Source organism: Mycobacterium sp. SMC-4 (assembly GCF_050205565.1).
Lineage (GTDB): Bacteria > Actinomycetota > Actinomycetes > Mycobacteriales > Mycobacteriaceae > Mycobacterium.
This window is the reverse complement of sequence record NZ_JBNMQU010000001.1, coordinates 630364-743301: the sequence shown is the minus strand read 5'-3', so window position 1 is coordinate 743301 and position 112938 is coordinate 630364. Positions and strand designations below refer to the sequence as shown.

General features: G+C 68.9%; 114 protein-coding genes and 2 riboswitches (2 of these 116 cut by a window edge). Of the genes, 59 read left to right on the top strand and 55 right to left on the bottom strand.

Going from position 1 to position 112938, the window contains the following annotated elements:
* Both ACQI46_RS03650 and glsA read left to right on the top strand, forming a co-directional pair.
* Positions 1-1262, top strand: the 3' portion of a protein-coding gene (locus ACQI46_RS03650) for a glutamine synthetase family protein (protein ID WP_427092557.1). Its footprint begins 109 nt before the window's first position; the window shows 1262 of its 1371 coding nt (coding positions 110-1371); its start codon lies off the left edge, out of view; the stop codon is at positions 1260-1262.
* Positions 1263-1407: 145 nt separating this feature from the next.
* Positions 1408-2325 carry a glutaminase A gene (gene glsA, locus ACQI46_RS03645; RefSeq protein ID WP_427092556.1) on the top strand — a complete coding sequence of 306 codons (918 nt, stop codon included), beginning with the start codon at positions 1408-1410 and terminating at the stop codon, positions 2323-2325.
* Positions 2326-2338: 13 nt separating this feature from the next.
* On the opposite strand, the gene ACQI46_RS03640 is transcribed toward glsA, so the two are convergent.
* A complete protein-coding gene (locus tag ACQI46_RS03640; protein WP_427092555.1) occupies positions 2339-3115 on the bottom strand; it encodes a DUF4878 domain-containing protein in 777 nt (258 codons plus the stop codon).
* Between the two features lie 89 nt (positions 3116-3204).
* Here ACQI46_RS03640 and ACQI46_RS03635 point away from each other — a divergent pair, with 89 nt between their 5' ends.
* Positions 3205-3621, top strand: a complete 417-nt coding sequence (locus ACQI46_RS03635) for a DUF3151 domain-containing protein (RefSeq protein WP_427092554.1) — start codon at positions 3205-3207, stop codon at positions 3619-3621.
* Between the two features lies 1 nt (position 3622).
* Here ACQI46_RS03635 and ACQI46_RS03630 read toward each other — a convergent pair whose 3' ends face one another.
* Genes ACQI46_RS03630 through ACQI46_RS03620 form a run of 3 tightly spaced genes read right to left on the bottom strand, consistent with a single transcriptional unit; the run spans position 3623 to position 5974 of the window.
* Positions 3623-4519 carry a cation diffusion facilitator family transporter gene (locus ACQI46_RS03630; RefSeq protein WP_427092553.1) on the bottom strand — a complete coding sequence of 299 codons (897 nt, stop codon included), beginning with the start codon at positions 4517-4519 and terminating at the stop codon, positions 3623-3625.
* Between the two features lie 58 nt (positions 4520-4577).
* Positions 4578-5357 (bottom strand): site-2 protease family protein, encoded by a 780-nt coding sequence (locus tag ACQI46_RS03625; RefSeq protein WP_427092552.1) that lies wholly within the window; start codon positions 5355-5357, stop codon positions 4578-4580.
* Positions 5354-5974 (bottom strand): peptidase M50, encoded by a 621-nt coding sequence (locus ACQI46_RS03620; RefSeq protein ID WP_427092551.1) that lies wholly within the window; start codon positions 5972-5974, stop codon positions 5354-5356. The genes ACQI46_RS03625 and ACQI46_RS03620 overlap by 4 nt, the downstream gene beginning before the upstream one ends.
* Before the next feature lie 96 nt (positions 5975-6070).
* Between ACQI46_RS03620 and ACQI46_RS03615 the strand changes: the two genes are divergently transcribed.
* Genes ACQI46_RS03615 through ACQI46_RS03605 form a run of 3 tightly spaced genes read left to right on the top strand, consistent with a single transcriptional unit; the run spans position 6071 to position 9123 of the window.
* On the top strand, positions 6071-7366 hold the full coding sequence (locus ACQI46_RS03615) for an adenylosuccinate synthase (RefSeq protein ID WP_427092550.1): 1296 nt from the start codon (positions 6071-6073) through the stop codon (positions 7364-7366).
* Entirely contained in the window at positions 7363-8007 is a 645-nt protein-coding gene (locus ACQI46_RS03610; RefSeq protein ID WP_427092549.1) for a PaaI family thioesterase, read from the top strand. Before ACQI46_RS03615 ends, ACQI46_RS03610 begins: the two co-directional genes overlap by 4 nt.
* A gap of 6 nt (positions 8008-8013) precedes the next feature.
* Positions 8014-9123 carry a diguanylate cyclase gene (locus tag ACQI46_RS03605; protein ID WP_427092548.1) on the top strand — a complete coding sequence of 370 codons (1110 nt, stop codon included), beginning with the start codon at positions 8014-8016 and terminating at the stop codon, positions 9121-9123.
* Between the two features lie 9 nt (positions 9124-9132).
* Here the strand turns inward: ACQI46_RS03605 and ACQI46_RS03600 are convergent, their stop codons facing one another.
* Both ACQI46_RS03600 and ACQI46_RS03595 read right to left on the bottom strand, forming a co-directional pair.
* On the bottom strand, positions 9133-9324 hold the full coding sequence (locus ACQI46_RS03600) for a ferredoxin (RefSeq protein WP_427092799.1): 192 nt from the start codon (positions 9322-9324) through the stop codon (positions 9133-9135).
* Between the two features lie 92 nt (positions 9325-9416).
* Positions 9417-11432 (bottom strand): MMPL family transporter, encoded by a 2016-nt coding sequence (locus ACQI46_RS03595; RefSeq protein WP_427092547.1) that lies wholly within the window; start codon positions 11430-11432, stop codon positions 9417-9419.
* A 58-nt stretch (positions 11433-11490) separates the two neighbouring features.
* Between ACQI46_RS03595 and ACQI46_RS03590 the strand changes: the two genes are divergently transcribed.
* From ACQI46_RS03590 to ACQI46_RS03565, 6 genes are read left to right on the top strand one after another with little or no spacing between them, the layout of a single operon-like run.
* Positions 11491-12021 carry a MarR family winged helix-turn-helix transcriptional regulator gene (locus tag ACQI46_RS03590; protein WP_427092546.1) on the top strand — a complete coding sequence of 177 codons (531 nt, stop codon included), beginning with the start codon at positions 11491-11493 and terminating at the stop codon, positions 12019-12021.
* Positions 12018-13250, top strand: coding sequence for a formate-dependent phosphoribosylglycinamide formyltransferase (purT, locus tag ACQI46_RS03585; RefSeq protein WP_427092545.1), 1233 nt, complete (start codon positions 12018-12020; stop codon positions 13248-13250). Before ACQI46_RS03590 ends, purT begins: the two co-directional genes overlap by 4 nt.
* Positions 13247-13687 carry a lumazine-binding protein gene (locus ACQI46_RS03580; protein ID WP_427092544.1) on the top strand — a complete coding sequence of 147 codons (441 nt, stop codon included), beginning with the start codon at positions 13247-13249 and terminating at the stop codon, positions 13685-13687. Before purT ends, ACQI46_RS03580 begins: the two co-directional genes overlap by 4 nt.
* Before the next feature lie 19 nt (positions 13688-13706).
* On the top strand, positions 13707-14120 hold the full coding sequence (locus ACQI46_RS03575; RefSeq protein ID WP_427092543.1) for a rhodanese-like domain-containing protein: 414 nt from the start codon (positions 13707-13709) through the stop codon (positions 14118-14120).
* A complete protein-coding gene (locus ACQI46_RS03570) occupies positions 14117-15334 on the top strand; it encodes an O-succinylhomoserine sulfhydrylase (RefSeq protein WP_427092542.1) in 1218 nt (405 codons plus the stop codon). Before ACQI46_RS03575 ends, ACQI46_RS03570 begins: the two co-directional genes overlap by 4 nt.
* Positions 15334-15750, top strand: coding sequence for a hypothetical protein (locus tag ACQI46_RS03565; protein WP_427092541.1), 417 nt, complete (start codon positions 15334-15336; stop codon positions 15748-15750). The genes ACQI46_RS03570 and ACQI46_RS03565 overlap by 1 nt, the downstream gene beginning before the upstream one ends.
* On the opposite strand, the gene ACQI46_RS03560 is transcribed toward ACQI46_RS03565, so the two are convergent.
* On the bottom strand, positions 15747-16604 hold the full coding sequence (locus ACQI46_RS03560; protein ID WP_427092540.1) for an SDR family oxidoreductase: 858 nt from the start codon (positions 16602-16604) through the stop codon (positions 15747-15749). The genes ACQI46_RS03565 and ACQI46_RS03560 overlap by 4 nt on opposite strands.
* A 98-nt stretch (positions 16605-16702) precedes the next feature.
* Here ACQI46_RS03560 and ACQI46_RS03555 point away from each other — a divergent pair, with 98 nt between their 5' ends.
* Entirely contained in the window at positions 16703-18118 is a 1416-nt protein-coding gene (locus ACQI46_RS03555; RefSeq protein WP_427092539.1) for an HNH endonuclease signature motif containing protein, read from the top strand.
* Here the strand turns inward: ACQI46_RS03555 and ACQI46_RS03550 are convergent.
* The gene (locus tag ACQI46_RS03550; RefSeq protein ID WP_427092538.1) at positions 18115-18864 is read right to left on the bottom strand and encodes a DUF899 domain-containing protein; all 750 of its coding nucleotides are present in this window, start codon (positions 18862-18864) and stop codon (positions 18115-18117) included. The two genes, ACQI46_RS03555 and ACQI46_RS03550, sit on opposite strands and share 4 nt — an antisense overlap.
* 85 nt (positions 18865-18949) lie before the next feature.
* Between ACQI46_RS03550 and ACQI46_RS03545 the strand changes: the two genes are divergently transcribed.
* Genes ACQI46_RS03545 through ACQI46_RS03530 form a run of 4 tightly spaced genes read left to right on the top strand, consistent with a single transcriptional unit; the run spans position 18950 to position 20510 of the window.
* A complete protein-coding gene (locus ACQI46_RS03545; protein ID WP_427092537.1) occupies positions 18950-19279 on the top strand; it encodes an ArsR/SmtB family transcription factor in 330 nt (109 codons plus the stop codon).
* Complete coding sequence (locus tag ACQI46_RS03540) at positions 19276-19725, top strand: SRPBCC family protein (RefSeq protein ID WP_427092536.1); 450 nt, start codon at positions 19276-19278, stop codon at positions 19723-19725. The genes ACQI46_RS03545 and ACQI46_RS03540 overlap by 4 nt, the downstream gene beginning before the upstream one ends.
* Entirely contained in the window at positions 19718-20209 is a 492-nt protein-coding gene (locus ACQI46_RS03535; protein ID WP_427092535.1) for a GNAT family N-acetyltransferase, read from the top strand. Before ACQI46_RS03540 ends, ACQI46_RS03535 begins: the two co-directional genes overlap by 8 nt.
* Before the next feature lie 10 nt (positions 20210-20219).
* Positions 20220-20510, top strand: coding sequence for a hypothetical protein (locus tag ACQI46_RS03530; protein WP_427092534.1), 291 nt, complete (start codon positions 20220-20222; stop codon positions 20508-20510).
* Here the strand turns inward: ACQI46_RS03530 and ACQI46_RS03525 are convergent.
* Positions 20492-21232: an MBL fold metallo-hydrolase gene (locus tag ACQI46_RS03525; protein WP_427092533.1), complete on the bottom strand. Its 741-nt coding sequence runs from the start codon at positions 21230-21232 to the stop codon at positions 20492-20494. The two genes, ACQI46_RS03530 and ACQI46_RS03525, sit on opposite strands and share 19 nt — an antisense overlap.
* A 23-nt stretch (positions 21233-21255) precedes the next feature.
* On the opposite strand from ACQI46_RS03525, the gene fgd reads away from it, so the two are divergent.
* The 4 genes from fgd to ACQI46_RS03505 are packed head-to-tail and all read left to right on the top strand — an operon-like array spanning position 21256 to position 26587.
* Positions 21256-22266, top strand: a complete 1011-nt coding sequence (gene fgd / locus ACQI46_RS03520) for a glucose-6-phosphate dehydrogenase (coenzyme-F420) (RefSeq protein WP_427092532.1) — start codon at positions 21256-21258, stop codon at positions 22264-22266.
* 18 nt (positions 22267-22284) lie between these two features.
* Positions 22285-23262 (top strand): endonuclease/exonuclease/phosphatase family protein, encoded by a 978-nt coding sequence (locus tag ACQI46_RS03515; RefSeq protein ID WP_427092531.1) that lies wholly within the window; start codon positions 22285-22287, stop codon positions 23260-23262.
* A gap of 23 nt (positions 23263-23285) precedes the next feature.
* Positions 23286-25373, top strand: coding sequence for a phosphate acetyltransferase (pta, locus tag ACQI46_RS03510; protein WP_427092798.1), 2088 nt, complete (start codon positions 23286-23288; stop codon positions 25371-25373).
* Positions 25374-25378: 5 nt separating this feature from the next.
* On the top strand, positions 25379-26587 hold the full coding sequence (locus ACQI46_RS03505) for an acetate kinase (protein ID WP_427092797.1): 1209 nt from the start codon (positions 25379-25381) through the stop codon (positions 26585-26587).
* Here the strand turns inward: ACQI46_RS03505 and ACQI46_RS03500 are convergent.
* From ACQI46_RS03500 to glnX, 4 genes are all read right to left on the bottom strand, one after another.
* Positions 26507-26965, bottom strand: coding sequence for an STAS domain-containing protein (locus ACQI46_RS03500; protein WP_427092530.1), 459 nt, complete (start codon positions 26963-26965; stop codon positions 26507-26509). The two genes, ACQI46_RS03505 and ACQI46_RS03500, sit on opposite strands and share 81 nt — an antisense overlap.
* A 300-nt stretch (positions 26966-27265) precedes the next feature.
* Complete coding sequence (locus ACQI46_RS03495) at positions 27266-29557, bottom strand: serine/threonine-protein kinase PknG (RefSeq protein ID WP_427092796.1); 2292 nt, start codon at positions 29555-29557, stop codon at positions 27266-27268.
* Positions 29557-30525: a glutamate ABC transporter substrate-binding protein gene (locus tag ACQI46_RS03490; protein ID WP_427092529.1), complete on the bottom strand. Its 969-nt coding sequence runs from the start codon at positions 30523-30525 to the stop codon at positions 29557-29559. Before ACQI46_RS03490 ends, ACQI46_RS03495 begins: the two co-directional genes overlap by 1 nt.
* A 34-nt stretch (positions 30526-30559) precedes the next feature.
* Positions 30560-31879 carry a protein kinase G-activating protein GlnX gene (gene glnX / locus ACQI46_RS03485; protein ID WP_427092528.1) on the bottom strand — a complete coding sequence of 440 codons (1320 nt, stop codon included), beginning with the start codon at positions 31877-31879 and terminating at the stop codon, positions 30560-30562.
* Positions 31880-31994: 115 nt separating this feature from the next.
* Here glnX and ACQI46_RS03480 point away from each other — a divergent pair, with 115 nt between their 5' ends.
* Complete coding sequence (locus ACQI46_RS03480; protein ID WP_427092527.1) at positions 31995-32486, top strand: NUDIX hydrolase; 492 nt, start codon at positions 31995-31997, stop codon at positions 32484-32486.
* Here ACQI46_RS03480 and thiE read toward each other — a convergent pair.
* Positions 32483-33139, bottom strand: coding sequence for a thiamine phosphate synthase (gene thiE, locus ACQI46_RS03475; RefSeq protein ID WP_427092526.1), 657 nt, complete (start codon positions 33137-33139; stop codon positions 32483-32485). The genes ACQI46_RS03480 and thiE overlap by 4 nt on opposite strands.
* A 153-nt stretch (positions 33140-33292) precedes the next feature.
* On the opposite strand from thiE, the gene thiO reads away from it, so the two are divergent.
* The 7 genes from thiO to ACQI46_RS03440 all read left to right on the top strand — a co-directional run bounded on the left by thiO (position 33293) and on the right by ACQI46_RS03440 (position 38901).
* The gene (gene thiO / locus ACQI46_RS03470) at positions 33293-34342 is read left to right on the top strand and encodes a glycine oxidase ThiO (RefSeq protein ID WP_427092525.1); all 1050 of its coding nucleotides are present in this window, start codon (positions 33293-33295) and stop codon (positions 34340-34342) included.
* A complete protein-coding gene (gene thiS / locus ACQI46_RS03465) occupies positions 34342-34539 on the top strand; it encodes a sulfur carrier protein ThiS (protein ID WP_427092524.1) in 198 nt (65 codons plus the stop codon). Before thiO ends, thiS begins: the two co-directional genes overlap by 1 nt.
* Positions 34532-35314 carry a thiazole synthase gene (locus ACQI46_RS03460; protein WP_427092523.1) on the top strand — a complete coding sequence of 261 codons (783 nt, stop codon included), beginning with the start codon at positions 34532-34534 and terminating at the stop codon, positions 35312-35314. Before thiS ends, ACQI46_RS03460 begins: the two co-directional genes overlap by 8 nt.
* Before the next feature lies 1 nt (position 35315).
* Complete coding sequence (locus tag ACQI46_RS03455; RefSeq protein WP_427092522.1) at positions 35316-36068, top strand: SGNH/GDSL hydrolase family protein; 753 nt, start codon at positions 35316-35318, stop codon at positions 36066-36068.
* On the top strand, positions 36065-36970 hold the full coding sequence (locus ACQI46_RS03450; RefSeq protein ID WP_427092521.1) for an ABC transporter ATP-binding protein: 906 nt from the start codon (positions 36065-36067) through the stop codon (positions 36968-36970). Before ACQI46_RS03455 ends, ACQI46_RS03450 begins: the two co-directional genes overlap by 4 nt.
* Positions 36967-37716 (top strand): ABC transporter permease, encoded by a 750-nt coding sequence (locus tag ACQI46_RS03445; protein ID WP_427092520.1) that lies wholly within the window; start codon positions 36967-36969, stop codon positions 37714-37716. Before ACQI46_RS03450 ends, ACQI46_RS03445 begins: the two co-directional genes overlap by 4 nt.
* Before the next feature lie 93 nt (positions 37717-37809).
* A complete protein-coding gene (locus tag ACQI46_RS03440) occupies positions 37810-38901 on the top strand; it encodes a DUF2235 domain-containing protein (RefSeq protein ID WP_427092519.1) in 1092 nt (363 codons plus the stop codon).
* Here ACQI46_RS03440 and ACQI46_RS03435 read toward each other — a convergent pair.
* On the bottom strand, positions 38898-39740 hold the full coding sequence (locus ACQI46_RS03435; RefSeq protein WP_427092518.1) for a hypothetical protein: 843 nt from the start codon (positions 39738-39740) through the stop codon (positions 38898-38900). The two genes, ACQI46_RS03440 and ACQI46_RS03435, sit on opposite strands and share 4 nt — an antisense overlap.
* Positions 39737-40024: a hypothetical protein gene (locus tag ACQI46_RS03430; RefSeq protein WP_427092517.1), complete on the bottom strand. Its 288-nt coding sequence runs from the start codon at positions 40022-40024 to the stop codon at positions 39737-39739. The genes ACQI46_RS03435 and ACQI46_RS03430 overlap by 4 nt, the downstream gene beginning before the upstream one ends.
* 123 nt (positions 40025-40147) lie before the next feature.
* Between ACQI46_RS03430 and ACQI46_RS03425 the strand changes: the two genes are divergently transcribed.
* Positions 40148-41047: an alpha/beta fold hydrolase gene (locus ACQI46_RS03425; RefSeq protein WP_427092516.1), complete on the top strand. Its 900-nt coding sequence runs from the start codon at positions 40148-40150 to the stop codon at positions 41045-41047.
* A 10-nt stretch (positions 41048-41057) separates the two neighbouring features.
* The gene (locus ACQI46_RS03420) at positions 41058-42563 is read left to right on the top strand and encodes a M28 family metallopeptidase (protein ID WP_427092515.1); all 1506 of its coding nucleotides are present in this window, start codon (positions 41058-41060) and stop codon (positions 42561-42563) included.
* Between the two features lie 6 nt (positions 42564-42569).
* Here ACQI46_RS03420 and ACQI46_RS03415 read toward each other — a convergent pair whose 3' ends face one another.
* From ACQI46_RS03415 to ACQI46_RS03370, 10 genes are all read right to left on the bottom strand, one after another.
* Positions 42570-43844 (bottom strand): uracil-xanthine permease family protein, encoded by a 1275-nt coding sequence (locus ACQI46_RS03415; protein WP_427092514.1) that lies wholly within the window; start codon positions 43842-43844, stop codon positions 42570-42572.
* An 8-nt stretch (positions 43845-43852) separates the two neighbouring features.
* Entirely contained in the window at positions 43853-45091 is a 1239-nt protein-coding gene (locus tag ACQI46_RS03410; protein WP_427092795.1) for an APC family permease, read from the bottom strand.
* Positions 45088-45354 (bottom strand): hypothetical protein, encoded by a 267-nt coding sequence (locus tag ACQI46_RS03405; protein WP_427092513.1) that lies wholly within the window; start codon positions 45352-45354, stop codon positions 45088-45090. The genes ACQI46_RS03410 and ACQI46_RS03405 overlap by 4 nt, the downstream gene beginning before the upstream one ends.
* A 7-nt stretch (positions 45355-45361) precedes the next feature.
* Positions 45362-46852, bottom strand: a complete 1491-nt coding sequence (locus tag ACQI46_RS03400; protein ID WP_427092512.1) for a flavin-containing monooxygenase — start codon at positions 46850-46852, stop codon at positions 45362-45364.
* Between the two features lie 48 nt (positions 46853-46900).
* Positions 46901-47521, bottom strand: a complete 621-nt coding sequence (locus tag ACQI46_RS03395; RefSeq protein ID WP_427092511.1) for an alpha/beta family hydrolase — start codon at positions 47519-47521, stop codon at positions 46901-46903.
* Positions 47515-48354 (bottom strand): bifunctional hydroxymethylpyrimidine kinase/phosphomethylpyrimidine kinase, encoded by an 840-nt coding sequence (gene thiD, locus ACQI46_RS03390; RefSeq protein WP_427092510.1) that lies wholly within the window; start codon positions 48352-48354, stop codon positions 47515-47517. The genes ACQI46_RS03395 and thiD overlap by 7 nt, the downstream gene beginning before the upstream one ends.
* On the bottom strand, positions 48351-49934 hold the full coding sequence (gene thiC / locus ACQI46_RS03385) for a phosphomethylpyrimidine synthase ThiC (protein WP_427092509.1): 1584 nt from the start codon (positions 49932-49934) through the stop codon (positions 48351-48353). The genes thiD and thiC overlap by 4 nt, the downstream gene beginning before the upstream one ends.
* A riboswitch (TPP riboswitch) is annotated at positions 49925-50034 on the bottom strand. It overlaps the preceding gene by 10 nt.
* A gap of 59 nt (positions 50035-50093) precedes the next feature.
* On the bottom strand, positions 50094-50909 hold the full coding sequence (locus tag ACQI46_RS03380; protein ID WP_427092508.1) for an exodeoxyribonuclease III: 816 nt from the start codon (positions 50907-50909) through the stop codon (positions 50094-50096).
* A 5-nt stretch (positions 50910-50914) separates the two neighbouring features.
* Positions 50915-51796 carry an N-acetylglutamate synthase, CG3035 family gene (locus ACQI46_RS03375; protein WP_427092507.1) on the bottom strand — a complete coding sequence of 294 codons (882 nt, stop codon included), beginning with the start codon at positions 51794-51796 and terminating at the stop codon, positions 50915-50917.
* A gap of 12 nt (positions 51797-51808) precedes the next feature.
* Complete coding sequence (locus ACQI46_RS03370) at positions 51809-52402, bottom strand: peptide deformylase (protein WP_427092506.1); 594 nt, start codon at positions 52400-52402, stop codon at positions 51809-51811.
* A 147-nt stretch (positions 52403-52549) separates the two neighbouring features.
* Here ACQI46_RS03370 and ACQI46_RS03365 point away from each other — a divergent pair, with 147 nt between their 5' ends.
* Genes ACQI46_RS03365 through ACQI46_RS03345 form a run of 5 tightly spaced genes read left to right on the top strand, consistent with a single transcriptional unit; the run spans position 52550 to position 55864 of the window.
* The gene (locus tag ACQI46_RS03365) at positions 52550-52858 is read left to right on the top strand and encodes a DUF3263 domain-containing protein (protein ID WP_260761685.1); all 309 of its coding nucleotides are present in this window, start codon (positions 52550-52552) and stop codon (positions 52856-52858) included.
* A 53-nt stretch (positions 52859-52911) separates the two neighbouring features.
* Positions 52912-53367, top strand: coding sequence for a LytR C-terminal domain-containing protein (locus ACQI46_RS03360; RefSeq protein ID WP_427092505.1), 456 nt, complete (start codon positions 52912-52914; stop codon positions 53365-53367).
* 25 nt (positions 53368-53392) lie between these two features.
* A complete protein-coding gene (gene sodC, locus ACQI46_RS03355; RefSeq protein ID WP_427092504.1) occupies positions 53393-54118 on the top strand; it encodes a superoxide dismutase[Cu-Zn] in 726 nt (241 codons plus the stop codon).
* Positions 54099-55229, top strand: a complete 1131-nt coding sequence (locus ACQI46_RS03350) for a glutamate--cysteine ligase (RefSeq protein ID WP_427092503.1) — start codon at positions 54099-54101, stop codon at positions 55227-55229. Before sodC ends, ACQI46_RS03350 begins: the two co-directional genes overlap by 20 nt.
* Before the next feature lie 2 nt (positions 55230-55231).
* On the top strand, positions 55232-55864 hold the full coding sequence (locus tag ACQI46_RS03345; protein WP_427092502.1) for an LON peptidase substrate-binding domain-containing protein: 633 nt from the start codon (positions 55232-55234) through the stop codon (positions 55862-55864).
* 3 nt (positions 55865-55867) lie between these two features.
* On the opposite strand, the gene ACQI46_RS03340 is transcribed toward ACQI46_RS03345, so the two are convergent.
* The 13 genes from ACQI46_RS03340 to ACQI46_RS03280 form a co-directional block, all read right to left on the bottom strand.
* Positions 55868-56641 (bottom strand): SAM-dependent methyltransferase, encoded by a 774-nt coding sequence (locus tag ACQI46_RS03340; protein WP_427092501.1) that lies wholly within the window; start codon positions 56639-56641, stop codon positions 55868-55870.
* Positions 56622-56990, bottom strand: a complete 369-nt coding sequence (gene mnhG, locus ACQI46_RS03335) for a monovalent cation/H(+) antiporter subunit G (RefSeq protein ID WP_427092500.1) — start codon at positions 56988-56990, stop codon at positions 56622-56624. The genes ACQI46_RS03340 and mnhG overlap by 20 nt, the downstream gene beginning before the upstream one ends.
* Entirely contained in the window at positions 56987-57274 is a 288-nt protein-coding gene (locus tag ACQI46_RS03330) for a monovalent cation/H+ antiporter complex subunit F (protein ID WP_427092499.1), read from the bottom strand. The genes mnhG and ACQI46_RS03330 overlap by 4 nt, the downstream gene beginning before the upstream one ends.
* Entirely contained in the window at positions 57271-57825 is a 555-nt protein-coding gene (locus ACQI46_RS03325; protein WP_427092498.1) for a Na+/H+ antiporter subunit E, read from the bottom strand. Before ACQI46_RS03325 ends, ACQI46_RS03330 begins: the two co-directional genes overlap by 4 nt.
* Positions 57822-59441: a Na+/H+ antiporter subunit D gene (locus ACQI46_RS03320; protein ID WP_427092497.1), complete on the bottom strand. Its 1620-nt coding sequence runs from the start codon at positions 59439-59441 to the stop codon at positions 57822-57824. The genes ACQI46_RS03325 and ACQI46_RS03320 overlap by 4 nt, the downstream gene beginning before the upstream one ends.
* Positions 59438-59908 carry a Na(+)/H(+) antiporter subunit C gene (locus ACQI46_RS03315; RefSeq protein WP_427092496.1) on the bottom strand — a complete coding sequence of 157 codons (471 nt, stop codon included), beginning with the start codon at positions 59906-59908 and terminating at the stop codon, positions 59438-59440. The genes ACQI46_RS03320 and ACQI46_RS03315 overlap by 4 nt, the downstream gene beginning before the upstream one ends.
* Positions 59905-62799, bottom strand: a complete 2895-nt coding sequence (locus tag ACQI46_RS03310; protein WP_427092495.1) for a Na+/H+ antiporter subunit A — start codon at positions 62797-62799, stop codon at positions 59905-59907. Before ACQI46_RS03310 ends, ACQI46_RS03315 begins: the two co-directional genes overlap by 4 nt.
* Positions 62800-63014: 215 nt before the next feature.
* Positions 63015-63434 carry a DUF1707 SHOCT-like domain-containing protein gene (locus tag ACQI46_RS03305; RefSeq protein WP_427092494.1) on the bottom strand — a complete coding sequence of 140 codons (420 nt, stop codon included), beginning with the start codon at positions 63432-63434 and terminating at the stop codon, positions 63015-63017.
* Between the two features lie 83 nt (positions 63435-63517).
* Positions 63518-65731, bottom strand: coding sequence for an AAA family ATPase (locus ACQI46_RS03300; protein WP_427092493.1), 2214 nt, complete (start codon positions 65729-65731; stop codon positions 63518-63520).
* Position 65732: 1 nt separating this feature from the next.
* The gene (locus tag ACQI46_RS03295) at positions 65733-66596 is read right to left on the bottom strand and encodes a CDP-alcohol phosphatidyltransferase family protein (RefSeq protein WP_427092492.1); all 864 of its coding nucleotides are present in this window, start codon (positions 66594-66596) and stop codon (positions 65733-65735) included.
* Positions 66593-67291 carry a phosphatidylserine decarboxylase gene (locus ACQI46_RS03290; RefSeq protein WP_427092491.1) on the bottom strand — a complete coding sequence of 233 codons (699 nt, stop codon included), beginning with the start codon at positions 67289-67291 and terminating at the stop codon, positions 66593-66595. Before ACQI46_RS03290 ends, ACQI46_RS03295 begins: the two co-directional genes overlap by 4 nt.
* Before the next feature lie 30 nt (positions 67292-67321).
* Positions 67322-68506: a molybdopterin molybdotransferase MoeA gene (moeA, locus tag ACQI46_RS03285; RefSeq protein ID WP_427092490.1), complete on the bottom strand. Its 1185-nt coding sequence runs from the start codon at positions 68504-68506 to the stop codon at positions 67322-67324.
* A complete protein-coding gene (locus ACQI46_RS03280; protein WP_427092489.1) occupies positions 68506-69423 on the bottom strand; it encodes an SDR family NAD(P)-dependent oxidoreductase in 918 nt (305 codons plus the stop codon). The genes moeA and ACQI46_RS03280 overlap by 1 nt, the downstream gene beginning before the upstream one ends.
* 39 nt (positions 69424-69462) lie before the next feature.
* On the opposite strand from ACQI46_RS03280, the gene ACQI46_RS03275 reads away from it, so the two are divergent.
* The 3 genes from ACQI46_RS03275 to ACQI46_RS03265 are packed head-to-tail and all read left to right on the top strand — an operon-like array spanning position 69463 to position 72253.
* A complete protein-coding gene (locus ACQI46_RS03275; protein WP_427092488.1) occupies positions 69463-69954 on the top strand; it encodes a PH domain-containing protein in 492 nt (163 codons plus the stop codon).
* Positions 69951-71393, top strand: coding sequence for a PH domain-containing protein (locus ACQI46_RS03270; protein WP_427092487.1), 1443 nt, complete (start codon positions 69951-69953; stop codon positions 71391-71393). Before ACQI46_RS03275 ends, ACQI46_RS03270 begins: the two co-directional genes overlap by 4 nt.
* A 44-nt stretch (positions 71394-71437) precedes the next feature.
* The gene (locus ACQI46_RS03265) at positions 71438-72253 is read left to right on the top strand and encodes an HAD-IIA family hydrolase (protein ID WP_427092486.1); all 816 of its coding nucleotides are present in this window, start codon (positions 71438-71440) and stop codon (positions 72251-72253) included.
* Position 72254: 1 nt separating this feature from the next.
* On the opposite strand, the gene ACQI46_RS03260 is transcribed toward ACQI46_RS03265, so the two are convergent.
* The 9 genes from ACQI46_RS03260 to ACQI46_RS03220 form a co-directional block, all read right to left on the bottom strand.
* Positions 72255-73052 carry an ABC transporter ATP-binding protein gene (locus ACQI46_RS03260; protein WP_427092485.1) on the bottom strand — a complete coding sequence of 266 codons (798 nt, stop codon included), beginning with the start codon at positions 73050-73052 and terminating at the stop codon, positions 72255-72257.
* On the bottom strand, positions 73049-74104 hold the full coding sequence (locus ACQI46_RS03255) for a FecCD family ABC transporter permease (RefSeq protein ID WP_427092484.1): 1056 nt from the start codon (positions 74102-74104) through the stop codon (positions 73049-73051). Before ACQI46_RS03255 ends, ACQI46_RS03260 begins: the two co-directional genes overlap by 4 nt.
* Entirely contained in the window at positions 74101-75171 is a 1071-nt protein-coding gene (locus tag ACQI46_RS03250) for a FecCD family ABC transporter permease (protein WP_427092483.1), read from the bottom strand. Before ACQI46_RS03250 ends, ACQI46_RS03255 begins: the two co-directional genes overlap by 4 nt.
* A gap of 8 nt (positions 75172-75179) precedes the next feature.
* Positions 75180-76229 carry an ABC transporter substrate-binding protein gene (locus ACQI46_RS03245; protein WP_427092482.1) on the bottom strand — a complete coding sequence of 350 codons (1050 nt, stop codon included), beginning with the start codon at positions 76227-76229 and terminating at the stop codon, positions 75180-75182.
* A gap of 32 nt (positions 76230-76261) precedes the next feature.
* Positions 76262-76474: riboswitch (cobalamin riboswitch) on the bottom strand.
* Between the two features lie 32 nt (positions 76475-76506).
* The gene (locus tag ACQI46_RS03240) at positions 76507-78210 is read right to left on the bottom strand and encodes a DEAD/DEAH box helicase (protein WP_427092481.1); all 1704 of its coding nucleotides are present in this window, start codon (positions 78208-78210) and stop codon (positions 76507-76509) included.
* Between the two features lie 232 nt (positions 78211-78442).
* Positions 78443-80959 (bottom strand): ATP-binding cassette domain-containing protein, encoded by a 2517-nt coding sequence (locus ACQI46_RS03235; RefSeq protein ID WP_427092480.1) that lies wholly within the window; start codon positions 80957-80959, stop codon positions 78443-78445.
* On the bottom strand, positions 80956-82104 hold the full coding sequence (locus tag ACQI46_RS03230; protein ID WP_427092479.1) for a substrate-binding domain-containing protein: 1149 nt from the start codon (positions 82102-82104) through the stop codon (positions 80956-80958). The genes ACQI46_RS03235 and ACQI46_RS03230 overlap by 4 nt, the downstream gene beginning before the upstream one ends.
* 17 nt (positions 82105-82121) lie before the next feature.
* A complete protein-coding gene (locus ACQI46_RS03225) occupies positions 82122-83156 on the bottom strand; it encodes an ABC transporter permease (RefSeq protein ID WP_427092478.1) in 1035 nt (344 codons plus the stop codon).
* Positions 83157-83183: 27 nt separating this feature from the next.
* Positions 83184-83960, bottom strand: a complete 777-nt coding sequence (locus ACQI46_RS03220) for an SDR family NAD(P)-dependent oxidoreductase (protein ID WP_427092477.1) — start codon at positions 83958-83960, stop codon at positions 83184-83186.
* A gap of 119 nt (positions 83961-84079) precedes the next feature.
* Between ACQI46_RS03220 and ACQI46_RS03215 the strand changes: the two genes are divergently transcribed.
* From ACQI46_RS03215 to ACQI46_RS03190, 6 genes are all read left to right on the top strand, one after another.
* Complete coding sequence (locus ACQI46_RS03215) at positions 84080-85009, top strand: carbon-nitrogen hydrolase family protein (RefSeq protein WP_427092476.1); 930 nt, start codon at positions 84080-84082, stop codon at positions 85007-85009.
* Positions 84984-85958 (top strand): cyclase family protein, encoded by a 975-nt coding sequence (locus tag ACQI46_RS03210; RefSeq protein ID WP_427092475.1) that lies wholly within the window; start codon positions 84984-84986, stop codon positions 85956-85958. Before ACQI46_RS03215 ends, ACQI46_RS03210 begins: the two co-directional genes overlap by 26 nt.
* A 20-nt stretch (positions 85959-85978) precedes the next feature.
* On the top strand, positions 85979-87685 hold the full coding sequence (locus ACQI46_RS03205; RefSeq protein ID WP_427092474.1) for a dihydroxy-acid dehydratase: 1707 nt from the start codon (positions 85979-85981) through the stop codon (positions 87683-87685).
* Between the two features lie 92 nt (positions 87686-87777).
* A complete protein-coding gene (locus ACQI46_RS03200) occupies positions 87778-88473 on the top strand; it encodes a GntR family transcriptional regulator (protein ID WP_427092473.1) in 696 nt (231 codons plus the stop codon).
* A 196-nt stretch (positions 88474-88669) separates the two neighbouring features.
* Complete coding sequence (groL, locus tag ACQI46_RS03195; RefSeq protein ID WP_427092472.1) at positions 88670-90295, top strand: chaperonin GroEL; 1626 nt, start codon at positions 88670-88672, stop codon at positions 90293-90295.
* 205 nt (positions 90296-90500) lie between these two features.
* The gene (locus tag ACQI46_RS03190; RefSeq protein ID WP_427092471.1) at positions 90501-91373 is read left to right on the top strand and encodes an endonuclease domain-containing protein; all 873 of its coding nucleotides are present in this window, start codon (positions 90501-90503) and stop codon (positions 91371-91373) included.
* Positions 91374-91430: 57 nt separating this feature from the next.
* Here the strand turns inward: ACQI46_RS03190 and ACQI46_RS03185 are convergent, their stop codons facing one another.
* Complete coding sequence (locus tag ACQI46_RS03185) at positions 91431-92747, bottom strand: MFS transporter (RefSeq protein ID WP_427092794.1); 1317 nt, start codon at positions 92745-92747, stop codon at positions 91431-91433.
* A gap of 64 nt (positions 92748-92811) precedes the next feature.
* A complete protein-coding gene (locus tag ACQI46_RS03180) occupies positions 92812-93183 on the bottom strand; it encodes a pyridoxamine 5'-phosphate oxidase family protein (RefSeq protein ID WP_427092470.1) in 372 nt (123 codons plus the stop codon).
* 30 nt (positions 93184-93213) lie between these two features.
* Here ACQI46_RS03180 and ACQI46_RS03175 point away from each other — a divergent pair, with 30 nt between their 5' ends.
* Positions 93214-94032: an SDR family NAD(P)-dependent oxidoreductase gene (locus tag ACQI46_RS03175; RefSeq protein WP_427092469.1), complete on the top strand. Its 819-nt coding sequence runs from the start codon at positions 93214-93216 to the stop codon at positions 94030-94032.
* Between the two features lie 7 nt (positions 94033-94039).
* Here ACQI46_RS03175 and ACQI46_RS03170 read toward each other — a convergent pair whose 3' ends face one another.
* Entirely contained in the window at positions 94040-95767 is a 1728-nt protein-coding gene (locus tag ACQI46_RS03170; RefSeq protein WP_427092468.1) for an N-acyl-D-amino-acid deacylase family protein, read from the bottom strand.
* A 22-nt stretch (positions 95768-95789) separates the two neighbouring features.
* On the opposite strand from ACQI46_RS03170, the gene ACQI46_RS03165 reads away from it, so the two are divergent.
* The 4 genes from ACQI46_RS03165 to ACQI46_RS03150 all read left to right on the top strand — a co-directional run bounded on the left by ACQI46_RS03165 (position 95790) and on the right by ACQI46_RS03150 (position 99300).
* Entirely contained in the window at positions 95790-96182 is a 393-nt protein-coding gene (locus ACQI46_RS03165; RefSeq protein WP_427092467.1) for a VOC family protein, read from the top strand.
* 105 nt (positions 96183-96287) lie between these two features.
* On the top strand, positions 96288-96800 hold the full coding sequence (locus ACQI46_RS03160; RefSeq protein ID WP_427092466.1) for a mycothiol transferase: 513 nt from the start codon (positions 96288-96290) through the stop codon (positions 96798-96800).
* A gap of 58 nt (positions 96801-96858) precedes the next feature.
* Positions 96859-98388 (top strand): aldehyde dehydrogenase family protein, encoded by a 1530-nt coding sequence (locus tag ACQI46_RS03155; protein ID WP_427092465.1) that lies wholly within the window; start codon positions 96859-96861, stop codon positions 98386-98388.
* Positions 98389-98403: 15 nt separating this feature from the next.
* Positions 98404-99300 (top strand): hypothetical protein, encoded by an 897-nt coding sequence (locus ACQI46_RS03150; protein WP_427092464.1) that lies wholly within the window; start codon positions 98404-98406, stop codon positions 99298-99300.
* Positions 99301-99509: 209 nt separating this feature from the next.
* On the opposite strand, the gene ACQI46_RS03145 is transcribed toward ACQI46_RS03150, so the two are convergent.
* A complete protein-coding gene (locus ACQI46_RS03145) occupies positions 99510-102143 on the bottom strand; it encodes a LuxR C-terminal-related transcriptional regulator (RefSeq protein ID WP_427092463.1) in 2634 nt (877 codons plus the stop codon).
* A gap of 145 nt (positions 102144-102288) precedes the next feature.
* On the opposite strand from ACQI46_RS03145, the gene ACQI46_RS03140 reads away from it, so the two are divergent.
* Together ACQI46_RS03140 and ACQI46_RS03135 are read left to right on the top strand one after the other, a co-directional pair.
* On the top strand, positions 102289-103479 hold the full coding sequence (locus tag ACQI46_RS03140; RefSeq protein WP_427092462.1) for a cytochrome P450: 1191 nt from the start codon (positions 102289-102291) through the stop codon (positions 103477-103479).
* Positions 103480-103565: 86 nt separating this feature from the next.
* Entirely contained in the window at positions 103566-104240 is a 675-nt protein-coding gene (locus tag ACQI46_RS03135) for a DedA family protein (RefSeq protein ID WP_427092793.1), read from the top strand.
* 7 nt (positions 104241-104247) lie between these two features.
* Here ACQI46_RS03135 and ACQI46_RS03130 read toward each other — a convergent pair whose 3' ends face one another.
* Genes ACQI46_RS03130 through ACQI46_RS03120 form a run of 3 tightly spaced genes read right to left on the bottom strand, consistent with a single transcriptional unit; the run spans position 104248 to position 107285 of the window.
* On the bottom strand, positions 104248-104568 hold the full coding sequence (locus ACQI46_RS03130; RefSeq protein WP_427092461.1) for a hypothetical protein: 321 nt from the start codon (positions 104566-104568) through the stop codon (positions 104248-104250).
* 1 nt (position 104569) lies between these two features.
* On the bottom strand, positions 104570-105208 hold the full coding sequence (locus tag ACQI46_RS03125; protein WP_427092460.1) for an LpqN/LpqT family lipoprotein: 639 nt from the start codon (positions 105206-105208) through the stop codon (positions 104570-104572).
* A 1-nt stretch (position 105209) separates the two neighbouring features.
* Positions 105210-107285, bottom strand: coding sequence for a prolyl oligopeptidase family serine peptidase (locus ACQI46_RS03120; RefSeq protein WP_427092792.1), 2076 nt, complete (start codon positions 107283-107285; stop codon positions 105210-105212).
* A gap of 33 nt (positions 107286-107318) precedes the next feature.
* Between ACQI46_RS03120 and ACQI46_RS03115 the strand changes: the two genes are divergently transcribed.
* The 7 genes in view from ACQI46_RS03115 to ACQI46_RS03085 are tightly spaced (at most 54 nt apart) and all read left to right on the top strand, a layout consistent with a single transcriptional unit that may run on beyond the window.
* Positions 107319-107597 carry a putative holin gene (locus ACQI46_RS03115; RefSeq protein WP_427092791.1) on the top strand — a complete coding sequence of 93 codons (279 nt, stop codon included), beginning with the start codon at positions 107319-107321 and terminating at the stop codon, positions 107595-107597.
* A complete protein-coding gene (locus tag ACQI46_RS03110) occupies positions 107590-108132 on the top strand; it encodes a hypothetical protein (RefSeq protein WP_427092459.1) in 543 nt (180 codons plus the stop codon). The genes ACQI46_RS03115 and ACQI46_RS03110 overlap by 8 nt, the downstream gene beginning before the upstream one ends.
* A 54-nt stretch (positions 108133-108186) precedes the next feature.
* Positions 108187-109761 (top strand): ABC transporter substrate-binding protein, encoded by a 1575-nt coding sequence (locus tag ACQI46_RS03105; protein ID WP_427092458.1) that lies wholly within the window; start codon positions 108187-108189, stop codon positions 109759-109761.
* Entirely contained in the window at positions 109749-110783 is a 1035-nt protein-coding gene (locus ACQI46_RS03100) for an ABC transporter permease (RefSeq protein ID WP_427092457.1), read from the top strand. The genes ACQI46_RS03105 and ACQI46_RS03100 overlap by 13 nt, the downstream gene beginning before the upstream one ends.
* Positions 110780-111610 carry an ABC transporter permease gene (locus ACQI46_RS03095; RefSeq protein WP_427092456.1) on the top strand — a complete coding sequence of 277 codons (831 nt, stop codon included), beginning with the start codon at positions 110780-110782 and terminating at the stop codon, positions 111608-111610. The genes ACQI46_RS03100 and ACQI46_RS03095 overlap by 4 nt, the downstream gene beginning before the upstream one ends.
* Complete coding sequence (locus ACQI46_RS03090) at positions 111607-112398, top strand: ATP-binding cassette domain-containing protein (RefSeq protein WP_427092455.1); 792 nt, start codon at positions 111607-111609, stop codon at positions 112396-112398. The genes ACQI46_RS03095 and ACQI46_RS03090 overlap by 4 nt, the downstream gene beginning before the upstream one ends.
* On the top strand, positions 112395-112938 hold the 5' portion of the coding sequence (locus ACQI46_RS03085; protein ID WP_427092454.1) for an ABC transporter ATP-binding protein. It continues 86 nt past the right edge of the window; the window shows 544 of its 630 coding nt (coding positions 1-544); the start codon lies at positions 112395-112397; its stop codon lies beyond the right edge, outside the window. Before ACQI46_RS03090 ends, ACQI46_RS03085 begins: the two co-directional genes overlap by 4 nt.

Genomic DNA, 112938 nt, shown 5'->3' with positions numbered 1-112938 from the left:
ACCGGGCCAAGAGCCATCCCGTGAGCTTTCTGCCGGAGTTGATGGCCGGATTCGCCAGGTACACGCCTCGTGGCATCAACGGAATCGGCATCATGGACCCGGTCGAGGAGGAGGTCACGGCGCTGCCGGATCTCGACACCCTGACCGTCCTACCGTGGGACACCCGCTTCGCGTGGATGGCGGCCGACATGTGGTCGGACAAGGGTGAGGCGTTCTCGCTGTGCCCGCGGTCGATCCTGAAGAAGCAGATCGAACGGGCAGCGGCGCAAGGGTACCGGTGCACTCTGGGCATCGAGCCCGAGTTCTACGTCTACCGTCCCGACGACGTCACCTCCGCCGGCTTCGGCGCCCTGACGTCGACCGGCGACATCGAGCCCAGCCCTGCCTACGATGTCGAAACCGCCTATGACGTGGCGGATTTCCTCGACGATGCGGTGTCGACGATGGAGAAGATCGGGTTGCGGGCTTTCGCGTTGGGAGCCGAGGGCGGTGTCGGTCAGTTCGAGATCGACTTCTACTACAAGGACCTGCTCGAGATGGCCGACCGGATCACGCTGTTCCGGTTGATGATGCATCAGGTGGCCAAGAAGCACGGCCTTGCCGTCACCTTCATGCCAAAACCTTTTGCCAACCTGTGGGGCTCCGGAGCCCACTTCAACATGGGTCTCTACCCGGTGGACGGCTCGGACAGCAGCGTGCTTCGACTCGGCAACCCGGAGATTCCCGGCGAGGAGGAATGGTCCAAGGAGTCGAAGTATTTCGTCGGTGGGCTCCTCAAGCATGCTCGCGCGCTGACCGCCATCACCAACCCGCTGGTCAACTCCTACAAGCGGTTGACTCCGCGGCTGGTCGACGGATCGGTCTCCTGGGCTCCCATCAAGATCGCCTACGGTCCCAACAACCGCTCGTGCATGATCCGGTTGCCGGAGAACCGGCCGGCCATCGAGGTGCGCAACCCCGACGCATCGGCCAACGTCTACCTTGCCGGTGCCTTCCTGCTGGCGGCCGGACTCGACGGCATCGCCAACGAGATCGATCCGGGTCCCGAGGTCACCGAGTTGGCGTCGGAACGCGCCGAGATCTCCCGGCTGCCAAGGACTCTGCTCGAGGCCATCGAAGCGTTCGAAGCAGATGAGCTGAGCCATGAGGTGTTCGGCGAGGACTTCATCAAGGACTATGCCGAGACCAAACGGATGGAGTGGGAGAAGGACCATCTGCCTGTCGGGGATGCCGAGCGGGCCGATCACCTGGCCTACTACTAGGCCTTCGGCTGAGCAGTTGACCTCGTCCTGAAGTACGTGGATCTGGCCGGGTTCCACGAAGACGCGATGGTTCGCGTCTTCGTGGGCCCGGCCGGATCTGCGCCGGGCGTGACTACGGGTAGCAACGGGTAGGAAGCGGTGCATCATGACGGCGATTGCCGAAGACTGGCTCAACGGCCTGGTGGACAAGGTGCGGCCCCATCTGGGGGCCGGGAAGGTGTCGACATATCTTCCTGAACTGCGACAGGCGAATTCCGGCGATCTCGCCGTCGCGGTAGATCTCGGGCAGGGATGCCTGCGCACGGCCGGCAACGTCGACGCGAGGTTCACGGTCCAGAGCGTGGTGAAGGTGTTCACGCTGTTGCTGGCGTTGCACTTTCGCGGTGAGGAGCAGGTGTTCGCTCGCGTGGGGCGTGATCAGGCGATCGGGTCGTACGACTCGCTGGAGACGTTCATTCGTGGATCCGGCGTGCCGGTGAATCCGTTCGTCAACGCCGGTGCCCTGGTCGTCGTCGACATGTTGCCCGGTACGGGACCCGACGAGCGGGTGGGCGAGGTTCTCGAGTTGGTCCGGGCGTTGACCGGCAATCCCGGAATCACGTTCGACCAGAGCACCGCGCGGTCCGAGTTCGTGCTGGCCGAACGGAATCGCGCGCTCGCCTACTTCCTGCGCAGTCAGGGCCTGATCTCGACCGAGATCGAGGAACTCCTCTGGGCGTATTGCCAGGTGTGCGCGATCGAGGTCGACGTGGTGGATCTGGCGCGCGCGGGCTACGTGCTGGCGGGCGGAGCTGATGTGGCGTTCGGGGGTCGGCTGCTCCGCGCCGACCATGTCCGCCTGGTGCGCCGGCTCATGCTGTTCGCCGGGATGTACGAAGCCTCGGGTAGATACGCCTGCGAAGTCGGCATCCCCGCGAAGTGCGGGGTGTCGGGGGCGATGATCGGGGTCGTTCCGCATCGCGCGGGCGTCGGAATCTACGGTCCCGCGCTCGACGAATGCGCGAACAGCATCGGGGGTCTGCGTCTGATGCGGCTGCTGGCTCAGGCGCTGGACGTGGAATGAACCGACCCGGAAGTCAGTCGCTCTGGCAGATCTTCCACTGGTCGTCGTGGAACTGAAGGTCGAAGCTGCGGGTGGACCGGGTCTGCGGGTCTGAGGCAATGAACGTGGTGACGTTGGCTTCGGCATGGTCGCCGTTGACGACGATCTGGTCGACACTGGCCACCACCGGATACTGCTTGGCCGCGGCGACCCGCTGATGGATGTCGGCCCACCGTTTTTCGTCGTACTCGACGTAGCTGTCGCGTTTGGTTCCGCAGGTGATGCTGCGCAGTGTGGCCAGGTCGCCGTTCTGCACCGCGGAGTCGAAGTTCTGGATCGTCGTGCGGACCTGTTCCTCCTGTGACGTGCCCGACACGCCGCCGCGGGTCAACAGGATGGTGCCGAGGATCGCGACGACCGCCAGCGCGGCGATGATCACCACGATCGCAGCGACCCATCCCCAGTGCCGCTTCTGCTTGGGCGGCGCGGGCGTCTCGCCACGCGGCGGAATCACCTGCGGTCCAGCGTTTTTCTGGCTGGCGAACACTTCGGTGGCGGGCTCTTGGGGGCGATTGATGATCTGCGTGGAGCCGGCGTCGAACCCCGACGGCGCGGTGAAGCGTCGTTCGCCGGGGTCGGACGGGTCGTCCTGGCCGGGGGACTGCGGTGCGCTGAAGACCTCGGTCGCGGGCTCGTGGTCGGGGTCCGGCTCCGGCAGTACCTCGGTTTCCGCATCACCGACCGCGTCGGCGCCCTGCGGCACCTCGTCGGCGGGTTTGTCCGGATGCTCCGGCCCAGTGGGGTTCGACATCGGTGTTGCGGTCCTCCCTAACGACGCTACGGCCGAAGCTTAGCCATCCGCGGTGACGAACGCCCGCGCCCGCACGGCACAATGAGGCCATGACTCGGATGGGTGATCTCCTCGGACCCGAACCAGTGTTGCTGCCCGGTGATCCCGACGCCGAAGCGGAGCTCGACGCGGCGGAAAGTCCGGCCATCGTGGCCGCGGCGCATCCGTCCGCCTCGATCGCCTGGGCCGTGCTGGCGGAGCAGGCCCTCGACGAGGACCAGGCCGTCACCGCGTACGCCTACGCCCGCACCGGCTACCACCGGGGGCTCGACCAGCTGCGCCGCAACGGCTGGAAGGGTTTCGGCCCGGTGCCCTACGCCCATGAACCCAACCGCGGGTTCCTGCGCTGTGTCGCGGCACTGGCCCGCGCCGCGGATGCCATCGGTGAGACCGACGAGTATCAGCGCTGCGTGGACCTGCTCGAAGACTGTGATCCGGCCGCGCGGTCGGCGCTCGGGTTGTCCTGAGCTAACGCTTCTGCGTCTCGCACTCACAGTCGCCGGCCGCGTCGGGCGGTTCCACCTGAACCGTCGAATGCTCGAGCCCGTGGGCGCTGAGCACCGCGCGCGCGTCGTCGAGTACCTCCGCGGAGTCGCGCTTGCTGGTCAGGTGCGCGGTCACCATGTCCTTGCCCGGCACCAGCGTCCACACGTGCAGGTCGTGCACGCCGGTGACGCCGTCGACCGCGCACAGCGCCCGGTGTAGCTCCTCGACGTCGATGTGACTGGGCGAGGTTTCCGACAGGATCCGCAGCGCGGCGCGGGCCAGGGAGATCGCGCGCGGCAACACCCACAGTGCGACCAGAACCGCGACGACGATGTCGGCGTACGGCCAGCCGGTGGTGACCGTGACGACCCCGGCGATGAGCACCCCGATGCTGCCGACGGTGTCGGCCAGCACCTCCATGTAGGCGCCCTTGACCGCGAGGCTGTGCTCGGAGTGCGACCGCAGCAGCAGCACCACGATGAGGTTGGCTGCCAGCCCGGCCAGGGCGACCACGATGAGCGGCACCCCGGGCACCTCGGGCGCGTCGCCGATGCGGTCGAGGGCCTCGTAGAGGATGAACGCGGCCATGGCCAGCAGCAGGCCGGCGTTGGCGACCGCGGTGAACACCTCGGCGCGGTGCCAGCCGTAGGTACGGGCGGGGGAGGCGCTGCCGTGGCGGGCCAGCAGAACCGCCGTGAGCCCCATGAAGATCGCGACCAGGTCGGTGAGCATGTGGCCGGCGTCGGCCAGCAACGCGATCGAGTTGATCGAAAGCGCGGTGATCAGTTCGACGAGGAAGAAGACGGTCAGGACGATCGCCGCGAGCACCATCCGGGAGATCCGGGCGTCGGCGTGGCTGTGGTCGTGTCCCGCACCCATGCCGGCCAATATATGCATATTTCCGCATATATGGCAAGGTTCGGGCAAGGTGCCGCGGCTACAGCCAGGCCGACCAGAACCTGGTCAGCGCACCCCCGACCGACGACAGTTGCGCCGGCACACCGGAGAGGTCGAACACCCAGTACACCGCCGAGAAGAACCACTGATTCAGCGGCGGCGCCAGCAGCAGCACCAGCAGGATGACGAACCCCCACTGCTTGGCCGGAGCCACCGCGCGCCGGTTCTCGGCGCCCAGATGCGGTTCGAGTGCGCCGTAACCGTCCAGCCCCGGAATCGGCAACAAGTTCAGCAGTACCGCTGTCACCTGCAGGAATGCGAGGAACGCCAGGCCGGCCCAGAACACCGCGTGCGCGGGGTCGAACAGCACCCGGGTCGCGACCAGCAGCACCACACCCAGAACCACGTTCATCGACGGACCCGCCAGGCTCACCACCGTCTGCTGGCGCTGCGTCATGCCCGCGGTCTGCAGATACACCGCCCCGCCGGGCAGGCCGATCCCACCGAGGGCGATCACCAGCACCGGAAAGCCCAACGACAACAGCGGATGGGAGTACTTGCGCGGGTTGAGCGTCAGATAACCCCGCACCGCGACGTCACGGTCACCGAACCGCCATGCGCTGTAGGCGTGCCCGAACTCGTGCAGGCACAGCGACACCACCCAGCCACCCAGAACCAGGACGAAGACCCCGGCATACGCCAGCGGCTGCACCCGGTCGCCGCACAGCCATGCCGCCGCCCCGCCGGCAACCGTGGCCGTCACGAGCAACCAGAAGATCGGGCTCGGCCGCACCGAGCGCCGCAGGGGTTGCGCGTTCACGAGCCGAACCGCATCCCGGATCGTGTGGTCGGCACCCGCATCCAGCCCTGGATGTGCCGGTAGAACGTCGATCGGCGTACCGCCCGCTTGCCCGGTTCGCCGTCGCGCACGACGAGGGCGCCGGTTGTGCCGAGCTGGGCGGCCCGGCCCGCCACCCACCGCTTCGGTCGCCAGCGGCCCCGCCACACCGTGGCCCGCAGCCCGGGCAGCGTCGTCGTCGGTTCGACACGCACCGCGACGCAGGCGCCGTCGAACAACCGGTGATCGTCGACGATGGCCTCGCCGAGGATGGTGTTCTCGCCGTCGGGCGGTAACCAGTACGCGGCACGGGTGAGCACGGCGGCCGTCTCGTCACGGATCAGCGGGGTGCGTACCGCTTCCCCGCGGCGCGCCCGGCGCGCCTGCCACCAACGGCGCACGTGGGCGACTTCCACGTCGAGCTGCTCGGCGCGCAACAGCTGCCTGAGCACCGCGCCGAGGTCGGCGTGAGAACCGACGACGATCACGCGGCGGCACGTCACGACGTCGTCGATGTGGTCCAGAACCGGCAGATCGCGCAACGCTCGCGGGACCTGGTGGTCCGCGCCGCACCACACGGCAATGGGAGAGGAGTCCACGCTGCTCCTTGGCAGGGCCGGGAATCAGATAAGGTAGCTCACCGGCTGCACACATTATCGAGGGCAGAATGCTCGGAAGACAGCGGGAGACGACGCATGCCGGCAATCGTCCTCATCGGCGCCCAATGGGGCGACGAGGGCAAAGGGAAGGCCACTGATCTGCTCGGTGGTCGCGTCCAGTGGGTGGTCCGTTATCAAGGCGGCAACAACGCCGGACACACCGTGGTGCTCCCGACGGGAGAGAACTTCGCGTTGCACCTGATCCCCTCGGGCATCCTGACCCCCGGGGTGACCAACGTGATCGGCAACGGCGTGGTGGTCGACCCTGGCGTGCTGCTGACCGAGTTGCACGGCCTGGAGCAGCGCAACGTCGACACCGAGCGGCTGCTGATCTCCGCCGACGCCCACCTGCTGATGCCGTACCACGTTGCGATCGACAAGGTCGTGGAGCGCTACGCGGGCAGCAAGAAGATCGGCACCACCGGGCGCGGGATCGGCCCGTGCTACCAGGACAAGATCGCCCGCATCGGTATCCGCGTCGCCGACGTTCGGGACCCGAACGTCCTCGCCGAGAAGATCGAGGGCGCCCTGGAATTCAAGAACCAGGTGCTGGTCAAGGTCTACAACCGCAAGGCGCTGGATCCGGCCGAGGTGGTCGACAACCTGCTCGAGCAGGCCGAGGGGTTCAAGCACCGCATCGCCGATGCCCGGCTGCTGCTCAACACCGCGCTCGACAACGGCGAGACGGTGCTGCTGGAGGGCTCCCAGGGCACCCTGCTCGACGTCGACCACGGCACGTATCCGTTTGTCACGTCGTCGAACCCGACCGCCGGTGGGGCGTCGGTGGGTTCGGGCATCGGGCCCACCCGCATCACGACCGTGCTGGGCATCCTGAAGGCCTACACGACCCGCGTCGGGTCGGGACCGTTCCCGACCGAGCTGTTCGACGAGCACGGCGCGTACCTGGCCAAGACCGGCGGCGAGGTCGGCGTCACCACGGGCCGGGCGCGGCGCTGCGGATGGTTCGACGCGGTCATCGCCCGCTACGCCACCCGGGTCAACGGCATCACCGACTACTTCCTGACCAAGCTCGACGTGCTGTCGAGCCTGCAGACGGTGCCGATCTGCGTCGGCTACCGCGTCGACGGCAAACGCACCGACGAGATGCCGATGACCCAGACCGACATCGCCCGCGCCGAGCCCATCTACGAGGAGATGCCCGGCTGGTGGGAGGACATCTCCGGCGCCCGCGAGTTCGAGGACCTGCCCGCCAAGGCCCGGGATTATGTGCTGCGGCTGGAAGAGCTTGCCGGCGCACATGTTTCGTGCATCGGCGTCGGCCCGGGCCGCGACCAGACCATCGTGCGACGCGACGTGCTGGCGGCCAGGTGAGCGACTACGGCCTCGACCCGCGCCGCGCTGACCCCGACTACGACCGCCATGGCGGGTTCCCGGTGTTCGAGCCGGCCGAGCCCGGTCCGGGTTTCGAACGGTTCCTGACGGCGATGCGCCGCGCGCAGGACCTCGCGGTGTCGGCCAACCCCGACAAACAGACCTGGGACCGCGCGGCCGACCTGGTCGAGGAGCTGGTGGACCTGCTGGCGCCGCACGAAGCCGGCGAGGGGGTCGGCCCGGCCAACCGGGTGCCGTCGCTGCCGGGAGCCGGCAGCCTGCTGATGCCGCCGTACCGCGTGACCAAGTTCGAGGCCGACGGCGTCGAGCTGGAGGTCGAATTCAGCCGGTTCTCCGTGGGCGGCAACAAAGCTGTGCACGGCGGCGTGCTCCCGCTGCTGTTCGACTCGGTCTTCGGCATGGTCATCCACGCCACTGGACGGCCGATCAGCCGCACCGCGTTCCTGCATGTGGAGTACCGCAAGGTCACCCCGATCGACACGGTGCTCACCGCGCGCGGCTGGGTCCGAGAGGCCGAGGGGCGCAAGGCGTTCGTCAACGCCGAACTCCGCCACCCGGACGGCAGCCTGCTCGCCGAGGCGAACGGTCTCATGATCCGCCTGCTGCCCGGCCAGCCGTGACATTCGATGGAAAAGGGCTTCCGCGAATTCTTTCGGATCTGGTGGCGGCAGCCGTTTGACTTCGATTGGACCGCAAGGCATCTGCGTGCCCGCGGCCTGCTGCGGGTGCACCAGGTGTTCATCGGTGCGTTCGCGCTGCTCTACGGGATCACCGCGGCGCTGACAGTCTCCGGCGGCCTGCTCGAGGGCGGCCCACCGGGTGGTCGCGTCCTGGTGCTGTCGATCGCCCTGAGTTCGGCGGCGCTCGGCGTGCTCTGGATCCTCGGGCCGTGGCCCACGCGCGGACAGTCGGCGGCGTTCACCGTCTACGCCGACTTCGCGGTGGTCGCGGTGATCGTCTGCTGCGGCGACGCCTTCACCGCGATGCCCGGTCTGGCGCTGCTGGCCGCCAACGGGATCTACGTCGTCGTCGTCCACGGGCCGCGGGCGCTGCTGGCGCATCTCCTGTTCACGATGGCCGCGTTCGCCTACACCTACGGACTGGCGTTGTGGCAGGGCACCGCGTCGCCCGAGGTGACCACGGTGCGGCTGTTGGTGCTGTTGCCGACCGTCGTGGGCGTGCAGGTGATCGTGCAGTCGTACCTGCTGGCGCTGCGCATGGGCGCGGTCGACGCCCTGCACGATCCGCTGACCAGGCTGTACAACCGTCGCGGCTTCGACAACGACGTGGTGGAGCTGGTGCCGACCGGCAGCGGACGCATCGGGGTGCTGGCCATCGACGTCGACAAGTTCAAGGCCATCAACGACACCTACGGCCACGACGCCGGCGACCGGGTGCTGGTGGCGGTGGCCGACGCGGCGCGCGCGGCCGTGTCGGACGCAGGTGTGCGGTCGGTGACCGCACGCACCGGCGGTGAGGAGTTCGTCATCGTCGCCGACGCCGAGCCACCGGAGATGGCGCTGCTGGCCCAGCGGCTCCACGACGCGCTGGCCGACACCGCCACGGACGTGGTACCCACGACGGTCAGCGTCGGGGTGGCCTCGATGCACCTCGACGGCCACGACGTGCGTCAGGCCGTGCGGCGCCTCGTCGAGCGCGCCGATCAGGCGATGTACCGGGCCAAGAGCGCGGGCGGCAACCAGACGGTGATCGCCGACCCGATCACCGCGGTCTGAGCGCGGCGGTCAGTCCTCGAATCGAAGTGCGTTGGCCGGGCACAGGTTGATCGCATCGCGGGCATGATCGATCGACTCGCCGGTCACCTCGGGCGTCAGCACCACCACGATGCCGTCGTCGTCCTGGTCGAAGACCTCGCCGGCCACCATCACACAGTTGCCGGCCTGGATGCAGAAGTCCCGATCTGCTGCCACCTTCATCCGTTGCTCGGAATCCATGTCTTCCCCCGCGCAGTCGCCGTCACAAGATGACCTTCAACGATGCCAGACCCTAGATCAACGGGCTGATCCGGTCAGCGTAGGGCAGGCCACCACACCTTCGGGCCGATCAGCGTGAACAGCGCCGGGATGATCACGGTCCGGACGACGAATGTGTCGAGCAGGATGCCCAGGCCCACGATGATCCCGATCTGGGTCAGCACGATCAGTGGCAGCACGCCGAGCACACAGAACACCGACGCCAACACGATGCCGGCGCTGGTGATGACGGCGCCGGTGGCCGACACCGCGCGGACGATGCCGTCGCGGGTGCCGTGCTCCGGGGTTTCCTCGCGGGCACGCGTGACCAGGAAGATCGTGTAGTCCACGCCGAGCGCGACCAGGAACAGGAACGCGAACAGCGGGGCGGTGACGTCGAGTGCGGGGAACCCGAACATGTGCACGCTGGCCCAGCCGCCCAGTCCGAGCGCGGCCAGCGAGCTCAGCACCGTCACGGCGACGAGGATCAGCGGCGCCAACGCCGATCGCAGTAGCACGTAGAGCACCGCGAGCACGACGAGCAGGATCGCCGGGATCACCACGGTCCGGTCGTGAGCGGCCGCGGCGGCCGAGTCGCGCGCCTGCGCATCCGAGCCGCCGACCAGCGCCGCCTCGTCGGCGGCATGGACGTTGTCGCGGAGCGCGTCGATGGTGTCGAACGCCTCGTCGGAGGCCGGTTCGGCGGCCAGCACCACCGACCACTGACTCAGACCGTCGGGGGAGGTGCCGGCGGGACTGGCCGACACGACACCGGGGGTGTCCTCGATGGCGCGCTGTACCGCCTCGGCGCGGTCGGTCGAGGCGATCACGCGGGTCGGGTCGGTCACCCCGCTGGGAAAGTGATCGGCCAGCCGGTTGTAGCCGTCGACCGATTCGGCCTCGACGCGGAACTGTTCGGTCTGCGACAACCCGATCGGGGTGCCGAGCATGCCCGTGCACAGAACTGCGAGCGACCCGATCGCCACCGCCGAGACGACGGCGGGCCGGCGTGCCACCCCGGACGCGATGCGGTGCCAGATCCCGGTGTCGGTCAGGGCTTTCGCGCCCACGCGAGGGATCATCGGCCAGAACAACTTCCGGCCGAAGACCCCGAGCAGGGGGGGTAGGACCAGGAGCACGAACACCGCCGCGACCACCAGGCCGGAGGCCGCCTGAACGCCCAGGCTGCGGGTGCTCGGCGACGTCGCCAGCAACAGCGTCAGCAGTGCCAGCACCACGGTGGCGTTGCTGGCGATGATCGCCGGCCCGGCTCGGCGCACCGCGATGTCCAGCGCCTCCCAGTGAGATTCGCTTCGGCCCAGCTCTTCTCGGTAGCGCGAGATCAGCAGCAGCGCGTAGTTCGTGCCCGCGCCGAACACCAGCACGCTGGTGATGCCCGACGTGGACCCGTCCGGCGTCATGCCGATCGCCTCGGAGATGCTCGTGCCCAGGACCGCGGCCACCCGGTCGGCGAACCCGATCACCAGTAGCGGCACCAACCACAGCACCGGCGAGCGGTACGTGATGATCAGCAGCAGCGCGACCACGGCGGCGGTGACCGCGAGCAGCGTGAAGTTGGCGCCCGAGAACGAGTTTGCGATGTCGGCGCCGAAAGCGGGCCCGCCGGTGACCTCGGCCCGGAGGTCGCCGGGCAGTCCGTCGTCGGCTGCCGCGCGCAGCTCCTGGACCTTGTCGGTGAGGGCGAACCCGGACAGTTCGGTGGTGAGCGGGACCGTCACCACCGCAGCCTCGCCGTCCTCGGAGAACACCGGCGGCGGTCCCGCCGGAGGGGCTTCGGCGGCGGCGAACATGCGCGCGCGAGCGTCGTCGACGGCAGCCCGGTCAGGCGGCGTCAACCGATCCCCGTCCGCGCGTGTGACGACCAATATTGCGGGTACCCGGTCCCCGCCCGGGAACGCCGCGCGAGCTGCGTCGGCCCGCGCGGACTCGGCATCGGGGGGAACGGCCACGGGGGATTGCTGGCCGGAATCGCCGCCGCCGAGCAGTCCCATCAGCACTGCGGACAGGACGGCGATACCCAGGGCGATGGCCCAGGAGAAACGGCGCGACATCCCACCAATATTTCAGATAATTAATCATTAATCAATTGAAATTAGTTAGGGTTCGGGTGTGGATGACTTCGAGCGGCAGGGTCTGGAGCAGCTCCTCGCCGAGGACGTGCGCGCGCTGACGCTCGCGTCCGATCAGATCGCGCACGAGTTCGCGGGGATGCACGCGCTGACCGCCAACGACTTCCGCGCGATGTTGCACGTCATGCTGGCCGAGAATGCCGGTCAACCCTTGACGGCCGGCGAACTCAGCCGACGCATGGGGGTGTCCGGCGCGGCCATCACCTATTTCGTCGAGCGGATGATCGCCTCGGGCCACCTGGTCCGCGGCACCGACCCCGCCGACCGGCGGAAGGTGCTGCTGCGGGTGGCCGGGCACGGCATGGCCGTCGCCCGCGAGTTCTTCACCCCGTTGGCCCACCACACTTCCGAGGCGCTGGCGGACTTGTCCGACGACGATCTGTGGGCGGCACACCGGGTGTTCGGCGCGTTGGTCGAGGCGATGCAGCTCTTCCGCACCCACATCGAGGACGACCGTCAGCCCGGGCTCACCCATGGGTCGGCCGGGTCTGGCAGGCTTGATCGTCGATGAGTGACACGACGGACGGCGCCACGAGCGCCGAACACGTGGCTGGGGGCCACACGGCGTCGGTACTGCTGCTGGGTGCCGGCGAGCGCAGCCGTGAGCTGACCCTGGCCTTCCAGCGGCTCGGCGCCGAGGTCATCGCCGTCGACGAGTATCCGGGGGCGCCCGCCTACGCCGTCGCCGACCGCTCCGCGGTGCTCACCCTGACCGATGCCGCGGCGCTGACCGCGCTGATCGATTCCGAGCGCCCGGACATCGTGGTCGCCAACACCGGCGCGGTGGCCACCGACGCGCTGATCGCCGTGGCCGAACGCGGCGACGTGGAAGTGGTGCCCACCCCGCGCAGCGCGCGGCTGTCGCTGGACGGCGAAGGCTTACGGCGGCTCGCCGCCGACGAGATCGGCCTGCCCACCGCGCCGTTCTGGTTCGCCGGTTCGGCCGACGAACTGGCCGCCGTCGCGGCGCACGCCGGGTACCCGCTGGTGGTCAAGCCCGTCGCCGCAGCCCCGGGGGAGGGGCAGTCGGTGCTGCTGCGCCCGGACGACATCGAGCCGGCCTGGCGGCGCGCCGTGGCCGGCGGATCGCTGAGCATGCACCGCGTGATGGCGGAGTCCGTCGTGGAGGTCGACGTCGAGGTGACGTTGTTGACGGTGCGCACCACGGGCCCGTCGGGTCCGGCCGTGTCGTTCTGCGAACCGATCGGACACCAGGAACTCGACGGCGACACCGTGGAAGCCTGGCAGCCTCAGCAGTTGTCTCCCGCGGCGCTGGACGCGGCGAAGTCGATCGCCGCGCGCATCGTCAACTCGCTGGGCGGCCGCGGCGTGTTCGCCGTCGAACTGCTGGTCCGCGGCGACGAGGTGTACTTCGCCGATGTGCGACCGCGCCCGCAGGACACCGGGCTGGTGACGTTGCGTTCCCAGCGGCTCAGCGAGTTCGAGCTGCACGCCCGGGCCATCCTGGGCCTCCCGGTCGACACGATCATGATCTCTCCGGCCGCTGTCGAGGTGAACTACCGGACCGCTCAGAGCGCCGAGGAGGTCGATTCGGCGCGGCGGCGGCAGGTGCTGGCCGAGGCTCTGGTGGTCGCCGAGAGCGACGTCCGGGTCTTCGCCGGTACCGATCCGTCCTCCGCGCGTCCGTGGCGCACGATGGCCGCGGCGACCGCGCCCGACGTGATCGTGGCCCGCGACCGCGTCCGGCGGATCGCCGCCACGCTGCGGGACCTGCGGTGACCGAGGACGACGACTCCACCGGCAGCAGCGCAGGACCGTTCCTGGGGGCACTGGCGATCATTGTGGCCGTCGTGATCGCAATGTGGCTGTTCAGCATCTTCTCCGGCGAGGAGTCCAGCGACGAGCAGCAGGTCGCGTACGCCGCGGTCGGTCAGAACGACGCGCTGCAGCGTCAGGACTACGCGGCCTTCCGGAGTTACACGTGCGCAGCCCAGCACGGCACCGAGTCCGAAATCCTTGAGCGACAACAGAAATCCGAGGCCGAGCGAGGTAAGCGGGTGCTCGACGACCTGGGCGCGGTGAGCATCGACGGTGACCGGGCGACCACCGAGGTCACCTACTCGTTCGAAGGGGACCCGGACACCAAGAAGACGGTCCCGATGACCTTTGTGCGCGAGGGTGGCGGCTGGAAGGTCTGTTCGACCGGTCCGAGCTAGCTGTGGGACACTCCTGACCGTGACTTACGCCGGAGATCTCACACCGGAACAGGCATGGAAGCTGCTGAGCGAGAATGCCGATGCGGTGCTGGTTGACGTGCGCACCGACGCCGAATGGCGCTTCGTCGGGGTGCCGGATCTGACGCCGTTGCAGCGCGATGTCGTGTTCATCGAGTGGAACCGGACCGACGGTTCCCGCAACGACGGTTTCGTCGAAGATCTGCGGGCCGCGGGCATCGCCCCCGGTCAACGCCCGGTGGTTTTCCTGTGTCGCTCCGGCAACCGCTCGATCGGTGCCGCGGAGGCCGCCACGGCGGCCGGGATCGGACCGTCCTACAACGTGCTCGACGGGTTCGAGGGCGATCTCGACGAGAACCGGCACCGCGGGTCGGTCGGCTGGAAAGCCGTCGGCCTGCCCTGGAAGCAGTCATGAGCATCCGGACACCGCAGCCACTGCCCGACGGCGTCAGCCAGGAGACCATCGGGGTCCGCGGCGGGCTGTTGCGCTCAGGCTTCGAAGAGACCGCCGAGGCGATGTACCTGACCTCCGGCTACGTCTACGAGAGCGCCGGCGCAGCCGAGCAGGCGTTCACCGGTGAGGTCGACCGCTTCGTGTACTCGCGCTACGGCAATCCGACGGTCTCGATGTTCGAGGAGCGGTTGCGACTGATCGAAGGCGCACCGGCCTGCTTCGCGACCGCCACCGGCATGTCGGCGGTGTTCACCGCGCTGGGCGCGCTGCTCGGTGCCGGCGACCGACTTGTGGCCGCGCGCAGCCTGTTCGGCTCGTGTTTCGTGATCTGCAACGAGATCCTGCCGCGCTGGGGTGTGGAGACGGTGTTCGTCGACGGCGACGACCTCGACCAGTGGGAGCAGGCTCTGTCGGTGCCCACTCAGGCGGTGTTCTTCGAGACCCCGTCGAACCCGATGCAGCAGCTGGTCGACATCGCCGCGGTCTGCGAGATGGCCCACGCTGCCGGTGCAAAAGTGGTGCTGGACAACGTCTTCGCCACCCCGATCCTGCAGCAGGGCTTCCCACTGGGCGTCGACGTCGTCGTGTACTCGGGCACCAAGCACATCGACGGTCAGGGCCGTGTGCTCGGCGGGGCGATCCTGGGCAGCCGGGAGTACATCGACGAGCCCGTGCAGAAGCTGATGCGCCACACCGGACCCGCGCTGAGTCCGTTCAACGCCTGGACGCTGCTCAAAGGCCTGGAGACGCTGGCTTTGCGTGTGCGACACCAGAATTCGTCAGCGCACCGGATCGCGGAGTTCCTCGAACAGCACCCTGCGGTGAGCTGGGTGCGCTACCCGTTCCTGGAGTCGCACCCCCAGTACGACCTGGCCAAGCGTCAGATGACCGGCGGCGGAACGGTGATCACGTTCGAGCTCGAGAGCGGCGCCGGCAATCAGGACGCAGCCAAGGAGCGCGCGTTCGAGGTGCTCGACAAGCTGTCGATCGTCGACATCTCCAACAACCTCGGCGACTCGAAATCACTGATCACCCATCCGGCCACCACGACCCATCGGGCGATGGGCCCGGAGGGACGAGCCGCGATCGGCCTGGGCGACGGCGTGGTCCGCATCTCGGTCGGGCTGGAAGGCGTCGACGACCTGCTCGCCGACCTGGATCAGGCGCTCGGGTAGTGGCGCGCGCGCAGAACCGCAGAGCGGCCGAGCGCAAGAAGGCCCGTCGCAAGAAGCGCCAGGCCGCTCGGGAGCAGGTGTGGCTTCCCGCCGGCGTCGCCGACGAACTCCAGATCGCTTCGGAGCTCGAGGAATTCGACGCTCGGCTCACCGAGCGCGGGTGGGAGTTCTCGCTGGACGCCGACGACGACACCGGTGCAGTCTGGTACTGGCCGCCGTCTGAGGGCGAGGTCGCCGACGAGGACGAGGTCGTCAACGTGACGGTGATCCTGCTGACTCCCGACGACGGCGGCGAGATCGCGCACGTCGTCTTCGTCGGCACGTCCGAGGACTACCAGTTCAACCTCGAGGAACTGTTCGACCATATCGACGCCATCGAGGCGTACCGTCTCGGAGCGCCTCTTCCCGTCTTCTAGTTTTTGTCCTCGACGACTCCGAGCGCCGACTGCGCGCGCTGTTCGTAGCTCTGGCGCTGGTCCTTGTCGAAGTCCAGGAACACGGTGTCCAGGCCGAGCTTCTTGTTCAGCCACCGCCGCCCGCGCGGTCCGAGCATCTGGGCGGCCTGGGCGGTGAAGCGCAGCGCCGGCGGCACCGACACGTGCGTCTTGGGCTTGTCGAGTGTCTTGGCGATGGCGGCGGCGATCGCCTCCGGCTCCACCGGTTTGACCGCCGAGGGGTCCTTGGTGCCCGAGATCAGTTCGGTTTTGGTGAACGGCGGCATCACCACCGAGACGTGCACGCCGTGCGGTGCGACCTCGTCGGCAAGCGCGGCGGACAGCCCGACCACGCCGAACTTCGTGCCGACGTAGACCACCTGGCCGGGAACCGGAATCAGGCCGGAGAGCGACGCGATGTTGATGATGTGGCCGCGCCGCCGCGCGATCATGTCGGGCAGCGCCAATTGGCACCCGGTGATCACGCCGTACAGGTTGACCTCCATCGACGACCGGATGGACTGTTCGGACTGGTCCAGGAACGGCCCGATCGGCATCACGCCGGCATTGTTGATCAGTACGTCGATGTGCCCGCCGCCGTCGGTGCGTGCCTTGTCCAGGAAGGTGGCGAAGGACTCGCGGTCGGTGACGTCGAGCGGATAGCCCGACACCGGACCGAGATTGCCCAGCTTGGCCACCGACGACTCCTGTAGCGCGACGTCGCGGTCGCCGATGACGACCCGCGCGCCCCGCCGAAGCAGGTGCTCGGCGGTCGCGTAGCCGATACCACGCGCAGCTCCGGTGATGGCGATGGTCTTGCCACGGATGTTGTCCATGTCACTGAATTTACACGTGTCAAGTTTTGGGTGGAAGGCCGGTGAGCGTCCGCTGCTTCCGGCGCGATTTGTCACACCCCGCTGGCATACTCGAACACATGTTCGACAAGCTGGCGGATCTCGGTGACGGCGCACTGCTCACCGAGATGTCTGATGCGCTGCGCCAGGAGCGCAGAAGCATGGGGCGCCGGTTGGTCGCGGCCGGTCGGCTGAGTCAGCGCCGCATCGCCCAGTCAGGCGCGGAGGATGCGAACCAGTGGTGCATCGACAACTGGGAGTTACTCGCTGCCGAGGTCGGCGCTGAGTTGGGTGTCAGCCGTGGCCGCGCATCGTCGCAGATGGGCTATGGCCTGCGGCTGATCGAAGCGTTTCCGAAACTCGCCGAGGTGGTGTGGAACGGCGACGTGGATTACCGCGTCGTCACCCAGATCGATCACCGCACGGGTCTCGTGGAAGATCCCGAGGTGCTCGCGCTGCTCGACGAGAAACTCGCGGAGAAGGCCGCCACCTGGAACGCCCGGTCTCGGGACAAGACTGCCGAGGCGATCGACTGGCTGGTTGCCAATCTCGATCCCGAAGCGGTCCGGCTCTCCCGGAAGAGTGACGACGACCGCTACATCGACGTCAATCCAGGCCGAGATGGCATGGCATACATCGAGGGGTCCGTCCGGGGGCCGCAAGGTATCGCCTTCGACAAGAAGCTCGACCAGATCGCCGACTCCGTCTGCCGGGATGACCCGCGCACGAAAGAGCAGCGCCGGGCTGACGCCCTCGACGCGCTGACCGACGGCTTGTCGGTGATGCCGTGCCTGTGTGGTTCGGAGGATTGCCCGGCGGGGGCGAACCCGGAGCCGGCCTCTTCTCAGACCGTCGTCTACGTCCTTGCCGAGCAGGGCACGGTCGACGGTGACAGCGACAAGCCGGGGTTCCAGCCCGGCGTCGGCGCGGTGCCCGCCGCGAACGTCGCTGCACTGGCGAAGAAGGCCCGGGTGCGGAAGCTCCCGAATCCCAAGGATCTGAGGGAGGAGCCGCAGTACCGGCCGTCGGCAGCGCTGGCCGCATTCGTCCGGTTCCGCGACATGACGTGCCGGTGGCCCGGGTGCGGCGTCCCCGCGTCTCGCTGCGACATCGACCACACGGTGCCGTACCCCTTCGGTCCGACGCACCCCTCGAACTGCAAGCTGTACTGCCGTCGGCATCACGTGATCAAGACGTTCTTCGCCGGCAAAGGCAGATGGCGGGAAGTTCAAATGCCGGACGGCACAATGAAATACACATCGCCGACCGGCCGTCGATATGTCACCGAACCCTTTGGGGCACTGCTGTTCCCGCAATTGGCCAAGCCCACCGGGACAATCGTGCTTCCCGCCGGCGTGCCGCCACCGGAGTCGGGGTTCAAGACGTTGGCCATGCCACTGAGACGCCGGAGTCGCGCGGAAGAACGCGCGTACCGAATCGAATGGGAGCGCAATCAGAATCGGAAGCGCTTCGCCGCCGATCCACCGCCCTTCTAGTTGCCGCAGTGCTCACAATCCGCGAACGAATCCCGTCGTGGACGCGAATCGTGCGCATGTGCGTAGGCGTCGTGCCAGCACCACCACTCGTACGGCGCAGACTGCGGGTAACCGGGCGGCGAATCCTCCCAGGTCTCCTGTCGTCCCAGCGCGGTCATGTCCAGGAGGTTCCAGGTGTTCACGAACGCCTCGTCGCCGCGGTCATTGATGAAGTACGTGCGGTAGATCTGATCCTCGCCGTCCTCGCCCGGCCACCGGATGAACGCATTGGTGCCATGCCATTGATCGACGTCGAAATCGGTGTCGAATGCCCCGCGCTCGTCGGCAAGCATGGTGTACCAAGGGATGTCCCATCCCATCCGCTCCTTGATCCGCGCCAGATCGGCCTGCGATCCCCGCGACGCATAGACCAGCGTGGTGTCCCGGGCATTGAGATGCGCGAGATTGCCGATGTGGTCGGCCATCAGGGAGCAGCCGACGCACCCGTGCTCAGGCCAACCGTGCACGCCCGGATCCATGAACGCCCGATACACGATCAACTGCCGGCGACCGGCGAACAGATCCAGCAGGCTCACGCGCCCGCCGGGTCCCTCGAACGCGTAGTCGGAGCGCACCGGCGTCCACGGCATCCGGCGGCGCATCGCGGCCAGGGCGTCACGTGCGCGCGTCAGTTCCTTTTCTTTGACCAGCATCTCGGTCAGCGCGGCCTCCCACTCCTGTGCTGACACCACCGCGGCTTTGTCCATGGGCGAACACCTCCTCCAGAATATTCAACAAAGTTGTTGAACGTATGTGCAAGGAGACCATGTGCGGCCCGCTATAGTCAACAAGGTGGTTGAAGATTCGGTGTTGGACCGTGCGTACGCCGCGCTCGCCGACCCCACGCGACGACGGTTGCTCGAGGCGCTGCGCCACGGCGACGCGCGCATCACCGATCTGGCTGAGCCGCTACCGATGTCGTTCGCCGGGGTGTCGCGCCACGTCGGAGTCCTGGAGACAGCCGGCCTGGTGCGGCGCGAAATCCGCGGTCGAGAGCACTGGCTGTCGCTGCAGCCCGACGGCCTCGCCGGCGCGCAACAGTGGATCGACCAGCAGACCGAATTCTGGTCCGTGCGCGCCGACGCGCTCTCGGAGCGATTGAAGAAGAGGCGCGGCCAATGACCGTCGGCCCGGTCGCCCGCATCCAGCGCGTGCTGCCCGCACCACCCGAGGACGTGTTCGACGAATGGCTCGACCCGGACGCGCTGATGGAGTGGATGTGCCCGCGCCCGTCGCGCTGCGTCGCGGTGCACGTCGATCCACGCGTGGGAGGCCGGGTCCGCTTCGACGTCGATGACGAGGGGACGCTCGTCCTCATCACCGGACAGTTCCTCGACCTCGAACGTCCGAACCTGTTGCGGTTCACGTGGAGTCATTCAGGATGGACGGACCCGACCACGTCGAGCATTGTGCGCGTGACGTTCGAGCCCGTCGGAGACTCCGAGACCCTGATGTCGATCGAGCACGCGCTCCTCCCGCCGGAAGCCTTCGACGACCACGAGCACGGCTGGGCCGTGACCGCCGATCAGTTGGCTACCCTGCTGCCACGCCCCGCCCGTCGTGGCTGAACTGGGCTTCGTCGCGGTCCACCAGGACGATCCCCGGGCCGCGCCGCTGATCGACGAGCTGGCCGTCGAGTACGCCGACCGCTACGGCGGACGGCGCGACCGCGTGCACGCGTGGCTGCGCAGCTACCCGGCCACCGAGTTCGAGCCACCCGACGGCGCCCTGCTGATCGGGCTGCTCGACGGACAACCCGTCACCGGAGGCGCGTTCCGCAGATTCGACGCCACCACGGCCGAACTGAAACGCATCTGGACCGACACGCGCTACCGCCGTCGCGGCCTGGCCCGCGCGCTGGTGGCCCAGCTCGAAGCCGATATCGCCGCCGCGGGCTACCGGCGGGTCTACCTGACCACCGGCGATCGCCAACCCGAGGCCGTGGCGCTGTACGAGTCACTGGGTTACACCCGCCTGGCGGAGCCGTTGCCGGCCGACGGCCAGGAGAACTATCCCGTCGCGTTCCTCAAGGTGCTGCCACCGGCTCGATAGGCTGAAAACCGTGTCCGAGGCCAGCGTCGGTGCGATCCTGCTCGGCGCTGCAGCACTGACCTTCGTGATGGGCGGCGTCTCCCGGCTACTCGTCGGCCGGCACCGCCGCAGCCGGGCCGTCCGCGGGCTGGTCCACCTGTTTCGTCGCACCGGGATCGCATGGGTGTTGTTCGGGCGGTTCCGAGAAGACGTGCTGGACGACGACGAACTCGACACCATGATCCTGATGCCCGCGATCGTCATCGCCTGCGGTCTGTGTCTGACCGCGTTGTTCCTGCTGGGCTACGACACCCTCGCGTGAATCGCAGCCACCGCATCGCGCACCGGTCCCCGCCATATCGGCCCGTGCCCGGGCAACAGCACCTCCGACTCCACAGTCGCCAACGTGCGCAGACTGTTCCGACAGGCGTGCTCGTCGTGGTTGAACACCGACGGCAGCAGCTGCGGACCCGGCCGCGCCGCCACGGGATGGCCGGTGATCAACGCGTCCCCGCTCACCAGCACCCCATCCACCAGATAGGAGCAGTGCCCGCCGGTGTGTCCGGGCGTCGGCACGGCCACGGGCGCTCCCGGAAGTCGGGCCGCGACCTCCGGGGTCAACGGCTGCGCGGCAGGGATGCCGGCATGGGTCAGCGCGCCTTTACGGATGATCGCGACCGACCACCTCAGCCAGCGCGGATGCCAGGCATGCGCAGCGATCCGCCACGGCGCGGCCTGTTCGAGGTACTCGCGGCGGGTGTGGCCGACCTCGTCGGCGTGGCAGTACACCGGAACCCCGTGGGTCTCGGCGAACCAGATCGCCGTACCCAGATGGTCGACGTGGGCGTGGGTCAGCAGGATGCCGCGCACGTCAGCGGGCCCGAAACCGAGCCGCCGCAACGAATCCAGGACATCGTCGCGGCTGCCGGGGAACCCCGCGTCGATCATCAGCACACCCGAGTCCCCGGCGACCAGCGTCCAGTTCACCAGGTCGGTCTCCACGAAGTGGACGCGGTCGGTGACCGCTGTCAGAGCCGGGGCCATCCGGCGAGTGTAGAAACATACATATGGCTGAACTGAAACTGGGCTACAAGGCGTCGGCGGAGCAGTTCGCGCCGCGTGAACTCGTGGAACTGGCGGTCGCCGCCGAAGAGCACGGCATGGACAGCGCGACCGTCAGCGATCACTTCCAACCGTGGCGCCACGAGGGCGGACATGCCCCGTTCTCGCTGGCCTGGATGACCGCGGTGGGAGAGCGCACCAAGAACATCACGCTGGGCACGTCGGTGCTCACTCCGACGTTCCGCTACAACCCGGCCGTGATCGCTCAGGCGTTCGCCACCATGGCGTGCCTGTACCCGGACCGGATCTTCCTGGGCGTGGGCACCGGTGAGGCGCTCAACGAGATCGCCACCGGTTACGAGGGCGAGTGGCCGGAATTCAAGGAGCGCTTCGCCCGGCTGCGCGAATCGGTGCGGCTGATGCGTGAGCTGTGGCTCGGCGACCGCGTGGACTTCGACGGCGAGTACTACCGCCTCAAGGGCGCGTCGATCTACGACGTCCCCGAGGGCGGGGTGCCGGTCTACATCGCCGCGGGCGGGCCGGTGGTGGCCAAGTACGCCGGTCGCGCCGGCGACGGATTCATCTGCACCTCCGGCAAGGGCGAGGAGCTGTACAAGGACAAGCTCATTCCGGCGGTCTCAGAAGGCGCGGAGAAGGCCGACCGCAATGTCGAGGACATCGACCGGATGATCGAGATCAAGATCTCCTACGACACCGATCCCGACCTGGCGCTGGAGAACACCCGGTTCTGGGCGCCGTTGTCGTTGACCGCCGAGCAGAAGCACAGCATCGACGATCCGATCGAGATGGAGAAGGCCGCCGACGAACTTCCCATCGAGCAGGTCGCCAAGCGGTGGATCGTCGCCTCGGACCCCGACGAAGCGGTGGAGAAGGTCAAGGACTACGTCGACTGGGGCCTCAACCACCTGGTCTTCCACGCGCCGGGTCACGATCAGCGTCGCTTCCTGGAGTTGTTCCAGCGCGACCTCGAGCCGAGGCTTCGGCGCCTCGGCTGACGCGCTGCTCTCCGCGAGATGACACGAATTCTCGCGACGGTGTTCGGGCTGGTCGCCCTAATCGTCGCGGTGGTGGCGCTCGGCGCCCGATACCTGCCGATCACCGGCCACATCACGACGATCGTCGTCGTCGCCGCACCGTTCCTGTCGGTGGCCGCTCCGGTGGCGATGCTGTTGCTGGCCGTGAGCCGGCGCTGGATTCTGACCCTGGTCGCGGTGGCCGTGACGGTCGCGACGCTCGTGGTGTACGTGCCGCGCTACCTCGGCCCGCCCGACGTCGACACCCCGTCTGTCGACGTGCGGGTGCTGACCGCCAATCTCGGTATGGGCCAAGCTGATCCGAACGCATTCGTCGGTCTGGCGCAGGCGTCGGCGGACATCGTCGCGGTCCAGGAGATGACCCAGGAGGCCGCCGACGGACTGTCGGCTGCCGGTATGGACGCGGTGTTCCCGCACCGGGTGATCCTGCCCGCGCCGGTGGCCTCCGGGATCGGCATCTGGAGTCGCCACCCGATCGTGGATTCCGGGCGCATCGACGGCTACTCGCTGCCGATGGTCGGCACCCGGATCCGGATCCCAGGGGTGGCCGTCGACACCACCGTGCTGTCGGTACACCTCGCCGCCCCGTGGCCGCAGCCGATCTGGCACTGGCAGAACGACATCGCCGAATTCCCGGAAACCCTGCGGGACATGGCCGACCGTGCGGGCGCCGGAGCGGTGATCGTGGCCGGGGACTTCAACTCCACCGCCGACATGGCGCCGTTCCGGGCATTGCTCGCCGAGGGCTACGAGGACGTGTCATTGCAGGCCGGCGGCGGTATCGCACGCACCTACCCGGGACGCGGAAAGATCCCACCGCTCATCGGGATCGACCACATTCTCGTCCGTAACGCCACCGCATCGAATACGCAGGCGGTGCAGGTGCCCGGCGCCGACCACCGCGCGCTGCACGCGACGCTGCGGGTTCCTGTGGACATCACCGGCAGCGGCGGATAAGTAGGCTGTGACGCGTGACCGCAGTGCAGAAAACCACGCCGAACTCCACGTCGGGGACCACTGCGATATACATCGCCTCACCTGAAGGCGATACCGGCAAGTCGACGATCGCGTTGGGCATCCTGCACCGGTTGGCCGCGTCGGTCGCCAAGGTCGGGGTGTTTCGCCCCATCACCCGCCTCGGCGAGGACCGCGACTACATCCTCGAGTTGCTGCTCGACCACACCACCGCCGGGCTGTCCTACGAGGACTGCGTCGGGGTCAGCTATCAGCAACTGCACGACGACGGCGACGCCGCGCTGGCTGAGATCGTGGACCGCTACCACAATGTGGCCGACGTCTGTGACGCCGTGCTCATCGTCGGGAGCGACTACACCGACATCGCCACGCCCAGCGAATTGTCGACCAATGCGCGTATCGCCGCGAATCTCGGTGCGCCCGTGGTGCTCGCGGTCAAGGGCAAGGGCCGCACACCTGAGCAGGTGGTCGCGGCGGTCGACGTGTGTGTGGACGAGATCTCCGCGCAGCACGCGCACACGGCCGCCGTGGTGGTGAACAGGTGCGATCCCGAACAGCTGTCGGCGATCGTGACCGCACTGCGGGACATCAGACCGAGCGCCTACGCCCTCCCCGACGAGCCGCTGCTGGTCGCCCCGTCGGTGGCCGAACTGCAGGCCGCGGTCGAGGGAACCCGCGTGCGAGGTGACGACGCGCTGATGGCGCGCGAGGCGCTCGACGTCCTGGTGGCCGGGATGACGGCCGAACACGTCCTGGAGCGGTTGACCGAGGGCGTCGCCGTGATCACCCCCGGTGACCGTTCCGACGTGGTCCTGGCGGTGCTCAGTGCACATGCCGCAGAAGGCTTTCCGTCCCTGTCGTGCGTGATCCTCAACGGCGGCCTGCAGATGCACCCGGCCATCGAGTCGCTGGTGGCCGGACTCGGGCTGAATGTGCCGGTCATCGAGACCCGTTTCGGCACTTTCGAGACCGCCAGCCGGGTGGCCGCCACCCGCGGGCGGGTCACCTCGCAGTCACACCGCAAGATCGACACTGCGCTGGCACTGATGGAAACCCACGTCGACACCGCGGACCTGTTGGCCAACTTGACTATTCCGATCCCGACGGTGGTCACGCCGCAGATGTTCACCCACCAGCTGATCGAGCAGGCGCGAGGCGACCGTAAGCACATCGTGTTGCCAGAAGGCGACGACGACCGCATCCTCACCGCTGCGGGACGGCTGTTGCAGCGCGGCGTGGCCGACCTGACCATCCTCGGCGAGGAGTCACGCGTACGGGCCCGGGCCGCCGAACTCGGACTGGATCTGGCGGCTGCCACCGTGCTGGACCCACGGCGCAGCGAGCTGTGCGACCGGTTCGCCGAGCAGTACGCCGAGTTGCGAAAGCACAAGGGCATCACCGTCGACCAGGCGCGTGAAACCATCCGCGACGTGTCCTACTTCGGCACCATGCTCGTCTACAACGGCATGGTCGACGGCATGGTCTCCGGTGCCCGCCACACCACCGCGCACACTGTGCGCCCGGCCTTCGAGATCATCAAGACCCAGCCCGACGTGTCGACGGTGTCGAGCATCTTCCTGATGTGCCTCGCGCACGAGGTGCTGGCCTACGGCGACTGTGCGATCGTGCCCGACCCGACCGCCGAACAACTCGCCGACATCGCGGTGTCGTCCGCACGCACCGCAGCGCGGTTCGGGATCGAACCGCGGGTGGCGATGCTGTCCTACTCGACGGGCACCTCCGGATCCGGTGCTGACGTCGAAAAGGTCAAGAAGGCAACCGAACTGGTGCGCGAACGCGACCCCGAGCTACTGGTCGAGGGGCCGATTCAATACGACGCCGCCGTCGAGCCGTCGGTGGCCGCCACCAAGATGCCCGACTCCGCGGTCGCCGGTCACGCCACGGTGCTGATCTTCCCGGATCTCAACACCGGCAACAACACCTACAAAGCGGTGCAGCGCAGCGCCGGCGCCATCGCGATCGGGCCGGTGCTGCAGGGACTGAACAAACCTGTGAACGACCTGTCCCGGGGCGCCCTCGTCGAAGACATAGTCAACACCGTGGCGATCACCGCGATCCAGGCGCAGGGGTGACGACGGTGACCAAATGCGTACTGGTACTCAACTCCGGCTCGTCGTCGGTCAAATTCCAGCTGCTCGAACCGGATTCGGGTCGTTCCCTGGCCGACGGCATCGTCGAGCGTATCGGTGAGGACGCCTCCGCGGCCGCGCTGACCGCCGGCACCGTGAACGTGCAGCGTGCCGACCGGGTGGCCGACCACAACGCCGCGCTGCAGACCATGACGGGCCTCTTCGACCAAGCCGGTGTCCGGCTGGCCGACCAGGACCTGATGGCAGTCGGGCACCGGGTCGTGCACGGCGGGCCGGACCTGTACCGTCCCACGCTCGTCGACGACGCACTGCTCGACCGCCTGCGGGAACTGGCTCCCCTTGCGCCGCTGCACAATCCGCCCGCCATCCTCGGTATCGAGGTGGCCCGCAAGGCGCTGCCGGAGGTGCCCCACGTCGCAGTGTTCGACACGGCCTTCTTCCACGATCTGCCGGACGCGGCCGCGACCTATGCCATCGATCGGGACATCGCCGAGCGCTACGGTGTCCGCCGCTACGGATTCCACGGCACCTCACACCAGTACGTGAGCCGGCAGGCCGCAGCATTCCTCGACCGGCCGCTGGCAGAGCTGCGCCAGATCGTGCTGCATCTGGGCAACGGCGCCTCGGCGTCGGCGATCGTCGGAGGCCGGCCGGTGGACACCTCGATGGGGTTGACCCCGATGGAGGGGCTGGTGATGGGCACCCGTTCGGGGGACATCGATCCCGGCGTCATCACCTATCTGAATCGCACCGCCGACCTCAGCCTCGAGGACATCGAGACGATGCTCAACCGGCGCTCAGGGGTGCGTGGCCTCGGCGGTGAGGTCGACTTCCGGGTCCTGCACCAGCGCATCGAGGCCGGGGACAGCGCCGCGCGCCTGGCCTATGACGTGTACATCCACCGGCTGCGCAAGTACATCGGGGCGTATCTGGCCGTGCTCGGCGGAGCCGACGTCATCACCTTCACCGCAGGGGTGGGGGAGAACGACGCCGAGGTCCGCCGCGATGCGCTGTCCGGGCTGGGTGTGTTCGGGATAGAGGTCGACGAGCATCTGAACTCCAGCCCCGCGACGGGGGCTCGGCGGATCTCGGCCGACGGGGCGCCGACGGCGGTGCTAGTGATCCCCACTGACGAGGAGCTCGCGATTGCGCGGGCGTGTGCGGAGGTACTTGGCGGCGGCAGCAGCGACGGGTAGCTCGTGGTCCGGATCGCAGATCCGTAGCAGCCGGTACACATGGGAGCCGGCCAGCAGCGTCCACCGCACCCCGGCGCGCTCGCATGCGACGTTGATGTTGAGCAGCGCAGCAAATCCGGATGCGCCGAAGAACTCCACGGTCTGCAGGTCGAGTGTCAGCCTCCGGGCAGCGCCGAGCCGCTTCTCGATGTAGCGGGCCAGGGCTGTCGAGTTCATCGCGTCGATCTCCCCGTGCACCGTCACCAGGACCGTCGACGGCGGAACCTGGGTCGCGGAGAATGTGGCGCGGTAGTGCTCTTCGCGCAATGCGAACGACGCGGGGTCGGGGCGGAACACCCGCTGCGTACTGGGAGCGGGGCGGTGTTCTGACAAGGACACTGTGGCCTCCCTCAGTCGAAATCTAGCTTCGTACTGTGGGTGCCGTCAGGGGTCGGGCCCTAGATTCTCAAAGCCGTCACGCCGGCCGCTCGAGCGACTGGCGCCGATGACGTCACCGAACTGGCTCTTCTCTCAACCAGGTGGAAATACCCTACTACGGAATCAGTGGCTTGACCATATCGTTTCAATCAGCACACAAAACGCTCACCACCTGCATCTATCGGCAAATGCCGCGGCAGTTGCCGGACCCGATCAAAGCACATCGATGTATTTTTCCGGGCCGGCGCAACGGATTCCGAATCAGAAGGTCGAGATCGGTCGCACACTGTTGGCCAGATCGACCAACGCGTACCGGTGCGCCTGGGTCGGGGCGACCCGGGCGAGGCTGCGCAGCGCGGCCTCCACTCCGAGTTGCAGGCCGTGTTCGGTGAAAGGGAAGCCGAGGATGTGGTTGGTGCTGGCGGTGTTGTCGGCCAGCCAGTCCATGGCGGTCCCCAACACCAGCGCCCGGATCTGCAGCACGCGGGGTTCGGTGTCGGGCAGCGCCTCGACCCGCCGTGCGGCGTCGCGGATGTGCTGCTCGGTGATCTCGCTGCTGGACTGGCCGGACAGCAGCGTCACTGCGCTGGTGAGCCGTGCGGTGGTGAAATGCCTTGAGGTGGCCGGTACTTCGTCGAGGGTGCGCACCGCTGCGTCCCGTTCACCGGCCGCCGACTGGGCGCGCGCCAGTCCGAACCCGGCGGAGATGACACCGTTGTCGGTCGACCACACCGTGTTGTAGAAGGTGCGTTCGTCAGCGGTGCCGGCCAGCTCCGCGGTCGCTGCCAGCGCGAGTTTGGGGGCCAGCTCACCGGGAAGGGTGTCCAGCACTTCGGTGAAATGCCTTGTCGCCGAATCGTAGTCAGCGGTCAACAACTCGGAGACCGCGCGGAACCACGCCAGCCGCCAGCGCCAGCCGACCCGTTTCGCCAGCTCGTCGAGCTTGCGGGTCGCCTTGGCCACGTCCCCCAGATCGAGCAGCGCGCGGGCCTCCATCAGCGGCAGCTCCACCGACTCGCTGAGATCCACCCCTTCGGAATCCAGTGCGCCGTGCCGGGCCGCGCGCAACGAGTCCAGCGTCTGGACCGGTTCGCTGAGCACGTTCGCCGACAGCACCGCGGCACCGACGTCGGTCGGATCGACCAGCGGCACCGGCAGCGCACGCACGATCTCCGCGGCGGTGAGCTTCTCCGAATGCACCTGCCCGTCGAGATAGACGTCGGTGTGGGCGACCAGCAGATCCACGCCGAACGTCGAACGCGACGGGCTGAACACCGTCGACAGACCGGGACGCGGAATACCGGTGTCCTGGGCGACGACCTCACGCAGCACGCCCATCAACTGGCTGGACATCTCGTCGGCGGACTGGAAACGCCGCCGCGGGTCCCGGTCGGTCGCTCGGCGCAGCAGCCGGCCGAACGAGTCGTACTCGGCCAGCACCGGATCGTCCTCGGGCAGCCCGTCGACGTAGCGGCCCTTGCGGGTACGCAGGCGCAACGTCAACGCCGCCAGAGTCCGGCCGACGGTGTAGATGTCGGTCGCGACGGTGGGTCCGGTGCGCACGATCTCGGGAGCCTGGTAGCCCGGGGTGCCGTACAGATAGCCGAACGAGTTGATGCGCGACACCGCACCGAGGTCGATCAGTTTGAGCTGATCCTCGGTGACCATGAGGTTCTCGGGTTTGAGGTCGTTGTACACCAGCCCGATCGAGTGCAGATAGCCCAGGGCGGGCAGGATCTCGAGCATGAAGCCGATGGCCTCGGCGACCGGCAGCCGGCTGCGCTGCCCACGGGACTGGTGAATGGCCTGCTTGAGCGAGGTGCCGCCGACGTACTCCATCACGATGTAGCCGACCGGGTTGCCGTGCTTGTCCTCGTGTTCGACGAAGTTGTAGATCTTCACGATGCCGGGATGGGTGACCTCGGCGAGGAATTGGCGCTCGGCCATCGCGATCGCCTGCGCTTCCGCGTCGCCTGAGTGCACCAGCCCCTTGAGCACGACCGGCCGGTCGTTGACGTTCTTGTCGAACGCCAGATACACCCACCCGAGCCCGCCGTGGGCGATGCAGCCCTTGATCTCGTACTGGTCGGCGACGATGTCCCCGACCGCCAGCTGCGGCAGGAACGAATACGCCGAACCGCAGTGCGGACACCAGCCTTCCGACGGCGCCCGCCCCTCGCGGTCAGACCGGCCCACGGGTCGGCCGCAGTTCCAGCAGAACCGTTTCGATTCGGCCACGACGGGGTCGCTCATCAACGCGGTCAACGGATCTCGGGCCGGCACCCGCGGGATCTCCACCAGCCCGCCGCCCAGCCGCCGGGTCCGCGACAGCGCCCGGGTCAGCGTCATGACGGTGTCCTGCGGCTCGGTGTCACCGGTGTGCACCGATTCGCCGTCGTCATCGTCGTCGAAGTGCGGACGGAACACCGCCTGGGTGGCCATCGGCCGCAGCGTGGACATCGAGTCCATGCCCAGGTCGTCGAAAGTGGCGGGCTGGGTACCGGGATCCTGCTCCAGATCCCCGGTCGTCTCGTCGCTGTAGTCGTCTGCCATCAGTCCGAGTACCTCGCCGCGGGCGGTGACGGTGCCGGGCCCAGAACCGTCAACCACTTGCGGTACAACGTGTACCACGTGCCGTCGCGGCGGATCCGTTCCAGCGTGCCGTTGACGAACCGCACCAGGCCCGGATTGTCGAGGTTGACCCCGATGCCGTAGGGCTCCTGGTTCATCGTCGGGCCCACGATGTGCAGATACGGATCCTGCGACACCAGGCCGGCCAGGATCGAATCGTCCGTGCTGACGGCGTCGACCTGCCGCTGCTGCAACGCGACCAGGCAGTCGGCCCACGTCACCACACCGACGATGATCGGCGGCGGCGCGATCTGCTGGATGCGCTCCAGCGACGTGGTGCCCTTGGCGACACAGACCCGCTTGCCGGACAGGTCCGACGCCTGGCGGATATTGGAGCCGCGCGGTGCCAGGATCCGCTGGCGTGCCGTCAGATACACCGTGGAGAAGTCGATCAGCTTCTTGCGCTCACACGTGATGGTCATGGTCTTGACCACCACATCGACCTCGTTGTTGCGCAACGCCTCGATCCGGTCGGCCGACGACATGATGCGGTACTCCACCTGCGAGGGAGTGCCGAAGATGTCGCGGGAGATCTCACCGGCGATGTCCACGTCGAAACCGGTGATCTCACCGGTGATCGGATCACGGAAGCTGAACAGGTTGCTGCCGATGTCCAGCCCGACGATGAGCCGGCCGCGGTCCTTGATGTTGGCGACGGCTTCGTCGGCCTCGGCCTTGGTGTTGAAGGGCCGCAGGCTCTGCGTGCGGTTGCAGCTGTCGTCGGCCGTGGTCGGCGGGCGTGCCGGTTCGGGCGGCATCTCCTCCATGCCGGCCGGCGTGGGTGGTGCCAGCGTCACAGTCGGTGTCGGGACCACCGGTGCCGTCTGCCCGCATCCGCTGAGGACGAGCGCGGCCACCACCGCGCCCAGCTTCTTCGCGCAAGCGCTCATCAGTGCCCTCTGTTCTTCGCGCAAGCGCTCATCACTAGCGGTACTCACTCAATCTCGGCCAGATCCCCAACGCCACCGCGATCGCCGCCGCCACCGACAGCGCCGCGGCGCCCACCGTCGCCCCCGAGAGCACCCGCCGGGCGTCGAGGATCTCGTTGCGCAGCTGGCTGCGGCTCTGTTCGATGCCCTTGGTCAGCGCCTCGTCGAGTTTGTCGAACGCCGGCGTGGAGTCGTCCTCGCCGGTGCCCAGCGCCACCTGGGTGGCGGCCTGGTAGTTGCCGACCGCGATGTAGGCGCTGATCCGGTCGTCGGCGGCGCGCCAGCGCTCCAGCAGCTGCTGTGCATCGGCCAGGTCGGTCTTGTCGATCGAATCGTCCCGCTCGAGGTAGCGGGTCAGCTGCTCCTGCATGGTCTCGATCCGTTGGTAGTACGACTGCTTGCGGACGTTCTCGTCGCCGCGCCGGATCAGCGACAACGTCTCGTCGGCGCGGGCCTGCTGGGCGGTGATGGCCATCGTGGTGACCGTCTTGAGCGACTCGGCCGCGGTCTCCTTGGCCGAGCGGCTGTCGCCGGTCGACATGATCAACGCGGTGCCCACCCACATCAGCATGATCAACACTGCCAGCCCGCCGGCCACGAAGCCGATGTTGACGCGCCGCCGGGTGCGCTTGGCCATCCACCGGTTGGCGAACACCCCGAACAGCAGCGTGGCGACCACCACCAGGATGACCGGGGCCGGGATGCGCGCCGACGCCGTGGTCTCGGCGTCCACCCGAGCCGAGGTCGCCTCGTAGAGCAGTTGGGCGTCGGGCAGGATCTCCTGCTGCATCATCGACGACGCTTCGGAGAGGTAGGACGAGCCGACCGGATTGCCGGCGCGGTTGTTGGTCCGCGCGGTCTCGACCAGCCCGGTGTAGACGGCCAGCCGGGCGTTGATCCGGCCCAGCAGCTGTACCAGGTCCTCGTCGGTCAGACCGCTCGAGGAGCGGGTGACGGCGACCGCGGCGTCGGTGATGGCCTGCTCGTAGCGTTGCCGCACCGCCCGCGGTTCGGTGCCGGCGATGAACGCGGTGGCCGCCGCGGCGTCGGCGACCGACAGGGTGGTGTAGAGCTGGCCGGCGGCGAACGCCAGCGGCTCGGTGTGGTTGAGCACCGTGGTCAACGCCTGCTGCCGCTCGTTGATCGTGGTCGAGGTCGCGAAGGCGCTGGCGATCACCAGGGTGGCCAGTACCAGCCCGATGCTGAGGATTCGGCCGGGTGTCGTCCACAGGAACCACCAGCGCGGATGGGCCCGGCCCGTCGGCGACCGCGACGCCAGAGGTTCGGTCGAGGGATGCGCCAACTCCACAGTCACGTCTGGGCGGACCTCACCTTGGTCTCGATCTCGGTACCCACTCGGCCAACTCTATGAAAGAAGTCTAAGAGCTGACCGTGCGGCGTGTAGGAATTCAGTTCCCTATCCTGAACGCGTGCGTGGGGACGGTGACGGCTGGGTCGTGTCGGGCAACGGTGCTGCCTACTGGGGACGGCACGGCGCCGCGGGACTGCTGCTCCGGGCTCCGCGTGCGGACGGCACCGCCGCGGTGCTGCTGCAGCACCGCGCCCCGTGGAGCCATCAGGGCGGCACGTGGGGTTTGCCGGGCGGAGCCCGCGACAGCCACGAGACCGCCGAGGAGGCGGCCATCCGGGAAGCGATCGAGGAAGCCGGCCTGCCGCCCGAACAGCTGACGGTGCGCACCACCGTGGTGACCGCCGAGGTCACCGGCTGGAGCTACACCACCGTCATCGCCGACGCCGAGGAACTGCTCGAGACGGTGCCGAACCAGGAGAGCGCCGAGCTGCGGTGGGTGGCCGAGGACGAAGTCGCCGACCTGCCGCTGCACCCGGGTTTCGCGGCCAGCTGGGCGCGTTTGCGCGAGGTCGCCGCGTCGATCCCACTGCTGGTCGAGGACCGCAGCTAGAGCGCCGCCCGCAGATTCTCGGCGGCCGCCTTCGGGTCGTCGGCTGCGGTGATGGCCCGCACCACCACGACGCGGCGGGCACCGGCGGCCACCACCTCGGGCAACCGCTCCGCGTCGATGCCGCCGATCGCGAACCACGGCTTGGCGGTGTCGCGCGCCGCGGCCGCCCGCACCAGGTCCAGGCCCGGCGCCGGTCGGCCGGGTTTGGTCGGGGTGGGCCAGCACGGTCCGACACAGAAATAGTCGACGTCCTCGCGCAGCGCTCGGTCGACCTGCGCGACGTCGTGGGTGGAGCGGCCGATCACCCGCGACCCGACGATGCCGCGGGCGACGTCCAGCGGCAGGTCGTCCTGGCCCAGGTGCAGCACGTCGGCGCCGGCCGCGAGCGCGATGTCGGCCCGGTCGTTGACGGCCAACAGCGCCCCGTGGCGGCGTGCCGCGTCGGCGAGCACCTCGAGCGCCTCGAGTTCCTGACGGGCCTCCAGCGGCCCGAACCGCTGCTCGCCCGCGGAGTTCTTGTCTCGCAGCTGGATGATGTCGACGCCACCGGCCAGCGCCGCGTCGGCGAAATCGGCCAGATCTCCGCGTTCGCGGCGGGCGTCGGTGCACAGGTACAGACGGCTGGATTCGAGGCGGGATGCGGCGGGGGGCACAGCCCGAACGTTAACGCGGTGTCGGCACGATCAGTAGGCTGGTCCCCGAACGACACCACCACACGGGAGTCCCGGGTCCGGGGACTGAGAGTGAGCGCGCCGGCTCTGACCGTCACACCTGATCCGGGTCATGCCGGCGAAGGGAGGATCCAGATGCCCAGCGGGTCTCGAGGGTCGCTGGCCGTCATCGGCGGCGGCGTGATCGGGCTGGCAGTGGCGCGCCGCGCCGCGCAGGACGGATGGACGGTCCGGGTCCACCGCGGCGACGACCCCGGCGCCTCGTGGGTCGCCGGGGGCATGCTGGCGCCGCACAGCGAGGGCTGGCCCGGTGAGGAACGTCTGCTCGCACTCGGTCTGGCCTCATTGGAGCTGTGGCGCAACGGGTTTCTGGACGGCCTGCCCGACGAGGTGGTCACCGCCCGCAGTTCGCTGGTGGTGGCCGTCGACCGCGCCGACGTCGAGGACCTGCAGACGGTCGGGGAGTGGTTGTCTGCGCAGGGCCATCCCGTCACCCTCACCAGGTCGGCCCGTGATCTGGAACCGTCTCTGGCCCAAGGGATCCGGCACGGATTCGTCGCCGACACCGAGCTCGCGGTGGACAACCGCGGCGTCGTCGCCGCCCTGGCGGCGCACTGCGAACGGCTCGGCGTCGCCTGGGCCGCGCCGGTGTCGACGCTGCAGGACGCGCGCTCGGCCGATGCGGTGGTGATCGCCAACGGCATCGACGCTCCGGCCTTGTGGCCGGGACTGGCGGTGCGCCCGGTCAAGGGCGAGGTGTTGCGGTTGCGGTGGCGGCGCGGATGTATGCCGGTGCCGCGACGCGTCATCCGGGCCCGCGTACACGGTCGCCAGGTATACCTGGTGCCGCGCGCCGACGGCGTGGTGGTCGGTGCGACGCAGTACGAGCACGGCCGTGACACCGCACCCGCGGTGACCGGGGTGCGGGAACTGCTCGACGACGCATGCGCCGTGATGCCGGCGCTCGGTGAGTACGAACTCGCCGAATGTGCTGCCGGGCTACGTCCGATGACACCGGACAACATGCCGTTGGTCGGCCGGCTCGACGATCACACGCTGGTCGCCACGGGGCACGGCCGGTCCGGGTTCCTGCTGGCGCCGTGGACCGCCGAGGCGATCGCGTCGCACCTGCGTGGCGAAGAACCGATCGAACACCAGTGGAGTACGAAAGTGGGAGTGGCCTGATGAAAGTCACCGTGAACGACGAATCCGTCGAAGTCGCCGAGAGCACCACCATCGCCTCGCTGCTCGACCATCTCGGCTACCCGGAGAAGGGCATCGCCGTCGCCGTGGACTGGTCGGTGATGCCCCGCTCGGAATGGGACACCGCCCTGGTCGACGGCGCGAAAGTGGAAGTGGTGGCGGCGGTGCAGGGTGGCTGAATCCACCACCGCGGAGCCCGCCACCGCGAAGCTGAGCATCGCCGGACGCGAGTTCGGGTCACGGCTGATCCTCGGCACCGGCGGAGCCGCCAGCCTCGCCGTCCTCGAAGAGGCCCTCGTCGCGTCGGAGACCGAACTGACCACCGTCGCGATGCGCCGCGTCGACGCTGACGGTGGCACCGGCGTCCTGGATCTGCTCAACAAGCTGGGCATCACGCCGCTGCCCAACACCGCCGGATGCCGCGGAGCGGCCGAAGCGGTGATGACCGCCCAGTTGGCCCGGGAAGCGCTGGGCACCCACTGGGTCAAGCTGGAGGTCATCGCCGACGAACGCACATTGCTGCCCGACGCCGTCGAATTGGTCCGGGCCGCAGAGCAACTCGTCGACGACGGATTCGTGGTGCTGCCCTACACCAACGACGACCCCGTGCTGGCGCGCCGCCTCGAAGACACCGGTTGCGCGGCGGTGATGCCGCTGGGCTCACCCATCGGCACCGGCCTGGGGATCTCGAACCCACACAACATCGAGATGATCGTCGATGCGGCGTCGGTGCCGGTGATCCTCGACGCCGGCATCGGCACCGCCAGCGACGCCGCCCTGGCCATGGAACTCGGCTGCGACGCCGTGCTTCTGGCCAGCGCGGTCACGCGGGCCGCCGACCCGCCGGCGATGGCCACCGCCATGGCGGCCGCGGTCAAGGCCGGTTACCTGGCCCGGCGTGCCGGGCGGATCCCGAAGCGGTTCTGGGCGCACGCCTCCAGTCCGGCCCGCTGACATGGATCGGTATGTAGCGCTGGGCAGTTCGATGGCGGCCGGGCCCGGTATCCGACCGCGCGCACCCGGCTCGCCGCGGCGCGCGGGCCGCTCGGCCCGCAACTACCCGCACCTGGTCGCCGCGCGTCTCGGCCTGCATCTGGTGGACGTCACTTACTCCGGTGCCACCACCGCCCACGTCCTGACCGAACGGCAACACGGGGCGGCCCCGCAGATCGACGCACTCGACGGGTCGGAGACACTGGTGACGGTGACGATCGGCGGCAACGACATCGGCTACGTCCCGATGCTGTTCGCCGCCGGCCTGCCCCGGGTTGTCCAGTCGATTCCGCTGCTGGGCGCCAAGATTCGCGATCTGCTCGACCCTCAGGCCCGGCAACGTGCGCTCGACGAGGTGGGTGACTCGCTGATCGCCGTCGGGAACGCGCTGCGCACCCGCGCACCGGACGCCACGGTCCTGTTCGTCGACTATCTGACCCTGCTGCCGGCCCACCCGCCGCTGCGGGACGCCGACGCGAGGCTGGCCCGTCACCTCGCCGACACCCTCGAGCACCTGACCGCCGAGGCCGCGGCAGCGACCGGCTGCGGACTGGTGCGCGCCGCGGCCGCCAGCCGTGACCACCACGCATGGGCGCCGCAACCCTGGACCACCCCGTTCGGCTGGCCGTTGCCGGGCCGGCCCGCACCCCTGCATCCGAACGCCGCGGGCATGCGCGCCGTCGCCGACCTCGTCGTCGCGGCGGTGTCCCGATGATCGAACTGCGCGCGCTGACCAAGGACTACGGACGCACCCGCGCCGTCGACGGCCTGACCTGCACGGTCGAACCCGGGGTGGTCACCGGGTTCCTCGGCCCCAACGGTGCCGGGAAAACCACCACCATGCGGATGATCCTGGGCCTCGATCGGCCCACATCGGGATCGGCGACCATCGACGGCCGGCCCTACCGTGCGCTGACCGACCCGCTGCGGACCGTCGGCGCGCTGCTCGATGCCCGCCAGGTCCACCCCACCCGCTCGGTGCGCAACCATCTGCGCTGGATCGCCGCGGCCAACCGCATCCCACGCAGGCGGGTCGACGAGGTCCTCGACATGGTCGGCCTGGCCGCGGTCGCCGGTGCGAAAGCCGGCACGCTGTCGCTGGGCATGAGCCAGCGGCTGGGTATCGCGGCCGCACTGATCGGTGACCCGCCGGTGCTGCTGTTCGACGAACCGGTCAACGGGCTGGACCCCGAAGGCATCCACTGGGTGCGCACGCTGATGCGTGAGCTGGCCGGCCAGGGCCGCACGGTGTTCGTCTCGAGCCATCTGCTCTCCGAGATGGCCAACACCGCCGACCGGCTGGTCGTGATCGGACAGGGCCGGCTCATCGCGTCGACCACCGTCGCGGAGTTCCTGGACCGCTCGGGCGCCGCGACCGTGCGGGTGCGCAGCCCGCAACTGGCGGAGCTGCGCGACGCGCTGATCCGCGCCGGGTTCACCGTGCGCGACGAACCCGACGCGCTGACGGTGGCCGACAGCACCACCGACGTCGTCGGTGACCTGGCCGGCCGGCACGGCATCACCGTGTACGAACTCTGCGCCCAACAGGTTTCCTTGGAGCAGGCCTACCTGTCCTCGACCGAAGAGGTCACCCAGTACCGGGGGCGGCGCGGATGACGCTACTCAGCACGATCGAGGCGGAGCGGATCAAACTGCTCACCGTGCGGTCGACGTTGTGGTCGGCAGCGGTGGCCGCGGTGTTGAGCCTGGGGATCGCCGCACTGCAGGCTTCGGTGGCCTATGACTACGAACGGTTGACCGCCGCCACCGCGGCGATGGGCGTCGTCGTCTTCGGTGTCCCGGTGCTCACGGTGCTGGCGGCGATGACGCTGACCGGTGAGTACCGCAGCTCGATGATCGCCACCACCTTCCAGGCGCAGCCGCGCCGCGCGGTGGTGATGAGTGCGAAAGCGATTGTGGCTGCCCTGTATTCGAGCATCAGCGCCGTGTTGATGGTGCTGGGATCGGCGGCAGTGGTCCGCGTGGTCGCCCCGCCGCAGGCCGGGCGCACCGTCACCTCGGACCTGTTGCCGACCGCCGGTGGGGTCGCGCTGTACGCGGCGCTGGCTGCGGTCCTCGGTGTCGGGGTGGCCGGGCTGGTGCGGCACACCGCCGGCGCGGTCGCGGTGCTGCTGCTGTGGCCCCTGCTGGTGGAACCACTGCTGGGCAACCTGCCGGGTCGCGGCGCTCAGATCGGGCCGTACCTGCCGTTCGCCAACATGTACCGGTTTCTCGACGTGTCGTGGCTGTTCCCGTCCTACGTCATCCCGTGGGGGCCGGTCGGATCCCTGCTGTACTTCGCGGGGCTCGTCGGGTTGGTCTTCGCCGCGGCGGTGATCACGGTTCATCGACGGGACGCGTGACAACGAATTGCGTAGCGGGCTACTGAGGCCCATTGCGGCCGGCGCTGCACACACTCATCGTTGAAGGTGACGCGCTCGCCGAGGAGGGAACCCATGCCCAAGAGCCTTGTCCTGTGCTGTGACGGCACGTGGAACACCCCAGACCAGAAAAGGCCGACCAACGTCACGAAGGTCGCGTTGGCGGTGGCCGAGACGAACGACAGCGGCGAGCCCCAACGGACCCTCTACCACCGGGGCGTCGGGTCCTCGGTCGGGGAGCGCTTCCGGGGCGGCGCCTTCGGGTACGGATTGTCGCGCAATGTGCGCCAGGTCTACCGGTTCCTCGTGGAGAACTACGAACCAGGTGATCGGCTCTACTTCTTCGGGTTCAGTCGCGGCGCGTTCACCGCGCGCAGCACCGCCGGATTCGTCCGCAACTGCGGCATCCTGCGCCGTTCGGAGAGTGACCGCGTCGACGAGGCGTATGACCTGTACCGCAGCAAGAAGCCCGGCACCCGGCCCAGGAGTGTGGAGGCATCGCTTTTCCGGCGCGCCTATTCGCACGAGCCCCGGATCCGGTTCATCGGGGTCTGGGACACGGTGGGCGCCTTGGGCGTTCCGCTGAACGGTCTGCTGCTGAGCAGCTGGATCAACCGTCGTTGGCAGTTCCACGACACGGAGCTCAGCAGCCATGTGGATGCGGCCTTCCACGCGCTCGCGATCGACGAACAGCGGGGGCCGTTCGAGCCCACGCTGTGGACGCGGCAACCGGAGGCGCGTGCGCAGCAGGTGCTCGAACAAGTGTGGTTCAGCGGCGTGCATTGCGACGTCGGGGGAGGCAATCCCGAGCACGGGCTCAGTGACATCCCGCTGCTGTGGATGGTTTCTCGGGCCCGTGGGTGCGGATTGCGTTTCACACCAGAGGCATTCACCCGCGGCGTGGACTCGACCTCGTCGGAGACAGAACAGCTGACTCGGGTTGCCCCGGACCCGCTGGCCGGCTTCAGTGACTCGCGCACCGGGATGTACCGGTGCATCCGCCGTCACCGGCGGACGCTGGGCACGTCGCACCGCGGGAACGAATTCGTCTCGTCGAGTGCGCTTTTCCGTCTGCAGACACTGCCCGACTACCGCCCCGTGGGACTCGACGGCTACCCGGAGCGTGACCAGCCGCCGGTGATGACCGTGGAGTCGGCGAACCCTTAGGACCCGGCCACATCGACTCGGACAGAGTCGGTGTCCGGCAGAACCACAGTAGGGACGCCCGGCGGTGACGGTTGCCGGATGAGGAACCACCGGTCGTTGGCATAGGTGAGAACCGAGTAGCCGAGATAGCTGTACCGGCACGTGTGGCCGTTCTGTCCTGTCTGGCATGTCGGCTGCTGGGCACCGGCGATGCCGAGGTCAGTGGTGCTGGTGACCAGGGTCGCCGGGCGCGGCAGCCGCCCTGAGCGAATATCCTCGGCGACCGCTGCGCCCACCTGACCGGCGTAGATCGACACCGCCCAGAAGGCTGCGGCCAGCACCAGCAGCACGCCCACCGCCAGGACGGTCACCGATGGCCGGAAGCGGGTGCTGGTCCGGTACAGCACGAACTGCATGACGACCAAGGCGCCACTGAGGCACAGCATCACGGCGCTGGCCATCGGTTCGGCGTAGCCGGCGATTCCCAGGACCCCCCACACCAGCAAGCCCGCTGTCGTAACAGCCAACGCGATGCGTACGCTCCTGCGCACAGCGTCGGACGCGGTGTTGGCTTCGTTCCAGCGCAGCGCCGCGGACATCGCCGCCAGCGCACCCACGGCCAGGATCGTCCACACCGCAGGTTTGAAGAAGACCTCGGCACTGCGCATCACATAGTCAGAGGTGCTGTAGTCCAGAAGGCTCACCGGCACACCGAAGGTGTCGAACAGCACCCGGGTGCGAACCCAGCCGAAGTAGAACATCAGAGCCGAGAGAACTGCGCCGAATCCTGCTATGCCAGCGGCTGTCTCGATCAGAGACTTGACGTCTGAACGGAAACCGGAGGTGTCGCTCGTGGTCACGGAATGCCGACCCCCTGCTGTATCGGGGGATCGACGGGTTCACCGGTGTCCGACGGTTCGGTCGACGGCTCTGGCGCGATCGTCGGCTCCGCGGTCACGCCGGGGATCGGCGCCACGCCGGGAATCGGCCCCAACTCGGGCGCCACGCCGGGAATGGGCGCCGGGGCCCCGGGGACGGGTTCATGCGGCCGGTGTTCGGCCGACGACCCACCGCCCCGGACACCCTCACCGCCGCATCCGGCACAGACGATCGCCAGGACCACGATTGCGTTTTTGGACCACATGCCGGAATCGTGGCCCTGCTGCGGGAACACGGCATGCGTAGTGCGCTACGCAAAAATCGACTATCCGCGGTGCCACTACACTGCCGGAGGCGAGGCCCGCCGCGAAGAAAGGCTGACGACGACGTGACGATGCCGCAGAGATTGTCGCTGACGCTGCCCCACCTCGAGGTCGCCGCGCTGGCCTGGGGACCCGAGGACGGACGCCTGGCGCTGTGTCTGCACGGCTTCCCCGACAGCGCGTGGGGATGGGGCCGGCTGGCGCCGCTGCTTGCCGAGCAGGGTCTGCGCGTCGTGGCACCGTTCATGCGCGGCTACGCGCCCACCGGCCCGGCCGCCGACGGCGACTATCACATCGGCGCGCTCATGTTCGACGCGCTGGCGGTGTACAAGCATCTCGGTGCACCCGACGACGCGATCCTGATCGGCCACGACTGGGGTGCGTTCGCCGGAAACGGCATCGCCGCGCACCCGGAATCGCCGTTCGTCAAGCATGTCTCGTTGGCCGTGCCGCCGGTGGCCGCGATCAACCGGACGCGCGGACCGGTCGGCCGTCAACTGCAGATGCTGCCGCGCCAGCTCCGCAAGAGCTGGTACATCCAGTTCTTCCAGGTACCGGGCGCCCCCGAGCGGGTGCTGCCGCGCGTCATCCGCCGGCTCTGGCGCGACTGGGGTCCGCCCGGTTACGACACCACCGCCGAACTGGAGGCCGCGCTGGCGGCCCTGCCGACTCTGGCCCACCGCCAGGCTGCGGTCGGGTACTACCGCGCGCTGGTGCGGCCCGGCGGTCCGCTGCCGCGCTACGCCGAACTGCACTCGCACCGCTTCGAGTTGCCGCGGGTACCGATCCTGCACATGCACGGCGAGCAGGACGGCGCCATGCTGGCCGAATACGCCAAACCGATCACCTCGGTGCTGCCGCCCGGTAGCCGCGTGCAGTTCGTGCCGGCCGCGGGCCACTTCCTGCAGATCGAGCGGCCGGACGTGGTCGCCACGGCAATCCTGGACTTCGTGCGGTCACGCTAACGTGGTGGCCGTGACCCGGAGGAAACTGTCCGTCGCCGTGCTGTCCGTCGCCGTCCTGGCGATCGGGGGCTGCAACCAAGACGCCGCCCGACCGGTGGCGGTGCCCTCCCCGAACCCGGCAGCGGCCACAGAGTTCGCCGAGTCGCTGGCCGACAAGGTCACTGCCGACGCGACCATGGCGCACCTGGAGAAGTTGCAGGAGATCGCCGACGCCCACGGCGGCAACCGCGCGCTGGGCACGCCCGGTTACGGCGCCAGCGTCGACTACGTGGCCAAAGCGTTGCGCGACAAGGGTTTCGACGTCAAGACACCCGAGTTCGAGGTGCGGCTGCCGTGGGCCGACGAGCCGTCGCTGACGGTTGCCGACGCGAAAGTCCCGGCGCGGCCACTCGAGTTCACCATCGGCACACCGCCGGAAGGTGTCGCAGGACCGCTGGTGGCCGCGCGTGTCGAGGAGACCCCCGGCTGCACCGTCGAGGACTACGACGGCCTGCCGGTGCAGGGGGCCGTGGTGCTGGTGGATCGAGGCTCGTGCCCGTTCGGCGCCAAACAGGCCGTCGCCGCCGAGCGCGGTGCGGTGGCACTCATCGTGGCGGACAACACCAATCCCGACGAGCTCGTCGGAGGCACTCTCGGTGACGGCACCGACGTCAAGATCCCGGTGATCGGCGTCGGCAGAAACGCCGGGGAAGAACTGCGCGCCCGCGCCGACGCCCCGACGACGATCACGATGAACGCCGGAGTCCGAACCGAGAACACCCGCAACGTGATTGCCCAGACCCGTACCGGCTCGACCACCGACGTGGTGGTGGTCGGCGCGCACCTGGACAGCGTGGCCGAGGGGCCCGGCATCAACGACAACGGTTCCGGGGTTGCGGCGGTCCTCGAGACCGCGCTGCAACTCGGCAGTTCCCCGGCCGTCGAGAATGCCGTCCGGTTCGCGTTCTGGGGTGCCGAGGAGAACGGGCTGCTCGGCTCGCAGGACTATGTCGGGTCACTCAGCATCGAGGAACTCAAAGACATTGCGCTGTACCTGAACTTCGACATGATCGGCTCGCCCAACCCCGGCTACTTCACCTACGACGGCAACCTGTCCGCGCGCCCCGATCCGAGGTTGCCGGTGCCCCGCACGCCGGAAGGATCCGCCGGTATCGAGCGCACGCTGGTCGCGTACCTCGAGGGTGCCGGGAAGGCGGCGCGGGACACCTTCTTCGACGGACGATCGGACTACGAGGCCTTCACTCGCGCCGGGGTCCCGGCCGGCGGCCTGTTCTCCGGTGCCGAGGACAAGATGAGTGCCGAGGAAGCGGATCTGTGGGGCGGTCGCGCCGACGAACCGTTCGACCCGAACTACCACAAGGACACCGACACCCTCGACAACATCGACCGCACCGCCATGGAGATCCACGGCAGCGGCGTCGGTTACGTGGTCGGCCTGTACGCGCAGAATCAGCGTGGGCGCAACGGTATTCCGCTGCGGGAAGACCGCACACGCCACACACTCGACGAATCCTGAGCTAGGTCAGCGGCTTTCGGCTTCATCGTGCACCGCGCTCTCCGCTGATCGGTAGCCCAGCAGCCGCATGCCGTGGTAGATCACCAGCGCGGCGATCGAGCCCAGCGCGATACCGGTGAACGTGAGGCTGCCGAGCTGCCAGGTGAAGTCGGCGATGCCAATAATCAGTGGAATGGCCGCGGTCATCTGGTTGATCGGCTTGGAGAAGTCGATGTGGTTGGTCAGCCAGATCCGCACCCCGAGGATGCCCACCAGGCCGTAGAGCACCACGGTGGCGCCGCCGAGCACGCCGGCGGGGATCGCGACGATGACGGCGCCGACCTTGGGACACAACGACAACGCGATCGCGACGGCGGCGGCCACCCAGTACGCGGCCGTCGAATAGACGCGGGTCGCCGCCATCACGCCGATGTTCTCCGCGTAGGTGGTGGTCGCCGACCCGCCGCCGAATCCGGCCAGCGTGGTGGCCACCCCGTCGGCGGCCAGCGCGCGACCCATCAACGGATCCATGTCGGTGCGGGTCATCTGCCCGACCGACTTCACGTGGCCGATGTTCTCGGCAATCAGCGCGATCACCGCCGGCAGGAACATCGGCAACACTCCGAGGGTGAACGTCGGTGTCTGGAACTCCGGCAACCCGAACCAGGCGGCCTCGGAGATGCCGGTGGTGTCGACTTCCCCGAGCACCAGAGCCAGGACGTACGCCGCCACGACGGCGAGGAAGATCGCCAGCCGGCCGATCATCCCGCGGAAGAACGCCAGCGCGCCCACCAGCAGTACCAGCGTGACGGACCCGAGCAGCGGCCCTTTCTCGAAGTTGTCCTTGGCCACAGGCGCCAGGTTGAAGCCGATCAGCGCGACCACCGCGCCGGTGACCACCGGCGGCAGCGTCAGGTCCAGCCACCGGGTGCCGGCCAGATGCACGACGCCGCCGACGAGGATCAGCAGCAGGCCCACGGCCACGATCCCACCCAGTGCGCTGCCGGTACCGCCCGACGCGACGGCGGCCACCACCGGCGCGATCACCGAGAAGCTGGAGCCCAGGTAGCTCGGCAGCCGATTGCCGGTGATGAGCAGGAACAGCACCGTGCCCACACCGGAGAACAGCAGCGTCGTCGCCGGAGGGAAGCCGGTCAGGACCGGCACGAGGAAGGTGGCGCCGAACATCGCCACGACGTGCTGAGCACCCAGCCCGATCGTGCGGGGCCAGCTCAGACGTTCGTCGGGGGCGACGACGAAGTCAGGATCGGTGCGGGATTCGACGGGTCTCCAGGTGAGCACGGAAGCGACTACACACCATGCGTGCGCGCACCGCCAGTCCAGTACACGACCATGCCGGCCGCCACGACCGCGGCGCCCGCGACCACCGACGTCCACGGCAGCGTGCAGGCCAGTACGACGCAGCCGATCAACCCGGCCGTCGGCAGCGTGCGTCGGGTCCCCAGAGTCCAGGCCGACGCGTTGGCGACCGCGTAGTACAGCAGCACCCCGAACGACGAGAACCCGATCACCGCGCGCACGTCGGCCACCGCGGCGACGGCGGCGACGAGGCCCCCGACCACGAGTTGGGCGCGCACCGGAGCGCCGCGACGAGGATCGAGGACGGCCAGCGCGGACGGGAGATGACGGTCCCGCGCCATCGCCAGCGTCGTCCGGGACACACCGAGCAGCAGAGCCAGCAGCGCCCCCAGGGCGCCGGCGGCCGCCCCGACCGTCACCACGGGCGTCAACGCCGGGAACCCGGCCGCGGACACCGCAGCCACCAGCGGGGCCGCCGTGTCGGCGAGTTGTTCGCTGCCCAGCTGGGCCAGCACAGCCACGGCGACCACGCCGTAGACCACCAGCGCGATCGCCAACGACCAGGCCACCGCCCGCGGGATGGTGTGTTCCGGGTCGCGGACCTCTTCGCTCAGCGTCGCGATGCGCGCGTAGCCGGCGAAGGCGAAGAACATCAGCCCGGCGGCCTGCAGCACGCCGTACCCGGAGACACCGTCCGGCGCCAGGCGGGCGGCGTCGGCGTCGCCGAAGCCCAGTGCGGCGACCACCACCAGGGCGAGCACGCCCAGCACGAAGACCACGATCACCCGGGTCAACGCCGCGGACCGTTGCACTCCGACGCAACCGAGCGCGGTCAGGATCACCACGGCCGCAACCGCGATCAGCCGGGCGTGCTGCGGCCACACATAGTGCCCGACGGTCAGCGCCATCGCGGCACACGACGCGGTCTTGCCGACGATGAAGCTCCACCCGGCGGTGTGGCCCCAGAACGGCCCGAGCCGTTCGGTTCCGTACACGTAGGCCCCGCCCGAGCGGGGATAGCGCGCCGCCAGTCGCGCCGAGGACAGGCCGTTGCACACGGCCACCGCGGCGGCCACCACCAGGGCGATCAGCAGCGCCGGCCCGGCCGCGGCGGCGGCCGGAGCCAGCACCACGAAAATGCCCGCGCCGACCATCGATCCGAGACCGAGGGTGACGGCGTCGAGCGTGCCCAGTCGACGCGGCAGCGTCGACCCAGTGTCAGCGGTCAGCGGTTACGCACCACGTTGCCGCCCAGGTACAGCAGGTAGCCGGCCAGGCCGACGAGCGCGATCTTGCGGGTCTTGGGTGCGGCGATACCCAGCCCGACGGCGGTCTCGATGGCGCCGTCGATGTAGACGTACTTGCGGGTGTCGTTCGGGAACGCCGGCTTGGTGAATTCCTCGTAGGCCTGCGGGACGACGAAGTGCGACAGCCCGGTCGCGGCCAGCGCCAGGCCGCCGATGGTGGCAGCGCGGGAATTCTGTTGGGACACAGTGCTCCTAGGTGAGTTGGTAATCGCTGAGCGGGAACGTCGAGGCTTCCTTGATGGCGTCCCGCGTGGACATCGGTCGCAGCAGGCTCGGTTCCCCGTGCGGATTGAAATAGTAAGACCGCGACGCCGCACAGTTGCCCAGCGTCCACAGCGAGTCGCCGAGCAGTTCGGTCATCCGGTCCAGATAGGCGGTGTTGGCGGCTTCGGTGACTTCGAACGTGGTCGCGCCGCGACGCGCGAGCTCCCCGAAAAGCCGGTCCATCAACCGCATCTGGTATTCCATGGTGTTGAAGAAGTTCAACCCGAGGAACGCGTACGGACTGGCCAGGCTCAGATAGTTGGGGAAGTACGGCATCGAGACGCCCTGGTAGGCCTGGAACCGGTTCTCGCGCCACCATTTCCCGAGATTGCGGCCGTCGCGGCCGATCACCTCGATGGCCGGGAAGTTGGCTTCCCACAGGTCGAAACCGGTGGCCAGCACCAGAGTATCGACGGCGGTCTCGGTGCCGTCGGCGTTGACGATGCCGTCGGTGGTGATGTGGTCGATGCCGTCGGTCTGCAGATGGACGTGCGGTTTGGTGAAAGTGCGGAAGTAGCTGTTGGAGAACGTCGGTCGCTTACATCCGATGTCGTAGTCGGGCGTCAGCCGGCGCCGAAGTTCCTTGTCGCGGATCGCGATGAACTGGTTGATCTTGCACAGGTCCATCGCGGAGATGTTGAGACGGCGGAACAGCGGAACCTTGTAGTGCACCACCCCGACGGTGATCATCGCCTCGTAGATGGTGTCGGTGATCGCCCGGACGATGCGCTGTGTCCACGGCATGCGCGCGAACAGCCGCTTGGTGCGTTCGGAGATCCGGAAGTCCAGCTTGGGGGCCACCCAGATCGGGGTGCGCTGGTACACGGTCAGGTCGGCGGCCGTCTTGGCCAGCTCGGGAATCAGCTGGACGGCGGTGGCACCGGTGCCGATCACCGCGATCCGCTCCCCGTCGGGACGGTAGGTGTCGTCCCAGTCGGTGGTGTGCACCACTTTGCCGGCGAAGTTCTCGATACCGGGGATGTCGGGCAGCTTCGGCTGCGACAGGAACCCGGTGGCGGTGATCAGGAACTGCGCGGTCAGTTCCGGTCCGTCGGAGACGTTCACCCGCCACAGCGACGCGTCGGGGTCCCAGCGGGCACCGTCGACGGTGGTGTTGAAGCGGATGTGCCGGCGTATGTCGTATTTGTCGGCGACTGCGTCGGCGTACTGCTTGATCTCGGTTCCCGTGGAGAACAGCCGCGACCAGTTCGGGTTCGGTTCGAAGAAGTACGAATACGTGGTGGTCGGCACATCGACGGCCAGGCCCGGGTAGTGGTTGACGTACCAGGTGCCGCCGAGGTCGTCCTCGCGGTCGAGAAGCACGAAGTTCTGGTATCCCAGGCGTTTGAGCTGGATGGCAGCGCCGATCCCGGCGAACCCGGCTCCCACGATGAGCGCGTCGAAATGCTCCGATGGCATGAACAAACGGTACCCGAGGTCCGGGGCGCCTTCGCCCGTGAGAGGCGCTCAGGCCAGCAGGTCGAGCGCGGCGTCGACCGCCGCGGCGGGCACGTCCAGCGCTTTCGACTTCAGATCGTGCCGCGCACCGGTGACCTCGACGATCCGCGTCGGGGCGGGAATCAGCTCGACGGCCGGACGCAGTTCGTCGAGGGTGCCGAACGGGTCGGAGGTGCCGTGGGTGAACACCGTGGGCACCGTGATCCGGGGCAGATGTTCGGTGCGCGCCCGCTCCGGCTTGCCCGGCGGATGCAGCGGATAGGAGAACAACGTCAGCACGTCGACAACCAGACCGTCCGCCACGGCCATCGACGTGAGCCGTCCGCCGTAGGAATGTCCGCCGGCCAGCACCGGCCCGTCGACCAGGCCCCGGACGGTCTGGACCGCGTCGACGATCCCGGCCTGGTCGGCGGCCGCCGATCCCGACGGCGGTCCCTTCGGCCGGCGCCGCCGGTAGGGCAGGTTGTAGCGCACCGCCAGCCACCCGCGCCGGGCCCACTCGTCGCACAGCGCGATCAGCATCGGCGACTCCCGGCTCCCGCCGGCGCCGTGGGTCAGCGCCACCGCCCCCACCGGCGTGCCCGCCGGCTCATGGGCCACGCCGGCCATGTCGTCGAGTCCGGCTAGCATTCGCCGAGCCGGAACAGCGCCGACACCGGGCCGTGGCCCTGGCCCAGCGGATAGGCGGCCTTCAGACATTCGGTCACCCAGCGTTTCCCGAACGCGACCGCCTCGGGCACGGTGTGGCCGTGGGCCAGCGCGCTGGCCACCGCCGCGGCCAGCGTGTCACCCGCCCCGTGGTCGTGGGCGGTGTCGATGCGCGCAGAGTCGAACTCGTGGAAGTCGTTGCCGTCGAACAACAGATCGGGGCTGTGCGGAGAGGTCCGCAGATGCCCACCCTTGACCAGGGACCACTGCGGACCCATCGCGTGCAGGGCCCGCGCAGCGGAGCGCTGGGTCTCGTCGTCGACCACCTCGATGCCGGTGAGCAAGCGCACTTCGTCGAGGTTGGGGGTGACCAACGTGGCCAGCGGGAACAACCGACTGCGCAGGGCGTCCAAGGCGTCGGTGTGCAGCAACGGATCTCCGTGCATCGAGGCACACACCGGGTCGACGACCAGCGGCACCCGGCCGGTCAGGCCTTGACCGTCCCACGTGTCGGCGATGGTCTCGATGATCGCCGAGGACGCCAGCATGCCGGTCTTGGCCGCCTGCACCCCGATGTCGGAGGCGACCACCTCGATCTGGCCGGCGATGACGTCGGTGGGGATTTCGTGAAATCCCCGCACGCCCAACGAATTCTGCACGGTGACCGCGGTGACGGTCACCGCGCTGTGCACCCCGAGCAGTGCGAAGGTTCGCATGTCGGCCTGGATGCCGGCACCGCCGCCGGAATCCGATCCGGCGATCGTCATCACCCGCGGCGGGGTCTGGCCGGGCGGGGTCAGGGGCAGGTAGGTCACGACGACACCACCGGCAGGTACACGCGGTTGCCGTGCTCGGCGAACTCACGGGCCTTGTCTGCCATGCCCTTTTCGTAGGCCTGCTTCTGGTAGGTGTCGCGGACCTCGTGGCTGATCCGCATCGAGCAGAACTTCGGCCCGCACATCGAGCAGAAGTGCGCCGTCTTGGCGGGCGCCGCGGGCAGGGTCTGGTCGTGGTACTCACGGGCGGTGTCGGGGTCCAGTGACAGGTGGAACTGGTCCTCCCAGCGGAACTCGAAACGTGCCCGCGACAACGCGTCGTCGCGCTGCTGGGCGCGCGGGTGTCCTTTCGCGAGATCCGCTGCGTGCGCGGCGATCCGGTAGGCGATCACGCCGTCCTTGACGTCTTGGCGGTTGGGTAGGCCCAGATGCTCCTTGGGCGTGACATAGCACAGCATCGCGGTGCCGGCCTGGGCGATCATCGCGGCGCCGATCGCGGAGGTGATGTGATCGTAGGCCGGCGCGATGTCGGTGGCCAGCGGGCCCAGCGTGTAGAAGGGCGCCTCGTCGCACCACTCCTCCTCGAGCCGGACGTTTTCGACGATCTTGTGCATCGGCACGTGACCGGGACCCTCGATCATCACCTGCACACCATGGGATCTGGCGATCCTGGTCAGCTCACCGAGGGTGCGCAGCTCGGCGAACTGCGCGGCGTCGTTGGCGTCGGCGATGGACCCGGGGCGCAACCCGTCGCCGAGGGAGAACGTGACGTCGTAGCGGGCGAAGATCTCGCAGAGTTCTTCGAAGTGGGTGTAGAGGAACGATTCCTGATGATGCGCCAGACACCAGGCTGCCATGATCGATCCACCGCGGGACACGATCCCGGTGACGCGGTCGACGGTCAGCGGGATGTGGCGCAGCAGCACCCCGGCGTGCACGGTCATGTAGTCCACACCCTGCTCGCACTGCTCGATCACGGTGTCGCGGTAGAGCTCCCACGTCAACGCGACCGGGTCGCCGCCCGTCTTCTCCAGCGCCTGGTACATCGGTACGGTCCCGACCGGGACGGGGGAGTTGCGCAGGATCCATTCGCGGGTGGTGTGGATGTCCCGCCCGGTGGACAGGTCCATGATGGTGTCGGCGCCCCACCGGGTGGCCCACACCATCTTGTCGACCTCTTCGGCGATGGACGACGACACGGCCGAATTGCCGATGTTGGCATTGACTTTCACCGCGAACGCCTTGCCGATGATCATCGGTTCGGCCTCGGGATGGCGGTGGTTGGCGGGGATCACCGCGCGGCCGCGGGCGACCTCGTCGCGCACCAGTTCGGCCGGTACCCCTTCGCGTTCGGCGATGAACGCCATCTCCGCGGTGATCTCACCGGTGCGGGCCCGCTGGAACTGGGTGCCGCGGTCGGTCACGACGGCCCGGCGCGGCAGGCCGGCCTCCAGATCGATGACGGCGGTGTCGTCGGTGTACGGGCCGGAGGTGTCGTAGAGATCGAGGTGCTCACCGGTGGTGAGATGCACGCGGCGGAACGGTACCCGCGCGTCACCGCGATAGACCTTGCTGCTGCCCGCGATCGGGCCGGTGGTCACGGTGGGGACATCAGTCATTGCGTTCTCCCTACGCCGGCATTACCCGGTCAGGTTCGTACGGTCGACGGGCCTACCCGTCCTCTCAGCGCGCTCGGTACGCGCTCCCGCGTGGTTGACGAATGCCACGCTAGCGCAACGGTGCAGCGCTGGGAAGGGTGCCACGTGGGTTGCCGACGGTCACCGCAGCTCCACGAGCACCGGGGCATGGTCGCTGGGGGTGCCCACCCGGTTCTTGCCGGACTTGCGTTCGTCGCGGACGATCTCGGCGTGCTCGACGCGTTCGGCCAGCGCCGGCGAGCCGAGGATGAAGTCGATGCGCATGCCGCGGTTCTTCGGGAAGCGCAACTGCGTGTAATCCCAGTAGGTGAAGACACCGGGCCCGGGCGTGTGCGGGCGCACCACGTCGGTGAACCCGGCCTCGACGATCGCCTCGAACGCGCTGCGCTCGGGTTCGGTGACGTGTGTGCTGTGCTGGTAGAACTCCACGCTCCACACGTCGTCGTCGGTCGGGGCGATGTTCCAGTCACCGACCAGCGCGATCGGCGCCGACGGATTGTCGGCCAGCCACCCGGAGGCGGTGTTGCGCAGTGCGGCAAGCCATTCCAGTTTGTACCGATAGTGCGGCGAGTCGACGGTGCGGCCGTTGGGCACATACAGGCTCCACACCCGCACCCCGGCGCACGTCGCCCCGAGCGCGCGGGCTTCCGCGGCGGCCTCGACATCGGGTTTGTCGCCCCACGTCGGCTGCCCGTCGAAACCGACCTCGACGTCGTCGATGCCGACCCGCGAGGCGATGGCCACACCGTTCCACTGGTTGAACCCGCAGTGCACCACCTCGTAGCCCAGCGCGGCGAACGGCATGGTGGGGAACTGCTCGTCGGAGCACTTCGTCTCCTGCATCGCCAGCACGTCGACGTCGGCGCGGGACAGCCAGTCGGTGACCCGGTCGACCCTGGCGCGGATGGAGTTGACGTTCCAGGTGGCCAGACGCATGGATCTCACAGTAGAGCGTCGGCGCGCACGTACCGGGACCGATGGTGGGTCCAGAAACCCATCGACTCGTACAGAGTGCGTGCGGCGGTGTTGTCGGCGAGCACCTGGACGTAGGCGCGGGTGGCGCCGCGCTGCGCCGCCCAGTGCAGCAGTCCGGCGCACAGACTGCGCGCCAGGCCTCGGCGCCGGGCGTCTTCGGACACCCGTACCGCCGACACACCCGCCCAGCGGGTGCCGTCGGGTGCCTCGGTGACCGCCACGCGGCCCACGGCCGCATCGGCGAGGGTGCCGAACCCGACCTCGCCGTCGACGACGGCGGTGAGCACCTCGACCGGAACGTCGCGCTGGTAGAGCTGCAGCCACCGGTCGTCGGGCCTGGCCGTGATCTCGACGGGGGTGTCCTGCGGTGAGCCCAGTTCGGTTGCCATGACGAGGTTCTCGGCGTCGGTGGGGATGCCCGGGGGAATCCGGAACAGCCGGTCGGGCGCGGCGATCAATGCCGGCGCACCGCGGTCGGCGTACCACTGCGCCACAGCCGTGATCTCGCTGTGCGAGGTGAAACGCAGCGGCACAGCGGAATTGGCGCGGCGAGTGGCGCCGCCACGGCGCAGAAACCACCCTTCGATCCACCGGTGCTCGGTGCCCGGCCACGCCAGGGCCGCGGCGTGCTCGAGGTTGCGGATCTCTCCGGTGCGTACCGGGACCTCCGGCAGCGCGCGGACGGCGACCACGTCGGCCGGGTCGACGGCCACGACGTCGCCGCTGCGGGTCTGCACCAGCACCGCAGGTTCCGTCTCCAGGAGCCGGCCCACCACGTCGGTCAGCGGTGGGACCTCACCGGCGGGCAGGCGGTAGCGCAGGCTCACGCGGGTGCCGACGTCGGGCATCACCGGCACGGGTCAGTGGCCGAACGGGTCGGGGTCCTCGCCGGGCATCCAGGACAGTCCCGGCACGCCCCACCCGTTGGACTTGACCGCCCGCTTGGCGCTGCGCGCATTGCGGCCGATCAACCGGTCCAGATAGAGGAAGCCGTCCAGATGCCCGGTCTCGTGCTGCAGCATCCGCGCGAACAGGTCGGTGCCCTCGAGCGTGATCGGGGTGCCGTCGGCGTCCAGGCCGGTGACCCGCGCCCACGACGCCCGCCCGGTCGGGAACGATTCGCCCGGCACCGAAAGGCAGCCTTCGTCGTCGTCCTCGGGGTCGGGCATGGTCTCGGGCACCTCGGAGGTTTCCAGTACCGGATTGACCACCACGCCGCGGCGACGCAGCGTCTTGCCGCGCGCGTCGGCGCAGTCGTACACGAAGACCCGCTTGGCCACACCGATCTGGTTGGCGGCCAGGCCAACTCCGTGGGCGGCGTCCATCGTGTCGTACAGGTCGGTGATGAGATCGGTGATCTCGGGAGGCAGCGAGCCGTCCTCGGCGACCTCCACCGGTTCGGTGGGGGCGTGCAGGACAGGGTCGCCGACGATGCGGATCGGACGTACGGCCATGGTGGGCCAGCTTAATGGGGCGGCGTCGGCGACATTTTCCGCGCCGACGCGCGGCGATCCGTGTCTCGCCCGTGACCGAGCCGTGATTGAATACTCGCGAAAACCACATGGATGTCATTCACTTTTCGGAAGGGTCCAAGAAGCGATATGGATGGCGCGATCGCGCGGGCTGAGCAGTCCGGGGACGACACCGAACCCGCCGACGGCCTGACCCGTCGGGAACACGACATCTTGGCGTTCGAACGGCAATGGTGGAAGTACGCGGGTTCCAAGGAAGACGCGATCAAAGAGCTGTTCTCGATGTCGGCCACCCGCTACTACCAGGTGCTCAACGCACTGGTGGACCGGCCCGAAGCGCTGGCGGCCGATCCGATGCTGGTCAAGCGTCTCCGCAGACTGCGGGCCAGCCGGCAGAAGGCACGCGCCGCCCGCCGCCTCGGCTTCGATGTGACCTGATTGCGACCTGACTCTTTCGGCACAAGCTCGGCGGGTCGATACAGTAGGCGCCGATGAACCAGCGAGATTCCTCAGGGCTGCCCCTGCGCGCCATGGTGATGGTCCTGTTGTTCCTCGGCGTGGTTTTCCTGCTGGTCGCGTTGCAGGCCGTGGGCAACGACTCCGACAACGACGAGGCCTCGATCGCCACCACGGCGACCACCTCCGCGACGTCGGCGACGCCGACGTCGGCCGAGCCGCCCCGCCCCGAGGTGCGGGTGTTCAACATCTCGACCGTCCCCGGCGCCGCGGAGTCGACGGCCAACCGGTTGCGCGACGACGGCTGGACCATCGCCGACACCGGCAATCTCGAATTGCCCGAAACCACCGTGACCACGGTCTACTTCGGCGACGAATCCGAGCAGAAGGCCGCCGAGGACATCGGCCGGCTGCTCGAAGCGCCGGTGGCGCCACGCGTCCCGCAGCTCGAAGAGCAACCGGCGGGAGTGATCGTCGCGGTCATTGGCTAGGCTCTTGCCCATGCGTAGGACGCCCATGCGTAGCACCCCCGTGTGTAGGACCGTAGTCGCCACCCTGTTCGCAGCGCCGGCGCTCGCGTTGAGCGCCTGCTCGCCCCCCGGGGAGGTGCCGTCGGATTCGCCGGGCACCACACCGCCGATCTGGACCGGTTCGCCGGCCCCGACCACCGAGGCGGGCGACCATGGATCCGGGCACGGCGGCGGTGCGGCCGCAGCCTCTGGTGAGACGCTGAGCGCCGACATCCGGGACGCCGAGGGCGCCACCGTGGCCACCGCGGAGATCCAATTCACCGACGGCTACGCCACCGTCACCGTCGAGACCACCGGGCAGGGCCAGCTGACGCCCGGGTTCCACGGTCTGCACATCCACTCCGTGGGCAAGTGCGAGACCGACTCGGTGTCGCCCACCGGCGGCGCTCCGGCCGACTTCAACTCCGCCGGCGGTCACTACCACACCTCGCGGGACAGGCAGGGCCATCCCGCCTCCGGCGACCTGACTGCGCTGCAGATCCGCAGCGACGGCAACGGCAGGCTCGTCACCACCACCGATGCGTTCACCGCGGAGGACCTGCTCGCCGACGGCGGCACGGCGATCATGATCCACGAGAAGCCGGACAACTACTCCAACATCCCGCCGGAGCGCTACCAGCAGATCAACGGTGACCCGCCGCCGGACCAGACCACCCTGGACACCGGCGACGCCGGCGCGCGGGTGGCGTGCGGTGTCATCGGCCGGGGCTGACAGCCGGATCGAGTTCGCCGGGTCCGCCCGGCCGACGGTCGGCGTCGAATGGGAGTTCGCCCTCGTCGACGCCGAGAGCCGCGACCTGAGCAACGAAGCAGCGTCGGTGATCGCCGAGATCGGTGAGAATCCGCGCGTGCACAAGGAGTTGCTCCGCAACACCGTCGAGATCGTCACCGGCATCTGCGAGAACGCCGGTCAGGCCATGGACGACCTGGCCGACACGCTGCGGCCGGTCCGCACCGTCGTGCGCGAACGCGGAATGGACCTGTTCTGCGCCGGCACGCACCCGTTCGCGCACTGGTCGGGGCAGAAGCTGACCGACGCCCCCCGCTACGCCGAGTTGATCAAGCGCACGCAGTGGTGGGGCCGGCAGATGCTGATCTGGGGTGTGCACGTCCACGTCGGTATCAGCTCCGCGGACCGGGTGATGCCGATCATCACCTCGCTGCTGCACCACTACCCGCACCTGCTGGCGCTGTCGGCGTCGTCGCCGTACTGGGACGGTGAGGACACCGGCTACGCGAGCAACCGCTCGATGATGTTCCAGCAGCTGCCGACGGCCGGGCTGCCGTTCCACTTCCAGAAGTGGGGTGAGTTCGAGGGCTTCGTGCAGGACCAGAAGAAGACCGGAATCATCGACCACATGAACGAGATCCGGTGGGACATCCGGCCGTCACCGCATCTGGGCACCATCGAGGTCCGCATCTTCGACGGCGTGTCGAATCTGCACGAGCTCTCCGCGCTGGTCGCGCTGACTCACTGTCTGATCGTCGACCTGGACCGCCGCTTGGATGCCGGTGAGGTGCTGCCGGTGATGCCGCCGTGGCATGTGCAGGAGAACAAGTGGCGTGCCGCGCGCTACGGGTTGGACGCGATCGTGATCCTCGACGCCGACAGCAACGAGCGGCTGGTCACCGAGGATCTCGACGACCTGCTGGAACGTCTTGCGCCGGTGGCGAAGTCGCTGCGCTGCTCCGACGAGCTGGCCCGGGTGACCGACATCTATCACACCGGCGCGTCCTATCAACGTCAGCGCCGCGTCGCCGAGGAACACGACGGCGACCTGCGCGCGGTGGTCGACGCGCTCGTCGGCGAGCTGGTGATCTGACGGTGCCGACCATCCCGATGTTCCCGCTGCAGGTGGCGATGCTGCCCGGCGAGGAACTGCCGCTGCGGATCTTCGAACCCCGCTACACCGCACTGGTGCAGACCTGCCTGGCCGCCGAGGAACCGGCGTTCGGTGTGGTGCTGATCGCCGCGGGCCGCGAAGTCGGCGGTGGAGACACCCGCAGCGACATCGGCGCGCTGGCCCACATCACCGAACACACCGACCAGGGTGCGGGCCGGTACCGGCTCAAATGTGTGATGGGCGAACGCATCAGGGTGCTCGAATGGTTGCCGGACGATCCGTATCCGCGCGCGGTGGTCGAGGTGTGGCCGGATCAGCCGGGCGCGGCCGCCGACGTCGCCGCCATCCGGGACATCGAGGACCGCATGGTCGCTCTGTTCGAGCGGATCGCCGCCAAACGCGGGGTCGAGGTGCACGGCCGTGATGTGGTGGCCGGGGCCGACGAGTCCGGTGATGCCGCAAAGTGGTTGTACGCGTTGACCACTCGCCTGCCCATGGGGCAGGCCGACCGGTACGCGGTGCTGGCGGCGCCGACGGTGGCCGAGCGGATCGTCGCGCTCTCCGATGCGGTGGACACCGTGACCGCGATGGTGGAGTTCCAGCTCTTCCAGTGACGGCTACAGCAGCCGGGCTTGCACGAAGGTGTTCCTGCCGATCTGGTTGTCACCGCCGGGGTCCGGGTGCCGGTGATATCTGCTGAACAGTTCGGCGGCGTCGATCAAGGTCGTATCCCAGCGGTGTGCGCACAACCAGGGCGCCACGTCCGCACCTTCTGGAGGTGAGCCCGCTTCGATGGCGATGCGGCTGCTGCGCGCGCTCAGCGCCGCGATGTCCTCGAGCAGTCGCGTCTGCGCCGCTGCGGAGATGCACGGCATCAGGCCTTCGACCGACCATGCGGTCGGCTCCCTCGGGTCGAAACCGGCCTCGCGCAGTGCTCGGGGCCAGTCGCCGCCCAGATCTGCCGGCACCGGAACGTACCGCGCGGCGGGTGCCGCACCGGCAGACTGCAGCGTTGCGGCCTTGAATCGCAACAACTTCGGACGATCCACCTCGTAGATGACGCTGTCGGACAGCCACGGCATCCGCCACGCGCGGGTGTCCAGCCCGGCGGCGAGCATCACCACCTGCGCCAGACCGGCCGCGCTGGCCGCGAGGAAGTACTCGTCGAACCACTTGGTCCGGGTCGCGGTGTAGGTGGCGGCCGACGAGCGCTGCACCGCCGACAGATCGGGCGCGAGACTCGCGGCGGCATCGACGAACAGATGGGCGTAGGGGTCGGTGAACAGCGGGCACTGGGACGAGTGCTCGTGCGCGCGCGCCATCGCGACACCGAGTGCGGTGCGCCCGACGCTCTCGTCGGCGCCCCAGGCGTCAGCGTGGCGGTGAGTCATGGCCGCCGGATTCCCGATCGGCGGCAAAATCATGCATTTCGTCCCTGGTCAGGAGGTCGTCGCGGATGTTCTGCTCGCGGTAGGCCAGCTGGCCGACCCGGTTGGCAATCACCGGCGCGGTGATGATGGTGAACATGCCGGTCAACAGGAGCATTCCGACGTCGGCGTTGCCACGCAGGCGGATGACGGCACCGGCCAGCACCAACAGCAGGCCCAGGGTTTGCGGCTTGGTGGCCGCGTGCATTCGCGACAGCGTGTCCGGAAAGCGCACCACACCGATGGCCGCGGTCAGCGCCAGCGCGGACCCCAGCAGGATCAGCACGCTGGCGATGATGTCGCTGACGGTCATCGTTCGGGCCCCTTGTCTGCCGGGTCGGCGACATCGGGCACGCGGAACCTGGCCACGCTGACCGAGCCGACGAACGTGATCAACGCCAGCGCTGTCAGGCTGTAGGTGACGGTGGTGTCGAGGCTGAACGCCGCCCACGTACCGATCGAGCACATCGCGACCGCGATCAGGGTGTCCAGGGCGACGAGGCGGTCCAAAGTCGTGGGTCCCAACAACATCCGAATGATGGTGGCAATGGCCGCCACCGACAGCATGGCTCCGGCAGCGACCCACACGGCGGTCATGGCGTGTCCACCCCCTCGCTCTCCTCGGCCTTCTCGGTGGCCGGTCGCCAGTCCGACGGTCGCTCGAAGGCCGCCACCAACAGCTTCTGTTGCGTGGCGACCTGCCGGTAGAAGCGTTTGACGGTGCGGTCGGAGCCGACGTCGAGGACGTGGACGTAGACCATGCGGCGCGCCTGGTCGATCTCCAGTGCGATGGTGCCCGGGGTCAGGTTGATCATGTTGACGGCCAAGGCCAGCACCAAGTCCGAACGGACGGCGATGTGCACGCGCAGTACTGCGGTCAGCGGCGGCGGTCCCGGTTTCAGCGCCAGCGCCGCCACCTGTATCGAGGAGGCGATCAGGTAGTAGGTCATGGTGAGCACCAGGCGCAGCAGCGACAGCGGGTGCAGCCGGCCCTCGACCGGCACCGGCGGCAGCGGCAGCAGCAGGGTGATCACCAGCGCCACAGCGAGCCCGGACAGGATGTTGGCTGCGGAGATGTTGCCCCACAACAGAACCCAGACCAGGATCAGCCAGCAGACGATCCAGATGCGGAGTGCGATGGTCCTCATGGCGGCGGCTCCCCGAGTACCGCGGTGATGTACTGACTCCGGTTGAGCACCTCGTCGGCGGCACGGTCGCTGTAGGAGAAAATCGGTCCGGCGAACACCGTCAGCATCAGCCCGACGACTATCAGGGCGCCTGTCGGGGCGAGCATGCCGACCGGCATCCGGCCCACGTCGTCGCGGTCGACGTACTCGATGTCCATCGAATCCTCGGTGTCGTCGAGCAGCACCGCCGGCGCCGCCGCGGACAGGTGGCCCTCGGGCGCGTCCTTGCGTGAGCGCCAGAACGCCTTCGTCCAGACCCGGGCGACCACGTACAGCGTCAACAGGCTCGTCACGACACTGCCCGCGACGAGGACCCACGCCAGGACCGAACCGATCTCGGCGCCCGCCTCGAGCAGCGCAACCTTGCCGATGAAACCGGAGAACGGCGGAATGCCGCCGAGGTTCAGCGCCGGCACCACGAACACGAACGCCAGCACCGGGCTGGCCGCGGCCAAGCCGCCCAATCGTTCCAGGGTCGAGGCCCCCGCCTGCCGCTCGATCAGGCCGACCACCAGGAACAACGTCGTCTGCACCAGGATGTGATGGGCCACGTAGTAGATCGCGCCCGACATGCCCAGCTGGCTGGACAGCGCGATGCCGAACACCATGTAGCCGATGTGGCTGACCAGGGTGAACGACAGCAGACGCTTGATGTCGCTCTGTGCGATCGCACCGAAGATGCCGACCACCATCGTGAACAGCCCGGCCACCAACAGCACCCGGTCCAAACTGCCACCCGGGAACAGCAGCGAGTGCGCACGGATGATCGCGTACACACCGACTTTGGTCAGCAGGCCGGCGAACACCGCGGTCACCGGAGCCGGCGCGGTGGGGTAGGAGTCCGGCAGCCACGCCGACAGCGGGAACACCGCGGCCTTGATGCCGAAGGCCACCAGCAGCACCGCGAACAGAGCGGAGCGGGTCCCTTCGGTCACCCCGCCCAGCCGCAGGGACAGCTCGGCCATGTTCAGCGTGCCCGTCGCGGCGTACACCAGCGCGATGCCGATCAGGAACACCAGCGACGACACCATCGAAACCATCACGTACGAGATCCCGGCGCGCACCCGCTCCTTGCTGCCGCCGATGGTCAACAGCACGAAGCTGGCGGTCAGCAGCACCTCGAAACCGACGAACAGGTTGAACAGGTCGCCGGCCAGGAACGCCATGAACACGCCTGCCGAGAGGACCAGATAGGTCGGCAGGAAGATCGACACCGGCTGGCGCTCGTCGCCGTCGCGGATACCCTGTCCGATCGCGTAGAAGACCACCGCCAGCAGGACGATCGCCGAGACGATCAGCATCATCGCCGAGAGCCGGTCGACCACCAGCGTGATGCCCAGCGGTCCCAGGCCCTCCTCGGTGGGGCCCCACCCGCCGACCTGCAGCGCATGCGTGCCGTGCCGGTCGGCGAGGTAGACCAGCGCCGCCGAGACGGCGACCACGACCGTCAGCGCGATCACGGTGACGACGCGCTGCAGGCGCGGCCGGCGGCCGGCGAACAACGTGAGCGCCGCAGCCAGCATCGGGATCAGGACCGGCAGGGGGGTCAGCACGGACGCGACCTCGACGCCGCTCATCGGGATCCCTCGAATCCTGGGAGTGCGTCGAGCTCGTCGGGCAGGTCGGTGTCGATGGCGCGGTCGGGTGCGAGTTCCTCGACGATCTCCTCGGCGGACTCCTTGCCCGACAGCTGCGACACCCGGAAGTCCTCAGGGTCGTTGCTGACTTCCTCGATCGTGTTGATCCGGTAGGAGCGGTAGGTCAACGCCAGCACGAACGCGGCCACACCCATGGTGATGACGATGGCGGTCAGGATCATCGCCTGCACAAGCGGGTCGGCTGTCAGCGCGCTGTCGCCACTGGTGCGCCCGCGCACCGGTGGGTTGCCCGAGGATCCGCCGACCGACAGGAGCAGCAGGTTCACCGCGTTGCTGATCAGCAGCAATCCCAACAGCATCCGGGTCAGGTTGCGCTCCAGCAGCAAGTAGACCCCGGCGCTGGTGAGCACACCGATGACGATCAGCGAGACGACGTAGGCGGTCATCGGCGACTCACCGCCGGTCGCTGCTCGGAGAGTTCGACGTCGATGCGCGCGCCGAGGCTCCGCAGCACGTCGAGCACCAGACCGACCACGATCAGGTAGACGCCGAGGTCGAAGAACAGTGCGGTGACGAACTTGACCGTGCCCAGTACCGGTACCTCGAATTCGATCAGCGCCGACGACAGTGCGGGTGCGCCGACGAGCAACGACGCCGCGGCGGTTCCCGCTGCCAGCGTCAGGCCCGCGCCCAGGATCTTCCCGGCGTCGAGCGGCAGCGTCTCACCGAGCTCGTAGCGGCCGCCGGCCAGGTACCGCAGCACCAGAGCCAGACCGGCCATCAGGCCGCCCGCGAACCCGCCGCCGGGAGTGTTGTGGCCGGCGAAGAAGAAGTACGCCGAGAGGACCATCATCACCGGGAAGATCAGCCGCGTCGCGACCTCGAGCACCAGCGAGCGGTGCCGGGGGTCGCGCAACTCGCTTCCCCGCAGCCAGGTGATGTCGCCCGCGGCCGGGCTGTTGCGGGTGCCGACGGCCAACTGGCCGATATCGGGCTGACCGGCGTCGGAGACGCGGGGCGCGACGCCGAAGCGCCGGTTGCGGAACACCATGGACGCGACGCCGGTGGCGGCGACCAGGAGCACCGAGACCTCGCCCATGGTGTCCCACGCACGGATGTCGACGAGCAGCACGTTGACGGTGTTCGCCCCGTGGCCGCGCAGGTAGGCGGCGTCCGGCAGCAGATCGGCCAGGGGCCGGCCGCTGCGCGCGGCGATGGCGAACGCGGCCAGCGTGCTGACCGCGGCACCGACCGCGACCGCGAGCGCCGCGCGCGGCACCCGCAGGCGGATGATGTCTGCGCGACCGGTCTCGGCGGGCAGTGTGCGCAACACCAGCACGAACGCCACCAGGGTCAGTGTTTCCACCAGGAACTGGGTCAGCGCCAGGTCGGGGGCGCCGTGGAACGCGAAGATCACGCCGCAGCCGTAACCGGTGACCCCGACCATGAGCACGGCGGCCAGCCTGTTGCGCATCACGGTCGCACCGAGCGCGGCGGCGACCATGAAGACGCCCACCACCACCAGCGGGGGTGTGTCCCACAGCTCGAAGTGCGGCCGGTCGCGGGTGCCCAGGCTCAGCACCGCGATGGGCAGCAGCACCAGCGTGGAGAGGATGACGGCCTGGGTGGCCGGAAGCGATCCGCGTTGGGTGACCGCAGTAGCCCGCACCGACGCCACGTCGGCGGCGCGCAGCACCGCGTCGTAGACGCGGTCGGCGTTGGCCAGCGGCAGGAACCCCAGCCGGAACCGCCGGAGCCGGCCGCGGGCCAGATACATCGCGATGCCGGCGGCGATCACCACCGCCGACAACAGCAGCGGCAGCCCCAGGCCGTGCCACAGCGCCAAGTGATAGTCGGCTTCGTACGTCGCGGGGTCGGGCACTGTCGCGGCGTAGTCGCCGAGCACCCGGTCCAGCGGATCGGGCCAGACCCCGAAGATCAGACCGGCGGCCGACAGGATGGCCGGCGGGATCAGGAAGGTCAGTTCAGGCCGGTGCATCTCGGCGACGCGGGTGCTGGGTTGCGGCAGGCCTTTGCGCCCGAACGCGCCGAACACGAAGCGCAGCGTGTACACCGTGGTCAGGATCGAGCCGATGACGACACCGGCCAGCACGTACGGCGACCAAGCACCCAGATAGGGGCTGTACAGCACGGTCTCGAAGTCGGCCTCTTTGGCGACGAACCCGAAGAACGGCGGCAGCGCGGCCATGCTCGCCGCGGCGCCGCACGCAATGATCAGCAGCGGCTTGCTGCGGTCACCGAGCCATGCGAGGCGGCGGATGTCGCGGGTGCCGGTGGCGTGGTCGATGATGCCCACGACCATGAACAGCGTGGCCTTGAACATCGCGTGCGCGCAGAGCAGGGCCAACCCGGCCAGCATCATCTCGCTGCCTCCGGCGCCGACCATGATCGTGATGAACCCGAGCTGGCTGACGGTGCCGAATGCCAGGATGAGCTTGAGGTCGTATTCGCGGATGGCGCGCCACCCGGCCACCAGCATGGTCAACAGGCCCAGACCGACGACCGTCGGACGCCATTCCGGAGCGTTCGCGAACCCGGGCGTCATCCGCGCGATCAGGTAGACACCGGCTTTGACCATGGCCGCGGCGTGCAGGTAGGCGCTCACCGGCGTCGGCGCGGCCATGGCGCCGGGCAGCCAGAAGTGCAACGGGACGATCGCCGACTTCGACAGTGCCCCGACCAGGATCAGCACCACGCCGACCGATGCGGCCAGTCCGGTGGGGGGCTCGGCGATCAGCTCCGACAACAGGTAGGTCCCGGTCATGTTGCCCAGCACGACGATCCCGACCAGCATCGCCAGCCCGCCGAATGTCGTGACCAGCAGTGCCTGGGTGGCGGCGCGACGGCTGGTGGCCCGTTCGGCGTAGTGGCCGACGAGCAGGAACGACAGCACCGTCGTGATTTCCCAGAACACGTAGAGCACCAGCATGTTGTCGCTGGTGACCAGGCCGAACATGGCGCCGGAGAAGGCGACCAGTTCGGCGGCGAAGCTGGGCAGCCTGCGCTCGATCCGGTCGTCGTGGTGGCGGAAGTAGTCGGCGCAGTAGAAAAGGACCAGAGCGCCGATGGCCAGCACCAGCACGCTCATCACCGCCGAGAGCGGGTCGAAGCGCAGCGCGATGTCCATCGACAAGCCGGGCACCCACGACACCGTCACCGAGTGGGATTCGCCGCGGGCCGGCCAGTTCGTGAACACCCATCCGAGGGACACCAGCGGCACCACCGCCAGCGGATAGAACGCCCGCCGCCCCCAGCGGTACACCAGCAGCGGAGCCAGCACCGTGGCCACTGCGTGGGCAGCAAGGATTGCGAGCATGGCTCCGTCTCGTCGCGGGGTCGGCAAGGGCGCCCGTGGAGACACCCGGGGGCGAAACCCGTCGGGCAAAGGGCCACGTGTGTGTCAGCCGACGGACTCCGAAGTCGTCGCCCAGTCTACGGGGAGCCCTGTCGGAGTCGGAGTCGTGGCAGCGCGGGCGTCCGAACCTCCCTCGTCGGCGAAATCGCAGTCCTCGCGCGTCGCGTGGCGAGATCTCAACGTGGAATGCACATTCGACGCAGGGGCACGCTGTGAGCGAACAGCCCGATGCCGGCGCCCATGATCGGCCAGACCGGCCAGAAGTACCACGAACCCGCCGACAGCCCGACGGCCAGCCAGACCGTCAGCACGACGACGACCATGGTCAGGTAGCCGGCCAGGTGCAGCTGCAGACCCCGGCGCGCGGCGGCGCGGCGGGCAGCCCGACGGCGCGGGTCGTTGCGGCGTAGCCGGGCGACCGGCAGGTCGGCGGTGAGCCGGCTCAGGTCCGGGGTCGTGGCGGCGTCGTAGACCGCCTGCAGACGCGCGTCGAACTCGGCGACGCCGAGGTAGCCCTCGGTCAGTGCCTGACCGAGAACCGCCGCGGTGGCGTCCCGGTCGAGATCTCCGGCGCGCAGCGGGGTGGACGTACTCATGGCTACCCTCCTATCTTGACAGTGACTAGTTCCACGATGCGCGTGTATCTAGCCAGTGTCAAGATACTTTGGTCGCGAGTCGCTCAGCGGTTGTCGGCGAACGCGCGCAGCGCGTCCACCTGCGCCGGATCGAGCGACGGGCGCACCGCCTCGCGCGCCTTGGCGACGTCGGCGGCCGTGACGTCGGCAGCGTCGATGGAACGGCGCATCGCGGTCAGCGCGGCTTCGCGCAGCAACGCCACGCAGTCGGCGGCGCTGTAGCCGTCCAGTTCGGCGGCCAGCGATTCGAGGTCCACGGCGTCGGGCCCCTCCGCCACCAGCGGCACCGCCTTGCCCGCCGTCCGCAGGATCTGTGTGCGCGCCTCGGCGTCGGGCGGTTCGACGAACACCAGCTTCTCCAGCCGACCCGGTCGCAGCAGCGCCGGGTCGATCAGGTCCGGCCGGTTGGTCGCGCCGACCACCACGACGTCGCGCAGCGGTTCGATGCCGTCGAGCTCGGTCAGCATCGCCGCGACCACCCGGTCGGTCACCCCGGAGTCGAAGCTCTGGCCGCGTCGCGGCGCCAGCGCGTCGATCTCGTCGAGGAACACCAACGACGGGGCCGAATCGCGGGCCCGCTGGAACAGCTCGCGCACCGCCTTCTCCGACGAGCCGACCCATTTGTCCATCAGCTCGGCGCCCTTGACGGCATGCACACTGAGCCGGCCCGAACTGGCCAGCGCACGCACGACGAACGTCTTGCCGCAGCCCGGCGGGCCGTACAGCAGCACGCCGCGCGGCGGCTGCACACCGAGACGCTCGAACGTCTCCGGGTGCTGCAGCGGCCACAACACCGCCTCGGTCAGTGCCTGCTTGGTGTCGGCCATGTCGCCGACATCGCCGAGGGTGACCGACCCGACCGACACCTCCTCGGTCGCCGAGCGCGACAGCGGCCGGATCACGTCCAGCGCACCGGTCAGATCCTCTTGGCGCAGAGCCGGGTCTTCGCCGTTCTCACTGGCCCGCGCGGCGGCGCGCAGCGCCGCCTCACGCACCAGTGCGCCCAGATCGGCCACCACGAACCCCGGTGTGCGGTCGGCGATCTCGGTCAGTTTCAGGTCGCTGGCCGGGACGTCGCGCAGCAGTGTCTCGAGCAGCTGGGCGCGCACGGCGCCGTCGGGCAGGCTCAGCCCGAGCTCGCGGTCACACAGCTCCGGTGAACGCAGCCGCGGGTCGACCGCGTCGGGTCGTGCGGTGGTGGCCACGAACGCGACCCCGCGGGTGGACACGGCCGTGCGGAGCTCGCCCAGGATCAGCGTGGCCACCGGATCGGCGGGCACCGGCAGCAGCGCGTCGATGTCGCTGACCAGCAGCACACCTCCGCCGTCGCGGACCGCGGCGACCGCGGTGGTCACCTTCGCCAGACGGTCCTCGGCGCGTAGCGAGCCGACCTCGGGTCCGTCGAGTTCGACCAGCCGGCGGTCGGCGCACACCGTGCGCACCAGCGTGGCCTTGCCGACACCGGCAGGCCCGGACACCAGCACGCCGAGATTGGCGGTGGCGCCGAGCTTTTCGAGCAGTTCGGGTTGGTCGAGGGCCAGCTTGAGCCACTCTCTGAGCCGGGCGGCCTGTGTGTGCGCACCTTTGAGGTCGTCGAAACCGATGGCCGGCGGCGCCGATGGTGTGACGACGTGCGTGCCGGTGTCCTCCGTCGGTGTCGACCGCGGTGAATCACCCCAGCAGACCAGGGAATTGGGCTGTACGCTCACCGGCCCGGCCGGATCCACGCCGGTCACGGTCAACAGCTCCGAGGTCCAGGTGATCCCGACCGCGGTGGCCAGGGCGGTGCTGGCGGCCGACGTCGACGTGCCGGGGCCGAGGTCACGCGGCAACAGCGAGACCGTGTCACCGACCGTCATCACCTTGCCCAGCAACGCTTGTCGCAGCGTCGCCGGTGACAGCGACCGGGTGGCCAGAAGCGACCCGCTCAGCGTCACCTCCCGGGCGCCGTACACCGTCACCGGGGCAACCAGCACCGCGGTGTCCTCGCGCAGACCCGCGTTGGACAGCGTCACGTCGTCCAGCAGCGCGGTGCCGGTCGGCGTGCCCGGCGGAGCGACCCCGACGACCGCGGCGGTGGTGCGCGAACCGGTCAGTGAGACCGCGTCCCACTCGCGGATGCCCAGGGCGGCGATCGCCTCGGGGTGCAGCCGCACCACGCCGCGCCGCGAGTCCAGTGCGGAGGTGTTCAGCCGCGCGGTCAGCGTCAGATGCGGTGGCGTTCCGTGGCGCGACGAGGACTCCTCCAGCGACGACATGTCACTGCCTCGGGGGCCTGCGCAACCCGAGCCGCGCCATCGAGCGCCGATGCGGCTGTGCGCGGCGGATCGCGCGTCGGGCCGCCCGCTGCTGACGCGGCTTGTCGCCCCACACCTCGGGGTGCGCGGCCAGGAAGCGACTGGTGCGGAGCGCGAACGGGATGTGGATGACGTAGGCGACGATGATCACCAGGATCACCAGGTAGCCGTACAGGATGGCGGCGGCCACAGCGATGGCCACCAGCGCCAGTAGGGGCGCGACCATGTTCGGCGGCACCGAGAATGTGTGGATCTTGCGCATCGGCAGGGTGGAGACGACCAGCAGCGAGACGCCGATCATCCAGAGCACCACGGCCGGCTCGGATGTCCACCAGCCCTCGCCGAATTGCATCTTGGCCGCCAGCGGGCCGATCGCCCCGATCGCCCCGGCCGGAGCGGGCATGCCCACGAAGTACTTCGACGCATACGCGGGTTGGTCGACGTCGAGCATCGCGTTGAACCGCGCAAGCCGCAGCACGATGCACACCGCGTACAGCAGCACCACGATCCAGCCGATCCGCGATGTGGACAGCAGTGTGCCGTAGACGATGAATGCCGGCGCGACCCCGAAGTTCACCGCATCGGCCAGCGAGTCGATCTCCTCACCCATCCGGGACGTCGCGTTGAGGGCCCGTGCGGTGCGGCCGTCGAGCGCGTCGAGGATCGCCGCCGCGGCCAGGAACGCCATCGCCTCGGTGGGCCGGTTGTCCAGCGCGAACTTGACCGCCGACAGGCCCAGACAGATCGCGACCACGGTCATCGCGCTGGGCAGGATGCGGGCGCTGACCACCGGTGTCCGCAAGCGCGGCTTCCGCGGCTTGATCATGGCAGCTCGGCCAGCACCGTCTCGCCGGCCAGGGTGCGCTGGCCGTTGGTGATCAGCACTTTCGATCCTGCGGGCAGGTACGTGTCCAGCCGGGAGCCGAACCGGATCAGCCCGTAGGTGTCGCCCATGTCGAGGGTGTGTCCGGCGTGCACGTCGCACACGATGCGGCGCGCCACCAGGCCGGCGATCTGCACGGCGATCACGATGGCGCCCTCCGGGGTGCGCAGCACCACGCTGTTGCGTTCGTTGTCGGTGCTGGCGGCCTCCAGATCGGCCGAGCCGAACAGGCCGGGCCGGTGCACCACCGAGACCACCTCGCCGCCGACCGGGGCGCGCTGTACGTGCGCGTCGAGGATCGACAGGAAGATGCTGATCCGCGGTACCGGGGTGGGATCCAGGCCGAGTTCGGCGGGCGGGCTGTGTTCGTCGACGACGCAGATCAACCCGTCGGCCGGGGCGACCACCACGCCGGGGCGGGTCGGCGGCGTCCGGGGCGGATGGCGGAAGAACGCGGCGTTGGCGGCGGCTGCAATCAGCCCGGCGCGGCGTAGCCAGGGGGTCCGGCGGCCGACGAGCGCGACCGCGAGGCCGGCGCCGACGAACGGCAGACCTTCGCGGTGCATCGGGGGGACCGAGGAGCGAACCAGGGCTACCAGCCGCGCTGGGCCTGAGGTGAGGTCGGGGCGTCTGGCCATGGTGCTGGCGATACTACCGACGGGACACCGTCACCGAAGGTCCCAGACCCGGACCTGCGAACCGGTCGCCAGCTCGGTGGTGTTCTCGTCGAGCTCGAGCAGACAGTTCGCCGACGCCAGCCACCGCAGATGGTGCGACGCCGGCGGCCCGTAGCTGGTCACCGAGTCGCCGTCGAGCACGCCGCGGCGGTACTGCCGCTTGCCGGCGGGCGAGGTGAGGTCTTCGCGCAGGATGGCGGTGCGGCGCGGACGTTCGGTGTCGGCCAGGCCCATCGCGGCGCGCAGCGCCGGGCGCACGAACACCTCGAAGGACACCAGCGCGCTGACCGGGTTGCCCGGCAGCGTGATGACGGCGGTGCCGTCGACCACGCCCGCTCCCTGCGGCATCCCGGGCTGCATGGCGACCTTGACGAACTCCACCTGCCCCGACCATGCGTCCTTGACCACTTCGTAGGCGCCGGCGCTGACGCCGCCGGTGGTCAGGATGACGTCGGCCGGCCCGGCGGATCGCACCGCGTCGCGGAACACCTCGACGTCGTCGCCGGTCATCGGCACCGCCACGACTTCGGCGCCGGCGTCGCGGACGGCGGCGGCGAGCATGACGCCGTTGGACTCGTAGATCTGCCCGGGCTGCAGCGGCGTGCCGGCAGCCACCAGTTCGGTGCCGGTGGACACCACGAGCACCCGTAGCCGCGGGATCACATCGACCGCCGAGAATCCCAGTGCGGCAACGAGTCCCAGCGCGGCAGGGGTGAGCACCTGACCGGCCGGCAGCACGGTGGTGCCGGGGGTGACGTCCTCGCCGGCGCGCCGGATGTGCTGGCCGGCGCGGGCTGAAGCCTGGATGGTGACGACGTCGGTGCCGGCGTCGGTTTTCTCCACCGGCACCACTGCGGTCGCCCCGGTGGGCAGCGGGGCGCCGGTCATGATCCGGTGCGCAGTGCCGGGTGTGATGGTCGGGATGTCGGTGCGGCCGGCGGGGATGTCCTCGGCCACCGGCAGCCGAACCGGGTGGTCCGGGTCGGCGGCGGCGACGTCGTCGGCGAAGACCGCGTAGCCGTCCATCGCGGAGTTGTCGAACGCGGGCAGCGCGATCCCGGCGACGACGTCTTGGGCCAGCACCAGTCCGAGGGCCTCCCGCACTCCGACGGTGACCGGCGGACGCGGGGTGATCAGCCCGGCCACCACGTGCCGGTGCTCGTCGACGGACCGCATCAGATTCCGTAGGTGACGCCGGTGAGTTCTTCGGACACCGCCCACAGTCGCTGCTGCACCGCGACGTCGTGGGACTTCTTGGTGGACTGCACCAGGACCGGGTAGCCGACCATCTCCTGGAATCCCGACGGCCCGTAGTACTGCCCGCCCTGGACCGCGGGATCGGTGGCGGCGCGCAGCGTCGGCAGTGCGCCGACGGCCGGGCTGTTGGTGACCAAGTCGGCGAGTTTCGGCACCCCGGGCAGCTTCATCAGCGGGATGTGGCGCATCAGTTCGGTGTTGGACAGACCGGGATGGGCGGCGACGGCGATGGTTTTCGCGCCGTTCGCGGCCAGCCGGCGCTGCAGTTCGTAGGTGAACATCAGGTTGGCCAGCTTGGACTGCCCGTAGGCGGCGACGCGGTTGTAGCGGCGCTCCCACTGCAGATCGTCGAAGTGGATGTCGGCCATGTTGCGGTGCGCCATGCTGGCGACGGTCACGATGCGCGAGCCGTCGACGGGCAGCAGCGCGTCGAGCAGCAGACCGGTCAGCGCGAAATGGCCCAGATGATTGGTCCCGAACTGCAATTCGAAGCCGTCGCGGGTGACCTGCTTGGGCGGGTACATCACCCCGGCGTTGTTGATCAGCAGGTCGATGCGCGGATGCGCGGCCTTGAGGTCGGTGGCGGCCCGGCGCACGCTGTCCAGCGACGACAGGTCGAGCTCCTGCAGGCTGACCTCGGCGGTCGGTGTGTCGCGGCGGATCCGGTCGACCGCGTTCTGCCCCTTGGTCAGATCGCGCACCGCGACCACGACGTGGGCGCCTCTGGCGGCCAGCACCGCGGCGGCTTCGTACCCGATACCGGTGTTCGCACCGGTGACGACGGCCACCCGGCCGGACTGGTCGGGAACGTCTGCGGCTGTCCATTTGGGGCTCATGGGTTCAACTTACTGATAGTGGGCAGGCATTCTCGACACATGGACTTGGTCGAACCCGCGCATCCGCCGAGCCGCAAAGCCCCGCTGGTGTGGGCGATCGGGGCGCTGATCCCCTGGTCGGCGGTGGTGGCCGGCCAGATGGTGTGGTTCGCGCTGGAGCGCCCGGACGGCCGGTGGGTGTGGCTGCACGTGTCAGTGGCCGTGGCGACGGTGCTGGGCATGGTCCTCAACGTGGTGGTCGCGCCGCTGTGGCGGTATCGGGTGCATCGCTGGGATCTCGACGCGACCGCGGTCTACACCCGGTCGGGTTGGCTGACCCAGGAGCGTCGGATCGCGCCGATCTCGCGGGTGCAGACCGTCGACACCTACCGCGGTCCGCTGGACCAGTTGTTCGGGCTGTCCAACGTGACGGTGACGACGGCGTCGTCGGCGGGGGCGGTGCGGATCGTCGCGCTGGACAGCCACGTGGCCGACTGGTTGGTGGCGCGGCTGACCGACATCGCGGCGCTGGGTGCCGAGGACGCGACATGAACGGCGGCTGGCAGCGGCTGAACCCGCGCATGCTTCTCGTGCATCCGGTGCACGAGGTGCTGCGGCAGATTCCCGTGCTGGTGGGTTCGTTCGTGGTGGGCTCGGCCACCGGCAACCCGATGTGGGCGGTGCTCGGTGTCGCCGCGATCGTGGCCTACGGCGTGGCCCGCTGGTTCACCACCGCGTACCGTGTCGGGTCCGACGATGTGCAGCTGCGCTCAGGGGTCCTGCAACGCAAAGTTGTTTCCCTGCCGCGCAACCGGATTCGTTCGGTGTCCACTGATGCGCGGCTGCTGCACCGCCTGCTGGGATTGACCGTGGTCACCGTCAGCACCGGTCAGCAGGCCACCGCGGAGTCGGCGTTTTCGCTCGACGCAGTGACCGCGGCCGAGGTGCCGCGGCTGCGCGCGGTCCTGCTGGCCGAGTCACTGGGTCCCGCGGTGAGCGACGCGCCGGGTCAGGTGCTGGCGCGGTGGCAGCCGTCCTGGTTGCGTTACAGCCCGCTGACGTTCGCCGGTGTGGTGACGATCGCCGCTGCGGCCGGTGTGCTCAGCCAGACCGGTGTGCTTGGCGCCCTGGGAGATTCGCCGTGGACGCAGGCAGGTGCCGACGTGGTGGAGACGGTCGGGGCGGCGGTCGTGGTAGCCGCCGCGACCGTGGCGTTCCTGTTGGCGTCGGCGGCGTTGTCGGTGACGCAGTCGCTGCTGACCTACGGCAACCTGGTGCTGCGCCGCGACGCCGACATCCTGCATCTGTCGCACGGGTTGCTGCGGGTGCGGGAACACACCTTCGACATGCGCCGGTTGCGGGGCGGCACGCTACGGGAACCGTTGTTGGTGCGGCTGTTCGGCGGCGCGCGCCTGGATGCCGTGATGACCGGCGTCTCCGGGGTGGGGGAGGCGTCGCAGCTGTTGCCGCCCTGCCCGCGTGCCACCGCCTCAGCGGTACTGCGCCAGCTGATCGACGAGCCCGACATGGTTGACGTTCCACTGCGGTCGCACGGTCCGGCGGCAGTGCAACGGCGCTGGTTCCGCGCCATGATGCTGCCCGTCGTCGCGGCACTGGCCGCCGCGGTGGTCGCCGCCGTGGGCACGGTGCCCGTGTGGGTGTGGGTGGCGATCGGCGTCCTGACCGCGGCCAGTGCGGGACTGGCCGCCGACCGTTCCCGAGCCCTCGGGCATCGGGTCGGCAACGGCTGGCTGGCGGCGCGCGCCGGCAGCCTGTACCGGCGCCGGGACTGCGTGGCCGGTGCCGGTGTGGTGGCGTGGACGGTGCGGCAGACGTGGCCGCAGCGGCGGGCCGGGTTGGCCACCCTGATCGCCGCCACCGCCGCCGGGGTCAAGCACTACGAGGTCATCGACGTGCCGGCCGAGCTGGCCTGGGAGATCGCGTCGGGGGTGACGCCGTGGGTCGGCGCAAGCACCTGGACCCGCGACTGACCGGGTCGACTTGCATCCGAACGTCGGCGGTTTACTGTCGCAGGATGGCGGTCGGCGGAGTGCTCTTCGACATCGACGGTGTGCTGGTGACCTCGTGGAAACCCATCCCCGGCGCCGCCGAGACGTTGCAATGGTTGGCCGAACGGCAGGTGGCCTGCGCGTACCTGACCAACACCACCACCCGCACGCGCGTGCAGATCGCCGAACTGTTGACCGATGCCGGGATGGCGGTCGCGCCCGACGAGGTGATCACCGCCGCGGTGCTCACCGCCGAGTACGTGCGCAGCCGTCACCCCGGCGCGCACTGCTTCCTGGTCAACAGCGGCCAGATCGCCGAGGACATGCCCGGCATCGACCTCGTCTACTCCAGTGAGTTCACCGGGCCGCACGCACCCCCTGCACCCGACGTGGTGTTGCTCGGGGGAGCGGGCCCCGAGTTCAGCCACCTGACGCTGTCGTGGGTGTACGACTGGATGGCGCAAGGTGTTCCGGTGGTGGCCATGCACCGCAGCACCGCCTGGACCACCACCGACGGGCTGCGCATCGACACCGGCATGTATCTGATCGGCATGGAGGAGACCTCGGGGCGCAAGGCCACTGCCGTCGGCAAGCCCGCACCGGAGGGTTTCCTGGCCGCGGCCGGACGGCTCGGCGTGGACCCCGACGAGATGTTCATGATCGGCGACGACCTCAACAACGACGTGCTGGCCGCTCAGGTGGTCGGCATGACCGGCGTGCTCGTGCGCACCGGGAAGTTCCGTCAGGACACTCTGGACCGTTGGGCGGCAGACGAATTCGCGATGCAGCCGAACCACGTCATCGACTCGGTCGCCGACCTGCCCGAGCTGTTGGGGCGGTAGCTCAGCTACGCGGGTGGGGGAGCACCAGCGGGGTGTCGGAGATCGGGTCGGTGATGACGGTTGCTTGCACTCCGAAGACCTCCGCGACCATGTCGGAGGTGATGATGTCGTGCGGTGATCCCTGGGCGACCAGCCGCCCGTCGCGCATCGCGATCAGGTGGTGTGCGTAGCGCGCGGCCATGTTGAGGTCGTGCAACACGAGCACGATCGTGCGCCGGTGCACTCGGTTGATCCGGGAGAGCAGCCCCAGTACGTCGAGTTGATGCGCCAGATCCAGGTAGGTGGTCGGCTCGTCGAGCAGCATGACGTCGGGGCCCTGGGCGAGCGCCAGGGCGATCCACACGCGTTGACGCTGCCCACCGGACAGCTCGTCGATGGGCGTCTCGGCGAGATCGGTCAGCCCGGTGGATTGCATTGCGCGGGTGACCGCTTCGTCGTCGGCGGCGCTCCACTGCCGGAACCATCGCTGGTGGGGGTGGCGGCCGCGGCCGATCAGATCGGCCACGGTGATGCCGTCCGGTGCGGTGGGCTGCTGCGGGAGCAGACCCACCTTGGTCGCGAGCAGCCGGCTCGGGATGGTCGCGAGGTCGTGGCCGTCGAGGTGCACGACACCGCGCTGCGGAGGCAGCAGCCGCGCGAGGCCGCGCAGCAGAGTCGACTTTCCGCATCCGTTGGGCCCGATGATCGCCGTGATCTTTCCGGCGGGCAGCGCAGTACTGGCCTCCTCGACGATCGGGCGGCCCGCGTAGCCGAGGCTGAGGCGATGGGCGGCGAGGCTGACGGGGGCGTCGTCGGTCATCCGGCACTTCCGATCCGGTTGGCGCGGGCGAGCAGGAACAACAGAACCGGCGTCCCCAGGACGGCGGTGACCACGCCGACGGGCATGCTGGCGGGCGCGAACACCAAACGGGCGACGAGGTCGGCGGCGACAACCAGCAGTGCGCCGATGGCCGCGGCGGGTGCCAACCCGGTGTGCCGTTCGGCGAGGAGACGCCGGGCGATCTGCGGGGCGACAAGAGCGACGAACGCGATGGGTCCTGCGGCGGCCGTCGCCATCGCCGCCAGCGCCACAGCCGCCAAAACCAGTGCGATGCGGTGGCTTTGGCGACTGCCCAGGGATTTCGCGAGGTCGTCGCCGAGTTCGAGCAGTCGCAGTTGACGGGCCAGCACGGCCAGCACCGGCGCGGCTGTCAGGAGCGTGCCGCCGATGACGACGACGTGGAGGCTGTTGCGGTTGGCCAGGCTGCCGGTCAGCCAGGCCGCGGCGCTCATCGCTTCGTGTACGTCGGCGCGGGTCAGCAGGTAGGAGATGCCGGAGGTCAGCATCGCGGTGACACCGATCCCGACGAGGACCAGACGGAACCCGTGCAGGCCGCGCTGGTAGGAGATCACCAGGATCGCGGCCGCGGTGAGCAGCGCCCCGGCCATCGCGCTGAGGACCAGGGTCACTCCGCTGCCCCCGACGACGGTGATCACCAGCAGCGCGCCCAGCGCGGCCCCGGAGTTGATTCCGATGACGTCCGGGCTCACCAGGGGGTTGCGGGCGATGCGCTGCAGGATCGCCCCTGAGAGCGCGAACGCCGCGCCCACGCCGAGCCCGGTGACCGCCCGAGGCAGACGATCGCCGAGGACGACGTCGCGGTCGATGGGGGTGCCTCCGCCGGCGACGACGTCGAGCACCTCGTGCATGCTGAGGGGGAACTCTCCGAGCGTCAGTGACGCGGCGGCCACGAAAAGCGCTGCCAGCCAACCGATCACGGTGATCAGCAGGCCGCGGCGGCTGAGCCGGACCGCCAGCGCTCCGCGGTTGGCGGCCAACACCACCGCGTCGCGGGCCGGTACGGTGCTCATAGGCCCGACATCTTCCGGTTGCGGACCAGGTAGAGGAAGAACGGCGCGCCCGCGAGTCCGGTGATGATGCCGACCTGAAGTGTCTGTGGCGACACCAGGATTCGACCCAGGACGTCGGCTGCCAGAAGCAGGGTCGGCGCCAGGAGCACCGTCCACGCCATGACCCATCGGTAGTCCGGTCCGGTGATGAGGCGGGCGATGTGTGGGACGACCAAGCCGATGAATCCGATCGGGCCGGCAATGGCGGTGGCGCTGCCGGCCAACAGGACGACGGCGAGCGCGGCCAGCAGACGCGCCGACCACAGCCTGGTGCCGAGACTGCGGGCCACGTCGTCGCCGAGGGCGACCGCGTTGAGGGTGCGGCTGGTGGCGAACGCGGCCAGCGCTCCGGCGGCGATGAACGGCGTCACCGCAACCAGGGCGGTGGTGTCGGCGCGGGTCAGGGAACCGACCACCCAGAACCGGAAGTCGTTGAGCGTGGCTGCATCCAGGAGGGTGATGGCCGTGGTGATCGCGCTGACCAGAGCCGTGAACGCTGCGCCGGCCAGCGCGAGTTTCACCGGCGTGGCTCCGCCCAGGCCGAGCGAGCCGAGGGAGTAGACGAACACCGCGGCGATCGCCGCGCCGACGAACGCGAACCACACGTAGCCGCTTGCGGTGGTGACACCGAACAGGGTCATGGCGAGCACCACCGCCAATGCGGCACCGGAGTTGACACCGAGGATTCCAGGGCCCGCCAGGGGATTTCGGGTGATGCCCTGCATGACGACGCCCGCGATACCCAGTGCGGTCCCGGCCAGCACTCCGGTGACTGTGCGGGGGATGCGCACATGAACCACGATGCGGTCCACATCGGTCTCGGCGGGACCGGACAACGCTGCGAGGACGTCGTTCACACCGATCGCATAGTTGCCGACCACGATGGAGGCCAGCACCGCAGCGGCGAGCGCGACAGCGGCGACGACGAGACCCAGCAGACGCGTCCAGCGGCCACGCAGCACGCGGTCGCGGCGTCCGGCGACCTCACCGGCGGGCGCCATCGGTGGGCGTGGGGGCGCGACAGACATGGAGTTGCCTACGACGTCAGCTGGACCCGGTCGGGGTGCAGGATCGACGCGACCGATTCGACCGCATGGGCGGCCCGCACGCCGGCGGCCCGGTCGGCGAACAGGAACGGATGCACCTGGTTGTCGCGCACCGCCGTCACCCCGGCCAGCGCCGGGTTGCGGGCCAGCGCGGCGGCCTCCTCGGCGCCGTTCTGCGCGGTGTAGGAGGCGTCGCAGCACACGCTGGTCAGGATGATGTCGGGGTCGCGGCGGATGATCTCCTCGATGTCGACCTCCACGTGGCGGCGCTGCTGCAGGTCGGCGAACGCGTTGACCCCGCCGGCGTGTTCGATGATCTGGGTGCCGAAGTCGATGCCCCCGGCGACGCGGTAGCCGCCGTCGTCGTCGACCAGCATGATCGCCACCGACGGGCGGTCGGCGCCGGCCACCGCGGCCTCGACCGCGGAGATCCGCTTCTGCTGGTCGGCGATGACGTTCTCGGCAGCTTCCTCGGTGCCGAAGATCGTCCCCAGGTCACGCAGGTCCCGGTAGATGGTGTCGACCCGGACGGATGCGGGGTCGATGGCCTCGTCCGACTGACCGTCCGCGCTGGGGCACAACGGGCTCAGGATCCACGACTGGATGCCGAGTTCGGACAGGCTGGCTCTGGTCCCGACGCTTTCGTCGCCGTCGCCCTCGGCGAAGAAGTTGTTGTAGCCGGACAGCACGAAATCGGGTCGCGCGGCCAGCAGTCCTTCGCGGCTGGGCAACTGCGGCACATAGGGGACCCGGCTCTGCGCCTCGGCGTATTCGTGCAGCACCTGCGAGTCCAGGTAGGCCGTGCCGACCAGGCGGTCGCTGATGCCCAGGGCATGGGCGATCTCGACGGCCGGCTGGTATGCCGCGTACACGCGCTCGGGTGGTCCGTCGACGCTCACCTCGATGCCGCAGTTCTCGACTCGCACCGCGGCCTCAGGTGGGCTGCCTTCCTGCGCGTCTCGCGACGAACATCCCGATCCGGCAGCGATGGCGACGACGGCGACGGCCGCCGTCAGGGTTCGGGGCAACGCATAGGCCACTGTCAGCCCGCCTCTCCAGATCCTCGTGGATGGGGTACTTCGTCGCCGTGGCCGGTCTCCTGGCTGACGGGCATGAAGCGAGCGTTCCGCCTTCCCAAGACCGGTGTGGTCTCAGTGGCCCCACCGCTTCTGAAACGGTGGGAAGGAACGTCGCAAATCCCGATCACAGTGGCGAGGGCCGCGCCGGTGTCACACCGGCTTCCCGTTCACCACGGCTGTCGAGGACGTTAGCAGCAACCCGCGTCGGGAAGGGTCGCAGGGTTCGCGGGGAGGCCGGCTAGGCCGTCAGCTCGCGCTGCAGCACCCGCACGGCCTCGATGCGGGCCTGCAACTGCTCACGCGTCGCGGCGGCGACCGGCGGCCCACCGCAGCGTCGGCGCAGCTCGTTGTGGATCCAGCCATGCGGTCGGCCGGTGCGGTGATGCGCCAGCGACACCAGGGTGTTGAGCTCGGAGCGCAGCTCCCGCAGCTGACCGTGCGTCGTCCTCGGCACGGCCGGGCCACCGGCTTCGGTGCGCTTGGTCAGCTGCTCTTCTTGCCTGCGGCGCAACAGATCTCGCATCGACTCGGCGTCGAGCAGGCCGGGGATGCCGAGATAGTCGGCCTCCTCGTCGCTGCCGGCCGGGGTGGCGGTGCCGAACGACGAGCCGTCGAAGATGACCTGGTCGAGTTCGGCGTCGGCGCCGAGGTACTCGATCTTGTTCTCTTCCTCGCCGGGTTCGTCACGCTTCTGCTCGCGCAGTTCCGCGTCGAGGGGGTCCTCGAGCGTCTCGCGGTGCGGCTTGCCCAGCACGTGGTTGCGCTGCGCCTCCATCTCGCTGGCCAACAGCAACAGGTTGGGCACCGACGGCAGGAAGATGCTGGCGGTTTCCCCGGGGCGGCGGGAACGGACGAACCGGCCGATCGCCTGCGCGAAGAACAGCGGCGTCGACGCGCTGGTGGCGTACACGCCGACAGCCAGGCGCGGCACGTCGACACCTTCGGACACCATGCGCACCGCGACCAGCCACCGCGACGTGCCCGCCGAGTACGCCGAGATGCGGTCCGAGGCGCCCTTGTCATCGGAGAGCACCACCGTCGGCGTCTCGCCGGTGATCTTCACCAGCAACTCGGCGTAGGCGCGGGCGGTGGTCTGGTCGGAGGCGATGATCATGCCGCCGGCGTCGGGCACGTGCTGCCGCAGTCCCTGCAGTCGCTTGTCGGCCGCCGCGATCACCGCGGGCATCCATTCGCCCTTGGGGTCCAGCGCGGTCTTCCAGGCCCGTGCGGTCTGCTCGGCGGTCAGCGGTTCCCCGAGGCGCGCGGCGTGTTCCTCGCCTGCGCTGTCGCGCCAGCGGGCCTCGCCCGAATAGGCCATGAACATCACCGGCCGGACCACCCCGTCGGCCAGCGCGTCGCTGTACCCGTAGGTGTAGTCGGACTTGGAGCGGGCGAAGCCGTCCGGGCCGGTCTCGTAGGTGACGAACGGGATCGCGCTGTCGTCGCTGCGGAACGGCGTACCGGTCAGCGCCAGGCGCCGGGTGGCGTCGTCGAACGCCTCGCGGATGGCATCGCCCCAGCTCTTCGCGTCGCCGCCGTGGTGGATCTCGTCGAAGACCACCAGCGTCTTGCGGTTCTCGGTGCGCACCCGGTGCCGCGACGGGTGGGTGGCCACCTGGGCGTAGGTGACGACGACGCCGTGGTACTCCGACGATGTCTGGGAGTTCGAGTTGGAGAACTTCGGGTCCAGGGCGATGCCGTGCCGCGCGGCGGCCTGGGCCCACTGGATCTTCAGATGCTCGGTGGGCACCACGATCGTGATGGCCTCGACGGTGCCCTCGGCCAGCAGCTCGGAGACGATGCGCAGCGCGAACGTGGTCTTACCGGCGCCGGGCGTGGCCACGGCGAGGAAGTCCCGGGGTTTCTCGGTCAGGTATTTGACCAGTGCCCGTCGCTGCCAGCCCCGCAATGCCTGGGTGCTGGGCGCTGCGTCAGCCCGCACCCACGACTCCTCCCAGTCTTGATTGCCGTCTACGACAGCGTGAAACCGGAATGCAGTCTAGGCCAACCAGTTCCGCCGGCGCATTTCGCTCGGCGTGTCCGCGGGCGTGTCTGCGGATGTAGCGGTCGCTGTTCCTGCATCGATCAGCTCGCCGAGCTGGGCCGATCCCGCCGATGACCGGAAGTGGTCGAACCGCGTTCCTCTGCTGTCACGCCACGCCGGACACCTCCTGTCACGACCCGGCGCCCGTGGTGCTGCGTTGCACCCGGGCATAGGCGGCGGTGGCGGCCAGGGCCATCAGACCCACCAGCAGGTACTGCCAGGCCTGCGAGAGCTCGAGGAAGATTGTCGCGTTGCTGATGACTTGCAGCAGCAGCACCCCGAACAGCACGCCGACGAAGCTGCCGCGACCACCGAAGATCGACGCGCCGCCCAGCACGACGGCGGTGATGGCGGTCAGCGTGTAGGTGATCCCCGCGGTGGGGTCGCCGACACCGATCTGCGCCATCAACAACAGCGCTCCGACCGCGGTGAGCACCGAGCTGGCCAGGTAAGCGATCATCTGCACCGAGTCGACGCCCACCCCGCGTTTGCGGGCCGCAGCCTCGTCCGAGCCGGATGCGCGCAGACGCAGACCGAAGGAGGTACGGCGCGAAGCGAATTCGAAGCCGACGAGGATGACGACGCCGACGATGACCGCGACGGGGAACGGGCCGATGCGGGTGCTGATGGCTTCGACCACATCGAGGGCGATGACGCCGCCCGGCGCATCACGCCAGACCAGAGACAGTCCCTGCAGCGCGGTGTAGGTGATCAGCGTGGCCACCACCGGTACCACGCGGGAGTATCGCACCATGGCGCCGTTGGCCGCGCCGACCCCCGCGGCCAGCCCGAACATCAGGACGAATCCCAGTATCCACCAACCGAATCCGTATCCCTCCACGATGAAGAAGGAGGCGACGACCACCAGTGTGCCGCTCAACGGTCCGACCGACAGGTCGATGCCGCCGGTCAGCATGACGATCAGCTGCCCGGCCGCGAGGAACAGCACCGGAGCCATCAGCATCAGCAGGTTGGCGATGTTGAACTCCGACAGGAACCGGCCGTTGACGGCGGTGGTGACGGCGCCCAGGGCCAGGATCGCTGCCAGCAGTACCAGGCTCGGGGACTGCTGACTGGCGAGCAGCCGCTGCCAGCGGCTGGGCCTTCCGGCCCGGGGAGCGGTGGCGGCGTTGCTTTCCTCGTCGGCGCGGCCGGCGGTCAGCGAAGCCTCGGTGATGGCATGCTCGGTCACCTCGTCGCCGACCAGTTCTTTGACCACGCGTCCGCGCGAGAACACCAGCACGCGGTCGCACAGTCCGGCGAGTTCGACATCGTCGGAGCTCAGCACCACAACCGGGGTCCCGGAATCAGCCACATCGCGCAGGCGGTGGTAGATCTCCGAGCGGACGCCGACGTCGATGCCTTGGGTGGGTTCGTCGCACAGCAGCAGTTCCGGTGACGAGAGCAGGGCCCGGCCCAGCACGACCTTCTGCTGGTTGCCGCCCGACAGCGTGCCGACCTCGGTGTCGATGGTGGCCGTCTTGACGCCCAGTTCGGCGACCTGCCCCCGGGCCAGCTCGCGTTCGGCGGCCGGTGAGACGAAACCGGCGCGCGAGACCCGCGGCAACGCGACCAGCGAGAGGTTCTCGCGCACGGAGAGGATCGGGGAGATGCCTTCGATACCGCGCTCCTGCGGCATCAGGATGATGCCCTTGTCGCGGGCCGCGCGCGGCGACGCGAGCCGCAGTCGGCCGCCGTCGATGCGGACGTCACCGCGGGATGCGACGGCGCCGCCGAGCGCGCGGATGAACTCGCGCTGGCCGTTGCCCTCGACGCCCGCGAGACCCAGGATCTCGTGACGGCGGATCGTGGTGGTGACGCCGGGCGCGGTGACGGCGCCGAAGTCGTCGATGACGACGGCGGGCTGCCCCAGGTCATCGCGGCGTTCGGGGAACAGCGCCTCCACGGTGCGGCCCGCGATCAGCGTGACGATCTCCTCTTCGGTGACCTCGGTGGCGGCGAAGCGGCCCCGGATCTGTCCGTCGCGCAACACCGTGATGCGGTCGGCGAGCTGGAAGACGTCGGGCAGGCGGTGGCTGATGTAGATGATCGCCACGCCCGCCGCGGACAGTTCCCGGATCAGCTCGAACAGGCGCGCGGACTCCGCGGCGGCGAACGGTTCGGTCGGCTCGTCGAGGATGAGCACGCTGGGCTCGCATGCGAGCGCGCCGCAGATCTCGATGGCCTGCTTCTCGGCCAGCCCGAGCTGGCCCGCCGGCAACGTCGGATCGATGGGCATGCCCATCGGCTTGAGCTTCTCGGCGGCCCAGGCATCGATGTCCCGCAGCCGTGGCCGAAGACTCGGAGGCACCGCCAGCGCGAGGTTCTCCGCGACGGTGAGGTCGGGCAGGATCGCCGGGATCTGGTAGGCGATGGCCAGTCCGGCTTCCTTGGCGGCCAGCGGCGAGGCGGATGTGAGTTCGCGGTCGCCGATACACACCGTGCCGCGGTCCGGGGCGAGCGCGCCCGACGCGATCGCCATCAACGTCGACTTCCCGGCACCGTTGCCGCCGACCAGGGCATGCACCTCGCCCGGTTCGGCTTCGAAGCTGACGTCGTCCAGTGCGGTGACGCCGGGGAACGTCTTGGTCACGCCGGCGACCGACAGTCCGTGACGGGAGTCGGGTGCCATCGAGTTGGGGGTCATCGGTAGATCTCCGCGAGTTTGTCGGTGCTCAATTCGGCTGAGGTGACCGCGCTGCTGGGCAGATTCCGGTCACACTCCGGGGGCAGGGTCGGGTCGAGCGAGTTCCATACGATCGGAACGTTGACGATGTCGGGTTCGGGCTGGGGGATGTCCTGTGCGGCGGCCACGGCTTTGCGCAATGCCAACCGCACGATCCAGGTGCGCGACGTCACCGCGACGATCTCGAACTGCGGCTGGGCGGCCTTGTTGTCGACGTACGCACAGGCGAATCCGTTGTTGTCGTTGGCCGTCCACACCGGCAGGGGGCGCCCGGCCTGCAGGAACGCCCGGATTCCACCCAGTGAGCCGTCACCGGAGTCGGTGATGACGGCGTCGATCTTCGGGTACTTGGCCAGCAAGCCGGAGGTCACGCGCTGCGTCTGGGCGGGGTTCCAGCCGGTGTCGATCGGGGTGCCGGGCTCGTTGAGCAGGGTGACGTTGCGGCAGTCGGGATTGTCGGCCAGTTCGCTTTCGATGCCGTGAATCTCGCTGAGGCTCTGCGCATTACCGGGAGTGCCGCCGAGAAAGACCGCGTTGCCGCCCTCCGGACCGAGCGCCGCACACACCCACCGCGCCCACATCGCACCGTCGGTCACGGTGTTGTGTCCGACGAACGTCGTGTAGTCCACGCCGGGCGTGCCGCCCGGGCTGGCGGTATAGGGCACCACGGCCACGCCGGCTTCGAAGGCTTCGCGCAGCGTGGGCAACAGGGCCGGGCCGGCGTCGGGGAACACGACGAGCGCATCCACTCCGAGCGCGACGAGTGCCTTGATGTCGCTGATCGCCTTCTGCGGGTTGTTCTGGCCGTCGGCGTAGGGCAGCACCTCGATGTTCGGGCACTTGGCGGCCTCGTCCTCGAACTCCGCCCGCGCAGTCTTGCGGAATGCGTTGTCGCCCACCCCGTCGGCGAGGGCCACTTTGATGCGGCGGTCACCGCAGAAGTCGGTGATGGGCCTGAGTTCCTCGACCGACCCGCTCAGTTGCGGGTCGAGGTAGACGGGGTCGACCTGGAATGCGGCGGGCTCGCTGAACGGTCCACCGGCACACGAGGTCAACGTGATACCGGCGAGCAGCGCCGCCACTGTCGCTCTGGTTCGGGTGGACACGCCGATTCTCCTGTCGGTCATGACTTCTGGGTCTGGGTCGAGGTGGTGCGGAATCTGACGAAACGCCGCCAGTCCGTGCCGCGCAGGATGATCGCGGCTGCCAGGACCAGGGCCTGGATCAGCAGCTGCATGGCTGTCGACGCGCCGGCAGCCAACACCACCTGCCCGAGTTGGGTGAGGAACAGGGCCGCCACCGCGGTGGCGACGATCGACGAGATGCCGCCGCGCAGCAGCGTGCCGCCGAGCACGACCGCGGCGATCGTCGTGAGCTGATAGCTCTGCCCCAACTGCAGGTCGGGGGTGCGCAGGTAGGCGGCGAGCAGCATTCCGGCAGTCGCGTAGGCGATCCCGGCCAGCACGTAGGCCATCACACCGTGCGTCGACGTACGGATACCTGCGATGCGGGCGGCCGGCACTCCGGCGCCGACGGCGATGAACCGCCGGCCCGCCACACTCTGCTTCAACACCACGTGGGCGACGGCGACCAACACGACCGCCAACAGGAACAGCGTCGGGATCCCGACGACCGAGCTGACCGCGAACGCACTGACGGCGGGGTCCGCGGTGCCCGGGAAACCGCCGGATGCCACCAGCACCAGGCCCGTCAGCAGGGAGTTGACGGCAAGTGACGCGACGAAGGCGGCCACCGAAAACCGCACGACCGCAACGCCGATCACCAGCCCGGACAGTGCGCCGGCGGCGATGCCCAGCAGCACGCACGCCAGCGTGGGCAACTGCCCGCCCTGGGCGAGCTTGGTGACGCACACCGCGGACATGGCCATCACGCCGGGTACCGACAGGTCGATGCCGCCGTGGGTGATCACCAGTGTCTGTCCGAGCGCGGCGATGGCCATGACGCCGGCGAACGGCAGCATCGCGGTGAGCGCCGACGGTGTCACGCTGCCCGGAGCGATGAGGGGGCTGAGAACGAAGACCAGGATCGCCAGCAGCCAGATCGGCATGAACCGGTCGCTTCGGAGGCGGTGCCACAGGGTGGGGCGGCCGGGCTGGGCAGCACTGTCCGGCCCGGTTTTTGACATGAGAGCTGACATGGTCTTCTTCCTCGAAGATCGGTTCGGTCAGATGCTGGTGTAGCCGCCGTCGACGGCCAGGGCCGCGCCGGTGACGAAGCTGGAGTCGGGTCCGAGTAGGAACGCGATGGTCGACGCCACCTCGGCGGCGTCGGCGACGCGTCCGATCGGGTGCGCCGCGTACAGCGCTCGGCGGGCCGCCTCGGGGTCGGGTTGTGATCCGAGATAGGTCTGTAGTTGCCGCGTCTCGACGGTGCCCGGACTGACGACGTTGGCGCGGATGCCGCGCGCGGCGTACTCGACCGCGATCTGCCGGGTCAGTTGCGCGACCGCGCCCTTGGAGGCGCAGTAGGCGGCCTGGTTGGGCAGCGCGACGGTGCCGGAGATCGACGACAAGTTGACGATCGACCCGGGCCGGCCGTCGGCGACGAGGCGGCGCACGAACTCGCGACAGATCAGGAAGACACCGGTCACGTTGACCGACTGCAGCCTGTTCCAGTCATCCAGCGTGGTCTCGGTCAGCGGCTTGGAGATCATCACCGCCGCCGAAGTGACCAATCCGTCGACGACACCGAAGGCCTCATATCCGGCGGCCAGGGCAAAGACCGCGGCGTCGGGTTGCGCGACGTCGGCGGCCACAGTGATCGCTTGGGCACCTGACGCCCGGACGTCGGCGGCGACTTGTTCCAGATGGTCCTCGTCGATGTCGACGAGGACCAGACGGTAGCCACGTTGCGCCAGCAGGGTGGCGGTGGCCGCTCCGATTCCGCTGGCAGCGCCGGTGATCAAGGTCGTCTTGGCAGTGGTCGACGCGTTGCTGGTCATCAGCAGAACCGCCCGCCGACACACTGCATGCAGCACGCAGAGTATCCCACGTCACACACATTGACATGCTGCATGCAGCATGTCAATGTGGGGCAACGAGCTTGGCGACAGGGAGAAGAGTGGCGGACGACGAGGCAAGCGACGGCGCGCACGCGATCGACGAGGATGCCATCGGCCCGGTGGTCGCCGTCGCGCAGGTCCCGTCTGTGCTCGGTGATCCCGACGCCAACATCGAGGCGATGGCCGGCTGGTTGCGGTCGGCGGCCGACCGCGGCGCGGACGTGACCGTCTTTCCCGAGTGCGCCCTGTCCGGCTACATGATGGACTCGCGTGCACAGGTCGAGGCCGCGGCCGTGGAGGCCACCGACGAGCGGCTGGCACCACTGGTTCAGACCGCCTCGGACACCGGGGCCTTCGGTGTGTTCGGACTTCTGGAGCGCGACGGCGACAAGGTGTACAACAGCGCCGTGCTGGTCGGTCCCGACGGCATCGTCGGCTCCTATCGCAAGCAGCACCTACCCGGACTGGGCGCCGACGCGTTCGTCGACCCCGGCGACGGTGCGGCCCCTCGGGTGTACGACGTCAACGGGCTACGCGTCGGCATCATGATCTGCTTTGACCTGCGATTCCCGGAGTCGGCCCGCGAGTTGGCGCTCGGCGGCGCCGATGTGATCGCGATGCCGACCAACTGGCCGCTGACCGCGGGGTTCCTGGCAGACCACATGACCCGGGTGCGCGCCGTGGAAAACCTTGTGTACGTGGCTGTTTCGGACCGCTGTGACCGAGAGTCCGACACTGACTTCCTGGGCCGCAGCCAGATCGTCGCCCCGTCCGGAGAGGTGCTGATCGACGCGGGAACCGAGCAGGGGATCGTCCTGGCTCCGCTCGATCTCGCCCAATCACGCACCAAGACCCTCACTTTCGACGACCCGCCGTTCTCACTGCAGGTGTTCGACCAACGTCGACCCGAGCTGTACTCGGCGCTGACCGACCCCGCCCACCGTTCGACAGGAGACGACCACCATGTGTGGACCCGGAATCATCGATGAGCGCACGCGCAACCTGATCGCCGCCCATGCCGCGAAATTCCGCGAAATCACCATGAGCCCGTTCGGGCCCGACGACGAGATCGGCATGCTGAATTTGATCAGCCCCGAGAAGTCGCGCGAGGTGATGCGGGCCGCCGACGGTGGTGCGGCGATCGATCTGTCGGTCGACTACTTCATCGGCATGCCGTCCTGGACCAAGGCCGGCGACCCGGGTTTCCAGCAGTGGATGACCCACACTCCGGTGGGCACGGTGCTCGACGACATCACCGGGGTGGGGCCCGAGCAGAACGAACTGGTGGCCTACTCGGGTGACGCGATGTCGATGTACACCCACTGCGGCACGCACATCGACACACTGAACCACTTCGGTTACCACGGCAAGATCTTCAACGGATACGAAGCCGCGCAATGCATCAGCTCGCGGCACTGGATCAAGTGCGGGGCCGACAAGTTCCCGCCGATCATCACGCGCGGTGTGCTGTTCGACATCGCGGCCCTGCACGGCGTCGACGTCCTGCCGGAGAGCTACGGCATCGGCGCCAAGGACCTCGCTGATGCATTGGCGCGCCAGAACGTGGAGTTCCGTCCCGGCGACGTCGCGCTGGTGCGCACGGGGCGCATGCAGTACTGGCCGGACACCGATCGCTACATCGACAACGCGCCCGGGTTGAACCGGGAAGGCGCGCAGTTCCTGGCCGAGGCGGGTGCGGCGGTCATCGGTGCGGACAACCTGGCGCTGGAGCAGTCGCCCTCACCGGACGCCGAGAACTGGCAGGTGGTGCACACGTATCTGCTCGCCGAGGCGGGCGTGCCGATCATGGAGGTCGTCGACTGCGAAACCCTTTCCGGGGAGGGCCTTTACGAATTCGCCTTCGTCGGTGCATGCATGAAGGTTCGCGGTGCCACCGGCGCGCCCATGCGTCCGCTCGCGATGCCGCTGCTGCCCTGACCGGGCTCGAAAGGATCCACATGTCTGAATCGTCCGGATATCAGCCGGGCACCTCGGCCGTCGACAGCAGTCGTACGTCATACGGGGACGCCGGCTTCAGTCGCTATCTGCGCCGGGCGTTCTTGGCCTCGGCGGGCTACGACGACGAGAGCCTCGAGCGCCCGATCATCGGGATCGCGGTGACACAAAGCGATTACAACACCTGCCACCGCGACATGCCCGCCCTGTTGGCCGCCGTCAAGCGCGGCGTCGAGCAGGCCGGCGGCCTGCCGATGGAGTTCCCGACCATCTCGCTCGGGGAGATCCTCACCGCGCCGACCACCATGCTGTTCCGCAACCTGATGGCGATGGACACCGAGGAGATGATCCGGGCGTTGCCCATGGACGCCGCGGTGCTGCTCGGCGGGTGCGACAAGACCGTGCCGGCGCAGTTGATGGCGGCGGCCTCCTCCGAAATCCCGGTGATGCTCGAAGTCGTCGGGCCCATGATGACCGGGTCGTGGCGCGGTGAGCGACTCGGGGCCTGCACCGACTGCCGCCGGTTCTGGGGAGCACACCGCGGCGGCGAACTCGACGGTGACGAGATCGTCTCGGTGCGACAGGAATTGGTGTCGACCACCGGTACCTGCACGGTGATGGGCACCGCGTCGACCATGGCCGCGCTGACCGAGGCGCTGGGGATGATGCTGCCCGGTGGCGCGACACCGCCGGCGGTCAGCGGGGCACGGCTGCGACACGCCACCCAGACCGGCCGCCGCGCAGTCGAATTGGCCCGCACCGGTGGTCCGCTGCCGCGCGAGGTGCTGACCCGCGAGGCGTTCGACAACGCCATCCGGGTGCTCGCGGCGATCGGCGGTTCCACCAACGCGCTGATCCACATGCTCGCCGTGGCGCGCCGCGCCGGGGTGCCGCTGGAGATGGCGGACTTCGACAAGATCGGCTCGGACACTCCGCTTCTGGTGGACTGCAAGCCGTCTGGCGTGGGGTACATGGAGGACTTCCACCGCGCCGGCGGTGTCCCGGCACTGCTGACCGAATTGGCGCCGCTGCTGCACCGTGAGCATCGCGGGGTCAGCGGCCGGTCGGTGGGTGAGTTGATCGCCGAGGCCAACGGTCCGGCCGAATGGCAGAACACGATTCGCCACCTGCAGGACCCGTTGGGTCCGCCCGGGGCGCTGGCGGTGTTGTCCGGGTCCTTGGCGCCCAACGGCGCGATCATCAAGGCTTCGGCGGCCAGTCCGCACCTGATGCAACACACCGGTCCGGCGCTCGTCGTCGACAACCCGGCGGACGCGGCGGCGATCCTGGACGATCCGGATCTCGACGTCACGCCCGAACACGTACTGGTCATGCGGTACTCCGGGCCGGTGGCGGCCGGCATGCCGGAAGCAGGTGCGTTGCCCATCCCGGCGAAGCTGGCGCGGGCCGGCGTCCGCGACATGGTGCGCGTCTCGGACGCGCGGATGAGCGGGACGTCGTACGGGACGGTGGTGCTGCACTGCGATCCCGAGGCCGCGGTGGGCGGCCCGCTGTCGGTGGTGCGCAACGGGGACCTGATTCGGCTGGACGTACCGAACCGGTCGGTCGACCTGTTGGTGCCCGAAGACGAGTTGGCCGAGCGGCTGCGGTCGTTCACCCCTCCGGCGCGCGCGGCCCGCGGCTGGCGGCGGCTCTACGAGGAGACGGTGTTGCCGGCGAGTCAAGGTGCGGATCTGTCCTTCCTGTGAGCAGCGACGACACGGCGACAGAAGCAATACGGTGCATGCTGCATGCATCTATGCTGACGAAAATGTGCTGGCTCACCAGGGAGACGTGAATCGTGTTCGACGCCGGGCAGGTTTCACTGACCGATCGGGTCTATGAAGAACTGATGCGGGCCATCCGCGCGGGGGAACTCCAACCCGGCAGCATGCACTCGGTCGTCGAGATATCGGGCCGGCTCGGGGTGTCGCGGACGCCGGTCCGCGAAGCTTTGCTGCGGATGGCGAGCAACGGCATGGTGCGGTTCGAGCGCAGTCGCGGCGTACGGATCCTCGAAGTGTCCACACACGACATCGAGGAGATCTACTCGCTGCGGATGATGCTCGAGGTGCCGTCGGCCTACCGGGCCGCCGAACTGCTGACCGAGGAGTCGCTGGGCGCCATCGAGGAGGCGTTCGGCCGGATGCAGGCGGCGGCCAAGGCCGGCGACGAGGCCAGTTTCCAATCCGCCGATGTCGACTTCCATGCCGCGATCCTCGATGTCGCGGGCAATCGGCGCGTCACCGAGGTGGTGGCCAACACCCGGGTCCAGATGATGGATCGCGGGTTGTCGACCACCGTCACCCGGACGTTGGCCGACATCCTGCTCGTGCACGAGCGCATCCTCGACGCGATCCGCGACCGCGACTCCGGAGCCAGCGCCGCGCGCATGCGCGACCACCTGGTCGAGACGGTGGAGTTGCTGTTGAGGCAGTCGACCGGCGACGACGCGATGTCCGGGGCCTATACGCCCCCGCCGCTGCCGGTGCCGTAGGCCACGGGCCCGCCGACCAGCCTTGCACTCGCCCAGGCCGAGTGCTAAGAATGCAGTTGGCACTCGCGACCGGCGAGTGCCAGGTCGGGACGGTGAGGCAACGGGCCGCGTCAGCGGAGCACACCGGAGCCGTCCGTCGCGGGCACTGCGCCCGACCAGCAAGACGTGCATCCCCAATCCGGAGGAACACTTCGCAATGGCCAAGACAATTGCGTACGACGAAGAGGCCCGTCGCGGCCTCGAGCGGGGCCTCAACAGCCTCGCCGACGCGGTAAAGGTGACGTTGGGCCCCAAGGGTCGCAACGTCGTCCTCGAGAAGAAGTGGGGCGCCCCCACGATCACCAACGATGGTGTGTCCATCGCCAAGGAGATCGAGCTGGAGGACCCGTACGAGAAGATCGGCGCTGAGCTGGTCAAGGAAGTCGCCAAGAAGACCGACGACGTCGCGGGCGACGGCACCACCACCGCCACCGTGCTGGCCCAGGCCCTGGTCAAGGAAGGCCTGCGCAACGTCGCGGCCGGCGCCAACCCGCTCGGCCTCAAGCGCGGTATCGAGAAGGCCGTCGAGGCCGTCACGCAGTCGCTGCTGAGCTCGGCCAAGGAGGTCGAGACCAAGGAGCAGATCGCCGCCACCGCCGCGATCTCCGCCGGTGACACCCAGATCGGCGAGCTCATCGCCGAGGCCATGGACAAGGTCGGCAACGAGGGTGTCATCACCGTCGAGGAGTCCAACACCTTCGGCCTGCAGCTGGAGCTCACCGAGGGCATGCGCTTCGACAAGGGCTACATCTCGGGCTACTTCGTGACCGACGCCGAGCGTCAGGAAGCCGTCCTGGAGGATCCCTACATCCTGCTGGTCAGCTCCAAGGTGTCGACCGTCAAGGACCTGCTGCCGCTGCTGGAGAAGGTCATCCAGGCCGGCAAGCCGCTGCTGATCATCGCCGAGGACGTCGAGGGCGAGGCCCTGTCGACCCTGGTGGTCAACAAGATCCGCGGCACCTTCAAGTCCGTCGCCGTCAAGGCTCCGGGCTTCGGTGACCGCCGCAAGGCGATGCTGCAGGACATGGCGATCCTCACCGGTGGCCAGGTTGTCAGCGAAGAGGTCGGTCTGTCCCTGGAGACCGCCGACATCTCGCTGCTGGGTCAGGCCCGCAAGGTCGTCGTGACCAAGGACGAGACCACCATCGTCGAGGGCGCCGGTGACTCCGACGCCATCGCCGGCCGGGTGGCTCAGATCCGCGCCGAGATCGAGAACAGCGACTCCGACTACGACCGCGAGAAGCTGCAGGAGCGCCTGGCCAAGCTGGCCGGCGGTGTTGCGGTGATCAAGGCCGGCGCTGCCACCGAGGTGGAGCTCAAGGAGCGCAAGCACCGCATCGAGGACGCCGTCCGCAACGCGAAGGCTGCCGTCGAGGAGGGCATCGTCGCCGGTGGTGGCGTGGCTCTGCTGCAGTCGGCTCCTGCTCTGGAGGACCTCAAGCTCACGGGTGACGAGGCCACCGGTGCCAACATCGTGCGCGTCGCGCTCGAGGCCCCGCTGAAGCAGATCGCCTTCAACGGTGGGCTGGAGCCCGGCGTGGTGGCCGAGAAGGTCCGCAACTCGGACAAGGGCGTCGGCCTCAACGCCGCGACCGGCGAGTACGAGGACCTGCTCAAGGCCGGCGTCGCCGACCCGGTGAAGGTGACCCGCTCGGCGCTGCAGAACGCAGCCTCGATCGCGGCGCTGTTCCTCACCACCGAGGCCGTCGTCGCCGACAAGCCGGAGAAGGCCGCCGCACCTGCGGGCGACCCGACCGGTGGCATGGGCGGTATGGACTTCTAGTCCTTACGCGACAGCCTCTCAGGCAATAGGCCCGGTCCCTTTCGAGGGGCCGGGCCTTTGTCGTTCCGTCGTCGAGTGTCGAGCGTGCGGTTTCATCCGCGACACGCCGTCGGCGCGGATGAGATCGCACAGTCGAGGGCCCCGCCTGTGGATAACCGGGTCTGCTGCCGCCGTTTGTGTCGGGACTCGATGCCACGGTCCGCTCATGAAGTCACTTGACTGGCCGTTCCGTGCCTCGGAGGCGCTCGACGGCGGAGCACTCACCTTCCGTGAGCTGCGCCGATTTCACGAAGCCGTGTACCCCGGAGTGTGGGTCCCCCGCGGAGTCGAATTGTCTGCCCGTCAGCGGGCGCGTGCGGCGTGGCTGTGGTCGGGCCGACGGGGCGTCCCCGCGGGGTTGTCCGCAGCCGCGCTGCACGGAGCGAAGTGGATCGGACCAGATGTCGCCGCCGAGCTCGTGCACACCAATCGGCGTCCGCCACCGCTGCTGTGCGTTCATTCCGATGCCCTCGATGACTGCGAGATCCAGACGGTTGCCGGCATTGCGGTCACCACTCCCGCACGCACCGCGTTCGACCTGGGTCGGCGGCTGCCCCTCGACGAAGCCGTGCAGCGCATCGATGCGCTCGTGAACGCCACGGGTCTGCCGATGACTGCGATCGACGAAGTGGTCGCCGCGCATCCGGGGACGCGTGGTCTGCGTTCATTGCGTACCGCGCTGTCGCTGGTGGACGGGGGAGCAGAATCGCCCTACGAAACGATGACGCGTCTGCTGTTGCTGGACAAAGGGTTCCCGCGTCCCGAGACCCAGGTTCGGGTGTGCGACGAGCGTGGCCGGCTGTTCGCGCGCCTTGACCTTGGCTGGCCCGAATGGCGCGTCGGCGTGGACTTCGACGGAGCCCACCACTGGACCGATGCGCGTCAGCGGTCCTGGGACGTCGAGCGCTACGCGCGCCTGCCGGAACTCGGGTGGTTCGACGTCCGCGTCACCAGCGCAATGCTGCACCGTCAGCCTGATGCCTTCCTCGCGCGCGTCGGCGCTGCGCTCATCGCGCGTGGGTGCCCGAAGACATGGTGACTGTGCGATCCCATCCGGGTCGTCCGGTGTGTCGCGGATGAAACCGCACACTCGTCGCTAGATCTGGTGCAGGGGCTGGGGTTTCAGCGCCAGTGTCGCCACGATGCTGATCACCGCGGTGGCCACCAGGTATCCGCACGCCAACCACGGCGCACCGCCGGAGGCACCGATCAGGGCCGTGAGGATCAGCGGCGTCAACCCGGACGCGTACACACCGGAGAGCTGATACACCGTCGACAGCCCGGTGTAGCGGATGCGCGCCGGGAACAGCGATGCATACAGCGTGCCCTGCGCACCGTAGAACAACGCATGAATCACACCGAACACCACCACCATCCCGAGCGCGTAGAACGCGATGTCGGCGGTGCCGAACAACGCGAACACCGGGAACACCGCCACGGCGTAGGCCGCGATGCCGATCGTGTAGATCCGCTTGGGTCCGTAGCGGTCGCTCAGCAGGCCAGAAACCGGCAACAGCACCGCCATCAGCAGCGCAGCCACCGTCACCGTGATCAGCACCGGTACCTTCGCCAGCCCGAGAGTGCCTGTGGCATAGGAGATTGCAAACACACCCCAGGTGTTGAACGCCGCGCCCTCACCCCAGCGCGACAGCATGCCCAGCACCGTCGAGCGCAACGCCGGGGGGCGGAACACCTCGCGCACCGGTACCGCGGCGCGGTCGTCGCTGTCGCGGACCTTCTCGAAAGCCGGTGTCTCGCTGGCCTTGAACCGCACCACCACGCCGAAGATCACCAGCACGATGCTGAACAGGAACGCGATGCGCCAACCGTAGGTCAGAAACGCGTCGTCGGGCAGCGCGATCTGCAGCAGCGCGAACACCCCGGTCCCCAGTGCCAACCCGAGCGCCAGCCCGACCTGCGGCACGCTGCCGAACAGCCCACGGCGCCGGGCCGGTCCGTGTTCGACGGCCAGCAGCACCGCTCCGGCCCATTCACCGCCCAGGGCGAAGCCTTGGACAATCCGCAACAGCAGCAACAGGATTGGCGCTGCGATACCGATCTGCGCCGCCGTCGGTAGCACACCCATCAGCGCGGTGGCCACCCCCATCAGCAGCATCGTCAGCGCCAGCGTCTTCTTACGGCCGATGCGGTCGCCCACATGGCCGAACACGAATCCGCCGATGGGCCGGACGACGAACCCCACGGCGAAGGTCGCAAAGGACAGCAGCGTGCCGACGAAGGTGCTCTGGTCGGGGAAGAAGGCCTGATTGAACACCAGGCTCGCTGCGGTGGCGTAGAGGAAGAAGTCGTACCACTCGATGGTGGTGCCCACCAGGCTGGCCCAGAGCGCGGTGCGGGCCTGCGGCGTGATGCGCTGCGGTGGTTCGACGGCGGCTGCGTTGAGGACGGTCACAACCGTCAATCAGCGCATCGCCGGCTCGCTCAGACCAGATTTGCGCGCGCCGTGATCGAAACGCTCAGCCGCCCAGGGGCACGCAGTCGTCTCCACAGCCGGTGGCCGACGGTGGTGAATCCGGACCCGGCTTGCGGTGCAGCACCGCGCCGGTGGGTCGGATGCGCAAGCCGTCGTCGGCGCTGGCGTGTCCGTCGACGATCAGTGTGTAGCCGCCGGGCTGGCGCGGCGGCCACACCAGCGTGACGTCCGGGTGCGCGGCCGCGTTGCGACGTGTGCTGTTGCCGACCGAGGCGATCTGCAGGAGGCCGTCGGCCAGCACCGGATCGACCGCGACGGTGTGGGCGCGGTAGTCGTCGCCCACGGTGACCAGATAGGCGAACGAGAAGTCGCCGAGGGTGTCTGCCAGTCGGTCGATGTCCACCTTCACGCTCATGGGGCGAGCCTACGGCGCTACGTTCGGGTGATGCCGTTGCCGACACCGTCTGAGTCCACCACCGCCGTCGTCACCGGGGCGTCCGCCGGTATCGGCGCCGACCTGGCCCGGGAACTGGTCTCGCGCGGCCACGGGGTGACGTTGGTGGCCCGCCGTGAGGACCGCCTGCGCGCCCTGGCCGACGAACTGTCCGGGGCGGTGCGCGTCGAGGTGCTGGCCTGCGACGTCGGCGACGCCGGGGCCCGGGCCGGCCTGTTCGACGAGTTGGCGGGGCGGGGTCTGACCGTCGAGGTGCTGGTCAACAATGCCGGGATCGGCACGATCGGACCGGTGGTCGAGTCCACGCCCGAAGCCGAGATCGCGCAGGTGCGGGTCAACGTCGAAGCCGTGATCGACCTGACCACGCGTGCCGTGCAGCAGATGGTGCCGCGCGGACGCGGAGCGATCCTCAATGTCGGGTCCACCGCCGGATTCCAGCCGTTCCCGGGCCAATCCGGCTACGCGGCCACCAAGGCGTTCGTGCGGACCTACACCGACGGCCTGCGCGCCGAGCTGACCGGTACCGGCGTCACGGTGGCCGCGCTGCATCCCGGTCCGGTGCGCACCGAGTTCCTGCAGACCGCCGGGATGGACGAGCGCACCTTCGCCGCCGCCTTCCCGAAATTCCTGTGGATGCCGTCGCGCACCGTGGCCAAGGTCGGGATCGACGCGCTCGAGAACGATCGCGGCGCCGTTATCCCCGGCTTGCAGAACGAGATTCCGGCCCGGCTGTTGGAGTTCGTGCCACGCCGGGTGCTGCTGCCCTTGATGGCCAGTCGGCACCCGGCGCTGCGCCGGTCACGTCGCTAACGGACGGTCAGCGCACCGGGGCGGGCTGACGCCCCCGGATCAGCCGGCCCGGAAGGGCGTCGGTCGGGGTGCCGTTCTCGGCGATCACCGTCCCGGACACGATGGTGGCGACGTAACCGTCGGCCTTCTGGTCGAGTCGGCGCCCGCCGGCGGGCAGGTCGTAGGTGACGACCGGCCGGTGCAGGCGGATCGTGTCGGCGTCGATGACGTTGAGGTCGGCTTTGTAGCCCACGGCGATCCGTCCGCGGTCGTGCAGGCCGGCGACGCGTGCCGGCACCGACGTCAACTCCCGCACCGCGTCTTCAAGCGTGAGCTTCTCTGCCGTGCGGTCGCGCACCCAATGCGTCAGCATGTAGGTGGGAAAGCTTGCGTCGCAGATCATCCCGTAGTGGGCGCCACCGTCTCCGAGGCCCAGCACCACGTCGTCGCGACGGATCAGTTCGGCCACTGTGTCCAGGCTGCCGTCGCGGAAGTTCGCCAGGGTGACCAGCAGCATGGCGTGACCGTCGTCGTCGAGCAGGCGGTCGTAGGCCTCTTCGAGGGGATCGATTCCGCGTGCCCGGGCGCGGGCGCCGATCGAATCCTGCGGTGATGGTTCGTAATTCGGCGGGTCCTCGAGCGGGAACATGTAGTCCCACGCCTGCGCGGCGAACATCAGCGGGTGACCGTCCGACGCGGGTTTGTCGTTCAGGATCCGTTCGCGCACAGCGGGTTTACGCATTTCGGCAACCTTGTCGGCCAACGGCAGATCGGCGATCTCGCGATAGCTCGGATACAGCACGAACGGGTTGCCCGACAGCTCCAGGCCCAGGACCAGGCCGATGGGGCGGGGGAAGATCTGGGCGGTGATCTCGCCGCCGTTCGCGTTGGCCTTCTCGACCATGGTCAGCGCGTCGAGGAAGAACGGCTCGCCGGCGTTGCCGATCGCCAGGGTGAACGTGACCGGCAGGCCGACCTCGGCGGCGACGTCGAACACGGTGCGCAGCACGGGTTCGTAGTCACCGGCGACGAGGTCGGGGACGAACTGGATCAACCCGCCGCCGCCGTCGTCGACACCGCGTGCGATCGCCTCGATCTCGGCGCGGTCGGCGTCGTAGCTGGGGATCGGCCGGCCGCTTTCGGTCTTGTGCAACGTGAATCGGGACGAGGCGAAGCCCAGCGCCCCGGCCTGCACCGCCTCCTCGGCGAGCTTGCGCATCAGCTCGAGGTCTTCGCCGGTGGCGGGTTCGCGGTCCACCCCGCGCTGACCCATCACGTACACCCGCAGCGGTGAGTGCGGCAGCAACGCCGCGACATCGATGTCCCGGCGGCGCCCGTCCAGGGCGTCGAGGAATTGCGGAAACGTCTCCCACTGCCAGGGCAGGCCGTCGACCATGACGACTCCGGGAATGTCCTCGACCCCGGCCATGACGTCGACGAGCACGTCGTGATCCTCGGGGCGGCACGGCGCGAACCCGACGCCGCAGTTGCCCATCACCGCGGTGGTCACGCCGTGCGCCGACGACGGCGTCATGCGATCCGACCAGATCGCCTGACCGTCGTAGTGGGTGTGCAGGTCCACGAAGCCGGGCGTGACCAACAGTCCGGTCGCGTCGATGACGCGTTCGGCCTCGCCGGTCACCGGGGCGCCGATCTGGACGATGACCCCGTCGCGCACCGCCACATCGCCGACGAAAGGTTCGCTGCCCACTCCGTCGACGATGGTGCCGTTGCGAATAAGCAAGTCGAATGTCATACCCCGAATGTACGGTCAGCCCATGATCGACCACTTTGGAATCAACTGTGCCGATTGGGACAGGTCGAAAACGTTCTACGACAAGGTGCTCGGGGTGCTCGGGTACAGCCGGCTGATGGACTTCGGCGTGGCGATCGGCTACGGCGCCGACGGGCATCCGGCGTTCTGGATCGCCGACGCCTCGGCCGGGGATGTGGCCGGTCCGAACCGCGAGATCCACGTCGCGTTCGCGGCCAAGGACGCCGAGTCGGTGCAGGCGTTCCACCGGACGGCGCTGTCGCTGGGCGTCGAGTCGTTGCACGAACCGCGCCTGTGGCCGGAGTACCACGAGAACTACTACGGCGCGTTCGTGCGGGATCCGGATGGGAACAACGTCGAAGCGGTGTTCCACGGCGGCGGGCCGCCGAATGGATGAAGCGGCGGGCCGCCGAATGGATGAAGCGGCGGGCCGCCGAATGGATGAAGCGGCGGGCCGCCGAATGGATGAAGCGGCGGGCCGCTTCGCGCGTAGCGTGGAGTGATGTCCGACGCCGATGCCGCCCGTGAGCTGTTGCGGGACTTCTTCACCCGCCTGATCGAGCATGTCGACGAGGTGACCGACGGGTTGACCGACGAGGTCGCTCTGTACCGACCGACGCCGGAGGCCAACACGATCGCCTGGCTGGTCTGGCACAGTGCGCGGATCCAGGATGCGCAGCTGTGCGACATCGCCGGCACCGAGCAGGTGTGGTTCCGCGAAGGGTGGGTGGACCGCTTCGCACTGGACCTACCACGCGACGCGCACGGCTACGGCCACACCCCCGAGGAGGTCGCCAAGGTGCGGGCCTCTGCCGAGCTGCTTGCCGGCTACTACCACGCCGTGCACCGCGAGTCGCTGCAGTACGTCGCATCCGTCTCGGCCCAGGAACTCGCCCGGGTCGTCGACCGCAACTGGAACCCGCCGGTGACCGCGAGCGCCCGACTGGTCAGCATCATCGACGACGCGGCACAGCACCTCGGGCAGGCCGCCTACCTCAGGGGCATCGCACCCTGATCTTGACGGGTGTCAATCCAGGCGAGACGCACGTCACAGCGATCGTTAGCATGGGGTGATGACCGCGACGACCGACGTGCAGACGCCCGACCCGTTCACCGGCACCGGGACCATCAAGAACCCCGCGACCGGCGCCGTCGCCGGCGAAGTGCAGTGGACCGACCCCGCCGACGTGCCGCATCTGGCGGCCGGGCTGCGTGCCGCGCAACGGGAGTGGGAGGCCCGCGGGCCGAAGGGCCGCGCGAAGGTGCTGGCCCGCTACGCGGTCTGGCTCGGTGAGCACCGCAGCGAGATCGAGGAGTTGCTCATCGCCGAGACGGGCAAGTCCGCGGTCGACGCCGCCCAGGAGGTGCCGCTGATCCTGATGATCACCTCGTACTACATCCGCACCATGGAGAAGGCGCTCGCACCCGATTCCCGTCCCGCGGCCTTGCCGATGATGTCGATCAAGAAGATCGCGGTGCACTACCGGCCCCGCCCGGTCGTCGGCATCATCGCGCCGTGGAACTACCCGGTGGCCAATGCGCTCATGGATGCGATCGGGGCCCTGGCCGCCGGCTGCGCAGTCCTGCTCAAGCCATCGGAACGCACGCCGTTGACCGCTGAACTGCTTCTTCGCGGATGGCTCGACTCCGGCGCCCCCGACGTGCTGGCGTTGGCCCAGGGTGCGCGCGCGGTGTCCGAAGCGGTGATCGACAACTCCGATTTCATCCAGTTCACCGGGTCCAGCGCGACCGGCGCGAAGGTCATGGAGCGGGCGGCGCGCCGGCTCACCCCGGTGAGTCTCGAACTCGGCGGCAAGGACCCGATGATCGTCCTCGAGGACGCCGACATCGAGCTCGCCGCCCACGCCGCGGTGTGGGGCGCCATGTTCAACGCCGGCCAGACCTGCGTGTCCGTGGAGCGCGTGTACGTGCTCGAGCAGGTGTACGACCAGTTCGTCGACGCGGTGGTGCGCGACGTCAAGAACCTCAAGATGGGCAGCGGGGAAGGCAATCACTTCGGTTCGCTGATCGACGACTCGCAGGTCGAAGTCGCCGACCGGCACGTCGCCGACGCGCTGGCCAAAGGCGCGCGCGTCCTGACCGGCGGCAAGCGCGGCACCGGCTCAGGCAGCTTCTATGAGCCCACCGTTCTGGTCGACGTGGACCATTCGATGTCTTGCATGACCGAGGAGACGTTCGGGCCGACCCTGCCGATCATGAAGGTGTCCTCGGTCGAGGAGGCGATCCGGCTGGCCAACGACAGCCCGTACGGGTTGTCGGCAGCGGTGTTCTCCAAGGACATCGAGCGGGCGCAACAGGTTGCCCTGCAACTCGATTGCGGCGGCGTCAACGTCAACGACGTGATCTCGAACCTGATGTGCACCACAGCCCCGATGGGCGGCTGGAAGACCTCGGGTATCGGTGCCCGCTTCGGGGGCCCGGAGGGCCTGCGAAAATACTGTCGGATCGAAACCGTCGTCAGCCCCCGCACCAACATCGGTGCCGGCGGCAACTACTACAACAACTCCGACCGCGCGCTGAAGATGATGAACACCATGATGACCAAGCTCGCGCTGATCCGGCCCCGCCGGATGGCCAAGTAGGCGCCCGCAACCTAGATGCGTTTTCTTGCGGCGCTGCTGTTGTGGCTGCTCACGACCGTGGCGCTGGCTGCGGCCGTGCCTGCGTTGTGGGCGCAGGCCACGGTCGTCGACGAAGACGGCTACGCCGCGTTGGCGGCGTCGGCCGCGCAGGACCCGCGCCTGCAGCGGGCCATGGCCGACGAGCTCACGGTGCAGGCCGTGGAACTCGGAGCCGACAACGGGTACACGCTCAACCCGCGACTGGTCGCGCAGGTGGCCGACTCCTATACCCACAACAGCGGCTTCCCCGGCCAGTTCGCGCAGGCCAACCGGATCGCGCACCGCTGGATGTTCACCGGGGCCGTGCCCAGCGGCAACTCGACCGACCAGTGGTTGATCGACGTCGCGCCGATGCTGTCCGATCCGTCGTTCGGCGCGACGCTGGGCGGCCTCGACCTGCAGGTGCCCGACCACCTGACGGTGCCGATCACCGTCGACTCCCCGGAACTGCAACCGGGCAAGTTGCGCTGGCTGGCCAGCTGGGGTCCGTGGATCAGCATCTCGGCCGCGGTCGTGGCGGGCATCCTCGCGCTGCTCACGCTGGCGGCGGCCCGTCGGCGCGGCAAAGCGCTGACGGCACTAGGTGTTTCGGCGCTACTGGTCGGCGCCGCGGGGTGGGCGGGTATCGAGATCGCCGACCGCTACCTGGACGCGGCGCTGAACCGCACCACCGGCAACATCCGCACGGTGGCCGAGGTGATGGTCGAGTCCGCCGTCGACAGCTTGCACCACTGGCTCAACATGACCCTGATCATCGGGCTCGGATTGGTGGTGCTCGGGGTGCTCGGGGCGCTCATCGGCGGATTGGCCCGACGCACCGAATACACCGCTAGAGATGTGTCATCTCCCGTGACATCAACGCGTTTTCGATGAAGACGTAGTGCCTGGGATAGATGTGCGCGGGTCGTGTCCCCGCATCGTGGTGAATGCGCCAGTGCGTCAGCGTCGCTACCTGGTGCGCTGTAAGAGACCAGCCGTGCGCAGCGTGTCCGCCCACAAATCCGACTACAGTCATCGCCGTTCCTTTCCCCAACCTGGGGACCATCGTCTCCCGACCGTTCGATACCGGTGTCAGTAGTCGATTACTGGCTTTTGCGGCCATCTCGGTCGCGGTGCTGATCGTGGTTGGCGACCAGCGCGGCGAGCTCGGCGCGGGTCGTGGCGCCCGTCTTTGCCATGGCCTTGTAGACGTGGCTTTCCACGGTCCGCACCGACACCGTCAGCCGGCCCGCGATGTCCCGGTTGGACAGCGACTCCCCGAGCAGCATCACAACCTGACGTTCGCGTTCGGTCAGCGGCAGCATGTCGACGGATTGACGGAAGGTCGGGGTGAGCACACCGCCGCACCGTGTCGCGAGTGCCTCGGCGCGGGCCGAGCAACGGAGGGCGGATCCACGGAGGTTTCTCCGGCGGTAACACGAGGCCGCGTGCGCAGCTGCGTCGACCGCGCCGACCAAGTCGCCCATCTTCTCCAGTTGCACTGACACGCAGTCCAATTCGTCACTATCGGCGGTACGCAACGCCGCAGCGAACCGCGCGGCGACCCCCACCCGGGGTCCTTCGACGAGGTACTCGAGGGCGTGCAGCCTTTCGGCAGTCGAGGCATCGCCGAACTGCGTCGCGGTCTGCAGGCACAGTACCTCGGTGGCGTATTGTCCGTTTCCCCTGCATGTCTCAGCGGCTGTCCGCACGGTGTCGATCGCCTCGCGTACCGATCCCTGCGCTCCGAGCAGCCAACCATCGGCAATGGCGCAGGCGTAGTCGACGTGACGCCAACCCGGGTGCCGGATGCGCGTCAGGTCGGCGTGGACACGCATGGCGTCGGCGATCGACCCGCGCATCGCCAGCGCCGTCATCAGCAGAACGAGATAGCGGTAGCGGAACCCTGCCGCAGCGCTCCACGGGGTGACTCGCGACACCGCAGACGTCAGCAGCGTGCACGCCGTATCCACCTGTCCGCCAAAGAGTTCCACATGACCCGACACCGCCTCGGCGGCAGCTCCGAACGGTCCCTCCCGTGCCGCCAGTGCCCGCTGCCGTAAGGCGGTGACCACCCGCCGGGCCTCGTCCATCTGCCCTGCCAACAACAACGCATCGGCGTGGGCCTCGGCGATCACGATGAACCCCCGCACGGGTACCGGATATCCCATCTCTGCGGCGTGGGTGGCCTCCGACGGGCAGCCGGCCTCGCCGTGCGCCACCGTCAGCGCCCAGGAGGTCAGACGGTTCCGCAAGTGGTCCGAGGATTCGTCGCGCCCCAGGCCCGCGGCCTGCTGAACGGCCGTCGCGGGTCGCCCCATCGATGCCCAGTAGATGCACCGAAACACCGCGATACACCGCCGGACCGGCGCGGAAGCGGGCGCGGTCCGGTCGATCAGGGACTTCGCGCCTTCGGGATCTGCGAGCGTGAACAGCATGTTGACCGCTCGCAGGAGTACTGCCCGCGCATGGTCGATCTCAGGCAGGGCACACGTCTCGAGCTCGGCGAGCAGTGACTCCGCGGCGGCGCCGTCACCCGACCATGACAGGACGAAGGCGCGCACGAGATGTGCTTGCGGACCGGCGCCCAGCGTGATCGCTGCGCTCGAAAGCTCCTCTGCCAAGGAGAGATCGAGCATCCAGGCGGCACCACGCGCTGCCTCCAACAGCAGCTCGGCACCCGGTTCGAGGTCCGAGTCGATGCTCAGCTTGGCTCGGCGGACAACCGTCTGGAGCTCATCACGCTTGTCGGACGCGGCGAGTTCGGTCGCGACCATCCCGCGAAGGCGGCGCAGGGTGGCCTGTGGAGCGCACTGCTTGCGTACTTCACCGTAAAGAGGATGTGCCAGGCGCACTTCCAGCGCCTGCTGGATCCGGTCGTAGGAAATCAGTCCGCGCCGGTCGGCCTCTTCCACGGCGTCGGACCCGGCGATACGGACCAATGCCCGCAACTCGAGGGGTTCACCGACCGCCAACGCATCGATGACCTCCTCGACGGCTCCGGACATCGCTCCGAGGCGCGACTCCACGAGCTCGACCAGGTTCGGCGGGAGAACGGGGTCACCACCCCACATCCACACGCCGTCGCGCAGACACAGTCTCCCGTCGGCCACTTCCTGATCGACGATGTTGCGCAAGTACAACGGGTTACCGCGAGTCATCTCCCACAGTCGTTGCACAGCAACGTAATCCGTTGTACTGTGGAGCGTGCGCGTGATCAACGACGCGGTGTGGTCCTCGGTGAGTGGTTGCAGCCGCAAGCGATCGAAGTCGGCGATTTTCCACAGTTCACGCGTTGCCGGCGGTACCGGGTCGTCCTCGTGGAGTGTCAGTATCACCTTCGCCGAGCCACGCTGAACAACCTGCTGCACAACGATGGTCGACAGATCGTCGAGCAGCGGTGCGTCGTCGACGCACAGCACGGCGGGGCGGCCGTCTGGTGCGGATCCGATCCTCTCGACGACGCTTCTGATCATTTCGCGCCCGTCGTCTGTGGTGGACGGCACCCACGGAGTCATGGCCCCCAGCGGTAGCGTCCGAGCGGCAGATGTCGCAGCGACCCAACAGGTTTGCCATCCAGCGGTGGCAAGCTCGGTGAAAGTCTCTCGGACCAGTCGGCTCTTTCCGACACCGGCCGCACCGCTGACGACGAGCCCGGCACAGTTCGGGTCCAGAAGCGCGTCGGTGATCCGGCGCGTTTCCGCTGTGCGACCGACCAACGGCCACGTCAAGCGCACCCACCCAGACTAGAAGCACGCGCGCCGCAGATCGAGAGGTTCCGGTGCAGTAGTGCGGTACTGAGTCGATCGGAGTGGGGCGGCGCGAGAATTTCCTCAGCAGAGGACGACAAACGTCGAGGAGTCGATCCGAGGGGTGGTTCCCATGACTGTGCAGATATCGCCGGTGCTGGCCTACGACCACGTGACAGACCCGCAAGAGTTGCACCGCATTCTCGCCCGGGCGCGGCGCGGTGGAGCGATCACGACCGGCACGCACGGACCCGAGGTCTTGACCTATGAGCTCGTCCGCAGCGTGTTGCGCGATCGCCGGTTCCGGGTCCCGCAGGGCATGTTCCTCGCGGCCCAGGGCATCACGTCCGGGCCCCTGTGGGACCGCGTCGCGACGAACCTGATCAGTCTCGACGGCGAGGAACACCATCGGTTGCGGCGACTGGTGGCCCACGCGTTCACGCCGCGGGCCACAGACCGGCTACGTGACACCGTGACCGGTGTGATGACCGTGCTGGTGGAACGACAGCTTCCCCGCGGACACTGCGACGTCGTCGCCGACATCGCGCGGCAGTACCCGATCCCGGTGATCTGCGCACTGCTCGGTGCGCCGCCCGACGACTGGCACCTGTTCTCGGCCTGGGCCGACGACATCTTCGCGGTGTTCTCCTGGGACGTCGCGGCGCATGAGGACCGCATTCTGCAGGCGTGGCAGGAACTCGACGACTACATCGACGACATGATCGCCCGCCGCCGCCGGACCCTCACCGACGATCTGCTCTCTGACCTCATCCGTGTCGGTGACGACGCCGACCGTCTGAGCGTCGAGGAGTTGCGCATGCTCGTGGCCGGGCTGTTGATCGCCGGGACGGACACCACACGTAACCAACTCGCCGCGGCAGTCCACGTGATGTGTGACAACCCCGACCAGTGGGACCTGCTGGGCCGGCACCCGGAGCTGGCGTACAACGCAGCCAATGAAGTGATCAGACATTCGCCGGTCGCCGTGGCGATGCTGCGCGAGGCGGTGGAAGACGTCGAGCTGGCCGGGGTCGGCATCCCCGCGGGGGCTCTGGTGATGGCGAACCTGGCCTCGGCCAACCGGGACGAGGCCGTGTTCACCGACCCCGACCGGCTCGACATCCAGCGGCCCAATGCGTCGGCGATGCTGACGTTCGGCGGCGGAATGCACTACTGCCTCGGTTCCCACCTGGCCCGCCTCGAGATCGCCGAAGGGCTGGCCCTCATGGCGCGACGGATGCCGCGCATCCGTCGCGACGGTGAGGCGCCGTGGAAGCCGCTGTCCGGGCTCAGCGGGCCACGCACCCTGCCGGTGGCATTCTGATCGTCGCCCCTGCGGTACGCGCCACCCCCCGTTGCCTGTGACCTGGCAGTGGGTAAGCCTTGGCTACGCTCGAAACCATCGTCGCGATGTTCGGCGTGGACAGGAAAGGCTGCTCGTTGTCGACAGACCGTATTGCCGAACTCGACGGCCTCGCCGGTTGGACCGTGGATCTGATGGATCGCCTCGGCGGCCCGGGCGCCGGCCTGGCGATCTTCCTGGAGAACGTGTTCCCGCCGTTGCCGAGCGAAGTGATCCTGCCGATGGCGGGTTTCGCCGCGCAGCTCGGTGTCTTCTCCCTGGTGGGGGCGATCCTGTGGACCACGCTCGGATCGGTGGTCGGCGCCTGGCTGATCTACTGGCTCGGCGCCCGGCTCGGCCACGAGCGGATGTGCAGGCTGGTCACCAAGATCCCGTTGATCGATACCGAGGACATCGACAGAGCTTCGGCCTGGTTCGCCCGCCACGGAACCAAAGGGGTGTTCTTCGGCAGGATGCTGCCGTTCTTCCGCAGCTTCATCTCCGTTCCCGCCGGCACCGAGCGCATGAACTTCATGGTGTTCACCGTGCTCACCGCACTGGGCAGCCTGATCTGGAACAGCGTGTTCGTCGGGCTGGGATACGGGCTGGGCGCCAGTTGGCATCTGGTCGAGCCGTATTCGGCGATCTTCCAGTACGTGGTGTTCGCCATCATCGGCGTGCTCGTGGCGCGGTTCGTGTTCACCCGACTGCGCCGCCGGAAGTTGCAGGAGCAGTCGCGGTGACGCGCGTCTAACGTCCCGTCGGTGGATCCGTTTCGCGATGCGCGGGGTGCGCGGAGTAGACGCGTCCGCCGATCTTGATGTACGGCGTGCGGAAGTACGCCCACCCGGTCATCAGGATCGTGGCCGCGGCGAGGAACGCGACCGCGCTCTGCACGTCGGGCAGTCCGCCGGCGAACAGCAGGGCTGCGCCGAGCGCGCTCCCGGACCAGTAGATGCGACGCTTCACCTCGATTGCGGGCAGACGTTCGGTGGCGCGGCCGGGAACGATCGCAGCCAGGGCCAGTGCCACGGCACCGGCGATCAACAGCACGTTCGAAATCTGGTTCATGTCAGGGCAGCAGCAGTTGGAATCCGTCGACGATCTCCGCGGCGTCGCGTTGATACGTCGGGTTCGCGCCGTCGGACGTCTGGATGGTCACCGTCGCCAGGTAGGTGGCGTTGCCCTGTTGCGCGACCACCGCATGCATGATGATCGGCCGCTCGGGGGCGGGCCCCATCGCCGGCGCCGTGTACGTCGTGGTCTCCGACGGGAACCCGCAGGTCGTGTTGTCTTCGCTCTGCAGGTCGGTGGCGTTCATCATCTGCACCAGGTTCGCGCGATTCTGTTCGAACACCTCGTCGGCGTCGGCCACCCCACGAGCCCGCTCCAGCGTGACGACGGCGTTGGGCGCAAACCCGTTGGAGATCAACGCCTCGGCGACGATCGCGAAGCGGATCACCTTACTGTCCATCATCGAGTTGCGCTTCCATCCGGACGGGATCGGGATGCGCAGCAGCGGTTCGCGCGGACTCACCGCCGGGATGTCGGCCAGCGGCGCCTCGACGGTCGTGCATTCCGCGTCCGAGAGGGCTCCGGGGGTCTGACCGGCCGCCAGCACCGGCGTGCCGGTGATCTCGCGGGCACATCCCGTCACCAGCAGTGTCGCCGCACACGCGACGGCTGCCAGAGCACGCACAGTGGTGGACATGTCAACTCCCGTCGAGGGTGCGGAGCAGGAACTCGTAGATGAGCGCGGCGCGGAACGCCGTCTGCGGATTGTCCGCGGCACCGGCATGTCCGCCTTCGATGTTCTCGTAATAGTGCACCGGATGCCCCGCCGCTTCCAGCGCCGCGGTCATCTTGCGGGCGTGGCCGGGGTGGACCCGGTCGTCGCGCGTCGAGGTGGTGATCAACACCGGGGGATACCGGCACTCTGCTGAAATGTTCTGGTACGGAGAGTATTTCGAGATGAACTCCCAGTCGTCCGGATCGTCGGGATTGCCGTACTCGGCGACCCAGGACGCACCGGCCAGCAACAGGTGGAACCGTCGCATGTCCAGCAGTGGGACGCTGCACACCAGCGCCCCGAACAACTCGGGGTATTGCGTCAGCATGATGCCCATGAGCAGACCGCCGTTGCTGCCGCCCTGGGCGGCCAATTGCTCGACGGTCGTGATGCCGCGGTCCACCAGATCCCTGGCCACCGCTGCGAAGTCCTCGGCCACCAGATGACGACCCTCCCGCATCGCCTGGGTGTGCCACGTCGGTCCGTACTCGCCGCCGCCGCGGATGTTGGCCAGCACGTAGGTTCCGCCGCGGGACAACCACAACCGGCCCAGAACCCCGTCGTAGGACGGGGTGCGCGCCACCTCGAAGCCGCCGTAACCGCCCAGCAGAGTGGGGCCGGGGCCCTGCTTGTAGCGATGTCCCACAACAAAATACGGGACCGCGGTGCCGTCGTCGGAGGTGGCGAAGTGCTGTGTGACCTTCAGGTCGGCGGCGTCGAAGAACGACGGGGCCCGCTTGATTTCACGCAGCTCCGCACCGGCCGCGCCGTACAGCAACCGTGACGGAGTGTCGAAACCCGAAGAGTCCAGGAAGATCTCGTCACCCTCCTCGTCGGCGGCGACGATGACGGTGTTGGTGTTCTCCGGCAGCCCGCGCACCGGCTCGGCCGTCCACGAGCCCGGCGTGTAGATCTCGACGCGGCTGGCGACGTCAGCCAGCGTGACCACCACAAGACGGTCCCGGGTCCAGGCGTAGTGGTGCATGCACGTGTGCGCGTCCGGTTCGAACACCGTCGCCAACGCGGCGGTGCCCGCCAGGAACTCCTCGTACGGTGCCGCCAGCAGTGAACCGGCCCGATACAACTCCCGGCCGTACTGCCAATCGCTGCGCAGCTCGATCAGCAACCACTCCCGGTGCAGCGAGATGCCCGCATCGGTGGGAGCGTCGATACGGATGAGCTCCTCGTCGCGCAGCTCGTAGATCTCGTCGTTGAAGAAGTCCAGGGCGCGGGAGATCAGCGTGCGCTCGAAACCCTCGGTGCGGTCCACCGAGGCCGCGACGATGACGTCTTCCGACGCGCCGCTGAACACCAACTCCGCGTCGGCCAGGGGCCGGCCGCGCCGCCAACGACGCACCTCCCGCGGATACCCCGACTCGGTCAGCGTGCCCTCGCCGAAATCGGTGCCGACCAGCAGCGTGTCGTGGTCGGCCCAGGCGACCTGGGACTTGGCTTCGGGCAGCTCGAAACCGTCGGCGACGAACCGCCGCGACTCCATGTCGAACTCGCGGACCACCGCCGCGTCTGAGCCGCCCCGCGACAGACTGACCAGCGCGCGGGAGAAATCCGGTTCGATCACCTGCGCGCCCGCCCACACCCAGTTCACGCCGTCGGCGGCGGCCAGCGCGTCGACGTCGATGATGACGTCCCACTCCGGTTGTTCCTGCAGGTAGCTCTCCAGGGTGGTCCGTCGCCAGACGCCCTTCTGATGGTGGGCGTCGCGCCAGAAGTTGTAGAGGTGGTCACCGCGACGCCGCACGTAGGGGATCCGCGTGTCGGTGTCGAGCACGTCGAGCGCCTCGGCGCGCATCTGCTCGAAACGCTCGCCGGAGAGTTCGGCGACCGTCGGCTCGTTGTGCGCGCGCACCCAGGCCAGGGCGTCGTCACCGGTCACGTCTTCGAGCCACAGGTACGGGTCGTCGGTGTCTGCCACGTCTCCCATTCTGCGCACCGCCGCCGCGGGCCGGGCAACCGGCGGTCGAGGCGGCGCGCCGCCCAGGTAGCAGACCCCGGCGGCGTTATCGTCACAACTGTGATTCCGCTGCCGCGAGCGTCGGCGCTGGCCGGGGTGATGATCGTCGGAGTGGCGATCGGGATGATCGCCGCCATCGCCGCGGCCGTGGAGGTCAGCGCGAGCGTCCGGCCCGACGTCGTCATCGCACTGATCGTCGGGGTGCCGGGAGTCATCGGTCTGATCACCATCCTGTTCTCGCGCCGACGCTGGGTGACCGCGATCGGCGCGATGATCCTGGCGATCGGACCCGGGTGGTTCGGCGCGCTGACCGCGATCCAGGTGGCCACCGGTGTCTGAGGCCAACCGCGACAGCGGCGAGCACACCGAGGCGTTCACCCCGGACTTCACCGGCGCCTTCACCGCCGTAGCCGGTGATCGGCCCGCCGCTGTGTCTGTTGAGCGGCCCGCCGCTGTGTCTGCTGAGCGGCCCGCCGCTGTGCCTGTTGAGCGGCCCGCCGCTGTGTCTGTTGAGCGGCCCGCCGCTGTCGAAATACCGCCGCATCCCGCCCAACCCCTCGCCGTTCCCGGAGTCGCGCAGTACCTGAGCCGTTGGCGCTTCGTGCTCGTGCTGCTCGGTGTCTGGGTGGTGGCCGCGGCGGCCGGTGCCGGCGCCTACTACTGGTGGTTCCACTCGGTCGACAAGACCATGCCGGTGTTCGTGGTGCTGGTGTACGTGGTCGCCGCCACGGTGGGCGGCCTGCTCACCGCGCTGGTGCAGGAGCGACCGGTGGTCGCCGGGCTCGCGATCGGGCTGATGTCGGCACCTCTGGCCTCGGTCGCGGCGGCCGCGGTGCTCTACGGCGGATACGCCTACGGGTGGATCACTCCCTGACCCTTTCCCACCGCCGGCTGCACACTCGGTTCATTCATATGTTCAGATAGACACATGAACCGTCGTGCGGCGCTGGCCTGCGTCGTGAGCGCTGCCGTCGTCACCGCATGTGCAGGGCAACCCGACGAGCAAGCCGCCGACCAGATCGTGCTGGCCGAGAGCTACGAACTCGGTGGCTACAACCCCGTCAACGGTTATTCCGAGTCCGGCGTCTCGCCCATCTACGAAGGTCTCTACCGGCCGAGCGCCACCACCGACACCGTCGTCCCCGACCTGGCACCGGCCCTGGCCGCCGACGCGCCCGAGGCGACGGGCCCCAACCGCTGGCGCGTCCCGCTGCGCACCGGGGTGGTGTTCTCCGACGGCAGCACCTTCGATTCGGCCGACGTCGTCGCCACCTACGCCGCCGTCGCCGATCCGAAGGTGGCCTCGGAGATCTCGACGTCGGTCGATCCCATCGTGTCGTTGACCGCCGACGGACCCGACGCCGTGTCGGTCGAGCTCGACACCGCGGCCGACCCACGGCCGTACCTGCTGCTCGGCATCCTGCCGTCGGAGAAGGTCGAACCCACGCCGGCGGCGGACTGGGCGGTCAACACCGCCCCCGTCGGCACCGGGCCCTACCGGCTGGACACCCTGCGCCCCGATCAGGCCGTACTGGTGGCCCGCGACGACTACTGGGGCGATCCCGCGCAGGTCAAGCGTCTGGTCTACACCTACACGCCCGACGACAACGCCCGCGCACAGAGCATGGTCTCCGGCGCCGTCGACGGCACCACGCTGCCGCCGCGCCTGATCAACTCGCTGGGCGGCGACGACGTCGAAACCGTCGGCGTGCAGTCGGCCGACTGGCGCGGCGTGGCGTTGCCGGCCGGCAATCCGTTCACCGCCGACGTGCGGGCCCGGTTGGCGATGAACCTCGGTGTCGACCGCGACGCGATGGTCCGCGACGTCCTCGTCGGATACGGGCGTCCCGCGAGCACACCGATCGCGCAGGCTTACGGCGCCGCCTACAACCCGGACACGCAGTTCCCTTTCGACCTCGCGCGCGCCACAACCGTTCTCGACGAGGCGGGGTGGCGCATCGGTCCCGGGCAGATCCGCGAAAAAGACGGCGCGCGAGCATCATTCGAGCTTCTCTACAACGCCCAGGACACACTGCGCCGCGACCTGGCCGTCGCCTTCGCCGCGGCCATGAAGCCGCTCGGCATCGACGTGCGCACCCGAGGAACCAGCTGGGACGAGATCGACACCCGCTTCGGTGATTCGGCGGTGCTGCTCGGCGGCGGCTCGACGCCCTACAGCATCGACTCCCAGGTCTACGACACCCTGCACACCCGGGTGCCGGACTCGTCGATCTACTCCAACCCGGGCAACTTCACCGCCCCGGGCCTCGACGATCTGCTCGAGCGGGCCGCCGGGTCGGCATCCGGGCCGGAAAAGGACGCCCTGTACCGCGACGTCCAGGCCACCTACACCGCCGAACCGTCGCAGGTGTTCCTGGTGTTCGTCGACCACGCCTACAGCTGGCGCGACCGAGGCTGGAACCAGACCGCGCCCATCATGGAACCGCACTCACACGGCGTGTCCTGGGGCCCGTGGTGGGACATCGCGCGATGGACACGCTGACCCCCGCCGCCGCGCCCGACCACACGTCGGCGGCCGTCCCCGCACGACCGCTGCGGGCGGCGACACGGCTGCTGGCGGTGCGCACCGCGATCGCGGTCCCGCTGACGGCCGCGATCTCGGCCGGGATCTTCGCCGTCGCGTCACTGTCCCCGTTCGACCCGCTGGCGGCCTACCTCGGCAGCAACTACCAGTTCGCCACCCCGTCCCAGCGCGACGCCATGCGCGAGGCCTACAACACCGACCAGTCGTGGTACTCCGCGTGGTGGCAGTGGGTCGGCGGGCTCGTCCGCGGTGACCTCGGCTGGTCGTCGACACAGTCTCAGCCGGTGGTCACCGTCCTGTCCGAACGCCTGCCGTTCACCCTGGCGCTGTCCGGGGCCGCACTCCTGACCGCGACACTGGTGGCCGTCGTGCTCGGGTGCCTCGCCGGGATGCGCCGCGGCGGACTGCTCGACCGTGCGGCCACCGGACTCTCGGTGGCCTTCGCCGCGGTACCACCGTTCGTGGTGTCGCTGGCGCTGGTGGTCGTCGTCGCCGTCGGGTTGCGCTGGCTGCCCGCTTCCGGAGCAGCCGCTCCCGGGGCGTCGTACACGGTCGAAGGCGTACTGCGCCACGGCATCCTGCCGTGGATCGCGCTGACGGTGTCGATGATTCCGTGGCTGCTGCTGACCACCCGCGCGGCGGTCGTGGCCGGCGTCGAATCCGACGCCGTCCGCGGCGCGCGGTCCCGCGGAGTGCACGGCTGGGCGTTGCTGCGCGGCCACATCGCACCGGTGTCGGTGCTGCCGACCCTGGCCCTGCTCGGCACCCGGCTGCCCGAACTGATCGCCGGCGCCGCGATCGTGGAAACCGTCTTCGGCTGGCCGGGCATGGCCGCGGTACTCGTGGATTCGGCTGCCGCGCTGGACTTTCCGCTGTTGGCCGCGCTGACCGTGGCTGCCGCGGCAGCGGTGCTCGCCGGATCGGCGCTGTCCGATGCGGCCGCGGTCGCCATCGATCCGCGGATCCGGATGGCCGCATGAGTACCCCGACCCTGCACCGCATCCGGCTCCGCCTGAGCTGGCCCTGGCTGGTCCTGGGCGCCATCGCGGTGACCGCGGTGGGCATTCCGCTGTTCGCCGGCGACCAGGTCGCCGACTTCTCCGCGGCGCTGCGCCCACCGAGCGCGGAACACGTTGCCGGAACTGATCATTCGGGCTACGACCTCCTGGTGCGCACCGCCGAAGGGCTGCAGATGTCGCTGCTCATCGCCGCGGTGTGCGCCGTGGCCGCCACCGTGCTCGGCGTGGTGATCGGGGTGGTCGCCGCGCTGGCCGGCGGCTGGCTCGACGCGGTGGTGATGCGGCTGGTCGACGGCGTCAATGCGTTGCCCCACCTGGTGGTGGGAATCGTCATCGCCGCCATGTGGCGCGGTGCCCCGCTGGCGATCATCGCCTCGATCGCGCTGACCCACTGGCCCGCCGTGGCCCGCGTCGTGCGCGCAGAACTGCTCGCCGTCGCCGAGGCAGGCTGGGTGGAGACCTCCCGGCTGGCCGGCGCATCGCACTGGTTCGTCGCGCGCCGTCACCTGGCCCCGGCGGTCACCGCGCAGGCGCTGGTGGCCATGGTCGTGCTGCTGCCGCACGCGGTGTGGCACGAGTCGACGCTGTCGTTCCTCGGGGTGGGACTCTCACCGGACCGCGCCAGCCTCGGCACGCTGCTCAGCGAAGCCCGTGGCGACGTCCTCACCGGCGCCTGGTGGACGCTCGCGTTCCCGGCTGCCGCCCTCATCGCGACAGCGCTCGCCTTCGCGATGGCGGGCGCCTCCATGCGCAACAAGCACCGACCACCGACAGGAGCAGTGTGGTGACCGCCATCTCCACGGACATACTCACCGTGTCCGCACGCCTGACCGGGCTCACCGTCGAGATCGACCTCCGGCGCGGCCGGCACTCGGCCGTCGTACCCGTGCTCGACGACGTGCACCTCGCCGTCCCCGCCGGCCGGGTCACCGCGCTGATCGGCGAATCCGGCTGCGGCAAGTCCCTTGTCGCCTCCGCCCTGTCGGGTCTGTTGCCGCCGGGATCGCGCGCCCGCGGCTGCGTCGAGATCACCGGCCGCGAGGTGCGACTCGGCGACGAACGTGCCTGGCGGGAGCTGCGCGGCCGGCACATCGGCCTCGTACCCCAATCCGCGGCGACGTCATTGACCCCGGTTCGTACCGTCGGTTCGCAACTCGGTGAGGTCTGCGCCCGGCTCGGCGCCGACCGCACCCCGGAGCGACTGTGCGAGTCGGTCGCGCTGCCGGCGTCGACGCTGCACAGATACCCGCACGAGCTGTCCGGCGGGATGGCGCAGCGCGTCGCCATCGCCGCGGCGCTGGCCGGCCGCCCCGCCCTGCTCATCGCCGACGAACCGACTTCCGCGCTGGACCCCGACAACGCCGCGCTGGTGTGGCGGTTACTCGACGACGCGGCCGCTCACGGCGCCGCCGTCCTCGTCATCACCCACGACATGCCGTCCCTGCTGCGCGCGGAGGCATGCGACGACATCGCGGTCATGGCCCGCGGCACCATCGTGACGCAGGGCCCAATTTCCGACGCGCTCGCCAGCGACGACCCGTACCTGCAGGCGCTGCTCGGCGCCGTACCGGTGTGACCGGGATCAGCGCCACCGGCGTCGTCGTCACCCTCGGCGGCCGCACCGTGCTCGACGGCGTCGACCTGACCGCACCGGCAGGCGCCGTCACCGGCGTCACGGGCGTCTCGGGCAGCGGCAAGACCACGCTGCTGCGCGTGCTGGCCGGACTGCAGAAGCCCGACGACGGCGACATCTCCTACGACGGGCGGCCGGCTCGGCCGCCGGGATCGGTCGCGCTGCTCGCCCAACACCCCCGCCTGGTGTGCAACCCGCGGTGGACACTCGGGCAGATCATCGCCGAACCCGCCGCGATCCGCGGCGACCAGCACGTCGCCGTCGACGAGACCGCGCTGCGGGTCGGGCTGGAACCCGAACTGCTGGACCGCTATCCCGGGCAGGTCAGCGACGGTCAGCTGCAGCGCGCCTGCCTCGGACGGGTCCTGACCCAACGCGCGCGCTTCGTGCTCTGCGACGAACCGACCGCGATGCTCGACCCGATCGCCACCGGATCGGTGGCGTCCGTGCTCAGGGATTTCGCCGCAGCCGGATCTGTCGTCG

Coding starts and splice junctions, on each gene's coding strand:
- ACQI46_RS03490 (WP_427092529.1), bottom strand. CDS start 30,525: ATGAGCGCTTGCGCGAAGAAGCTGGGCGCGGTGGTGGCCGCGCTCGTC.
- groL (WP_427092472.1), top strand. CDS start 88,670: ATGGCCAAGACAATTGCGTACGACGAAGAGGCCCGTCGCGGCCTCGAG.
- ACQI46_RS03315 (WP_427092496.1), bottom strand. CDS start 59,908: ATGACCGCCTACGTCGTCTCGCTGATCGTCATCGGTGTGCTCACCAGC.
- ACQI46_RS03325 (WP_427092498.1), bottom strand. CDS start 57,825: ATGAGGACCATCGCACTCCGCATCTGGATCGTCTGCTGGCTGATCCTG.
- ACQI46_RS03280 (WP_427092489.1), bottom strand. CDS start 69,423: ATGAGCCCCAAATGGACAGCCGCAGACGTTCCCGACCAGTCCGGCCGG.
- ACQI46_RS03570 (WP_427092542.1), top strand. CDS start 14,117: ATGAGCATCCGGACACCGCAGCCACTGCCCGACGGCGTCAGCCAGGAG.
- ACQI46_RS03220 (WP_427092477.1), bottom strand. CDS start 83,960: ATGACCAGCAACGCGTCGACCACTGCCAAGACGACCTTGATCACCGGC.
- purT (WP_427092545.1), top strand. CDS start 12,018: ATGAGTGACACGACGGACGGCGCCACGAGCGCCGAACACGTGGCTGGG.
- ACQI46_RS03140 (WP_427092462.1), top strand. CDS start 102,289: ATGACTGTGCAGATATCGCCGGTGCTGGCCTACGACCACGTGACAGAC.
- ACQI46_RS03595 (WP_427092547.1), bottom strand. CDS start 11,432: ATGTCGCGCCGTTTCTCCTGGGCCATCGCCCTGGGTATCGCCGTCCTG.
- ACQI46_RS03365 (WP_260761685.1), top strand. CDS start 52,550: ATGGATGGCGCGATCGCGCGGGCTGAGCAGTCCGGGGACGACACCGAA.
- ACQI46_RS03095 (WP_427092456.1), top strand. CDS start 110,780: ATGAGTACCCCGACCCTGCACCGCATCCGGCTCCGCCTGAGCTGGCCC.
- ACQI46_RS03635 (WP_427092554.1), top strand. CDS start 3,205: ATGACTCGGATGGGTGATCTCCTCGGACCCGAACCAGTGTTGCTGCCC.
- thiO (WP_427092525.1), top strand. CDS start 33,293: ATGCCCAGCGGGTCTCGAGGGTCGCTGGCCGTCATCGGCGGCGGCGTG.
- ACQI46_RS03370 (WP_427092506.1), bottom strand. CDS start 52,402: ATGGCCGTACGTCCGATCCGCATCGTCGGCGACCCTGTCCTGCACGCC.
- ACQI46_RS03190 (WP_427092471.1), top strand. CDS start 90,501: ATGAAGTCACTTGACTGGCCGTTCCGTGCCTCGGAGGCGCTCGACGGC.
- ACQI46_RS03100 (WP_427092457.1), top strand. CDS start 109,749: ATGGACACGCTGACCCCCGCCGCCGCGCCCGACCACACGTCGGCGGCC.
- ACQI46_RS03135 (WP_427092793.1), top strand. CDS start 103,566: ATGTTCGGCGTGGACAGGAAAGGCTGCTCGTTGTCGACAGACCGTATT.
- ACQI46_RS03265 (WP_427092486.1), top strand. CDS start 71,438: ATGGCGGTCGGCGGAGTGCTCTTCGACATCGACGGTGTGCTGGTGACC.
- thiS (WP_427092524.1), top strand. CDS start 34,342: ATGAAAGTCACCGTGAACGACGAATCCGTCGAAGTCGCCGAGAGCACC.
- ACQI46_RS03550 (WP_427092538.1), bottom strand. CDS start 18,864: ATGGACAAAGCCGCGGTGGTGTCAGCACAGGAGTGGGAGGCCGCGCTG.
- ACQI46_RS03360 (WP_427092505.1), top strand. CDS start 52,912: ATGAACCAGCGAGATTCCTCAGGGCTGCCCCTGCGCGCCATGGTGATG.
- ACQI46_RS03150 (WP_427092464.1), top strand. CDS start 98,404: ATGCGTTTTCTTGCGGCGCTGCTGTTGTGGCTGCTCACGACCGTGGCG.
- ACQI46_RS03395 (WP_427092511.1), bottom strand. CDS start 47,521: ATGCTAGCCGGACTCGACGACATGGCCGGCGTGGCCCATGAGCCGGCG.
- ACQI46_RS03255 (WP_427092484.1), bottom strand. CDS start 74,104: ATGAGCACCGTACCGGCCCGCGACGCGGTGGTGTTGGCCGCCAACCGC.
- ACQI46_RS03605 (WP_427092548.1), top strand. CDS start 8,014: ATGGAAAAGGGCTTCCGCGAATTCTTTCGGATCTGGTGGCGGCAGCCG.
- ACQI46_RS03640 (WP_427092555.1), bottom strand. CDS start 3,115: ATGTCGAACCCCACTGGGCCGGAGCATCCGGACAAACCCGCCGACGAG.
- mnhG (WP_427092500.1), bottom strand. CDS start 56,990: ATGACCGTCAGCGACATCATCGCCAGCGTGCTGATCCTGCTGGGGTCC.
- ACQI46_RS03210 (WP_427092475.1), top strand. CDS start 84,984: ATGTGTGGACCCGGAATCATCGATGAGCGCACGCGCAACCTGATCGCC.
- ACQI46_RS03330 (WP_427092499.1), bottom strand. CDS start 57,274: ATGACCGCCGTGTGGGTCGCTGCCGGAGCCATGCTGTCGGTGGCGGCC.
- ACQI46_RS03205 (WP_427092474.1), top strand. CDS start 85,979: ATGTCTGAATCGTCCGGATATCAGCCGGGCACCTCGGCCGTCGACAGC.
- ACQI46_RS03175 (WP_427092469.1), top strand. CDS start 93,214: ATGCCGTTGCCGACACCGTCTGAGTCCACCACCGCCGTCGTCACCGGG.
- ACQI46_RS03560 (WP_427092540.1), bottom strand. CDS start 16,604: ATGGACAACATCCGTGGCAAGACCATCGCCATCACCGGAGCTGCGCGT.
- ACQI46_RS03525 (WP_427092533.1), bottom strand. CDS start 21,232: ATGGCCCCGGCTCTGACAGCGGTCACCGACCGCGTCCACTTCGTGGAG.
- ACQI46_RS03450 (WP_427092521.1), top strand. CDS start 36,065: ATGATCGAACTGCGCGCGCTGACCAAGGACTACGGACGCACCCGCGCC.
- ACQI46_RS03160 (WP_427092466.1), top strand. CDS start 96,288: ATGTCCGACGCCGATGCCGCCCGTGAGCTGTTGCGGGACTTCTTCACC.
- ACQI46_RS03380 (WP_427092508.1), bottom strand. CDS start 50,909: ATGCGTCTGGCCACCTGGAACGTCAACTCCATCCGCGCCAGGGTCGAC.
- ACQI46_RS03300 (WP_427092493.1), bottom strand. CDS start 65,731: ATGTCGTCGCTGGAGGAGTCCTCGTCGCGCCACGGAACGCCACCGCAT.
- ACQI46_RS03445 (WP_427092520.1), top strand. CDS start 36,967: ATGACGCTACTCAGCACGATCGAGGCGGAGCGGATCAAACTGCTCACC.
- thiC (WP_427092509.1), bottom strand. CDS start 49,934: ATGACTGATGTCCCCACCGTGACCACCGGCCCGATCGCGGGCAGCAGC.
- ACQI46_RS03600 (WP_427092799.1), bottom strand. CDS start 9,324: ATGAAGGTGGCAGCAGATCGGGACTTCTGCATCCAGGCCGGCAACTGT.
- ACQI46_RS03225 (WP_427092478.1), bottom strand. CDS start 83,156: ATGTCAGCTCTCATGTCAAAAACCGGGCCGGACAGTGCTGCCCAGCCC.
- ACQI46_RS03305 (WP_427092494.1), bottom strand. CDS start 63,434: ATGAGTACGTCCACCCCGCTGCGCGCCGGAGATCTCGACCGGGACGCC.
- ACQI46_RS03260 (WP_427092485.1), bottom strand. CDS start 73,052: ATGACCGACGACGCCCCCGTCAGCCTCGCCGCCCATCGCCTCAGCCTC.
- ACQI46_RS03235 (WP_427092480.1), bottom strand. CDS start 80,959: ATGACCCCCAACTCGATGGCACCCGACTCCCGTCACGGACTGTCGGTC.
- ACQI46_RS03615 (WP_427092550.1), top strand. CDS start 6,071: ATGCCGGCAATCGTCCTCATCGGCGCCCAATGGGGCGACGAGGGCAAA.
- ACQI46_RS03375 (WP_427092507.1), bottom strand. CDS start 51,796: ATGCCCGACGTCGGCACCCGCGTGAGCCTGCGCTACCGCCTGCCCGCC.
- ACQI46_RS03270 (WP_427092487.1), top strand. CDS start 69,951: ATGAACGGCGGCTGGCAGCGGCTGAACCCGCGCATGCTTCTCGTGCAT.
- ACQI46_RS03310 (WP_427092495.1), bottom strand. CDS start 62,799: ATGCTCGCAATCCTTGCTGCCCACGCAGTGGCCACGGTGCTGGCTCCG.
- ACQI46_RS03495 (WP_427092796.1), bottom strand. CDS start 29,557: ATGGCAGACGACTACAGCGACGAGACGACCGGGGATCTGGAGCAGGAT.
- moeA (WP_427092490.1), bottom strand. CDS start 68,506: ATGCGGTCCGTCGACGAGCACCGGCACGTGGTGGCCGGGCTGATCACC.
- ACQI46_RS03130 (WP_427092461.1), bottom strand. CDS start 104,568: ATGAACCAGATTTCGAACGTGCTGTTGATCGCCGGTGCCGTGGCACTG.
- ACQI46_RS03630 (WP_427092553.1), bottom strand. CDS start 4,519: ATGGGTGCGGGACACGACCACAGCCACGCCGACGCCCGGATCTCCCGG.
- ACQI46_RS03320 (WP_427092497.1), bottom strand. CDS start 59,441: ATGAGCGGCGTCGAGGTCGCGTCCGTGCTGACCCCCCTGCCGGTCCTG.
- ACQI46_RS03455 (WP_427092522.1), top strand. CDS start 35,316: ATGGATCGGTATGTAGCGCTGGGCAGTTCGATGGCGGCCGGGCCCGGT.
- ACQI46_RS03275 (WP_427092488.1), top strand. CDS start 69,463: ATGGACTTGGTCGAACCCGCGCATCCGCCGAGCCGCAAAGCCCCGCTG.
- glsA (WP_427092556.1), top strand. CDS start 1,408: ATGACGGCGATTGCCGAAGACTGGCTCAACGGCCTGGTGGACAAGGTG.
- ACQI46_RS03290 (WP_427092491.1), bottom strand. CDS start 67,291: ATGGCCAGACGCCCCGACCTCACCTCAGGCCCAGCGCGGCTGGTAGCC.
- sodC (WP_427092504.1), top strand. CDS start 53,393: ATGCGTAGCACCCCCGTGTGTAGGACCGTAGTCGCCACCCTGTTCGCA.
- ACQI46_RS03340 (WP_427092501.1), bottom strand. CDS start 56,641: ATGACTCACCGCCACGCTGACGCCTGGGGCGCCGACGAGAGCGTCGGG.
- ACQI46_RS03165 (WP_427092467.1), top strand. CDS start 95,790: ATGATCGACCACTTTGGAATCAACTGTGCCGATTGGGACAGGTCGAAA.
- ACQI46_RS03555 (WP_427092539.1), top strand. CDS start 16,703: ATGTTCGACAAGCTGGCGGATCTCGGTGACGGCGCACTGCTCACCGAG.
- ACQI46_RS03125 (WP_427092460.1), bottom strand. CDS start 105,208: ATGTCCACCACTGTGCGTGCTCTGGCAGCCGTCGCGTGTGCGGCGACA.
- ACQI46_RS03180 (WP_427092470.1), bottom strand. CDS start 93,183: ATGAGCGTGAAGGTGGACATCGACCGACTGGCAGACACCCTCGGCGAC.
- ACQI46_RS03430 (WP_427092517.1), bottom strand. CDS start 40,024: ATGTGGTCCAAAAACGCAATCGTGGTCCTGGCGATCGTCTGTGCCGGA.
- ACQI46_RS03105 (WP_427092458.1), top strand. CDS start 108,187: ATGAACCGTCGTGCGGCGCTGGCCTGCGTCGTGAGCGCTGCCGTCGTC.
- ACQI46_RS03250 (WP_427092483.1), bottom strand. CDS start 75,171: ATGTCTGTCGCGCCCCCACGCCCACCGATGGCGCCCGCCGGTGAGGTC.
- ACQI46_RS03515 (WP_427092531.1), top strand. CDS start 22,285: ATGACACGAATTCTCGCGACGGTGTTCGGGCTGGTCGCCCTAATCGTC.
- ACQI46_RS03170 (WP_427092468.1), bottom strand. CDS start 95,767: ATGACATTCGACTTGCTTATTCGCAACGGCACCATCGTCGACGGAGTG.
- ACQI46_RS03400 (WP_427092512.1), bottom strand. CDS start 46,852: ATGCCATCGGAGCATTTCGACGCGCTCATCGTGGGAGCCGGGTTCGCC.
- ACQI46_RS03440 (WP_427092519.1), top strand. CDS start 37,810: ATGCCCAAGAGCCTTGTCCTGTGCTGTGACGGCACGTGGAACACCCCA.
- fgd (WP_427092532.1), top strand. CDS start 21,256: ATGGCTGAACTGAAACTGGGCTACAAGGCGTCGGCGGAGCAGTTCGCG.
- ACQI46_RS03155 (WP_427092465.1), top strand. CDS start 96,859: ATGACCGCGACGACCGACGTGCAGACGCCCGACCCGTTCACCGGCACC.
- ACQI46_RS03295 (WP_427092492.1), bottom strand. CDS start 66,596: ATGATCAAGCCGCGGAAGCCGCGCTTGCGGACACCGGTGGTCAGCGCC.
- ACQI46_RS03540 (WP_427092536.1), top strand. CDS start 19,276: ATGACCGTCGGCCCGGTCGCCCGCATCCAGCGCGTGCTGCCCGCACCA.